106 protein-coding genes and 1 other annotated feature (2 of these 107 cut by a window edge) are annotated in these 115,343 nt (G+C 54.1%); of the genes, 10 read left to right on the top strand and 96 right to left on the bottom strand.

Annotated features, from left to right (window positions below; all coding sequences use genetic code 11):
• The 28 genes from CHH67_RS01120 to CHH67_RS00990 all read right to left on the bottom strand — a co-directional run.
• A protein-coding gene (locus CHH67_RS01120; RefSeq protein WP_095263213.1) for a tRNA (adenine(22)-N(1))-methyltransferase crosses the window boundary here: on the bottom strand, positions 1–332 show its 5' end (the start). The gene continues 427 nt to the left of window position 1, outside the view; 332 of the gene's 759 nt are visible here — the first part of the coding sequence; the start codon lies at positions 330–332; the stop codon falls past the left edge of the window.
• Positions 333–606: 274 nt separating this feature from the next.
• Positions 607–1,731 carry an RNA polymerase sigma factor RpoD gene (gene rpoD, locus CHH67_RS01115; protein ID WP_095263132.1) on the bottom strand — a complete coding sequence of 375 codons (1,125 nt, stop codon included), beginning with the start codon at positions 1,729–1,731 and terminating at the stop codon, positions 607–609.
• Between the two features lie 41 nt (positions 1,732–1,772).
• Positions 1,773–3,590 (bottom strand): DNA primase, encoded by a 1,818-nt coding sequence (gene dnaG, locus CHH67_RS01110; RefSeq protein WP_095263131.1) that lies wholly within the window; start codon positions 3,588–3,590, stop codon positions 1,773–1,775.
• A 42-nt stretch (positions 3,591–3,632) separates the two neighbouring features.
• Complete coding sequence (locus CHH67_RS01105; RefSeq protein WP_095263130.1) at positions 3,633–4,130, bottom strand: YaiI/YqxD family protein; 498 nt, start codon at positions 4,128–4,130, stop codon at positions 3,633–3,635.
• Positions 4,131–4,436: 306 nt separating this feature from the next.
• Positions 4,437–6,515 carry a glycine--tRNA ligase subunit beta gene (gene glyS, locus CHH67_RS01100; RefSeq protein ID WP_095263129.1) on the bottom strand — a complete coding sequence of 693 codons (2,079 nt, stop codon included), beginning with the start codon at positions 6,513–6,515 and terminating at the stop codon, positions 4,437–4,439.
• On the bottom strand, positions 6,508–7,395 hold the full coding sequence (glyQ, locus tag CHH67_RS01095) for a glycine--tRNA ligase subunit alpha (RefSeq protein WP_095263128.1): 888 nt from the start codon (positions 7,393–7,395) through the stop codon (positions 6,508–6,510). Before glyQ ends, glyS begins: the two co-directional genes overlap by 8 nt.
• A 474-nt stretch (positions 7,396–7,869) precedes the next feature.
• Positions 7,870–8,625 (bottom strand): DNA repair protein RecO, encoded by a 756-nt coding sequence (gene recO / locus CHH67_RS01090; protein ID WP_095263127.1) that lies wholly within the window; start codon positions 8,623–8,625, stop codon positions 7,870–7,872.
• A gap of 36 nt (positions 8,626–8,661) precedes the next feature.
• The gene (locus tag CHH67_RS01085) at positions 8,662–8,805 is read right to left on the bottom strand and encodes a YqzL family protein (RefSeq protein ID WP_095263126.1); all 144 of its coding nucleotides are present in this window, start codon (positions 8,803–8,805) and stop codon (positions 8,662–8,664) included.
• 132 nt (positions 8,806–8,937) lie between these two features.
• Entirely contained in the window at positions 8,938–9,840 is a 903-nt protein-coding gene (gene era, locus CHH67_RS01080) for a GTPase Era (RefSeq protein ID WP_095263125.1), read from the bottom strand.
• A 43-nt stretch (positions 9,841–9,883) separates the two neighbouring features.
• Complete coding sequence (cdd, locus tag CHH67_RS01075; protein ID WP_095263212.1) at positions 9,884–10,288, bottom strand: cytidine deaminase; 405 nt, start codon at positions 10,286–10,288, stop codon at positions 9,884–9,886.
• A gap of 52 nt (positions 10,289–10,340) precedes the next feature.
• Positions 10,341–10,700 (bottom strand): diacylglycerol kinase family protein, encoded by a 360-nt coding sequence (locus CHH67_RS01070; RefSeq protein WP_255222949.1) that lies wholly within the window; start codon positions 10,698–10,700, stop codon positions 10,341–10,343.
• Positions 10,701–10,720: 20 nt separating this feature from the next.
• Positions 10,721–11,218, bottom strand: a complete 498-nt coding sequence (gene ybeY / locus CHH67_RS01065) for an rRNA maturation RNase YbeY (protein WP_095263123.1) — start codon at positions 11,216–11,218, stop codon at positions 10,721–10,723.
• A gap of 2 nt (positions 11,219–11,220) precedes the next feature.
• A complete protein-coding gene (locus tag CHH67_RS01060; protein WP_095263122.1) occupies positions 11,221–13,530 on the bottom strand; it encodes an HD family phosphohydrolase in 2,310 nt (769 codons plus the stop codon).
• Between the two features lie 16 nt (positions 13,531–13,546).
• On the bottom strand, positions 13,547–14,518 hold the full coding sequence (locus tag CHH67_RS01055; protein WP_095263121.1) for a PhoH family protein: 972 nt from the start codon (positions 14,516–14,518) through the stop codon (positions 13,547–13,549).
• 6 nt (positions 14,519–14,524) lie between these two features.
• Positions 14,525–15,718 (bottom strand): sporulation protein YqfD, encoded by a 1,194-nt coding sequence (gene yqfD / locus CHH67_RS01050; RefSeq protein WP_095263120.1) that lies wholly within the window; start codon positions 15,716–15,718, stop codon positions 14,525–14,527.
• Entirely contained in the window at positions 15,715–16,008 is a 294-nt protein-coding gene (yqfC, locus tag CHH67_RS01045) for a sporulation protein YqfC (RefSeq protein ID WP_095263119.1), read from the bottom strand. The genes yqfD and yqfC overlap by 4 nt, the downstream gene beginning before the upstream one ends.
• Positions 16,009–16,288: 280 nt before the next feature.
• The gene (locus CHH67_RS01040; RefSeq protein ID WP_095263118.1) at positions 16,289–16,798 is read right to left on the bottom strand and encodes a hypothetical protein; all 510 of its coding nucleotides are present in this window, start codon (positions 16,796–16,798) and stop codon (positions 16,289–16,291) included.
• A 26-nt stretch (positions 16,799–16,824) separates the two neighbouring features.
• Positions 16,825–17,835 carry a flotillin-like protein FloA gene (gene floA / locus CHH67_RS01035; RefSeq protein WP_095263117.1) on the bottom strand — a complete coding sequence of 337 codons (1,011 nt, stop codon included), beginning with the start codon at positions 17,833–17,835 and terminating at the stop codon, positions 16,825–16,827.
• 91 nt (positions 17,836–17,926) lie between these two features.
• Positions 17,927–19,264: an NfeD family protein gene (locus CHH67_RS01030; RefSeq protein ID WP_095263116.1), complete on the bottom strand. Its 1,338-nt coding sequence runs from the start codon at positions 19,262–19,264 to the stop codon at positions 17,927–17,929.
• 324 nt (positions 19,265–19,588) lie between these two features.
• Positions 19,589–20,029: a GatB/YqeY domain-containing protein gene (locus CHH67_RS01025; protein WP_095263115.1), complete on the bottom strand. Its 441-nt coding sequence runs from the start codon at positions 20,027–20,029 to the stop codon at positions 19,589–19,591.
• A gap of 16 nt (positions 20,030–20,045) precedes the next feature.
• The gene (rpsU, locus tag CHH67_RS01020) at positions 20,046–20,219 is read right to left on the bottom strand and encodes a 30S ribosomal protein S21 (RefSeq protein WP_005547957.1); all 174 of its coding nucleotides are present in this window, start codon (positions 20,217–20,219) and stop codon (positions 20,046–20,048) included.
• A 183-nt stretch (positions 20,220–20,402) separates the two neighbouring features.
• Complete coding sequence (locus CHH67_RS01015) at positions 20,403–20,762, bottom strand: histidine triad nucleotide-binding protein (protein WP_095263114.1); 360 nt, start codon at positions 20,760–20,762, stop codon at positions 20,403–20,405.
• 280 nt (positions 20,763–21,042) lie between these two features.
• The gene (locus tag CHH67_RS01010; RefSeq protein WP_095263113.1) at positions 21,043–24,489 is read right to left on the bottom strand and encodes an SbcC/MukB-like Walker B domain-containing protein; all 3,447 of its coding nucleotides are present in this window, start codon (positions 24,487–24,489) and stop codon (positions 21,043–21,045) included.
• Positions 24,486–25,667, bottom strand: coding sequence for an exonuclease SbcCD subunit D (locus CHH67_RS01005; RefSeq protein ID WP_095263112.1), 1,182 nt, complete (start codon positions 25,665–25,667; stop codon positions 24,486–24,488). Before CHH67_RS01005 ends, CHH67_RS01010 begins: the two co-directional genes overlap by 4 nt.
• Before the next feature lie 170 nt (positions 25,668–25,837).
• Entirely contained in the window at positions 25,838–30,037 is a 4,200-nt protein-coding gene (gene addA, locus CHH67_RS01000; protein ID WP_095263211.1) for a helicase-exonuclease AddAB subunit AddA, read from the bottom strand.
• A 5-nt stretch (positions 30,038–30,042) separates the two neighbouring features.
• A complete protein-coding gene (gene addB / locus CHH67_RS00995) occupies positions 30,043–33,564 on the bottom strand; it encodes a helicase-exonuclease AddAB subunit AddB (RefSeq protein WP_095263111.1) in 3,522 nt (1,173 codons plus the stop codon).
• Positions 33,565–33,674: 110 nt separating this feature from the next.
• Positions 33,675–33,812 carry a hypothetical protein gene (locus CHH67_RS26440; RefSeq protein WP_218832002.1) on the bottom strand — a complete coding sequence of 46 codons (138 nt, stop codon included), beginning with the start codon at positions 33,810–33,812 and terminating at the stop codon, positions 33,675–33,677.
• 128 nt (positions 33,813–33,940) lie between these two features.
• Positions 33,941–35,314: a class I SAM-dependent rRNA methyltransferase gene (locus CHH67_RS00990; protein WP_095263110.1), complete on the bottom strand. Its 1,374-nt coding sequence runs from the start codon at positions 35,312–35,314 to the stop codon at positions 33,941–33,943.
• Positions 35,315–35,443: 129 nt separating this feature from the next.
• Here CHH67_RS00990 and CHH67_RS00985 point away from each other — a divergent pair, with 129 nt between their 5' ends.
• Entirely contained in the window at positions 35,444–36,415 is a 972-nt protein-coding gene (locus tag CHH67_RS00985) for a Na/Pi cotransporter family protein (protein ID WP_095263109.1), read from the top strand.
• Positions 36,416–36,442: 27 nt separating this feature from the next.
• Here CHH67_RS00985 and CHH67_RS00980 read toward each other — a convergent pair whose 3' ends face one another.
• The 26 genes from CHH67_RS00980 to gpr form a co-directional block, all read right to left on the bottom strand.
• Complete coding sequence (locus CHH67_RS00980) at positions 36,443–36,880, bottom strand: NUDIX hydrolase (protein WP_095263108.1); 438 nt, start codon at positions 36,878–36,880, stop codon at positions 36,443–36,445.
• Between the two features lie 90 nt (positions 36,881–36,970).
• Positions 36,971–38,308 carry a tRNA (N(6)-L-threonylcarbamoyladenosine(37)-C(2))-methylthiotransferase MtaB gene (gene mtaB, locus CHH67_RS00975; protein ID WP_095263107.1) on the bottom strand — a complete coding sequence of 446 codons (1,338 nt, stop codon included), beginning with the start codon at positions 38,306–38,308 and terminating at the stop codon, positions 36,971–36,973.
• Positions 38,309–38,310: 2 nt separating this feature from the next.
• Positions 38,311–39,081: a 16S rRNA (uracil(1498)-N(3))-methyltransferase gene (locus CHH67_RS00970; RefSeq protein ID WP_095263106.1), complete on the bottom strand. Its 771-nt coding sequence runs from the start codon at positions 39,079–39,081 to the stop codon at positions 38,311–38,313.
• Positions 39,082–39,202: 121 nt separating this feature from the next.
• Positions 39,203–39,886 (bottom strand): site-2 protease family protein, encoded by a 684-nt coding sequence (locus CHH67_RS00965; protein WP_095263105.1) that lies wholly within the window; start codon positions 39,884–39,886, stop codon positions 39,203–39,205.
• Positions 39,886–40,866, bottom strand: a complete 981-nt coding sequence (prmA, locus tag CHH67_RS00960) for a 50S ribosomal protein L11 methyltransferase (RefSeq protein ID WP_095263104.1) — start codon at positions 40,864–40,866, stop codon at positions 39,886–39,888. Before prmA ends, CHH67_RS00965 begins: the two co-directional genes overlap by 1 nt.
• Before the next feature lie 176 nt (positions 40,867–41,042).
• Entirely contained in the window at positions 41,043–41,237 is a 195-nt protein-coding gene (locus CHH67_RS00955; protein WP_095263103.1) for a YfhD family protein, read from the bottom strand.
• A 65-nt stretch (positions 41,238–41,302) separates the two neighbouring features.
• Positions 41,303–41,674 carry a hypothetical protein gene (locus CHH67_RS00950; RefSeq protein ID WP_155617435.1) on the bottom strand — a complete coding sequence of 124 codons (372 nt, stop codon included), beginning with the start codon at positions 41,672–41,674 and terminating at the stop codon, positions 41,303–41,305.
• A gap of 264 nt (positions 41,675–41,938) precedes the next feature.
• A complete protein-coding gene (locus CHH67_RS00945) occupies positions 41,939–42,898 on the bottom strand; it encodes an ArsR/SmtB family transcription factor (protein WP_095263101.1) in 960 nt (319 codons plus the stop codon).
• Positions 42,885–43,103, bottom strand: coding sequence for a hypothetical protein (locus CHH67_RS00940; protein WP_095263100.1), 219 nt, complete (start codon positions 43,101–43,103; stop codon positions 42,885–42,887). The genes CHH67_RS00945 and CHH67_RS00940 overlap by 14 nt, the downstream gene beginning before the upstream one ends.
• Before the next feature lie 19 nt (positions 43,104–43,122).
• The gene (locus CHH67_RS00935) at positions 43,123–44,520 is read right to left on the bottom strand and encodes a family 43 glycosylhydrolase (RefSeq protein ID WP_095263210.1); all 1,398 of its coding nucleotides are present in this window, start codon (positions 44,518–44,520) and stop codon (positions 43,123–43,125) included.
• Between the two features lie 60 nt (positions 44,521–44,580).
• Positions 44,581–46,362 (bottom strand): glycoside hydrolase family 2 protein, encoded by a 1,782-nt coding sequence (locus CHH67_RS00930; protein ID WP_095263099.1) that lies wholly within the window; start codon positions 46,360–46,362, stop codon positions 44,581–44,583.
• Positions 46,363–46,401: 39 nt separating this feature from the next.
• Complete coding sequence (locus CHH67_RS00925) at positions 46,402–47,334, bottom strand: carbohydrate ABC transporter permease (RefSeq protein WP_095263098.1); 933 nt, start codon at positions 47,332–47,334, stop codon at positions 46,402–46,404.
• Positions 47,335–47,349: 15 nt separating this feature from the next.
• The gene (locus CHH67_RS00920; protein WP_095263097.1) at positions 47,350–48,321 is read right to left on the bottom strand and encodes an ABC transporter permease; all 972 of its coding nucleotides are present in this window, start codon (positions 48,319–48,321) and stop codon (positions 47,350–47,352) included.
• Positions 48,322–48,352: 31 nt separating this feature from the next.
• Positions 48,353–50,086 carry an extracellular solute-binding protein gene (locus CHH67_RS00915; protein WP_095263096.1) on the bottom strand — a complete coding sequence of 578 codons (1,734 nt, stop codon included), beginning with the start codon at positions 50,084–50,086 and terminating at the stop codon, positions 48,353–48,355.
• Between the two features lie 306 nt (positions 50,087–50,392).
• Complete coding sequence (locus CHH67_RS00910) at positions 50,393–51,343, bottom strand: glycoside hydrolase family 43 protein (RefSeq protein ID WP_095263095.1); 951 nt, start codon at positions 51,341–51,343, stop codon at positions 50,393–50,395.
• 372 nt (positions 51,344–51,715) lie between these two features.
• Positions 51,716–52,834: a molecular chaperone DnaJ gene (gene dnaJ, locus CHH67_RS00905; RefSeq protein WP_095263094.1), complete on the bottom strand. Its 1,119-nt coding sequence runs from the start codon at positions 52,832–52,834 to the stop codon at positions 51,716–51,718.
• Positions 52,835–52,931: 97 nt separating this feature from the next.
• Positions 52,932–54,773, bottom strand: coding sequence for a molecular chaperone DnaK (dnaK, locus tag CHH67_RS00900; protein ID WP_095263093.1), 1,842 nt, complete (start codon positions 54,771–54,773; stop codon positions 52,932–52,934).
• 87 nt (positions 54,774–54,860) lie between these two features.
• Complete coding sequence (gene grpE, locus CHH67_RS00895) at positions 54,861–55,496, bottom strand: nucleotide exchange factor GrpE (RefSeq protein ID WP_425320423.1); 636 nt, start codon at positions 55,494–55,496, stop codon at positions 54,861–54,863.
• A gap of 52 nt (positions 55,497–55,548) precedes the next feature.
• Entirely contained in the window at positions 55,549–57,099 is a 1,551-nt protein-coding gene (locus CHH67_RS00890) for a TCP-1/cpn60 chaperonin family protein (RefSeq protein ID WP_095263092.1), read from the bottom strand.
• Positions 57,100–57,112: 13 nt separating this feature from the next.
• Positions 57,113–58,144, bottom strand: coding sequence for a heat-inducible transcriptional repressor HrcA (gene hrcA, locus CHH67_RS00885; protein ID WP_095263091.1), 1,032 nt, complete (start codon positions 58,142–58,144; stop codon positions 57,113–57,115).
• A gap of 107 nt (positions 58,145–58,251) precedes the next feature.
• Positions 58,252–58,713, bottom strand: coding sequence for an N-acetyltransferase (locus tag CHH67_RS00880; RefSeq protein ID WP_095263090.1), 462 nt, complete (start codon positions 58,711–58,713; stop codon positions 58,252–58,254).
• 78 nt (positions 58,714–58,791) lie between these two features.
• On the bottom strand, positions 58,792–59,958 hold the full coding sequence (hemW, locus tag CHH67_RS00875) for a radical SAM family heme chaperone HemW (RefSeq protein WP_095263089.1): 1,167 nt from the start codon (positions 59,956–59,958) through the stop codon (positions 58,792–58,794).
• A gap of 94 nt (positions 59,959–60,052) precedes the next feature.
• Positions 60,053–61,870, bottom strand: a complete 1,818-nt coding sequence (gene lepA, locus CHH67_RS00870; protein WP_095263088.1) for a translation elongation factor 4 — start codon at positions 61,868–61,870, stop codon at positions 60,053–60,055.
• 88 nt (positions 61,871–61,958) lie between these two features.
• A complete protein-coding gene (locus CHH67_RS00865; RefSeq protein ID WP_095263087.1) occupies positions 61,959–62,348 on the bottom strand; it encodes a hypothetical protein in 390 nt (129 codons plus the stop codon).
• A gap of 54 nt (positions 62,349–62,402) precedes the next feature.
• Positions 62,403–63,686 (bottom strand): stage II sporulation protein P, encoded by a 1,284-nt coding sequence (locus tag CHH67_RS00860; RefSeq protein ID WP_095263086.1) that lies wholly within the window; start codon positions 63,684–63,686, stop codon positions 62,403–62,405.
• 177 nt (positions 63,687–63,863) lie between these two features.
• Positions 63,864–64,865, bottom strand: coding sequence for a GPR endopeptidase (gene gpr / locus CHH67_RS00855; RefSeq protein WP_095263208.1), 1,002 nt, complete (start codon positions 64,863–64,865; stop codon positions 63,864–63,866).
• Positions 64,866–65,028: 163 nt separating this feature from the next.
• Here gpr and rpsT point away from each other — a divergent pair, with 163 nt between their 5' ends.
• Positions 65,029–65,301, top strand: coding sequence for a 30S ribosomal protein S20 (gene rpsT / locus CHH67_RS00850; protein WP_095263085.1), 273 nt, complete (start codon positions 65,029–65,031; stop codon positions 65,299–65,301).
• A gap of 245 nt (positions 65,302–65,546) precedes the next feature.
• Here rpsT and holA read toward each other — a convergent pair whose 3' ends face one another.
• The 6 genes from holA to CHH67_RS00820 form a co-directional block, all read right to left on the bottom strand.
• Positions 65,547–66,566, bottom strand: a complete 1,020-nt coding sequence (gene holA / locus CHH67_RS00845) for a DNA polymerase III subunit delta (protein ID WP_095263084.1) — start codon at positions 66,564–66,566, stop codon at positions 65,547–65,549.
• A 298-nt stretch (positions 66,567–66,864) separates the two neighbouring features.
• A complete protein-coding gene (locus CHH67_RS00840; protein WP_095263083.1) occupies positions 66,865–68,172 on the bottom strand; it encodes an anti-sigma factor family protein in 1,308 nt (435 codons plus the stop codon).
• Complete coding sequence (locus CHH67_RS00835) at positions 68,169–68,717, bottom strand: RNA polymerase sigma factor (RefSeq protein WP_095263082.1); 549 nt, start codon at positions 68,715–68,717, stop codon at positions 68,169–68,171. The genes CHH67_RS00840 and CHH67_RS00835 overlap by 4 nt, the downstream gene beginning before the upstream one ends.
• A gap of 167 nt (positions 68,718–68,884) precedes the next feature.
• Positions 68,885–71,671, bottom strand: coding sequence for a ComEC/Rec2 family competence protein (locus tag CHH67_RS00830; RefSeq protein ID WP_095263081.1), 2,787 nt, complete (start codon positions 71,669–71,671; stop codon positions 68,885–68,887).
• 111 nt (positions 71,672–71,782) lie between these two features.
• Positions 71,783–72,301 (bottom strand): deoxycytidylate deaminase, encoded by a 519-nt coding sequence (locus CHH67_RS00825; RefSeq protein ID WP_095263080.1) that lies wholly within the window; start codon positions 72,299–72,301, stop codon positions 71,783–71,785.
• 57 nt (positions 72,302–72,358) lie between these two features.
• Positions 72,359–73,006, bottom strand: coding sequence for a ComEA family DNA-binding protein (locus tag CHH67_RS00820; RefSeq protein ID WP_095263079.1), 648 nt, complete (start codon positions 73,004–73,006; stop codon positions 72,359–72,361).
• Positions 73,007–73,174: 168 nt separating this feature from the next.
• Between CHH67_RS00820 and comER the strand changes: the two genes are divergently transcribed.
• A complete protein-coding gene (comER, locus tag CHH67_RS00815) occupies positions 73,175–74,017 on the top strand; it encodes a late competence protein ComER (protein ID WP_095263078.1) in 843 nt (280 codons plus the stop codon).
• Here the strand turns inward: comER and leuS are convergent.
• From leuS to CHH67_RS27005, 21 genes are all read right to left on the bottom strand, one after another.
• Positions 73,998–76,439 (bottom strand): leucine--tRNA ligase, encoded by a 2,442-nt coding sequence (gene leuS / locus CHH67_RS00810; RefSeq protein ID WP_095263077.1) that lies wholly within the window; start codon positions 76,437–76,439, stop codon positions 73,998–74,000. The genes comER and leuS overlap by 20 nt on opposite strands.
• 206 nt (positions 76,440–76,645) lie before the next feature.
• Positions 76,646–76,906: a binding site (T-box leader), on the bottom strand.
• A gap of 47 nt (positions 76,907–76,953) precedes the next feature.
• Positions 76,954–77,835, bottom strand: a complete 882-nt coding sequence (locus CHH67_RS00805; protein ID WP_095263076.1) for an AraC family transcriptional regulator — start codon at positions 77,833–77,835, stop codon at positions 76,954–76,956.
• Between the two features lie 72 nt (positions 77,836–77,907).
• Complete coding sequence (locus CHH67_RS00800; RefSeq protein WP_095263075.1) at positions 77,908–78,981, bottom strand: Gfo/Idh/MocA family protein; 1,074 nt, start codon at positions 78,979–78,981, stop codon at positions 77,908–77,910.
• Positions 78,982–79,008: 27 nt separating this feature from the next.
• Entirely contained in the window at positions 79,009–80,178 is a 1,170-nt protein-coding gene (locus CHH67_RS00795; RefSeq protein ID WP_095263074.1) for a Gfo/Idh/MocA family protein, read from the bottom strand.
• 30 nt (positions 80,179–80,208) lie between these two features.
• Entirely contained in the window at positions 80,209–81,072 is an 864-nt protein-coding gene (locus CHH67_RS00790) for a sugar phosphate isomerase/epimerase family protein (RefSeq protein WP_095263073.1), read from the bottom strand.
• 273 nt (positions 81,073–81,345) lie between these two features.
• The gene (locus CHH67_RS00785) at positions 81,346–82,116 is read right to left on the bottom strand and encodes a class I SAM-dependent DNA methyltransferase (RefSeq protein ID WP_095263072.1); all 771 of its coding nucleotides are present in this window, start codon (positions 82,114–82,116) and stop codon (positions 81,346–81,348) included.
• A gap of 30 nt (positions 82,117–82,146) precedes the next feature.
• The gene (locus CHH67_RS00780; RefSeq protein WP_095263071.1) at positions 82,147–83,064 is read right to left on the bottom strand and encodes a CvfB family protein; all 918 of its coding nucleotides are present in this window, start codon (positions 83,062–83,064) and stop codon (positions 82,147–82,149) included.
• The gene (rsfS, locus tag CHH67_RS00775) at positions 83,061–83,408 is read right to left on the bottom strand and encodes a ribosome silencing factor (protein WP_095263070.1); all 348 of its coding nucleotides are present in this window, start codon (positions 83,406–83,408) and stop codon (positions 83,061–83,063) included. The genes CHH67_RS00780 and rsfS overlap by 4 nt, the downstream gene beginning before the upstream one ends.
• On the bottom strand, positions 83,405–83,983 hold the full coding sequence (gene yqeK, locus CHH67_RS00770) for a bis(5'-nucleosyl)-tetraphosphatase (symmetrical) YqeK (RefSeq protein WP_095263069.1): 579 nt from the start codon (positions 83,981–83,983) through the stop codon (positions 83,405–83,407). The genes rsfS and yqeK overlap by 4 nt, the downstream gene beginning before the upstream one ends.
• Entirely contained in the window at positions 83,967–84,557 is a 591-nt protein-coding gene (locus CHH67_RS00765) for a nicotinate-nucleotide adenylyltransferase (protein WP_095263068.1), read from the bottom strand. The genes yqeK and CHH67_RS00765 overlap by 17 nt, the downstream gene beginning before the upstream one ends.
• A 37-nt stretch (positions 84,558–84,594) precedes the next feature.
• On the bottom strand, positions 84,595–84,885 hold the full coding sequence (yhbY, locus tag CHH67_RS00760; protein ID WP_095263067.1) for a ribosome assembly RNA-binding protein YhbY: 291 nt from the start codon (positions 84,883–84,885) through the stop codon (positions 84,595–84,597).
• A 66-nt stretch (positions 84,886–84,951) separates the two neighbouring features.
• Positions 84,952–85,827, bottom strand: coding sequence for a shikimate dehydrogenase (aroE, locus tag CHH67_RS00755; RefSeq protein WP_244908047.1), 876 nt, complete (start codon positions 85,825–85,827; stop codon positions 84,952–84,954).
• 37 nt (positions 85,828–85,864) lie between these two features.
• A complete protein-coding gene (gene yqeH, locus CHH67_RS00750) occupies positions 85,865–86,992 on the bottom strand; it encodes a ribosome biogenesis GTPase YqeH (protein WP_095263066.1) in 1,128 nt (375 codons plus the stop codon).
• On the bottom strand, positions 86,989–87,519 hold the full coding sequence (locus tag CHH67_RS00745) for a YqeG family HAD IIIA-type phosphatase (RefSeq protein ID WP_095263065.1): 531 nt from the start codon (positions 87,517–87,519) through the stop codon (positions 86,989–86,991). Before CHH67_RS00745 ends, yqeH begins: the two co-directional genes overlap by 4 nt.
• A gap of 149 nt (positions 87,520–87,668) precedes the next feature.
• Complete coding sequence (locus CHH67_RS00740; protein ID WP_342351944.1) at positions 87,669–89,876, bottom strand: DUF4129 domain-containing transglutaminase family protein; 2,208 nt, start codon at positions 89,874–89,876, stop codon at positions 87,669–87,671.
• Entirely contained in the window at positions 89,873–91,117 is a 1,245-nt protein-coding gene (locus tag CHH67_RS00735; protein ID WP_095263064.1) for a DUF58 domain-containing protein, read from the bottom strand. Before CHH67_RS00735 ends, CHH67_RS00740 begins: the two co-directional genes overlap by 4 nt.
• A gap of 1 nt (position 91,118) precedes the next feature.
• On the bottom strand, positions 91,119–92,075 hold the full coding sequence (locus tag CHH67_RS00730; protein ID WP_095263063.1) for an AAA family ATPase: 957 nt from the start codon (positions 92,073–92,075) through the stop codon (positions 91,119–91,121).
• Between the two features lie 258 nt (positions 92,076–92,333).
• Positions 92,334–92,684 (bottom strand): stage V sporulation protein AE, encoded by a 351-nt coding sequence (gene spoVAE / locus CHH67_RS00725; protein WP_095263062.1) that lies wholly within the window; start codon positions 92,682–92,684, stop codon positions 92,334–92,336.
• A gap of 4 nt (positions 92,685–92,688) precedes the next feature.
• Positions 92,689–93,702: a stage V sporulation protein AD gene (spoVAD, locus tag CHH67_RS00720; protein ID WP_095263061.1), complete on the bottom strand. Its 1,014-nt coding sequence runs from the start codon at positions 93,700–93,702 to the stop codon at positions 92,689–92,691.
• A 6-nt stretch (positions 93,703–93,708) separates the two neighbouring features.
• Positions 93,709–94,200: a stage V sporulation protein AC gene (gene spoVAC, locus CHH67_RS00715; protein WP_095263060.1), complete on the bottom strand. Its 492-nt coding sequence runs from the start codon at positions 94,198–94,200 to the stop codon at positions 93,709–93,711.
• A 76-nt stretch (positions 94,201–94,276) separates the two neighbouring features.
• A complete protein-coding gene (locus CHH67_RS27005) occupies positions 94,277–94,405 on the bottom strand; it encodes a hypothetical protein (protein ID WP_280523025.1) in 129 nt (42 codons plus the stop codon).
• A gap of 501 nt (positions 94,406–94,906) precedes the next feature.
• Here CHH67_RS27005 and CHH67_RS00710 point away from each other — a divergent pair.
• Positions 94,907–95,980, top strand: coding sequence for a M42 family metallopeptidase (locus CHH67_RS00710; protein WP_095263059.1), 1,074 nt, complete (start codon positions 94,907–94,909; stop codon positions 95,978–95,980).
• 81 nt (positions 95,981–96,061) lie between these two features.
• Here the strand turns inward: CHH67_RS00710 and CHH67_RS00705 are convergent, their stop codons facing one another.
• From CHH67_RS00705 to CHH67_RS00675, 7 genes are all read right to left on the bottom strand, one after another.
• Positions 96,062–97,462 carry an MFS transporter gene (locus tag CHH67_RS00705; protein WP_095263058.1) on the bottom strand — a complete coding sequence of 467 codons (1,401 nt, stop codon included), beginning with the start codon at positions 97,460–97,462 and terminating at the stop codon, positions 96,062–96,064.
• 118 nt (positions 97,463–97,580) lie between these two features.
• The gene (locus CHH67_RS00700; protein WP_095263057.1) at positions 97,581–98,228 is read right to left on the bottom strand and encodes a cysteine hydrolase family protein; all 648 of its coding nucleotides are present in this window, start codon (positions 98,226–98,228) and stop codon (positions 97,581–97,583) included.
• 66 nt (positions 98,229–98,294) lie between these two features.
• Complete coding sequence (locus tag CHH67_RS00695) at positions 98,295–99,341, bottom strand: ABC transporter substrate-binding protein (RefSeq protein ID WP_095263056.1); 1,047 nt, start codon at positions 99,339–99,341, stop codon at positions 98,295–98,297.
• Positions 99,342–99,415: 74 nt separating this feature from the next.
• Positions 99,416–100,297 carry an ABC transporter permease gene (locus CHH67_RS00690; RefSeq protein ID WP_095263055.1) on the bottom strand — a complete coding sequence of 294 codons (882 nt, stop codon included), beginning with the start codon at positions 100,295–100,297 and terminating at the stop codon, positions 99,416–99,418.
• 18 nt (positions 100,298–100,315) lie between these two features.
• Positions 100,316–101,095 carry an ABC transporter ATP-binding protein gene (locus CHH67_RS00685; RefSeq protein WP_095263054.1) on the bottom strand — a complete coding sequence of 260 codons (780 nt, stop codon included), beginning with the start codon at positions 101,093–101,095 and terminating at the stop codon, positions 100,316–100,318.
• Between the two features lie 127 nt (positions 101,096–101,222).
• The gene (locus CHH67_RS00680) at positions 101,223–101,594 is read right to left on the bottom strand and encodes a Na-translocating system protein MpsC family protein (RefSeq protein ID WP_095263053.1); all 372 of its coding nucleotides are present in this window, start codon (positions 101,592–101,594) and stop codon (positions 101,223–101,225) included.
• Between the two features lie 222 nt (positions 101,595–101,816).
• On the bottom strand, positions 101,817–102,776 hold the full coding sequence (locus tag CHH67_RS00675) for an acetylxylan esterase (RefSeq protein WP_095263052.1): 960 nt from the start codon (positions 102,774–102,776) through the stop codon (positions 101,817–101,819).
• 343 nt (positions 102,777–103,119) lie between these two features.
• Here CHH67_RS00675 and CHH67_RS00670 point away from each other — a divergent pair, with 343 nt between their 5' ends.
• The 3 genes from CHH67_RS00670 to CHH67_RS00660 all read left to right on the top strand — a co-directional run bounded on the left by CHH67_RS00670 (position 103,120) and on the right by CHH67_RS00660 (position 104,835).
• Positions 103,120–103,959 carry a sugar phosphate isomerase/epimerase family protein gene (locus CHH67_RS00670; protein WP_095263051.1) on the top strand — a complete coding sequence of 280 codons (840 nt, stop codon included), beginning with the start codon at positions 103,120–103,122 and terminating at the stop codon, positions 103,957–103,959.
• Positions 103,960–104,139: 180 nt separating this feature from the next.
• Complete coding sequence (locus CHH67_RS00665) at positions 104,140–104,436, top strand: hypothetical protein (protein WP_095263050.1); 297 nt, start codon at positions 104,140–104,142, stop codon at positions 104,434–104,436.
• A gap of 159 nt (positions 104,437–104,595) precedes the next feature.
• Entirely contained in the window at positions 104,596–104,835 is a 240-nt protein-coding gene (locus CHH67_RS00660; protein ID WP_095263049.1) for a hypothetical protein, read from the top strand.
• Between the two features lie 166 nt (positions 104,836–105,001).
• Here CHH67_RS00660 and sigK read toward each other — a convergent pair whose 3' ends face one another.
• The 3 genes from sigK to CHH67_RS00645 all read right to left on the bottom strand — a co-directional run bounded on the left by sigK (position 105,002) and on the right by CHH67_RS00645 (position 107,420).
• Positions 105,002–105,703, bottom strand: coding sequence for an RNA polymerase sporulation sigma factor SigK (gene sigK, locus CHH67_RS00655; protein ID WP_095263048.1), 702 nt, complete (start codon positions 105,701–105,703; stop codon positions 105,002–105,004).
• Between the two features lie 228 nt (positions 105,704–105,931).
• Positions 105,932–106,840: an anti-sigma factor gene (locus CHH67_RS00650; protein ID WP_095263047.1), complete on the bottom strand. Its 909-nt coding sequence runs from the start codon at positions 106,838–106,840 to the stop codon at positions 105,932–105,934.
• A complete protein-coding gene (locus CHH67_RS00645) occupies positions 106,815–107,420 on the bottom strand; it encodes an RNA polymerase sigma factor (RefSeq protein ID WP_095263046.1) in 606 nt (201 codons plus the stop codon). The genes CHH67_RS00650 and CHH67_RS00645 overlap by 26 nt, the downstream gene beginning before the upstream one ends.
• A gap of 210 nt (positions 107,421–107,630) precedes the next feature.
• On the opposite strand from CHH67_RS00645, the gene CHH67_RS00640 reads away from it, so the two are divergent.
• The 3 genes from CHH67_RS00640 to CHH67_RS00630 are packed head-to-tail and all read left to right on the top strand — an operon-like array spanning position 107,631 to position 110,894.
• Positions 107,631–108,794 carry a COG1470 family protein gene (locus CHH67_RS00640; protein ID WP_095263045.1) on the top strand — a complete coding sequence of 388 codons (1,164 nt, stop codon included), beginning with the start codon at positions 107,631–107,633 and terminating at the stop codon, positions 108,792–108,794.
• Positions 108,795–108,796: 2 nt separating this feature from the next.
• Complete coding sequence (locus tag CHH67_RS00635; RefSeq protein WP_244908046.1) at positions 108,797–109,837, top strand: ABC transporter ATP-binding protein; 1,041 nt, start codon at positions 108,797–108,799, stop codon at positions 109,835–109,837.
• Positions 109,746–110,894 carry an ABC transporter permease gene (locus tag CHH67_RS00630; RefSeq protein ID WP_425320422.1) on the top strand — a complete coding sequence of 383 codons (1,149 nt, stop codon included), beginning with the start codon at positions 109,746–109,748 and terminating at the stop codon, positions 110,892–110,894. Before CHH67_RS00635 ends, CHH67_RS00630 begins: the two co-directional genes overlap by 92 nt.
• A gap of 143 nt (positions 110,895–111,037) precedes the next feature.
• On the opposite strand, the gene CHH67_RS00625 is transcribed toward CHH67_RS00630, so the two are convergent.
• From CHH67_RS00625 to CHH67_RS00605, 5 genes are all read right to left on the bottom strand, one after another.
• Positions 111,038–111,835, bottom strand: coding sequence for an alpha/beta hydrolase (locus CHH67_RS00625; RefSeq protein ID WP_095263042.1), 798 nt, complete (start codon positions 111,833–111,835; stop codon positions 111,038–111,040).
• Positions 111,836–111,967: 132 nt separating this feature from the next.
• Entirely contained in the window at positions 111,968–112,294 is a 327-nt protein-coding gene (locus CHH67_RS00620; protein ID WP_095263041.1) for a cupin domain-containing protein, read from the bottom strand.
• A 252-nt stretch (positions 112,295–112,546) separates the two neighbouring features.
• Complete coding sequence (locus CHH67_RS00615; protein WP_095263040.1) at positions 112,547–113,839, bottom strand: MFS transporter; 1,293 nt, start codon at positions 113,837–113,839, stop codon at positions 112,547–112,549.
• Positions 113,832–114,965: a prenyltransferase/squalene oxidase repeat-containing protein gene (locus CHH67_RS00610; protein WP_095263039.1), complete on the bottom strand. Its 1,134-nt coding sequence runs from the start codon at positions 114,963–114,965 to the stop codon at positions 113,832–113,834. Before CHH67_RS00610 ends, CHH67_RS00615 begins: the two co-directional genes overlap by 8 nt.
• A 24-nt stretch (positions 114,966–114,989) precedes the next feature.
• A protein-coding gene (locus tag CHH67_RS00605; RefSeq protein ID WP_095263038.1) for a family 43 glycosylhydrolase crosses the window boundary here: on the bottom strand, positions 114,990–115,343 show its final stretch. The gene runs 1,038 nt beyond the window's last position; the window shows 354 of its 1,392 coding nt (coding positions 1,039–1,392); the start codon falls outside the window, past its right edge — the gene reads right to left on this strand; it ends in the stop codon at positions 114,990–114,992.

Genomic DNA, 115,343 nt, shown 5'->3' with positions numbered 1-115,343 from the left:
GAGGCCAGCTTGTCTACTCCGCGGCCCAGTATAGCCGCAATAAGGCTGCCGCCCATGCCCGCAATCGTTATCACATCCGCCTCACCAGGGGCGATGACGTCGAGGCCGTCCCCTTTGCGAACGTGGATAACTTCTGTCATCCCGGATTCCTTAACTTGCTTCAGGGCAGCCTCATAAGGCCCGGGATTCACTTCCCCGGCCACCGCCGATACTATCACGCCCTGCTGTGCCGCAGCGACAGGCAGCAACGCATGATCCGACCCGATGTCGGCCAGGCGGCTCCCGGCCGGAATCTGCTCAAGTATGAGCTGTAATCTTCTTGATAGCTTCACAATCATTCCCACACACCATTCATTGAATTATTGACGATTGTCCATAAAATTACCGTACCAGACCCTACAACAAACTGCAAACCCTCTAAATTCCGCGTTCAAGTTTTCAATATTTTCCCAGCCAGGAATGACTTCAATCATTTGCAATGCCTGTTGAAAAGAGCTACAATTAAAAGCAAATGAAGGAATTATTTCCATAACGAACTAAATTTCCTGGCCGCTACGGAAAGAAAAAGACCTTGCTGCCATCATGCAGAAGGTCCCAGGAATCACGTTATTCGAGGAAATCTTTCAATCGCTTGCTTCGGCTTGGATGCCGCAGCTTCCGAAGCGCTTTGGCCTCGATCTGCCGGATCCGTTCACGCGTAACGCCGAACACTTTACCGACTTCTTCAAGCGTTCTGGTGCGACCATCGTCCAGACCGAACCGAAGGCGCAGCACGTTCTCTTCGCGCTCTGTCAGCGTATCCAGCACGTCTTCCAGCTGCTCCTTCAGCAGCTCATAGGCTGCCGCATCGGCGGGTGCAAGAGCCTCCTGATCTTCGATGAAATCGCCAAGGTGGGAATCATCTTCCTCACCGATCGGTGTTTCGAGCGACACAGGCTCTTGGGCAATTTTCATAATTTCACGAACTTTCTCGACGCTTAGCTCCATCTCTGCTGCGATTTCTTCAGGGGACGGCTCACGTCCGAGCTCCTGCAGCAGCTGTCTGGAGACACGAATCAGCTTGTTGATCGTCTCCACCATATGCACAGGAATCCGAATCGTTCTTGCCTGGTCGGCTATCGCGCGAGTGATCGCCTGACGAATCCACCAGGTCGCGTAAGTGCTGAACTTGAACCCTTTTTTGTAGTCGAATTTCTCAACAGCTTTCAGAAGACCCATGTTCCCTTCCTGAATCAGGTCCAGGAACAGCATCCCTCTGCCCACATAACGCTTGGCGATGCTGACAACGAGCCGCAGGTTCGCTTCCGCCAAACGACGCTTCGCATCCTCATCCCCCTGCTCGATACGGTTCGCGAGCTCAATCTCATCATCCGCAGACAAGAGCGGCACGCGTCCAATCTCTTTCAGATACATCCGCACTGGATCGTTGATTTTAATGCCCGGCGGCAGCGCCAGCTCATCGTCGAACGAAAAATCCTCGTTATCATGAGACTCATCATCTGGCCGATGAGCTCCGTCATCGTCATTCTCATTCACCACATCAATGCCCAGATCGGCAAGCTGCTCATAGAACTCCTCAATCTGCTCGGTGTCCTGATCAAATGGCGACAACTTTTCCATAATATCTTTATAACTCAATACGGATCTCTTTTTACCCTGTTCAATTAGTTGTTCCTTTACCTGATCCAGCGTAAAATCCGTTTCTAGTTCAGTATGCTGATCATTCGCCATCTTTCGACTCCCTCCTCCCTAGAAACAGTAAAGCTTGGCCTTCATTGTCTTTCTAGGGCGATAATCTCACTTGCAATTTGGGCGGCTCGCAAATAATCACCGGAGCGTTCCGCCGCAATCATTTCTTCTTTTTTCTGATCGATCAATTTCTGCTGGGGGTACTTCTTCACTTCTCGTATGCAGTCGTCAAGCACTTGAACATTCCAGTCCGCCGGCGCTTCCATCATCATGATCGAGCTGACCGTCTTCTCCAAACGATCATCGTGCAGAGATGACATAAAGCGGCTGATATCCGGAGCTTTCCCCTGTGCGTAATAAGCATATAGATAAGCAGCAATGGCTGCATGATCTTCAATATTAAATGATTCCCCGAGGTGTTCGCCTACATAACGTGCGGCCTCTGCATCCTGAAGCATCAGGGACAGCAGCCTTCGTTCTGCTGCATGATATGCGGGTAGAAGGACAGGTGCAGGCTGACTCCCTTTTTTATGCCTACCATTATTCCACCGATTTCCCTTATTATCCCCATCCCCCATCTTTTTTTGCATGGACTGCCTGAGCAGGTTGCAATCCTGCTTGAGGCTTTCATACGAAAGATTCAACTCGGATGATAATTCCCTCAAATAAACTTCCCGTTCGGTTGAGGAATGCAAAGCGGCGATAATGGGAAGCGCATCTTTGGCATAAGCAATTTTGCCATCTTCTTCTAGCAGTATATGGTTTTTCTTTAAATATATAAGTTTAAATTTTGTCGTGGAGACAGCCGTCTCCATCACATGTCTGAATCGTTCAGCCCCGAATTTGCGGATGTATTCATCCGGGTCGAGACCATCGCTCATCAAAGCAATTTTCACCCTGAGGCCTACGCCTTCCAGCAGCGGTATCACTTTCATGGCCGCAGCCATTCCGGCTTTGTCCCCGTCATACACGATAACGACTTCGTCGGCGATCGACTTCATCAATGCCGCCTGATTCTCGGTAAGCGAAGTGCCCATGGTGGCCACACCGTTGTGGTAGCCTGCCTCCCAAGCCGAAATGACGTCTCCGTAGCCTTCAAATAAAAGAAGCTGACGCGATTTGCGTATGGACGCTTTCGACTGATGCAGATTGTACAACGTGCGGCTTTTGTTAAACAGCAGCGTTTCCGGGGAATTCAAATACTTCGGCTGACCTTCCCCCAAAATTCTTCCTGCGAAAGCGATCACATTGCCCGTACGATCATGAATCGGAAACATAATGCGTCCCCGAAAGCGGTCGAGATACCCGTCCTGTTCATGTCTCGCGGATAATAAACCGCCCTTCTCCATCTCCTTCAGGTCAAATGATCGTTTCTCAAGAAATTGAACCAAGGTGTCCCAGCGGTCCGGCGCATAACCGATCTGAAACTGATCGATCATCTTGTCGCTCATCCCGCGGGATCGCAAATACCGCATCGCTTCCGTGCCGTGCTCGGTATTTTTCAGCAGGAAGTGATACAACTTGGCGCTCAGCTCATAAGCTTCCAGCAGTCGTTCCTTCTCCGGATTTCGAGGAATTACGGGAACCCCTTGCCCTTCCGGCATCGAGATATCATTCTCTTCGGCCATGGTCTTAACGGCTTCGGGGAAGGAGAATCCTTCGATTTCCATTCTGAATTTAATGGCGTTTCCGCCTTTACCGCAGCCATAGCAATAGAAAATCTGGCGCTCCGGCGTAACCGTAAAGGATGGGGTCTTTTCCGAATGGAAGGGACATAAGCCCTTTAAGTACTTCCCCTGCTTCGTAAGGTTCACGTATCTGCTGACCGTATCCACAATATCGGCCTTGGCTAGCACCGCCTCGATGACTTCATCCGGAATACCGCCTTGTCCGGTACTCATCCAAACCACCTTCATCTCTGTTAGCACGTAAATAAGTATTCGCTACAAGTGGACATTCTCCTGCAACTCTGTTAAAAGTTTTGTCAGTTTATGTTGAAAAAAACTTCGGTCTTCATCAAGCAGCTTGCGAGGACCTTTGCCGTATTTCCCAGACCTTCTGGCCTTCGCCGCATGATGTCTGGAATCCAGGAGAAAATCGATGTCTTCATTGCGAAGCAGGCGCCCGCGAAACGATATGACATGACAAGCCTTGGCCAGTGCAAGCGCAGCCAGTCCATAATCCTGGGTCACCACAACATCCCCGCGGTGAATATGATTGGCGATATACAGATCCGCGCTTTGATCGCTTCGGTCCACCTTGACGACAGCAACGCCTTCTTCAGCCTGCAGCAGATGATCGTAAGACGACACAAGAACCACAGGCACGCCAAAAACGCGAGCGGTCTCAGCAATCTCCTTCTTGACCGGGCATGCGTCCCCGTCAACTACAATCCGTGTCCCCGTAGCCTCGTTCATTCGCCTCACCTGCTTCTCAGCCATACGATTAGCGCAGTATTTACTGCATTTCTTACCCGCTTTCATGAAACTTCATTCAGAACAACATCTTTAAATATTATTATATACTTGTTTAGCGGATTAAAATCCTGCTTCATAAATAAACACCCGGCAAAAGAATAAGCCCGATGATCAACCGTCGTAGCATGACGAAAGCGGCATCCCGCGCCTAAACACGGGCTCCGCTTTCATTGAGCACACTATTATAGCATTTCGTCCGTTATGCTGTCACTATCCTTGGCGATTGCAACATCCGCTCGTTCTGCTTTCCGAAGAATGGTTGCGCAGCTCTTATGACCACACCAATTTAGTGAAATCCGCAAACTTTTTAAGGTCGCTGTCAATGCCTGACAGCAGCGCCAGCCGGTTCGTCCGGACCGCTTCATCCTCGGCCATAACCATCACCGAATCGAAAAAGCCGGTAATCGGCGCCTTCATATCGCCAAGCAGGGCCAGTGCGCGCACGCCGTCTGCTGCTTCAAGCGCAGCCAGGTAAGGCTCGCGGACCGTCTTCCACGCCTCATACAGACGCCCTTCTTCGGCTTCCACGAACAACTCCGGATTCACCGCTGCTTTTCCGGCTTTAGCAGCCAGATTGCTGACCCGGTTGAACGATTCAACCGTCGTTTTGAAATCATCGGTTTCCGTGACGGCCTGCATCAAGGCTTGCCCGCGCGAAACCACCGAAACCACCTGGTCGAAGCCAGCGGAAATGACGGCATCCACGACATCATACCGCTGCTGCTCGGACAGCAGCTTCTTCACACGCAGCCCGAAGAACTCGTACAAGTCTTTGCGGATCTCGTCCGCCGAGCGCTTCAGCGCCCGGATGTTCTGATGCACGTCGAGCGCAATCGTGAACACCTCCGACAACGTGATCGGCAGCTTGTGCTCCAGTATGATCTGAACGATCCCTTGAGCCTGACGGCGCAGCGCATACGGATCCTGCGACCCTGTCGGAATAATTCCGATGGAGAAGCAGCCTGCAATCGTATCGATTTTATCCGCTATGCTGACGATGGAGCCCACCTGTGTCGTCGGTACCGCATCCCCGGCAAAGCGCGGCTGATAATGCTCAAATACCGCCTTGGCCACCTCTTCCTTCTCTCCAGCCTTGCGGGCATAATCCTCGCCCATCACGCCTTGCAGCTCCGGAAATTCGTAGACCATCTGGGTTACGAGGTCGAATTTGCAAATATCTGCGGCCCGGCTCACCGAATCGGCGGTATCCCCGGTAGCGTTCAGCTTCGCAGCCAGCGCATCGGAAATGCGGCGAATGCGGCGCACCTTGTCTCCGATCGTGCCCAGCTCCTCATGGAATACAATGCTCTCCAGCTTGGAAAGGGCATCCTTGATCTGCAGCTTCTGATCCTCTTCATAGAAGAACTTCGCATCCGACAAGCGGGCGCGCAGCACCTTCTCATTTCCTTTGGCAATCACTTCAAGCGAGCGGCTGTCCCCGCTTCGTACCGTAACAAAGTACGGCAGCAGCTGTCCCTGGCTGTCCAGAACAGGGAAATAGCGCTGATGCTCGCGCATCGAGGTAATGAGCACCTCCTGCGGAATTTCCAGGAAGGACGGATCGAAGGAACCGTACAGCACCGTAGGCGTTTCAACCAGGAACAGCACTTCCTCCAGCAGATCGTCCTTAATGGCGATATTCCAGCCCTTCTCCTTGGCCAGTGCCTGAATCTGGGATACAATCATCTCTTCGCGTTCGTTCACATCAACAATAACATGCTGACTGCGGAGCGTCTCGCGATAAGCCGAAGCCTCACGAATAACCGCCTCACCGCCCAGGAAGCGATGTCCCCGGGTTACGTTACCTGATGGAACGCCGGTAATTTCAAGGTTGATAACCTCGCTGCCAAATAGAGCGACAAGCCAGCGGATCGGACGCACGAATTTAAACTCATGACCGCCCCAGCGCATATTTTTCGGGAAGGTCATCGACGTTAATACGCCGAGCAGCCCTTCAGCCAAAATCGATTGGGTCTGAACGCCGGCGCTGTTCTTCGTAACGTAGATGTATTCTACACCGCCAAGCTCTTTGAAGGTGAAGCTGTCCGGCTCTACGCCCTGGCTTCTTGCAAAACCAAGCGCCGCCTTGCTCCACTGCCCGTTCTCGTCCAACGCGATTTTCCGGGATGGCCCCTTCACTTCCTCGCTGACATCCTCCTGCTTCTCCGCGACATCACGCACCCATACGGCAAGCCGGCGAGGCGTTGCGTAAGCCTGCACCTCTCCGAACGGTATGCGGGAAGCTTCCAGCCATTGGACGGTTTTGTCCTTCAGCTGCTCCATGGCTGCACGAAGGAATCTGGCCGGCACTTCCTCCAGCCCGATTTCAAACAACAAATCTTTAGACATGCTCCGCGCCCCCTTTCTTGATCAGCGGGAAGCCCAGCTTCTCGCGCTCCTCCAAATACGTGGCCGCTACCTGGCGTGCCAGGTTCCGGACTCTCATGATGTAACCTGTGCGCTCCGTCACGCTGATCGCTCCTCTGGCGTCCAGCAGGTTGAACGTATGCGAGCATTTCAGGACATAGTCGTATGCCGGAAAGACCAGGTTCTGGTTCATCGCTTTGTTAGCCTCTTCCTCGTACATGTTGAACAAGGTAAACAGCATTTTCACATCCGAAACTTCGAACGTATACTTGGAATGCTCGAACTCCGGCTGATGGAACACGTCTCCGTAAGTAATGCCATCCACCCATTCCAGATCGAACACATTCTCCTTATCCTGAATGTAAGATGCAAGCCGCTCCATCCCGTATGTAATCTCTACGGCTACCGGGCTCGCATCAATGCCGCCCACCTGCTGGAAATACGTAAACTGGGTGATTTCCATGCCGTCCAGCCATACTTCCCAGCCAAGACCCCATGCGCCCAGCGTCGGTGCTTCCCAGTTGTCTTCCACGAAGCGGATGTCATGATCCAGCGGATCGATGCCAAGACGCTTCAAACTTTCCAGATAGAGCTCCTGGATGTTGTCCGGCGACGGCTTCAAAATAACCTGGAATTGATGGTGCTGGTACAGCCGGTTCGGATTTTCCCCGTAGCGGCCATCGGCCGGTCGGCGGGAAGGCTCCACGTAAGCGACATTCCACGGCTCAGGACCGATGGAGCGCAGGTACGTCATCGGGTTCATCGTCCCCGCACCTTTTTCCGTGTCGTAAGGCTGTACGATGATACAGTTCTGCTCTGCCCAAAATTGCTGCAGCGTCAAAATCATCTGTTGGAAATTCATGATTTTACTCCTTTCTTGGTTCCGGAGTTGCAAACCTCGATACTGCCGTTCCCGCAGCATGCCTTATGGGAGCTGATCCGCCACACCATAAGGATTGCCGGCTGAGAACCGCCGCTCGACGATGCAATCATCCTCAAAGTACGAGTCTGCACAACAAAAAAGCTCTCATCTCTACGCCTGTTGTACAGACGTAGGGACGAGAGCTGACGCTTCCCGCGGTTCCACCCTACTTGGCCCTGAACTGTCGCTTCCTAGCCAACAGCTTGCAGAGCCCGCTTTATGCATTGCATCATGCTCCCGGGTGCCATGTTCATGAACATCATCCACCGGACTCTCACCATCTCCGGCTCGCTAGAGGATCAATCAATTCACTACTTTCCCGTTCAACGCATGTTATTCAATTGCTTCGGATTGTTGCCAAATCCTTCATTAGGTAAACTGTAAAAGTTATAATACCTTAAACTTATCTTCACGTCAAATGTTGTATTTGTCAAGCTGGTCCAGAAAATTTCGCGACTTCAGCCGCAGTCCGAGCTGCGCATCCATCAAAGCCCGCATCGCCTGCTTCAGCTCCGTTTTGGTGCTGTCCTTGACATCCACATTGCCGAGCCGCCTGAGATCCAGCCTAGCAAACAGCCGCAGCAGCCCCAGCGTCCTGACCGAAATCTTCATGGCCGGCGGGTCCAAATGCTTGCAGTGGCGGCACAGCGCTCCGCCTAAATGGGGACTGAGCAGCATGTCCTCATCCGGTCTCGATTGACCGCATGATACGCACACCTCAAGCTCCGGACCATAGCCTGCCGTTTGAAGGATTTTCATCTCATACAGGTTGCTGATAACCTGAGGATCCTTCCCTTCCTCTAACGACATCAGACAAGCTTTCAGCTGATGAAACCAAAAAGCGCCCGTCTCCTCATCCTGCAGCACACGGTCCAGAAGCTCACAGGCATAAGAAGCATAGGCCGCTTTGATCAGATCTTCACGCAGGGAATGATGAGACTCGATAATTTCCCCGGCGTTCAAGGTACCAAGTCCCGTTCCGTTGCGAAAGAATACGTACTCGCCATAAGTAAACAGCTGCGTCAGGGCTGCGTGCCGGCTCTTCACCTTCTTCGCTCCCCTGACCAGCACGCCTACCTTCCCCCACTTTTCGGTACAAAGCGTAATGATTTTGTTCCCTTCACCGTAGTCCATGCTGCGGATGACAATCCCTTCCGCCCGATATAGCATGTTTCTTCCCCCAACCATTCCTGAAGCAACCAGTGGTTATTCGTCTTCTTCATCCGGGACCGCCTCTTCATTTGCGAACGCCGCTGCAAGCTCCGGCTCTGAACCGGCTACTTCTTTATACAGCAAATAAGCATCGACATCTCCAGTCATCGTAAAATACTTCCACGAAAAATCTCGCATTCGTATTCATCCTTTCTTCGGAAATGACGTCTGCATCTTCGAAAATAGGATGTGCGTCCGGCGCAAATTTATGAAATGCAATTGTTGGCAGGCTCATGCTTCGCCCGATAGCCCCGGTGGATGATCGGATTCTTATTGTCCCTTATGAAAACCGAGATCGCGAAGAACCCGTTCCTGATTGCGCCAGTCTTTTTTAACTTTCACCCACAGCTCCAAAAAGATTTTGGAACCGAGCAAACGCTCGATATCCTCTCTCGCCTGCTTGCCTACCTGTTTCAGCAGAGCGCCCTGCTTGCCGATAATGATCCCTTTCTGGGAATCCCGCTCCACATAAATGACAGCTGAAATGTACACCGTTCCATTCTCCTGGGCACGCATATCTTCAATGGTGACCGCAATGGAGTGAGGCACCTCTTCCCGCGTCATGTGCAGGATCTTCTCACGAATAAGCTCGGCACATACGAACTGCTCCGGATGATCGGTAACCTGATCTTCAGGATAGTACTGCGGCCCATCCGGAAGATACTTTCGAATCTGATCAAGCAGCGTGCTGACATTGTTTCCGAGCATCGCCGAAATCGGGACAATCTCCGCAAAATCATGAAGTCCCCGGTATTCCTCAATCAGCGGCAGCAGCGCCGTGGGCTCGATTTTGTCAATTTTGTTCATCACCAGAATGACCGGCGTCCGAATCGATTTCAGCTGCTCGGCAATATAGCGGTCTCCGCCTCCAATGCCTTCCGAAGCATCCACCAGAAACAGCACGGCTTCGACCTCGCCGAGGGTGCTCAGCGCAGTCTGGTTCATGTAGTCCCCGAGCTTGGATTGACGTTTATGAATACCTGGCGTATCCAGGAATACGACCTGGTAATCCTCGGTTGTGTATACGCCGTGAATTTTGTTGCGCGTCGTCTGGGGCTTGTCCGACATAATGGCTATTTTCTGTCCGATGACCTGGTTCATCAACGTCGATTTGCCGACATTCGGCCTGCCGATAATGGCTACGAACCCCGATTTAAATGATTTGTTCTGCATAACATTCCTCCGCTATATTCCTGTGTCACTATTCCTGGTTGTTTTATTTCTCCAAATCCCAAGGCCCGAAAGCGCCCGGAAGCAATTCGCTGACCGTGGTCTCCTGAATATCTCCCTTCATATTGCCGAGAAATACCGGCATGTCCGGCTTGCACAGCTCCACCAGCACCTGGCGGCACACCCCGCAAGGCGCGCATGGGCCATCCGTATCACCGACAATCGCGATCGCCTGAAAGCTTCCAGGCTGGTGTCCGTCGGCTATGGCCCGGTGCAAAGCGGTTCGCTCCGCGCAGTTGGTCGGGCTGTAAGCTGCGTTCTCAACATTGCAACCCAAATGAACTCGACCCTCCGCATCCAGAAGCGCAGCGCCTACTCCGAATTTCGAATACGGAATATAGGCTCTGCTCCTTGCTTTAATCGCTTCCTGCATCAACATTCCCGCTTCGATCATGGATCGTTCCCCCTTCAAATAGGTAAAGCTGAATCAACCGGCTGCAACATTACAATAATGAACCGATCCAGCCTCTAATCGGCTCATAGAACACCCCAATGCCGATGCCAACTGCCACAATGGCGGCGACCAGCACCGCGCCTGCTGCGGTGTCCTTGGCGATCCGCGCATAAGGATGCACCTGCGGAGAGACCAGATCCACGACCGCTTCAATCGCCGTATTGATCAGCTCAGCGGTAAAGACCAGCCCTACGGCCAACAGCAGGAACAGCCAGCGGATCAGGTCTAACTGCAGCAAAGCTGCTGCAATGAATACCATCAATGCAGCAGCAGCGTGAATTTTCATATTGCGTTCGGTTTTGAAAGCATGCACGACGCCCGCAGCGGCATTGGCAAATGTCCGATACAACGAATGTCTGTGCGGCTTCACTATCTTGTCAGTCCCAGCGCTGCCAGAACCGCCTCTTGCTTGCCCATCATCTCCGCTTCGCTGGTCTCATCCTGATGATCATAGCCGAGCAGATGCAGGAAGCCGTGGACAAACAGGAAGCTCAGCTCGCGCTCCAGCGAATGCCCGTACTCCTCGCTTTGCTGCTTGGCTCGCGGAATCGAGATGACGATGTCACCGAGCGCATCCGGAACAGGCGCTTCCTCATCTTCTTCGTCCAGCTCGTATATAATCTCCAGCTCGTCGCCAGCCATTTCATGCATCGCAAAGGACAATACATCGGTCGGCCGATCGATGCCGCGATACTCCCGATTGAGCTCATGGATCTGCTCATCATCGACAAAGGTCAGATCGACCTCGCCCTCCGTGACGCCTTCGGATTCCGCAGCCTTTTGCAAAACCCGCTCCAGCATCACGATCCATTCCTCGGGTATCTCGTATAGTTCCTGCTCATTATTCCATACCAGCTTCAGGCTCATTCCTAAACGCTCCTTCTTTTGTCCTCTTCCGACGCGGATGGCGCCTCCCCATCCGGCCCAGCTTCCGCCTCAGCGGCAGCCGGCTTCGGATTCGGACGCTTCACTTCCTCCGGATATTCAATCCGGGAATGGAAGATGCCCATCACGGTTTCCTTTAATGTTTTTGCTATAATGTCCAGCTCTTTCATCGTCAGATCACAATCATTGAACTGATGGTCATCCAGGCGGCCTTTAATGATCTTCTCAATCATGGATTCTACCTGCTCCACCGTCGGCTTGCGAAGCGAGCGTACCGCAGCCTCAACGCTGTCGGCAATGCCCACGATCGCCGCTTCCTTCGACTGAGCCTTCGGCCCCGGATAACGGAAGTCATCCTCGGTGAAATCCGGTTCGACCCCCTGCTCTTCCGCCAGCCTCAGCGCCTTGTGATAGAAGTAATGCAGGAAGGTCGTGCCATGATGCTGCTCCGCGATGTCCCGAATCGGCTTCGGCAGCTTATATTCCTTCAGCATTTCCACCCCGTCCCTGGCGTGGGCCACAATGATGGATTTGCTGAGCTTCGGCTCAATCGAGTCGTGCGGATTCTCCATGTTGTTCTGATTCTCGATGAAATAAATCGGACGTTTTGTCTTCCCGATATCATGATAGAACGACCCGACTCTGCACAGCAGTCCGTCGGCTCCGATCGCCTCCGCAGCCGCCTCCGACAGATTGCCGACCATCACGCTGTGATGATACGTTCCCGGCGTCTCAGTCAGCAGCTTGCGCAGCAGCGGGTGATTCGGATTGGACAGTTCAACCAGCTTGAGGGCAGACAATATGCCGAAGGTCACTTCAAAGAACGGCATGAGCCCGATCACGAGGATGGCGGTCAGCAGCCCTCCGGCAAACGCAAACCCGAGTGAATACAGCGTCTCGGTTCCGGTCCATTCCCCGTCCTTGATCAGCAGCATCATAAAGACGGTCAGCGTGCCGAACAAAGACACCATGATTCCGCCTTTCAGCAGCGTAGAGCGCTGACTCGCCCGATGCAGCGAGAAGATCGCAACACAGGACGTGATCGCCGCGAACAGGCCGAAACGGAAATCAAATATCTCGCCCTGCTGGACGTTCAGAATGACACTGGCCAGAATGGTGAAAATAATGACATTGAAATAGGCCAATGACATCTCCAGCAGCAGCGTGAGCAGAATTGCACCTACAGCAACCGGAGCCAGGTATCCCACATAGGTCCGGCTGTCACTTTGCAGGTAGCCGGCCAAATGCATCGACACCAGTGTAATGACATAGATAAGCACCATCATCAGCAGCTGCGAGTTGTTGAACTTGAAATATCCAGCGTTGGATTGCCTGATGAACATGAAGATGCCGAGCGACAGCAGTATCGAGAATATCAGCAGCCCAAGCTCCGGCCAATAATTGACCTCATCCTTGAGCAGCCCGTTCTTCCCGAGCAGCTCATAAAGCTCTGGCGTAATCAGTTGTCCCCGCTCCACGAGAATATCGCCCTGCTTGATAAATACAGGCGGCGTATTCTCACGGGCTTCCACCTTCGCTTCCTTGGTCGCTTCCTCATCCATGAACTTGTTGGCGGTAATCGACACTCTCGCCAGCTCTTGAACGACCTCGCGCGCTGTCCGGTCGTCCAGCGAGCTGGTGCTGACCATTTCCGCCACCTTGGCCCGCGGCGTCTGCGCATCGGTCGTTTCATTCATCAGACTGGACACGATATCGCGAGCGACCACCTTCATCTGGCTGATATCCTCGGAATCCAGCCTAGGAATCTTAATGAAGGTCTCCTCCGGGATCCGGTAGGTCTGCTGTTCAATCACACGCAGCATTTCTTCCAGAAGCTCGGATGAATACGCATCATTTCCCCGGTTGGCGGACACGAAGTTTTTAACGAAGTCATCCACTCGCCGTGGAATTTCCTCGCGGTAGATGGAGATTTTGTCCTGGGTGGAAATATCCGTGTCCTGATTGAGCCGCTCGATCCGCTCCAGCAGCTGGGTAACCAGCACATCATTGCGCAGCGGCACGTATGTATAGATCGGCTGAACCCGCTCTGCGGCTTCCTCCTGCGCTTTCAGCGTAGCTTTGCTATCCTCGATTTGAATCGGGGCGGTGATGCTTTTCTCGCTGCGTGTTCCTACCTGAATATCATAGCGCTCGGGGAGCAGCTTGGAAGATAGACTGATATAAAAAATGAGCGCGAGCAGCAAAAACAGAATATAGCGTGTTGCCACGCTATATTTCCAGCCATTGTTTTTCGCCCGTATGGACTTGTCCGTCGATGGTTCTTTGGAGGCCATAGCGACAATCCCCTTTTTAATCTTGGTTTTCTGCAGCTTTATCATATGCAACGATTATTTTTTGTACCAAAGAGTGCCGTACAACATCCTGTTCAGCAAACCTTACAAATCCGACTTCCTCAATCCCGCTCAGCACAATCTGGGCTTCTACAAGACCTGATTTTTTGCCGCGCGGCAGGTCGATCTGGGTGACATCCCCGGTGATGACCATTTTCGAGCCGAATCCGAGCCTGGTCAGAAACATCTTCATCTGCTCCGGCGTCGTATTTTGCGCTTCATCCAAAATAATAAACGAATCATCAAGCGTCCGTCCACGCATATAAGCGAGCGGAGCAATTTCAATCAATCCACGTTCCAGCGCCTTGGCCACCTGGTCCGGTCCCATGACGTCATACAAAGCATCATATAGCGGCCTCAAATAAGGATCAACCTTCTCCTGCAGGTCTCCCGGAAGAAAGCCCAGGCTTTCTCCTGCTTCAACCGCTGGTCTGGTCAACACAATCCGTTTCACAGAACCTTCCTTGAGCGCAGCAACCGCCAGCACAACCGCCAAATAGGTTTTTCCCGTTCCGGCAGGACCTATTCCAAACACAACGTCCCGTTTCTTGATCGTCGTCACATAATGCTTCTGTCCGATCGTTTTGACCCGAATCGGCTTGCCTCTGTAAGTGGTTGTGATCTCACCCTTGAACAGATCAAGAAGCTGATCTGCCCGCAGATCCTTGGCAAGCTCGGCAGCATACAGCACATCGCGCTCGGTAAGTATATACCCGTTGCGGACAAGTTCAAGCAGCACCTCAAACAGCTGCTGCAGGCTCTCGACGTTGCGCTGATTGCCCCGAATGGTAATGACAGCCTCCCGCGAATCGATCGTGGCGGGAATTTCCTCTTCGATAATTTTCAGAAACGTATCCTGCGGTCCAAATAGGGACAGACCTTCTGACGCACTTTGAAGTAAAATTTGAATGCTGGTCTTTTGCTCTGACAAATAGCCTCATTCTCCTTGATTGTATACTATGGGAAGTTCTTTCGCGATGGTCTCTTCCACCTCGAAAAGCACTTTCATATAAACTTTACCATTCTCGTTCTTATCATGCAAAATTTTTTGGGTCACAAATCGCGAATCCGCCCCATATTTTGCTAAAATATCCCTTTTAGCTGCTTCGATCCCCTCGGTTCTGGCTTCCTCGGCGGTGATGGTCTGCTGTACCTCGGTCACCTCCATAATTTTCTCGGTCATCCATCCGAAAGGCAGTTGGCGTGTTCTCCACGTAAACGGGTCGTAGAAGGTCAGCATCTCGTGCTTGGCATAGGCGATATCCCCGTACCCCCACAACTGGATGGCGCGATCTCCCAGCACCAGGTAAGCCCGCTCCTTGTCTTGACCGGTGTATACCTTATGTTTTTTGACAAGGGGCACTTCGATGTCATATTCATGCCATACGAGCCCTCTGACCTCTCCCTTGGCCACCACGGTCTGCGAATTTTCCTCATCGCCCAGAACGCCTGATATGAGGATGTCGCCCTTCTTCACCCGGCTGTTGACCTGGACCTTGGGCAGACCCTTCTCGGCGTATATGCGGGTTACCACAGCATCTCTGGTGCTGATCAGATGTCGCGGGCTCATCAGCGGCGGCTTCTCGGGAATGTCCGCTTCTGCGATCTGGATTCGGATGCGGGTACCGGTGCGCTCAACGCCAACCCAGGACGCTTCGGGCAGCCGGGCTGTCATGTTCGTTGACAGCTTGTCCATCGGCTGAAGACGAAAAATCCACTGAAAAGGATAAACCCCCTCCTTCTGTGCAGCCGCCAGTATATCCTCATCAGCTATAGTCTCATTCCCCTCCACTTGAACATCCCATACCATCGAGCACAAGGCGGTTAACAGCGCAAAGAACAGTACAAGCCCGAGAGCAAAAGCTTTTCGCCTCCACAGATTGCGGGCGCGGAAGGGCAACCCGTTCCGCTCGATCACTTTCGTCCGGCAGCCTGTCCGCTTAAGAAGGGGACGGAGGCTCCAGAAATCCCGGAGAAGCAGCTTGATCTCCGCGGCATGCATTCCGGTCGGCTTGACATCCCAAACCGGGATTCCCGCCTCCGTCAACGCGTTGATAAACAATTCCACACGCTCTCCGCGGACGGCCAGTTTAAGATATCCCCGTACCGTTATCATTGTCGGAATATTCACGGTTTCTCCCCCGTTTCTGAATACTGAATATGATGAATGGTACCCATGACGGTCACTTCATGAGATTGAATCGCCTGAATCGAAAGACCGGCCCCTGAGATCTCCAACGACCCTTGCGACAAAGCAAGCACTAGCCGTTCATCGGAGAAATGGCGCACCCCGCGATGGTTCTCGATATGCAGCTCCTTATTGCCGATCAGCGTCAACCTTGGCAAATCGAACATCAGATCCTGGGGCAGATCCAGCACTTCTTGCATCAAATTTTGCAGCTTGCGGCTGATGCGGGACATATGAAGGCCTTCCTCCTTCCTGTACTGTAAATCCATATGCCGAACACCACCATTTTATGAGATCGAAGCTGCAAAAGGTTCCAGACGATGTGCCCATTCTGCTCCGCCTGTGCCAAGCAAGATCGTCCCCTGCCAATCGGGACTTGTAACAGGGCCTGTACATACAAAAAAACCGCCCTGTCACCATGTGACAAGGCGGTCGAGTCGGTCTGAAATGACCTCAGATTCAGCTTAAGCGGAAACTGCTGTATATTGACATACTGGCTGGGATTTTCAGATTCTAGCGGCGCCCGAGCGGCCGCTTTGCGCGAGACGGGCCCAAAATTTCTGCCCATACTATGCCGTTTCTGGCCTGCTCGGCAAGCTCGCTTCTACGGCTTCCGATCTGCTCATCCGTATCGGTAACCTCCAGAATCGTTTCCGGCACATCCAGACCAATCCGGTCCAGCTGGGAGTGAATGCGGTCCAGATCCGACTGCATCATCTGCATGCGGCGATCCATGCTGTCAGGCTCTCGGTGCATCCCCTGATGGCCCCGGTTGAGCTCCTCATTTTCCAGAGAATACCCGTTCCCGCGATCTTCCTCATACCCATCCTGCCCGGCATCTCCATAGGATGTTTCAGGATAAGCATCAGCCCTTCCTGAAGCCTCCCGATGCTCCCCTTCTCCTCCGTAGCCCGGCACGCGAGGGGATCTGTTCTCATTGCCCTTATTTCGCTTGCCGAGCGCTGATATCAGAAAGAAGGCGATAACCGCGACGATATAGATATTTTCAAGTATCCAACTCATGATATCGGCTCACCTCAGCTCTTTCATTATTTTTTGGAGCCGTTGTTGCCGGAGTTATCCGTGTTCTCACCCATTTTACCGAAGGAGCCTCTCATTTGAGTATCAGCTTCGATGTTCTTCAGATTCATGTAATCCATGACGCCAAGCTGTCCGCTGCGAAGCGCTTCAGCCATAGCCAGCGGCACCTGCGATTCGGATTCCACCACGCGCGCTCTCATTTCCACAACGCGAGCCTTCATCTCCTGCTCCTGGGCAACCGCCATTGCGCGACGCTCCTCGGCCTTCGCCTGAGCAATCCGCTTGTCGGCTTCCGCCTGTTCGGTCTGCAGGTATGCACCGATGTTCTTACCTACATCGACGTCCGCGATATCAATGGACAAGATTTCGAATGCCGTACCGGCATCCAGACCTTTAGACAATACGGTTCTGGAGATGAGATCCGGATTCTCCAGTACATCCTTGTGCGAGTCGCTGGAGCCGACCGTCGTAACGATCCCCTCGCCGACACGGGCAATAATCGTTTCTTCACCGGCACCACCGACGAGTCGATCGATGTTGGCGCGAACGGTTACGCGTGCTTTTACCTTAACTTCAATCCCGTCTCTCGCTACCGCAGCAACGACCGGCGTTTCGATAACGCGCGGGTTAACGCTCATCTGCACCGCCTGCAGCACGTCGCGTCCGGCCAAATCGATGGCAGCCGCACGTTCAAACTCCAGCGGAATGTTCGCACGCTGAGCTGCGATCAGAGCGTTGACTACCCGGTCAACGTTACCGCCCGCCAAGTAGTGACTTTCAAGCTGGTTAATGGTTAATCCAAGCCCTGCTTTTGTTGCCTTGATCAGCGGATTCACAATCCGGCTTGGCGTAACACGCCGCAAACGCATAGCAACAAGCGTAATAATCCCGATGCGCACGCCGGAAGCGAGCGCCGAAATCCAGAGCATCAGCGGGAAGAAGCTGAAGAATACGCTGAGCACAATGATCGCTAGAACCCCGATCAACAAAACTGTAACCAAAGACCCATCAAATTCCATTTAGTTCACCCTCCACATCAAGTTTAAATTCTTACCCGGGCCTTGCTGCCCGGCTTGGCTCTTTTAATACTACACAATTATGAGGCACAGTTCACCCTTTTTCTTCCTCAACCACAATTCTTGTCCCGTCGGTATGAACGACGCGAACGGACTTTCCGGCTTCAACATAGCCGCCAAGGGTGACCACATCAAGCCGACGCCCCTCCAGCTCCATCGTACCGGCAGGACGCAGTGGCGTAAGGCTGACGCCAATCTGACCGACCAAGGTGCCTCGCTCCTCGTTCGGAATGTAGCCCTGTTCCTTCGTCAAGCTATCCGACAGGATGAATTTTCGCCAAATGCCCCGCTCCTTAAACACTAAGGCAACCACGATCACGGCCACTAGCGCGCACGCAGCGGCAATGCCTAGAGACAGAGCGACATGCTTCGTGCTGTAAGCTGCCCGGACAACGCCCACGATAAGGCTAGCCGAACCGATGATGCCGAGAATGCCGAAGCTTGGGACGAACAGCTCCATCGCCAGCATCACAATCCCGATGATAAACAATAGCCAGGTCTCCCAGCCTGCAAATCCGGCTACGTAATTGCCGAAGAAATAGAGCACAAAGGCCGTAACGCCAAGGATTCCCGGCACACCGAAGCCCGGCACAATCACTTCAATGAGGACGCCTGCGATTCCGATAAAGAGCAGCAGTGTCATCACACCTGGATGTGTCAAGAACGAGGCCAGACGCTCAGAGAACGTCTGCTCCATGCGGAACACATCCTGAGTGGAGTAATCCATCCAGGTGATAACTTCCTCCGTGCTTGAAGCGATGGTGTCGGCATAGCCGAGCGTCAATGCTTCTTCTGCCGTTAACGATATAATTTCGCCCGGCGATTTGGTCTTCCCGATCTCTGGCATCTCTACCGTGATGTTAAGATCGGCCATGCCCTCGGCGATTTTGGGATCGCGCCCTGCAGCCTGGGCTGCGCTGGCCATCTTGCTTTTCCACCACGAGACCATCTTCGCGTCCTCTACCGGATTGCCCATCATATCGGCCATGTAGGCAGCGCCGATCATACTGCCGCGCGCCATGGCAATTTTGTCCGCGTTCAGCGCGATATAGCTGCCCGCCGATGCCGCATCGCCTGTAATGTAAGCGACAATCGGAATTGTGGTGCTCTGCATCAGTTCGGCGATCTCGCCTGCCGAGTCTACAAGTCCGCCCGGCGTATTGATCTCCAGTACGATCAGCCCGGCTTCCATCTGCTTGGCCTCGTTGAAGCCACGGACCATAAAGCTGGTCAATCCACGCTCAATCTGCTGGTCAACCGGAATGACATATACCGAGCCGATATTGGCGGCCGAGGCAGGCTTCAAAGGACCTATGTACACAATCGTAATCAAAGCCAGCAACAGCATGGCTGCGATTTGCCGTAAACGCATTCGTGATGACGCATGTTCAGCTTTCAATATCTTTCCCCCTCCCTTTTCATATAGTTTGACAGGTTCACCCACCACTCACAAGCATAATATGTGTTGCTTCCCCGGGATAAATGTATGTGGCAACTTCCCGCCTTATGGCATATATTACGGATTACATCCCTTTTCGTTTCAAAAAGATTACCCTGACATCACCCATTAAAAACAGCCGGACCGTTCCCTCGCTTCTTGTGAAGCCATGATTACCCTGTCGAACCGCGCATGCAACAGAACGTTTATAAAGAAAAAACACCCCTTGAGCATTCAAGGAGTGTTTCACTTATGTTGTTACAGAAATTGTTGAACAACCTGATTGACTAGCTTTCCATCTGCACGCCCTTTGACTTTCGGCATGAGAGCGCTCATTACTTTACCCATCTCGGCTTTTGAAGAAGCACCGGTTTCCTGGATGGTCTGCTGTACAATGACTTTAATTTCTTCTTCAGTAAGCTGTTCCGGGAGGTAGGAGCTAAGAAGCTCAATTTCTGCTTTGGCTTCGCTGGCAAGATCGTCACGACCCGCTTTATCAAATTCTTGGAGGGCATCTTTGCGCTGTTTGATTTCACGACTTATAATATCAAGCACTTCGCTGTCATCCAAACTTCTTTTCAAATCTATTTCAAGATTTTTTATCGTCGAACGAACCATTCGAATCGTGGAGAGTTTGAACTTGTCTTTGCTCTTCATCGCTTGCTTCATATCTTCGTTCAATCGTTCGCTAAGATTCATGCTAGTTCAGATCCTCCTAAAACTTTCTCTTACGAGCAGCCTCAGACTTTTTCTTGCGCTTTACGCTTGGCTTTTCATAATGCTTGCGTTTCTTCACTTCTGCCAATACGCCATCCTTAGCGATGGAACGCTTGAAGCGACGAAGTGCAGCATCAATTGTCTCGTTTTTGCGAACTTTAGTTTCAGACACCAGTTTTCCCTCCCTCCGACCAGACCGTCCAAGAGCAATAACACGGTTCATCAAACTTCATTATAGGGCAAACTGAAATATGGTGTCAACCTTGGGCGCTTTATTTTAAACCCCGGCTCATCAGGAATAACCCCGGCAGCCTGTTCGGACTTTCCAGGGTCTACTAAACGAGCTTAACTCAGATTAGCCGTGAGAGGAAGAAAGGCCAGTCAGCGCGCCCAATCTCGCCCCTCCGAGCAGGTGATAATGCAGGTGGAACACCGTCTGCTCCCCATCGCGGCCGCAGTTGTTAATCAGGCGGAATCCGCTGTCAGATATGCCCAGCTCCGCGGCTGCCTGCTGCGCGGCCCGGTGCATCTCCCCGATCAGGGCGAAATCCTCGTCCGCCGCATCGTTCATCGACGCAATATGCTTCTTCGGAATGATAAGCACATGGACAGGCGCCGCAGGTTGTATGTCGTGGAACACAAGTACGTTATCATTTTCCAGCACCTTGTTGGATGGAATTTCACCCTTCACAATTTTGCAAAAAAGACAGTCCATTCGAAAGTCCCCCTTCAAGCATTCTTATGCTCCCATCATACAAGAAAGCCCATAGCTCGTCCAATGTTTGCCTCTGTCGGCAAAAAAAAGAGAAGTGCCCGGCCGGATCGCAGCAATCCAGCAATCGATGAAGCGGAGCAAGGGCGGGGAAAGATTATGGTGAGACCCTTGGTCCGATCCATTCGCAGGCACTTCTTAGAATGTCGGCTTAACTGTATTATAACAGCGGGTTGTTGCTGTTTCTGTGATCCATATCACCGGTTTGACAAAGCTGCAATAGCTACATTTTCTCCAGCCGGATCTGCGATCCTGCACCGGCCTGTTCCGCCGGCTGAATGATCAGCTTGCGGGGCAGACGGGCACGAAGCTCCGGCACATGGCTAATAATGCCTACCGTCAATTTGTCGCTATGCAGTCTCTCCAGGGATGTGATGACCGTGTCGAGCAGCTCGGGATCCAGCGTGCCGAAGCCTTCGTCCAGGAAGAAGAACTGCAGCGGGTACTGTCCGCGCAGCTGAATCTGGGCTGACAGCGCCAGCGCAAGCGACAGCGAGGTGAGGAATGTCTCTCCCCCGGATAAGGTGGATACCGGACGCCGGACACCGCCGTTGGCATCATCACGGATTACAAAGCCGCCGCCGGAGTCCACCTCGAGCGAATACCGCTGCTTGGTCAGAAAGCGCAGGCGCTGGGAAGCGGCCTGACTGACCTGCATCAGCTGCTCCTCTGCGATGTATTCTACAAACGCATTCCCGCGCAAGCAGGATTGCAGCTTGGCTAACCGCTCGCCCTGCAATTGAAGGCCGGCCCGCTGCTCCTCCAGCTCCATAAACCGGACATGGCGCTTCCTGAGATCTTCAACATCCCGCTCGGCTCTCGCTCTGGCCTGTATCGCAGCCTCATCCGCTTGGCGCAGCTGCTCCTGTTCCAAACAGATCTGCTGCCATAGCGCCTCGTCAAACGGCACGCCCCCGAGCTTCTGCTCTACGTCCCGCAGGCGCAGCGACCATTCCCGCTGGCTGTCCCGATGAGCGGCCACCCGCAGCTCTGAGCGCTCCTTATCTTCAGCCGACAGGCATGCCTCCAGCACGCCGGCTTCAGTGGCAAAAGGAGAGGACTCCAGCAGACTATCCCAGCGCTGCCGGGCGGCTTTGGCATGCTCTTCCGCAGACTCAGCTGCCTGCTGCGCAACCGCCGCCTCCTTCGCGGCTGCGGCCCTGGTTTCATCCGCTGTTTTGCGATGATGGCGGGCACGCTCTGCCGTTTCCTTCAGCGACTTGAGCTTGGCGACACATTCGCGCAGCAGCTGCTCTGCCGACTCGCTTCCGATCCAAGCATGAAGCCGCTCTTCCTTCTCCTTTAACACATCCGATTTGCTCTGTCTTTGCGCTTCTCCTTGAATCCAGCGCTTCTCAAGCTCGCGCTGCTCCTGCTCAAGATGCTTGACGAGCTGCGCCTTTTCCTCCAGGAAAGGCACGCTCCGCTCCAGCCCTTCCCTCACGGACTCGGCCTCGGCATCCTTCTCTTGCATGCGCCTGAAGCGTTCCTCCGCTTCGGACAGAGGCAGCTCCGGATTCTCCTGCGCCCAGGCGTCGATCGCTTCCGCAACCTCGCCCTTCAGCACACGCACTCTCTCGCGCAGCTGTGACAGCAGCAGGCTGCCGCTCTCCACCGCCGCAGTCTCCTTTGCAAGCTCCTGCTGACAGGAGAGGAGCGCGCGCTGGACCTTCTCGCCCGCTTCCCGGCACTCGGCGATATCCTTGGATATTGAGGCCACAGCTGCCACGGCAGCGGCCGCATATAACTCCACCTGGTCCACATCACATTCGGCTCCGAGATTCGCCAGGAGCGCCGGAGCCGCCTCTTCAGCCGGCTGAGACAGGTCTGGAGAGAGAGGAGGCTCAGCATTCGCCAATGAATCAGCATCTGCTTCTGCACCATAACCGCCAGCGATCAAACCGGCTTCATTCACCAAATGCGTGAGGCGGATTCGAACCTCCTGCAGTTGCTCAGAGACTCGTTCCAGACGCTCCCGGCGCTCTTCGTCCTCATTGCCCCGGCCGTCACTCGCCATTGCCGGGTGAGGATGAGACAGGCTGCCGCACACAGGACAAGGCTCACCATCCCGAAGCTCGGCGGCCAGCTGCAACGACAGGAGGTGCCGCTGCTTCTCGCGCTGCGCAGCATTCCACTCGGCGGCAAGACGCCGCACAGCCTCCTCCGCCTGCACGATGCTTTCGCCCGCGGCTGCCGCAGCCGAGCGGCAATGGTTCGCCTGCTTCCCAAGCTGTATGTATTGCTGCTGCAATAACTGTTCCTCGCGAGCGCTCCGATCCCGCTTCGCCTCCAGCTGCTTCTGCCGTTCTTCCTGCTCCTTCAGCTCGATGGCAGCCTGGCTCAGCTGCTTCTCGGCGGCCTCCACGGCCTGCCGCCTCTGCATTGCCGCATGCAGCAGCTGCCGCTCACCGGAACGCGTCTCCAGCCCCTTCAGCTGCTGCTGAAGCTCTTCCCGGCGCTTGCTGCCGCGTTCCAGCAGCTCCTGCTCCTTGCGGAGCCGCCCGCCGACATCATCCATCTGCTGCCGGGTCTCGCCTAACTGGCGCTCCAGCTGCGCCAGCTCAGCCCGCAGCGCATCGCGCGCTCGCTGCAGCTCCGCCGCCTGCTCCAGCTGCTCCGCGCGCAGCACCAGCTTCGGCTCCTCTGCGGCCAGCACCGCCTGGGCCGCTTCGTCAGCGGCTGTCGCTTCCTCCGCGAGCTTGTCCGCCTCGGCGGCTCGAACGCGAAGCGCCTCAGCTGCTTCGCGCCGGCTCTGCCATTGCCGCTCGGCCTCGCGCCACGTCTCCAGCGCCGGCAACATGGACGCCGCTGCCCCCGTCAGCTCGAGCTGTCGCTCCAGCCTGCGGATTTCATCCTCCTGCGCCGCAAGCTCCGCCAGCTTGTTCTCCAGCCGCCGCTTCTCCAGATCGAGCTCACGCATTCTGCCCAGCGCCTCGGCCCGCTCCGTGACAGCTGTCAACTGCTTGCGCACCGCGTCCGCATGCGTTTTAGCCGCTGCTAAAGCCTCTTCGGCCTCGGCAACCGCCTCCTTGCCAGCCATTCCGAGCCCCTGCTGCTCGGCCTCCACCGACTTAAGCTCGGCATCGTTCTCCTTCACCCGCCGGCTCAGCTTCATGGCCAGCTGGTCGCCATATCGCTCCAGGTGAAACAGGCGCTGGAGCATCTGCCTGCGCTCGCTGCCTTTCAAGGACAGAAACTCGGCGAACTTGCCCTGGGGCAGAACGACAGCCCGGGTGAAATCGTCCATCTTCAGCCCCAACTTCTCTTCCACCGTCCGGGTAACATCGGCCAGCTTGTCGGCAATCACCTGATCGCCCTCCGCTGTGACGTGAATAAACCGGCTGACCGTGTTGCTGACAGACAGTTCGTTCACCCGCTTGAACCTCCGCTCCACCCGGTAGCGCTCCGCACCGCTCGCGGAAGCAAGCTCAAACGTAAAGGATACAAACAGACTGTCCTCGGAATGATTCATAATGCCCTGTGTTCCGTTTACCGCCCGTTCCACTTTGCCGTACATCGCCAAGGTAATCGCATCGAGCAGCGTCGATTTGCCGCTGCCGGTCGGACCGAAGATCCCGAATATTCCGGCTTCACACAAGGTTTCGAAATGAATCTCCTGCGGTTCCCGGTAGCTTTGAAGCCCCGATAATTTCAGCAAAATCGGCTTCACTTGGCCAGCACCTCCCCGCTGTCCGCATCCTCTTCCTCAACGAGCTCCAGGAACAGGTTAACCAGATGCTCCTCCGGCTCGCCGCCCCCGGTCTGACGCTGATAAAATTTGCGGAATATTTCCGGCAGCGGAAGCTGCGAACGCTCCGTTTCAAGCAGGAGCGCCTCCATCTCCGGATATACGGGCCGGATATGGATAATGCCGTCCCTGCTTTTCCGAAGACGCTGAATATCCGCCATGCCCATCGCCTCGGTCAAGGAGATCTCCAGATCGATATAGGCGTCCGGATCTCTTCCCTCACCCAGCCAGCGGTACACTTCCTCCAGTCCCCCCTTGGCCTTCCAGCGCACGAGAGGACGCCCGCTCCTTAGGAAAATCTCTTCCACCACCGGCGTTCCTCCCGGGGCAACGTCCACCATCGTCACCGATTTGGCCTGTCCCGCCTCGGAGAAGCTGTAAGCGAGCGGCGAGCCGCTGTACCGGATCAGGCCATCGCCCTTGACGGCTTGCGCCCGGTGCAAATGACCTAGCGCGGTGTAGCATGCTCCGACGGCCAGCGCCGAAGGGTCCACCGTATAGGCGCCGCCGACCTGGATCGGCCGCTCCGAATCGCACTCGACGCCGCCGAGAACATAAATATGACTCATGGCAAGATTGACCGTATGCGGGCTGAATTCCCTGGCCATCAGGCTCATCAAATGGCCGACCCGCTCGCTGTATGCCCGGCGAAGCTGGTCCTCGTCGCCGTCTCCGCCGAGAAGCTCATTCAGCCTGGCCTCTGAAGGATACGGAAGAGCCGCAATCTTCGCCGTTTCACCGGTTCGGGGAATAGATACCGTCACCGTCTCGGCAACGGGCGCTCCGATCAGGGTCAGCCCTCTGGCAGCCACGAGCGGTCTGACAGAGGATACCCGGTCAGGCTGATCATGATTGCCCGCAATGACGACCATCGGCCGCCCTCCTTCCGTCAGCCTTGCAGCCGCTTCATAGAACAGCTGCTCCGCTGCTGCAGGCGGATTGACCGAATCATACACATCCCCTGCCATCATAATCAGATCAGCCTGCTGCTCATCGGCGAGCGCAACCAGTTCATCGATGAACTGCTCCTGCTCCTCCAATCGGCTGCGCCCTTCAAGCGTTCTGCCCAAATGCCAGTCTCCCGTATGCAAAATGCGCATCGTGATACTCCTTCCCGGGGTCCAAGCGTACCCGCTTGATCCTTTTTCTCATTCGTGAACATGTTCTACAAAACACTTCATTACCTCTCCCCGCCAGAGAGAATTCCAATCCGAGGACAATTGCAATCCGTCCAGCCTATCCTCAATCACAACATGATATCCTCATCATCCTAGAGCTGCACCGCATGGCCCCCATCAAAAAAGTAAAGCCACTTCTCCTGCACCTGCTCTCCCAAAATGTCGGTCAGCGCCTGCGCATACAGCTCCAGCTGGAAGCGGTACAGTTCCGTGAGCGCGTCCAGGCCACCCCGATGCTCCAACACTCGATCGGTCTTATAATCGAGAAGCACCAGCCGATTGTCGATGCGGAACAGACAGTCGATGATCCCCTGAATCAGCACAGACTCGCCCTCCAGCTGCTCGAGCTGCTCAACTCGTTCGCCGAGCGCTGCGGCCTGGCCGAGAAGGGCAAGGCCTTGATAAGCTTCCGCTGCCGGCAGGGCATAGGAGAACGGCATCTCCCGCCAAATTTCTTCTGCCGCGCGGAGCCGCTGGCCAATCGGACTGTCCAGGAAGCGCCCGATTTCCTCGGGACGCACCGCCTCTGCCTGTTCAGGGGTCACAATTTCCTTCTCTACGAGAACGGCTATCGTTTGCTCTGCAATCGAGGCGAAAGAGCCTGCCGCTTCGTGACCCGCATGCGATTGCCCATCTCCTTCCGCTTGATTCAGACCCGTCCCTGCCTGAAGCGGAAGATGCTGCATAATGGTGTGGTATACCGTTCCCCGCTCTGCTGGCGACAGCTTCGAGGCTTCCATGAATTTCGGACGTCGCAAGCGAAGCGTGAACGCGTGCTCTGCCGCTGACGCCCCTTCCCGCATGCCGCGCATCACCGACTGCTCCTCCAACAGATCCAGGGATGGGCTGTCCTGCAGCGCAAGCAGCTTTTTCATTTCCGATACCGAGGTGTTGGCCGGAATTTGGCTGACCGTTTCGTAAGGGTACGACCAGGACAGCCTTTCCCGCACAGCGGAACGGCGCGCATCAGCGTCTTCCCCCGCAGCCGCACGCTCGGCCAGAGATACTGGCTGCAGGTTCCGCAGCGCGTTCCACTTGCCGTGGCGGTCATCCCCATCCTCATCGTCCGGGGCTGCGATCCGGACATCTTGCGCCGCGAGCACATCCGGCGTCGTCACCTGAATGCTCCAGGCAGACTGCTCCCCTGCCAGTACACCGGATGACGACGTCTCCGTCAACCCAGCCATCGTACGCAGCAGCCCGGCGGACGGGTGGCGAATGATCGCCGGCCCGATCCAGTCCAGGTAGCTGCGCCCTCTGGCAAGCAGGTAGTCCGGAAGCAGCAGCTCCGGATGGCTGTCCGCCTGGGCCCAGGCAGAAGCTTTTTTCGCTAAATCCTTCATCGTCCCGATCAAGACCAGCTTCTCTTTCGGCCGAGTCAGCGCCACATACAGCACCCGCATCTCTTCAGCCAGCAGCTCGAGCTGCGACCGCCGGCGGATCGCCAGGTTGGGAAGCGTCGGATAGCTGACCCGAATCGACTCGTCCACATATTTCGGACCGAAGCCAAGTTCCTTATGCATCAGGAAAGAAGCGTTCAGATCCTGCTGGTTAAAGTTCTTCGATAATCCGGCTACAAAGACGACTGGAAACTCCAGCCCCTTCGATTTATGAATCGTCATCAGGCTGACCGCATTCCCCTGATTCTCTGCTCCGCCCACGGCGCCAAGATCTCCGCCGCGCTCCCGCAAACGCGAAATAAATGTAAGGAAACGAAACAGTCCTCTCGAGGACGTATCCTGCTCGTACTGCACTGCGCGGTCGTAGAGCGCCGTCAGATTGCTCTGACGCTGCTTCCCTCCGGGCAGCCCGCCAACCCAGTCCAGATAGCCTGTCTCGCTGTAAATCCGCCAGATCAGCTCGCTCAGACTTCCCTTGCGCGCCTCTTCACGCCAGCGCTCCAGCCGCTCTGCGAATCCGCTCAGCTTCATCCCCAGCTCGGCCGATATGGCAGACTGTTCGCTCTGCCCGTTGTCGGTCCCTGCAGGATGGCCGGCAACCAGCTCATGCGTCACGGCTGCTTCGGCCAAGCTTTCCGGCTCATAGCCGCTCACCCAGCGCCCATTCACCAGTCCCGTTCTCCGCTCAGACGAGAAGGCAAGCGGTCCGCCTTGCCGAACAGCCGCAAGCAAAGCGTCATAGAAGCTTCCCTTCGCGCACAGACGAACCTGTGCCAACTCCTCTTCATTCAAGCCAATGATCGGAGAACGCAGCACCGCCGCAAGCGGGATATCCTGCCGGGGATTATCGATCACCTGAAGCAATGACAGCATGATCTCCACTTCCGTTGCCTGGAAGTAGCCCTTGTTCTGCTCCCCCAGCGCGGGAATACCGGCCTGCCGCAGCTCCTCCAGAATCAAAGGCGCCCACAGCTGGGCCGAACGAAGCAAAATGACCATATCGCCATACTCGACCGGCCGCATCGCTTTGAGCGACTTATCGTACACCATTAGCGGCGCGCCCGTCTCCCCGGTCATCTCGCGAATCTTGCTTATGATCGCTCTGGCTTCCAGCTGGGCGGTTTCCATCTCCACCGCCTCGATAACGGTGTCGGCTCCTTCCTCCTCTTGCTCGGATTCAGAGCCTGATTCATCAGCGCCTTTGCCGCCGCGGTCAATGAGTATCAGCTCCGGCTGAAACGGACTTGCCCCAGCCCCATCATGGTCAGGGAAGGAAGCGCCGCAGACAAGCTCAGCCCGCTTGTCATAAGCGATTTCGGCCACCGATTCATTCATCAGCTGCCGGAACAGCAAGTTGACGGCATCGACAACTTCCATCCGGCTGCGGAAATTCCGCGCCAGATCGATGCGAATGCCTGCAGCGTCTGAATCCAGCCGGCCTTCGGCCTGCGCTGCGGAAGACTGCCCCTCCGTGATGTCTGACACAAACCGTTTATATTTATCCAGAAACAGCCCCGGTTCCGCCAACCGAAAGCGATAAATGCTCTGCTTCACATCGCCAACCATAAACCGGTTGCCCGGCTGCTCCCTGGAGATCAGGCGGACGATGCTTTCCTGTACGCTGTTCGTATCCTGGTATTCATCCAGCAGCACTTCATCAAACTGCTGGCGATACTCAAGCGCCGCATCCGACGGCATCGTATGGTCAGGCTCGGAATCCGTGTGACGCAATATATGCAGGCAGTAATGCTCAAGATCATTGAAATCGACGAGCCCCTTGGCCAATTTGGCCTGCCGGTAACGCTCACCGAAAGCGATAACGGTTTCCGCAAGCTCATTCATCAGCGGAGCTGCCGTGTGAAGCTCCTTCAAGAATTCGGCTGCCGGACGACCGAACAGGGAGGTTTTGAGCTCATTCACCGTCTTTTTCACATTTTCGCGCAGCTCTTTCACCCGCTCTTGCAGCTCCGGCTCCACCTCGTCCTTGCGGACCGATTTCAGCTTGCCGAACGAGGCATCGCGGAAGATGCTGTACAGCGATTCCCACGGCCCGCTCTGTACAGCTTCCAGCAGCCTGTTCACCAGCTGTAAATCTTCATCCAGCGTATCCGCATATGCTCCCGGTCCGCCAGGCTGAGCAGCAAGGACACGCGCCTGCTGCAGCAGACCGGCTGCCCCGCTTAAAGCCAGGGCTGCATCCGCCATGATGCTCTGCACCCATCCGGTGCTTCCGAGCGCAGCCGTGTCGCTCACCAGAAAATCGGCCGCTGTCGTTCTGAGCCAACGGTCCGGCCAAGGATGGCTGCGCGAAAAATCATACAGCCGCTGCACAAGCCGATACAGCGCATCATCGGTTCGCTCCCCGCTGAACCAGTCAGCCAGGCGTATAAAATCACCGCCATCACCAGCTTCGCCGTACTTCTCCTCGAACAGCTCCTCCATAATGTCCTGCCGCATCAGATCCGCTTCATGTTCATTCAGAATGCGAAAGCCAGGGTCGAGCGGAATGAGCTGATAATAGCGCCGGATCACATCCATGCAAAAGGAATGGAGCGTCGTGATCGAGGCTTTGCCAAGCAAAGCAAGCTGCCGGCGCAAATGCTCATTATCCGGGTCGCCGGTCAGCTCCCGTTCCAGCGCTTCCCGAATCCGCTGCCGCATTTCGGCAGCCGCCGCCTTCGTAAAGGTGGCGACGAGGAGCCGGTCCACACTGAATCCGGCCTCCGGATCCAGTACCCTGCGAATAATCCGCTCTACCAGAACCGCGGTTTTCCCCGATCCGGCAGCGGCAGCCACGAGGATGTCATTGCCGGAGAGGACGATCGCTTTCCATTGATCATCGCTCCACAAGCTGCCCTCAGGCTTGGGCGGAATTTCGTTTCTGCCGATCATCTCGCTCACTGTCCCTCTCCCTCCTTCATCTGTCCGAGCAGCTCCCATACCTGATTTCGTCCAGGCTTGCCAAGCAGCTGATAGTCGCTGCCTTCAATCGCTTCGTCAAACTGGCACACTGGACGGTACGGACAGAACGTACACGCTGTCTCCTGCTGTATGCGATACGGCTCGATTGCAACATCCCCGCCAGTAATCCGGGCGCCGATCGTTTGAATATTGTCCCGTACGGCCGAGAGAAGCACATCCCACTGCTCGGGCGTCGCCACAGCCGCACTGCTGTAGAAGCTGCCGTCGGCTTTCACCGCCACCGGCAGAATGGCCGAGTGCCCCTTCTCCAGATAGGAGTCCATGAGGGACACCGCCTCCCGATCCGCCAGCAGCAGACCCTTCATCTTGAACCGCTTAAGCAGTTCCTCGGCCGCCTGCTCAGGGGCCATGCCGTTAGCCGACTGCAGCACGGGATCATGCACGTGAAAATACAGCGTCCCTCCAGGCAGCGCGTGCTCTCCAAGCCAATCTTCCGCGAACGTCAGCAGCACGTCGAGATAGGTCAGCATCTGAAGAGACAGCCCGTAATATACCTCATGCAAACGCAGATCCGTCTGGCTGGATTTGTAATCGATCACGCGCAGCAGCAGACCGTTCTCGCCACGCGCCATATCCACCCGGTCGATCCGTCCGACAATCTCCATCGTCACCCCGCCCGGAAGCTGAAAGGTAAGCGGCGGCAGCGGCTGGCCCGGACCGAAATCCAGCTCAAGCCCCACCGGCTCAAAGTGGCCTCTGCGCGCCTGCTCGCCCAAAATGACGGAAGCCCGGCCGACTATATTTTTAAGCTTGCGCTTGATGTAACCGTATCGCTTGGAGCTGAGCAGTATTTCGCCCTGCAGCATCGGCGCTAGACGCTCTACCGTTTCCTCGGCTTCGCGCAGGCATTCCTCCGGCGTCAGCTGTCCCCAGCTCCGATGCTGGGCCTGAAATTTCTGGGCCATGCTGCTGAGCGCAGCATGAAACAGCTGCCCGATATCCGGGGCTTGAAGGCGGTAGAGCTGGCGCTCCCGCAGCTTCAGGCCGTGAGAGGCAAAATGCGAGAACGGACAGGCAACAAACCGCTCCATTCGCGATACGCTCGTCCGCAGCTTCGTTCCGTACAGCCGCTTGCTTGTCTCCTGCCCCAGCCTGCGAGCCTCATTCGTATATTGAAGCGAAGTCAGCATACGTTCCAGTGAACCTCTCCACTCCGGCTGCTCCGCAAACCAGTTGTATACATGCCACCACAGGTCGGGAATCCGCTCCCCGTTCATCCACTCTCGAAGGCGAGCGGTCAGATAGGCCAAGGATTTTCCCGGATGAACCGCATAGCGCTCCTGCTCGTCGGCGCTCAGTCCTCCGTGCGGCCGCGGCGGCAATGCGCCTTCCTCGACCCTGAACATACGCTTCAGATGACGGATCACCTCCGACGGCAGCAGCGGTTTCCCTTCATCATCCGCTGCAGGATAGCTGACCCACAGCTGCATGCTCGCTGACGTCAGCGCCCTGTAGATCAGAAATCGTTCATCGAGCAGCTTTCTGGCGATGCCCGGGGCCAGCTCCACGCCGGCTTGTTCCAGGCTTGTCCGCTCCTGCTCAGTCAGAACGCCGTCGTCCTGAAACTGGGCCGGAACGACGCCTTCATTCATCCCGAGCAGAAATGCGTATTTCACGCCGCCCGCTCTCGTCCGGTCCATGCTGCCAATCAGCACCTGATCCAGCGCCGGAGGAACCAGTCCCATCTTCAGCTCAGTCAGACCGGTGTCCAGCACGCCGGCGAACAGCTCGGTCCCCAGCTTCTCGCTTCCCATCATCTCCACAATTTGATCCAGGAGATCAAGCACAGCGCTCCATACCTGACGATGCTCCCTCGCCTCTTCCGGCCGCCCGGCCTCCAGTGCAGCGCGGCTCAGCAGCTCCAGCTTCTCCGGAATCGCCAGCTCTTCCATAAGCAAGTACACCGCCGTGCACTGCTCCTTGGCTGTGCCAGCCTTCTTCAATCGCTTCTCGAATGACAGCAAAGGGGCCGCTATAGCAGCCCTGCAGCGCTCGATCAGCTGATGTGCTTCATCCACCCTGTCGGCCCTGCTGTATGCATCCTCCCCATCTTCAAGCGACAGGCTTGGCACGCCGCGCCATGGACGTCCATCGGTCCAGCGCGAGCCTTGAATGCCGGAAGCCAGCACGAAGTTCTCAAGCTTATCCATGTCTTCGCGGGACAACGAGCCGTCCAGCGGAAGCACCAGATCGGTCTTGATGCAGCGGAACACATCCTCATATCGCCAGCGCCGCACAATGATATCTAGCGCCGAACGCAGAAATTCCACAACCGGGTGGTGCAGCTCGCTTCGCTTCTGGTCCAGAAAGTACGGAACGCCATATTCCTGGAATAGCGGACCGGCCAGATGCTCGTATACATTCAGGTTGCGTACAAACACGGCCATCTCGCGGAACCGGGCTCCTTCCTCCCGGACGAGGCGGAGCATTTCACGCAGCGCCCCCTCGATTTCCGCCCGCCGATGGCTGGCCGCATATAGAAGCAGCCCGTCTGAGCCATCCAGCGCCAGCGGCTTGCCTTGCCACCGGATCTTCCGGTCATAGCCCGACTCCACATGGGCAAGTGCGGGCCGATCCTGAAAGCGGGGAAGCGGATCGGGTCTAAGCACATGATCTTTCGTCTCTACGCCCAGCTCATGGGCGATCCCCTTCAGCTTTATGTACGTAACCGCAGCCGGGTGGAACAAATCGAGCTCATGCGGGGCCGTTCCTTCGGCATAGGGCTTGTCCAGCGTCAGCGCAACCGTAACGCTGCCCGCATGCCGGATCAACTCGCTGAGCACCCTGTATTCCTGGGGGGTAAACCCGTTGAAGCCGTCGATCCATACCTCAGCCCCTCGCATATACGCGGAAGCAGACATCCCTTCAGCCAGCGTGGCGAGCGTATCCTCCTCATCCATATACAATCGCGAGATTTCAAGTTCAAAATCCCGATATACCTTCAGAATATCTTCAAGCTTCCGCTGCAGCAGCGGAGAGCCGTTTCCTGGGGCGGACAAGCGCTCCAGCTGCTCCTCGATGCAGCCGGCATCCACACAATACCGCTTCAGCTCCGTATACAGCTCGCTCAGCTTTCCGACGAACCCGAGCTGCTCCCCAGAATCCTTAAACAGATTGAGTTCCTCTTTGCGGCGCCTTAAAATTTTGTAAAGGAGCATCCGCTTGCCTTCCTCACTGACGGCCACTTTGGCGGCACCGCCCGTCTCCTGCATCACTCTGTAGGCCAAACGGCGGAAACTGAGCACCTGGGCCCGCATCGTCCCCCGGACATCATCCGAAGCGACGAGCGCATATTCAGCCTCAAAGGAGCCCTGCTCCGGCACGAGCAGAATCATCGGGCTACCCGAAGGATTCTCCTTCAACCGCTCTGCAATCGCCCGACGGATGGCCGTGCTTTTTCCGCTGCCGGACCTGCCGATCAGAAACTGAACCGACATGCTGTTCCTCCTCCCATGTTCCAGCTCTGCTGAAACGTTATATACGAATCCATTGTCTCTACTTTAGAGCGATCTATAAAGCGTCTATTCACGCAAATTACTATGCTTCACTAAAGAGCCGGCCCTTGGGTATCCAGCAGGCTCAAGCCGCCCTTCAACTCGCTTCGCAGCATGCCTGACGGATCGTAAATCCAGCGGGCAATAGCCTGAAGCTGATGGTTAATAGTATAACATAAGTCCATATCCACGGAACATACGTTTGGATTTATTTAGCATTCGGACCAGCAGACTGGGGACCGTATCTCCACGCCAAAAAGCCCCCTCCACACCGGGAGAGAGCCTTTCATTTCCATATGGATGGAGCCAATCCGAACCGCTATATTTTAAGTTTGCTTCTCACTTCGAAGATGGCAAACTTCAGGTAGTGTCCTTCCTGAACACCGAGAATTTGCGGGTGATCCTTGCCCGCAGCCCGCCATTCGACCAGACGCAATACTTTACCTGCATCTTGCGCTGCCTCCTGGATCGTCTCGAGGAACAGATCCGGACGCATATGATAGGAACAGCTTGCGGTGACAAGATAACCGCCCTCGTTAACGAGCTTCATGCCGTGCAGATTGATATCCTTATAGCCGCGGCAAGCGCCCTTCACCGCCGATTTTGTCTTGGCAAACGCCGGCGGATCAAGAATGACAACATCCCAGGATCGCCCGCCCCCGGCCGTGAGCGGTTTGGAGGTATCCACCTTCTGATCCGCGCGTGCGCGCTGCTCACGCTCCTCCAGTCCTTTAACCTGGTTCCGCAAGTAGACAAAAGCGTCATCAACAACAAACTCCACCCGTTCCTGGAAGCCATTCAGCTCCACATTCTCCCGCGCGCTGTCAATGGCGTGCTGGGAAATATCCAGGCAGGTAACCTTCTTCGCCCCGTACTGGCAGGCGTGAAGGGTGAAGCTGCCCGTATGCGAGAAGCACTCCAGCACCGTCGCGCCGTCCCAGAACGGAAAGGTAACCTCCTTGCCGCTTTTGTTCACAGGCACCCTCTTCTTCTGTCCGTCCGCTTCGATCTCCTGCAGTGTAATGCCGCTGCGTTTGCCCCAGCCGGTCATCAGCGGCTTGATCGACGCACGATTCTCCCGCTGATCGAAGAAATAGCCCGTTTTCTGGCCTTCCACAATGTCCACTTTGATCTTCAGGCCGTTCTCGGTCACCGTGACATGGCGCGGGCATTCCCCATACAGCGGGCCCTTGCGCTGCTCAAGGCCTTCCAGCTCCCGAACGGATACATCGCTCCGCTCATATATTCCGGTCGGGTTCACAACTTCAACCAGCGCGCTCACAATCTCGTCACGGCAGCGATCCATCCCGAGCGTCAGCAGCTGGATAACCAGCACGTCAGCAAAGCGGTCCACGATGAGCCCGGGAAGAAAATCGGCTTCGCCATATACAAGACGATACGCGTTCTCCCCTTGCACAAACCGTTCTCTGTGACTCATGCACTGACGGAATCGTTCAGCGAAGAAAGCCTGGTCCATCTGCTCAATAGGCTCATAAGATACGACCCGCACCGTAATTTGCGAGGCCGGATTATAATAGCCGGCGGCCAGGAAGCGACCTTGATGGTTCAGTACCTGCACCAATTCCCCCGCAGCAGGCTCCCCTTCGACAGAGGCAATCTCGCTCTTGAATATCCAGGGATGGCCCTGCTCTAATCTTTTTTTACGGCTCCGATCCAAAATTACCGATGGCACTTACACTTCACTCCTCTATTTGTCTCCCCGGGGCTATTCATTGGCATGCATGTCCGCCCCCGGTCATATACGTAGTTAAAAAGGCTGCCTTCGAAGCAACGAATTCATCTGCCAGAAAAGGAGAACATCATGCTGTCTTCACTATGGTTTCCTATCTGTTACGGCCTTGTCCTGTTTCTGCTTGGCATGAAGGTGATGGAAGCCGCGCTGCAGCGCTGGGCCGGTCCCCTCCTGCAGCGCTGGCTGCACAAGGCGACCTCGACTCCGCTGAAAGGCATGGTGTCCAGCATGGCGGTTACGGCCCTGCTCCAGAGCAGCACAGCCGTAACCGTGCTGTCAATCGGATTCGCCAATGCCGGTCTGCTCAGCTATTCCGGAACGCTTGGCATCATCCTCGGCACCAACATCGGGACGACCGTCACCACCGAGCTGATCAGCCTGCAGATCGGACAGGCTGCGCTGCCGCTGCTGACGCTGTCCTTGATGCTCTGGGCAGGACTGGTCATATCCGCCGAGCGGGTCCCCCGCGGCTATGCGTCGCTGAAGAACCTGCTGACACGCAGCCAGTATCTGTGCCTTGCGGCCGCCGGTTTTGCCGCCATTCTGCTCGGTATCCGCTTCATGCAATCCATCGGGGCTGACCTGGAGCGCCTCGGCCTGTTCCAGTGGTTCCTTGATCAGGCTGCCCAAAGCGTCCTCTGGGGCATTGCCGCAGGCGCTGTACTGTCGGCGATCATGCACAGCAGCGCGGCCGTGATCGCGATGGCGATGAGCCTGGCTACAGCCGGCGCGCTGCCGCCCGAGCTTGGCGTTGCCATCGTCGTCGGCTCCAATGTAGGCACCTGTGTCACCGCCCTGATCGCCGCCATCGGCAGCACCGCTGCCGGTCGCTTCGTCGCCTGGTCCCATATGGTGCTCAATATCGGGGGAGCGGTGCTGTTCGCCCCATTCATCCTCGGACTGACCACCGTCTCGGGCTGGTTTGCCGCTGGTCCGGCCGGACAGATCGCCCACGCCCAGACGCTGTTCAACATCATCTGTTCCCTGCTGGCCCTGCCGTTATGCTATCTCCCGGTATGGTCCCGGAAACCCCGCCCCTGATCGGGAGGTTCGGCCGTTGCGGCGGATTTAGCGAGGAATGTTCACCTGAAGCAGCTCCAAAGCTTTGCGCAGGATGACATCATTGTTGTTATACCCGTTGCGGCGCTGCTTGTTCCAGGCTTCCAGCGGCGCATGCCAATCCACCCCGTTGATTTCTTCCAGCTGGGGTTTCAAGGTGCCTTGCACTGCTTCAACGAGATAATAATGAACCTCCTTGTCCACAATACCGTATTCAGGATGATTGTATTTATAAGGAATGATATCCACTCGTGTGATGATGCGGCCAACAATGCCCGTCTCTTCAACAATTTCGCGCAGCGCGGTCTGCTCCACCGTTTCACCCGGCTCCATTTTGCCTTTCGGAAGAGAGGTCTTGCCGTACCGGTCCTGGATGAGCTGAATTTGAAGCTCGCCTTCATGGTATCGGTACACGACGCCGCCTGCGGATATCTCTTTTCGTGTCATGTCTGCATCCTCCTTCATGTGCAACAAGGATTTCACTTCCGGTTGAATTCGGGAAATGAAATCCTTGTCAGGTACGGCCAAGCCGAAAGATTACTGGGCGGCTGCCGTTAATCCGTTGTGCATAACGCTGACCAGTTCGCCTTCGCACTCATTGACTCCGGCCTTGGTCACCTTTACGCGGCACATCTGGCCTTCAAGATCTGACGATCCGTTGAATACCAGTTGAAGATAGTTGTCGCTGTATCCCTGCATTTTCCCGGAACCGCCCTTGTACTCGCGCTCCGGAATCACTTCCAGCACCTGGCCGACAAAGCGTTTGGCATACGCCAGCTGAAGCTGTTCAGACAGGTCGATCAGCTCATGAACGCGCGCGTTCTTCACCTCTTCGTCCACCTGATCCTCCATCCGGGCAGCCGGAGTGCCGGTCCGCTTCGAGTAAGGGAAGACATGCATCTCCGAGAATTGAATTTCTTTCATCAGGTTGTAGCCGTTGCGGAACATCTCGTCCGTCTCCCCAGGGAAGCCGACGATCACATCGGTCGTGATGCCCACATCAGGCATCGCTTGACGAATCAAGCCCATCTTGTTGTAAAATTCCTCGGTTGTATATTTGCGGCGCATCCGCTTCAGAACCGTATCATCGCCCGCCTGCAGCGGGATATGTAGATGACGGCACATTTTGCTGGAGCGGTTAAGCACGTCGAGCATCTTCTCGTCGATTTGGCTGGCTTCGATGGAGCTGATGCGAATACGCTCCAGGCCGTCCACCCGGTCGAGATCCCACAGCAGATCGGACAGTTTGTAATCCTCCATATCGTCGCCGTAACCGCCGGTGTGAATGCCGGTCAGCACAATTTCCTTGTACCCGGCTTCCACAAGCTGGTTGGCCTGCTTGAGGATGCTCTTCGGATCCCGGCTGCGCGACAGGCCGCGCGACCAAGGAATGATGCAGAAAGTGCAGAAATTGTTGCATCCGTCCTGAATTTTGAGGAACGCCCGCGTGCGCTCAGCAAAATCCGGCACATCCATTTCCTCGAACACTCTCGTTTTCATAATGTTGCGTACTGCATTGATTGGCTGGCGTGTTTTTTCGATATCATGAATGAAGCTCATAATTTTATCCCGGTCCTGGTTCCCGATTACGAGGTCAACCCCCGGAATATCCAGAATCTCGGCTGGCGATGTTTGCGCATAGCAGCCTGTAACCGCCACGATGGCGTCAGGATTGCGGCGAACGGCCCGTCTGATCATCTGCCGGCTCTTCTTGTCTCCGGTATTGGTCACGTGGCACGTATTAATAAGGTATACATCGGCAGTTTGCTCGAAATCCACCTGCTCGTAGCCTTCATTCTTGAAGTACTGCCAGATGGCTTCTGTATCGTAAAAGTTGACTTTGCAGCCCAGTGTGTAAAATGCTACGGTTGGCATGATCAAACTCCCCCCATTTCTCCAGATTCATATAAAGCGCAGGTCAACGCCGTCATTCCGGCGGTTTCGCAGCGCAGTATTCTTCGCCCGAGTCCGACAGCTTCCGCTCCGGCTTCTTCGGCGATTCGGACTTCATCCTCCGTAAAGCCGCCTTCAGGACCGATAACCAGCAGCAGGCTGGCCACCGCGCCCGAATCGGCAAATATCTGCTCAACAAAAGGCTTGAGCCGGTCCCGGATGTGCAGTCCCTGCTCTTTCTCATAACAAAAGTATACGGCATCATAGGCCGAGAATGTCTGCAGCAGCGTCTTGAAAGATACCGGCGAATCGATCACCGGAATCCGGTTGCGATGCGCCTGCTCTGCTGCTTCCTTAGCGATTTTGCGCCAGCGCTCAAGGCGCTTTCCTTCCTTTTTGGCATCATACTGAACGATGGTCCGCTCAGACCAAAAGGGCGCAAAAGCCACCGCACCGATCTCGGTGCACTTCTGGATCACCGTCTCCATCTTGTCCCCTTTGGGCAGACTCTGGGCAACGGTCACTTGCAGCCGCGGCTCTGCGGTCATCTCCAAATATTCAACAACAACGGCGCTTACAGCGGCCGAGTCGATGCTGTCGATTTCCACCAGCGCTTCCCGGTCTTCTCCATCGCTGACAATAAACTTGTCTCCGGCCCTTCCGCGCATCACCTTGGCAATATGGCGGGCGTCATCGCCCGTTATCTCAACGCGCTCCCCAGCGAACTGCGCGGGAGCAACAAAATATCGCTGCATCTCTTATCCTCACCTAACTCCAAAATCGCCAAACCCCATCATACAACTTTTCCGCTTGCCTGACCAGAGAAAAGACGTGAAAATCCCGTTATTTTAGCCGCTTCACCGAAATGAAGCATCATCATCCTCCGAAGAGGAGGATAAACAGATTCAAAAATTCGATCGACAGCATATGGGCCGCATTATACAGCGGTCGGATCGTATGCGCCTGAAACGCCGGTACAATGATGATCATCAGGAAGATCAGAATCGACCATTGCTCGATCACTCGCAGTCTGGCACTGACGCGCGGAGGAAGCACCTCCGACAAAATTCGATATCCATCCAGCGGAGGAAGCGGAATGAGATTGAACAAGCACAGAAAGAAATTCAGTAAAATAAACGTATTAAAGAAAATATGAACCGCTTGATCCACCCGATTCGTTCCGACCGCGTCGATCACTCCGAACTGGTACAGTGCCGCATAGATCAGCGCCCCCACAATGCCGAGCGCCAGATTGCTGAGCGGCCCGACAGCCGACACGATCACACTCATCCTGCGCGGGCGGCTGAAGTTGTCGCGATTCACAGGGACCGGTCTTGCCCAGCCGAAACCGGCAATAAGCAGCAGGAAGATGCCCAGAAAATCAAAATGCACAGCCGGATTCAAGGTGACGCGGCCCAGCATTTTGGCCGTTGGGTCTCCGAACTTGTAAGCCGCATAAGCATGCGCAAACTCATGGACCGTAAAGGCAATCATCAGAGCAATCAGGTAAAAAGGAAGCTGGTCCAGCGGATAAAATAAAAGCTGATCTAAAAACTCCATCACTCACTCTTCCTCGCTACAAACGCTACCCAGTCATCCTCGCGGCGAATATCCGCAATCTCGAAGCCGGACGCCTTGAGCGCCTGATCGACCATCTCTTCCTTGTTCTTGTAAATGCCTGATGCAATGTAGATGCCGCCGGGCTGAAGCGCCTGGTACACATCATCCACAAACAACAGGATCACCTCGGCCAAAATGTTCGCTACCACAATTTGCACAGGCAGCGTTACGCCAAGCTCTGCCTTGTGCTCGCGATCCGTGAGCACGGACAGCAGGTCGCTCTCAACAATCGTAATCCGGTCCTCCAGCCCGTTCAAGCGCGTGTTCTCCTTGGCGCTCGATACCGCCACCGGGTCAAGGTCAAGCGCCAGAATCCGGGATGCCCCCAAATACGCCGCGCCGATGGACAGAATCCCCGAGCCGGTACCGACATCAATCACTTCCTCGCCGCCTTGAATGACCGACTCCAGCGTCCGCAGACAAAGCGAGGTCGTCGGATGCGTACCGGTGCCAAACGCCATGCCAGGGTCCAGCTCAATGATCGATTCCGCTTCGGATTCAGGCTCATATGTCTCCCAGGTCGGCTTGATGGTCAGCCGCTCGGACACCCGGATCGGCTTGAAGTACTGCTTCCATGCCGTCGCCCATTCTTCCTCGTTGACGGTCTTCATCTCATACCGGACTTCCCCGGTGTTAATGCCGAAATCGCTAAGCTCCTCAATGCGCGGAGCGATCTCGCTTACGATCGATTCCAAGGATACCGTCTCATCAAAGTACCCTTTAATGACGGCGCAGCCCTCGGGAATATTGTTAAACGGGACGATCTCATCGAACCATTGTCCGAGGGAGGTGTCCCTTTTTTTATGGACAGTACCGGATTCCTCGATGGAGACGCCCCCGGCCCCGGCTTCATGCAAAAAGTTCGTAATCATCTCTACGGCTTCTTCCGTAGTATGTATCGTTAATTCATGCCATAACATGTGCAGCAGATCCTCCTCATTTGTACATAGCTTCTATTGTACTATATAGTGGACCTTTGACACAAAAGGAATCAAACCTATTTTCACTCGGCCAAAATACAAAAAAGCCCCTCTTACCGAGATCCATTCCGGGCAAGAGGGCTTCGTTCCTGATAGCGCATGTTGCACCGGGCCATTCATTGGCCCTGCTGATCCTTCAAAATCTCTCTCAGCTGCCGTTTGTCAGCCGCCTCGCTGCGACGAAGCGCCTCCGCATCATCGGCGTCCGCCTCGGCTGCTGCAAATTCTACATCCTCGTTCTGCACCGTTTCACGGGCAAGCAGCTTTTCGGTTTTGCTAAGAATTTTACCTTTCTTTACTCTTCGCATCATAAGTATATGACTCCTTTCTTGATCCATAACTCTAGCGGCTAACATCAAGGCTTAGCCCGCCCTGTCTATACCATCCCGCCAGACTGCTCAATGATGTTCATAGCCCGGTCAAACACGCTTTCGTCCAGCACGACAGTCAGCAGAATGTCGCGGCCCTCAAGTCCGTCCTGCCGCCCATCGCTCATCCCGCTGGCCGATGGATCTGCGGCGCCAAGAATGCCTGCCGAACGGTTCGACAACGCGGCATTCTGGGTCATCGAGGTCAGACTGTCAATATCCCCGGTCAGGGGGTGCATCGTATCATTCAATTCGCCGCCCGGATACGCGCTGAAGCGGTCGATGGACATGTCAGCCACCCGCAGCGCCTCCAGCTTTCGGGCGACGAGCTGGGCTTGCTCCGGACTTTTGAAGTAAGCAAGAATGTTCTTCTCTGCCATTTCTTTCACCTGCAATTCTTCTGTTCAATTTTCGTGGCGGATTCTGTATGTTCGGGTGGAACGATCCTAGGTTGCTTCAATGTCCGCCGTTTTATTCCGCTCGTTGTGCCAGGCGCTTCTTGCGGAACTGTGTGCACGGCCAGTCGTCGATTGGACACGTCAAAAAGCCCGGTGCAAGAACTTATGTCCCTGCACCGGGCCATTGCCGGAATGCTGTGCCTATTCACAGAGTAAAGGATCGGCGACTTTGCCTGCCATGTCGCATCATCCCGAGAACGGAACCGATTGCGCTTCCTGATCCAATGTATACTTCACTTGCATCACGATGTTCTGCTCATGGTCGCCGAACTGACGGCCAAACAGATTCAGCCCTCCCTGGTGAACGGCATCCGGCTTGATGCCGATGCGCAGCCGTAATTTCGGGCTCTCCGTGAGCCCGAGCTCACTCAGTTTCACATCGGATACCTTCTCCATGTCCAGCGTTGTTTTCTCATGATCCACACGCCATCTTTTCAGAAGACCATATTGCGTAGCCCAGTCATACCACCAGTTCGGATTCAGCCTCCCGCGGCGGTCTCCGAAATCCCCGGGACTTGTCCACATGCCGATCTCGATGCCGTTCACCCAGACCGATATGTTCGACGGCCAGTTATGATCATAGTTCGGCGCCTCAGAGCACATCTCCATCGACAGCTCCAGCGACTCGATACGCGCCCCGGCCGGAATGTCCATCGGCAGCAGGTATTCCAGATAACCCTTGCGCAGCCAAATAATCTGGGCATTGACATGCTTCGGATGATAGAAGCTTGCCGGCTCATCTTCCTTGATAATATAACCTTCCGTATTGGCCATTCCGCAGGTCGGATGCACCTCACAGTCACTGTAATGCCCGATGGGCATCTCCACCTCATAGACATGGGCTACCCCTTTAGGCATGGATGTTCTTAAATTCAAGGCAATATGAATGTCGTCATAATTCCGGCTGCACACTTTCATTGCCCCACGGGATGCAGGAAGCAGTTCAGTTTGTATGAGTTCAGCGGCCTCCAGCACTTTCACGTTGCTGGCTACAGTCGAAACGGGAAGCTTGAGCTCCTCGGCAATCTCCATAATATTTAAATTTTTGGAGTTCAGAAGCCGAAGAATATCCACGCGGGAACGCGTCGATAAGGCATGAGCCACCGTTACAAGCTTCTCCGGGTCGTTAATATTAAGTTCCAGCACGAATTTGCTCCCCTTTTATGTTAATCGTTACCTTCATCTTACTTGGTAATGAATCGAAAAACAATCCAGCCGGAAAGGCTTCCACTCGTGCGCTGCTTAGGGGTTGCCGCCTGACAAAGAGCACGCCGCGGAAGGAAAAGGGCTCCCGGAAATCCGGGAGCCCCTCAGCATTCAGCTTGTATTGCACGGGCAGCGGCGGCATCATCCGCCGCTCCCTCTTCCCTTTAATTCGCCGGTTTGATGTCAAAGAAATCAATCTCTCCGTAGCCTTCGCCTTTAGTAAACCGGATCGTGTTCTCACCGGCATTCAGATGAATCCGGGCAGTGGACAGGGTCCAATTCTCCCAGCCTTTATTCGTAATATGGAATTGGCTTGAAGGCCCGCCATTGACGCTGAGAAGAAGATGCGACCAGCCTCCGCCGGCGGTTCCATTTGCCGTTCTGGCCAGAAGAATGTATTCGCCTGCACTCGGCACATGCACCGTATACTGTGCAAAGCTGTCCGCTGTGTCGATATAACCGGCTTTGGCTCCCCCGGATCCGTTCGGGCTTGCCGCCGCGCGCGCAGTACCGCCAAAGACGCCTTCCTCTCCCTCATAACGGATGTGCGGCGCCTCGCCGGAAGGCAGCGCTATCGGCACATTCGGATTGACAGGCACACCGAGATTTGGCGTGTTGTCGGCGTTCCAGCTGAATTTTTGCATCCGGATTTCCCGATTCCACCCGGCATTGTCGTACTTGGCCGTGTGGTATAACATCCAGTCCTCAGTGCCGTCCGGCGATTTCGTGAACGAATGATGGCCCGGTCCGAACAGTCCGTTCCCAGATCTGAATATCGGCTGGCTGCGCTTGGTCCAGGATGCCGGATTCAGCAAATCACTGGACGTGCTCGCTGTGATCAGCCCCAGGCAGTAGTCATTCGTCCAGCTGCCGCTGGCGGAATACACCAGGTTGATGACCCCGTTTCGAATGATCACCTGTGGCCCTTCATTCACATGCGGGGAATGGTTGGTTTCCCAGCTGTAGGTTGGCCTTGCAATTTCGACACGATGCGAGCCAATCGTCCAAGGATTGCTCATCCGCGCGATATACAGATTCTGCCGGACATCCGTATCACCTTCCCAGCCAGACCATATGAAATACAGCTGTCCGCCTACCTCCAGCACGGTGCCGTCGATCGCCCATTTATTGGTCGGATCGGTAATCTGGCCTTTATACTGCCATGTGCCCTGCGTTGGATCTGGCGACGTGTTCTCCATCACGTACATGCGATGATTGACATTGTCCCCGTCATCCTTCGCATAATAGATGTACCAGGCGCCATGGATATAATGCAGCTCCGGGGCCCATATATTGCAGCATCCGGTTTCTACAACGGTGGTTGGCGCCGCATCTACCGTTGTCAAATTCCGTGATTTCCAGATCGTCACGTTGCCGCCGGTCGTCTTCGTGAAATAATAGTAGCCGTCCGTGTGCTTGTAAACCCACGGATCTGCACCATCCTGCATGATCACGTTATAGAAATTATGCTGCTGAGTTGCAGCATGCGCAGTCGGTCCGATCGGAAAAATAAGAAGCAGGCATACCGTGATCAGCAGTGTATTCCGGTAACTCGTCTTCATCATTCATTCACGTTCCTTTCGGATTAAATATTAGAACCAGAGCTGGCTGTGACAGGCATATTATCGTCCCATCATGATGCTGCGAATCGCTTCAAGCGGCGCCTTCGGCTCCCTGTCATAGGTCAGCAGACCGTTGATTTCCTGTTCCACATCCGTCAGCTGTGTATAGCAATACCCTTGGATAACCGGGGATGAGAACATCGGATCCACGACCGCCTTCAGACGAATCAGGAAATCCTCCTCGTTCTCCGCGCCGGAATATCCCCAGCCATCCCACTCACTCTTCTTGAAGGCGATGCCGCCAAACTCCGATACAAGAATCGGCTGCCCTTGGTAGGAAGCGCCTCCGACAAAAATTCTGCGGTTGGCCGGCATCGCCTCGACGGCTGATTCCGCCGTTTGGTAGCGCTGCTCCAGCACCTCCTGGCGGCTCTCATAATCATGGATCGTGACCAGATCGGTCGTCATATGCTCCCAGCCGTCGTTATACACGACAGGTCTTGTATCATCAAGGGATTTCGTTAAATGATACATCGCCAGCCCGTGCTGCTGCTGACGCACATCAATCTGCACGTTCGGCACGCCCCAGCTCTCATTGAGCGGAACCCAAGTCACGATGGACGGATGATTGTAATCGCGCTCCACAATTTCCTGCCACTCTCTGGTGAAGCGGCGGACATATTCCTCGGAATACTCATACGCATTGGCGGCCTCGCCCCAGACCAGCAGACCCAGCCGATCACACCAGTACAGGAATCTCGGATCCTCTGTCTTCTGATGCTTTCTGACGCCGTTAAAGCCCATTTCCTTCGTTAATTCAACATCCCGCTTCAGCGCTTCATCTGTCGGGGCAGTCAGAATGCCTTCAGGGAAATATCCCTGATCGAGCACCAGACGCTGGAAGTATGGGCGGTTATTCAGGCACAGCTTTCCGTCCTCGATGGACACTTTGCGCATGCCAAAATAACTTTGGACCTCATCCACAACCTCCCCGTCCTGAATGAGACGGAATTCGACATCATACAGATTCGGATGTTCAGGGCTCCACAGCCGGCCCTGGCCGTGATCGGTGAAATCGCCAAGCCCAATGGCCCGCAGCTGCTCGCTGCTCCGCAGCGAATATTGATCTTCCGCAATCCGGTCATTCCCGAAGGTTACGGTAACCTGCACTTTCAAATCTCCGGATGCCGGATACCCCTCAACGAACGTCCGGATGCGAATTTCATTCCGGTCAATGTCCGGAGTGATCATCACTTTGCGCAGATGAGCAGGGGACACCGGCTCGAGCCACACGCTTTGCCATATGCCGGTCGTACGGGTATAGAAGATGGACTCGGACTTCTCACGCCAGTACTGCTTGCCCCGAGGCAATGTGACATCGCGGCTGAAATCCTCCGCCCGCACAACGACCGTATTGCCATCTTCCCGAAGTAAGCTCGTAATGTCAGCCTGGAATGGGGTGTGTCCCCCTTCATGCACCGCTGCCAGCTGACCGTTCACCCAGACCTTGGCGATATAGTCTACCGCCCCGAAATGAAGGATGATGCGCTTGTTCTTCCAATCTGCCGGGACTTCGAACGATCTGCGGTACCAGACGACATCATGAAAGGAAGGATCCCCGATGCCGCTCAGCTTGCTTTGGAAAGCAAAGGGCACATTGATTTTGTGCGAAAAAGGGACGCGCTTCTCCGTTTGGTACCAATATTCCTTCTCCCCGACACCAGCATCGTCAAATTGAAATTCCCACTCTCCGTTCAGGCACTGCCATGCCTTGCGGACGAATTGGGGGCGCGGATATTCCGCACGCGGGTACACGGTATGGTTTGCTTCTGTATTTTTCAAGATGTTCACTCCTAAACATATGGTTAATTTTTTTATATATCAGCCTTTGATGGAACCAACGTATACGCCCTTCACAAAATATTTCTGAAGGAAAGGATAGACCATTAAGATCGGAGCCGTCGATACCACGATCGCGCAGTACTTAACCAGCTCCCGGAACGCATTCGAGCTTTGGGCGCTGTTGATAACGACGCCGCCTGCGCTTCCCATCGTCGTGGCCGTGGAGTCATTCGCAACCAGAATTTCCTTCATTAACAGCTGCAGCGGGAACAGTTCCCGGTCTTTGAGCAGCACCATGGCGTTAAACCAGGAGTTCCAGTTGCCCACCATGTAATACAGGAAAATGACGGCCAGCGTTGCTCTTGACAGCGGTATGATGACATGCACCAATATTTTCGCCTGACCAGCGCCATCCATAACCGCCGCTTCCTCCAGCTCTCGCGGAATGGCTTGGAATGCTGTTCGCAGGATGATGATGTTCCACGTATTCAAGGCCGTTGGCAAAATCATGGCCCAGAGATTGTTGTACAGCCCGATGTCTTTCATCAGCAGGAACCAAGGAATAAGACCCCCGCCAAAAAACATCGTAATTGTAATGAAAACCATGATGTAATTTTTGAAATAGAGATCACGCCGGGACAATACGTAAGCGCCGAGAATGGTCATCACCATGTTGACCAGCGTTCCGAGTCCGACATAGATAATCGTATTTTTGTAACCGTTCAACAGGCTGTTGTCTTTAAATACCAGCTTATAGCCATCAAGCGTAAAGCCCAGCGGTTTGAACAGCGCGCCTTTATGGGCGATCAATGAGACCGGATCGCTGACCGAGGCAAACAAAATGTGCAAAATCGGATAAAAACAGACCAGTGTTAAAGCCGCTAACAGCGCATAGTTCGTAAAGTCGAATACTCTGTCTCCGATCGACTTACGCTTCCAGCTTCCTCTTGCCTTGAGCTGCTTGTTATTCATGGCTTTCCCTCTTTCTTACCATAAGCTGACTTCCGATCTGCGCTTGACGATGTAGTTCGTCAGCCAGAGCAGACCGAAGTTGACGACAGAGCTGACCAGGCCTACCGCAGCGGAATAGCTGAGACTGGCCTCTCGCAAGCCTCGCCTGTATACATAGGAGGCGATAACATCCGCCGTCTCATACGTAAGCGGGTTGTATAGCAGAATGATCTTTTCATAGCCGGATGCCATCAATCCGCCGACCGCAAAAATAAACAGAATAATAATGACCGGGCTGATCTGTGGCAGCGTAATGTGCCACATTTTCTTCACTCTGCCGATGCCGTCCATGTCTGCCGCCTCGTACAAGGCGGGATCAACGGAGCTCATCGCCGCCAGGTAAATGATGCTGTCCCAGCCGATGCTCTGCCAGATGCCGGAGAACGTATAAATCGGCCGGAAGAAGGAGGCATATCCGAGCAGTGACGAGTAGTCTTTTCCCGTAATGGCCTGCAGAATCTGGGTGATGATCCCTTCATCCGCGGTAAAAATGTGAATGATCCCGCACACGACCACCAAGGAAATAAAGTGTGGCATATAGGTAATCGTCTGAACGGTTCTTTTGAATTTCGAGGACTTGACTTCGTTGAGCATCAGCGCCAAGATAATCGGTGCGGTGAAGCCGAAAGCAATGGCCCACACATTCAGCATCAGCGTATTCTTAACGACCCTCCAGAAATATGGCCCCTCGAAAAAGTCAATAAAATGTTTAAAGCCTACCCACTCACTCGCCCCGAATCCAAGCAGCGGCTTGAAATCCTTGAAGGCGATCATGACCCCCCACATCGGGCCGTAACAGAAGACCAGGAACCATGCAATCACGGGGAGCGCCATCAAATAAACGAACCAGTTCTTTTTCAGGTCCTTCTGGATCAGCAGCTTCGTATTTTTCGGTTGTGACTCCGTGTGGGGCTGGTTCATCTTCCTGTTTCTCCGAATGATCTCCATCTTCTAACCACCCGTTCTTAAGTAATCGAAGCTATCTTTGGTTATACCGATCCAGCGCCGCTTGATGGATGCTTAGAAACTCGTCAAGCCCCATGTTCTGCGCTTCTTTCAGGAACTGATCATAAGCATCTACCGGCAATTCTCCCATGATGATCTTCGCAAAATATTCCCCGCGCAGCGTCGACAGCTGATTGCCCAGTGCAGCTTCGCGTGAAGCTTCTTCTTTCGTGAACGTTAGCGGCGGCACCGCCATGCTCGTATCCATATTCTCTGTCCAGTATTTGCGAATATCGCCCGAATAGCTTCCTTTGGCCACAATCAGCGGGTTGGAATGATGCTCATCGCGGATGTTCGGCCAGCTGTGCCAGCGGTATTTCCAGATCGTCACGGCTACCGGCTGACCATCAGGGTCGTTGTAGATGTGACTGTCCTCATGGAAATATGGCATGCCATTCTCATCCACCAGGTGAACGGTGCCGTATTCTCCGAAGTTAATGATTTCCCAGCCCTTCTTGCTGTAATTGAAATCCAGCCATGCCATAGCGGCTTCGATGTTGTCGCACTGGGTCGTAATGGCTGCTTCCGTTCCGGTACGCATGAAGTTTTTATACGTTGTGGCGGACTTGTCTCCCGCGTTCAACACCGGGTTCAGTGCCCCCACAAAGTCGATGTCGTTCTGTTCCTTCCAGAAGCTCCACATCGTATCTGGCGAATCCATAATCACCGCGGTATCATCGGAGATCGCGCTCGCCATCCGCTGGTTGAAGTCAGCTGTTGCCCAGTCGCGGTTCAGCAATCCTTCCTGATTCCATTTCTGCATGGTGGCCAGATATTCTTTCGCTTTCGGCTGTGCCGGCCCCCAGGCCACCTTGCCGTTCTCATCCAGGAACGTCCAGTCCCATACCCCAAATGCGCCGTTAATAATGCCTGTAAAAATCTGACCGTAGGACGAGCCGTAATTCAGCGGCGAGTTGTATCCAACTTCCTTCGCTTTTTTCAGGAATGTGTACCATTCGTCGATGGTGTTTGGCACATCAAGACCGGTTTTGTCCAGCGCCTCCTGCTTGATCAGCATGCCGAACCACGTCCATTCGGAGTATGGAGCAATGCCGTAGAAGCCCAGCAATCTGCCGTCGTCGGTCACCGTTGTTTTTCTTCTCATTTCATCCGAATTACGCCATGCGGTGTAGTTCGGTGCATGCTCTTCCATCAAGTCGGTCAAGTCGATGTAAGCTCCGTCGTTCACGCCAGCCTCAAGCCCTCCCGGATAGCGCCCCGGTTCGATGATGATATCCGGCAGATCACCGGAAGATATCATAAGCGTAAAAGCGTCTGCTTCCTGCCCGACCGGCGGTGTAATGAAGTTGACTTTAATGCCTGTCAGCTTCTCAATTTGTGCCTGCACCGCATGATTGTTCATATCCGGCACGTTGGAGTTGGCCGGCATCCATACATCCAGCACGACCTCTTCTTCAAACGGATAAGCCGAATAATCGCTTGGAATGACGGTATCGTATAAATCACCGAGATAGCTGTCATTGAGCGTGCTGTTCACTTCGTCAATCTGCTCTTGGGTCGGTGAGGTGTTGCCGCGGATGTCCGCGCTTATATCCGTAAATTCAACCTGATTTCTTTCCCGGGGTGCGGTTTCTTCTTTCGCCTCGGGCTCGTTGTTTGCACCTTGGCCGCTGCATGCGGTTACCGTCCAGATGAGCAGCAAAGCGGTCAACAGCATAGGAATCATTCGTTTCGGAATCGTTTTCATCTTAATCCTCCCTATTGATAATTACAGAAGCCTGTTACTCATGACACGTCCAATCTGCTTCCTCTATATGCTCCCCCCTCGGTACCGAAATGCTCATTACATCTCATGAATACCCTTGTTTAATACAATAATTTTGTATTTTAACCGAAGTATAAGTTTATATAATTCTTTTGTCAACGCTTTCATTCATACTTTATGTAATAAATTTTGATAAAAAAAGACTTATCTACAACAAAACTGTAGATAAGTCATCTATAATTCAAACACTTTGGATTTTCTGACAAATATTAGGGGATGACCCTCACTTCACTCGCCAGAGGGCACCGGCTGCGCGGCTCCATCGCTGGCAGGCACACCGAAATCAGGCGTGCCATCCGGCTTCCAGCCGAATTTCTGGATGCGGGTAGAACGTAAAGACACCTTGGCATCCGGGGCGGGAAGCGCATGATACACGATCCAGTCCTCCGTGCCATCCGGAGACTGGGTAAAGCTGTTGTGCCCTGTTGCATAGATGCGGTTCTCCGGGCTTTTGCGAAAGACCGGCTCCATCGATTTATTCCAGGAATTCGGGTTCATTGGATCGCCCCCTTCATTCATCGTCAGCATGCCCAGCGCATAATCCTCCGACCATGTGGTACTGGCTGAATAGATCAGGAAAATACGGCCGTTTCGATGAAGAATAGCCGGACCTTCGTTAATCGCCATACCCCCCTGCTTTTCCCATTCCAGTGTCGGAGCCGTGAGCAAGACATGCTCCCCTGTCAATGTCCACGGGTTCGACATGCGGGATATGTAAATGGCCGAGCCATAGTCTGGAAAATGGCCGTATCCCGCGTATAAGAAATACAGCTGATCCCGCAGCTTCATGACGGTTCCATCGAGACCAGGACGCGTCTCTAATGCACCCTTCCATGTCCATTCCCCTTCCAGCGGATCCGCCGAGGTGTTCTCCAGCACACAGATCCGGCGGGACTCGTCTCCTCCCCCGTCGTTGGCCGTGTAGTAGATATACCACGTTCCCTCCAGATGATGAATTTCCGGTGCCCACAGGTTGTGGCTGTACGGCCCTTCGAGCTCCGGCGTCCAGATCGTTTTCTTCTCTCCGTCAGCGAGCCGGCTCAAACGGGCGGATTTCGTCAATTCCAGACGTCCGCCCACCGTGTGCATGAAATAATAGAAGCCGTCGGTATGTCTCCATACCCAAGGATCTGCCGCGGGTTCAACGATCGGATTATAAAATGTTGCGCCATGTACCATTCTTGTTCCCTCTCCTTCATCTCGCGAATGCGGTCTGTACGCCGCATCTCGCGCATCAAATGATTTCCCCTTCACAGCCCTTCCCGTGAATAGTTGGAAAGCGCTTACTAAAAGGGGCACCGCTCTGTCGTTTCGGAAATGCATCGTCAAGCAAGTCCATATTAAGGGGAAATCCCCTGCTTTGTCGAGTAAACCTAACACTTTGATAAATGCATTTTTTTAAACCGGAGAGGCTGGGACCAAGCAATGGCAGCCTTCCTATAGAGCCAGAAATTCAGCCATAAAGGCTTGGAATTACGTATAAAAAGACCCCGATTTCACTTCATCGCAAAGTAAATCGGGGTCTTCCTTACCTATGTCATTCTCCGCGTGTCATTCTCCGCGGAATGCTTTTTTCACACGGTCAAAAAAGGATGAATCCTGCCCATGTCCCGAATCGCCTTCCAGTGAGGAGAACTGGCGGAGCAGATCCTTCTGTTCATCGCTCAGCTTAGTAGGGGTTACAACGACCACCCGCACATGCTGATCGCCCTGGCCCATCCCGCGAAGTTTCGGCACCCCTTTGCCTTTCAGGCGGAAGAACGTGCCGGTCTGAGTTCCTGCCGGAATTTTCAGCTTCACTTTTTCGGTCAGTGTTGGAATTTCTATCTCATCGCCAAGCGCCGCCTGTGCAAAGGTCAGCGGAACCTCGCAATAGATGTCGTCCCCTTCCCTTTCGAAGAACTCATGCGGCTTGACGCGAATGACAATGTACAGGTCACCTGCCGGGCCGCCGCGCAATCCGCCTTCGCCTTCACCGCTCATGCGCAGCTGTGCTCCGTCATCAACGCCTGCCGGAATCCGCACATGGATTTTCCGCTGCTTTTTCACCTTGCCACTGCCGTGACAGGTGCCGCAGCGGTCTTTGATGATTTTTCCCGAACCTTGACAGTTCGAGCAACTACGACGATTGACCATCCGGCCAAACGGCGTATTCTGTACCACTTCCTGCTGACCGCTGCCGTGGCAGACGGAGCAGGTTTGCGGCTTGGTGCCCGGTTTCGCGCCGGAGCCATGACAAGTATCGCAAGTCTCCGTTCTCGGGATGGTGATGTCAGTCTCCTTCCCGAATACGGCCTCCTTAAACTCCACGGTCATCGTATACTGCAGGTCATTCCCCCGCTGAGGCGCATTCGGATCCCGGCGGCCGCCGCCGCCAAAGAACATATCAAAGATATCTCCAAAACCGCCAAAGTCGCCGGAGAAACCGCCGCCGCCCATACCCTGGTTCGGATCGATGTGCCCATATTGATCATAGCGCGCACGCTGCTGGCTGTCGCTCAGCACATCGTATGCCTCTTTCACTTCCTTGAATTTGGCCTCGGCATCAGCCGCTTTGTTCACGTCGGGATGATACTGTCTTGCCATCTTGCGGTACGCCTTCTTGATCTCATCCTCGGAAGCGTTCTTGCTGACACCAAGCACTTCATAATAATCACGCTTTTCAGCCACGGTTTCACCTCCATTTCACACAATCTGCTCGCATGACACAAGGAAAGTCAAAGTGCGAAGATGCGCAGCTTTGACCTTCCCATACAATCTATTCAGATTAACCTTTGTTTTTATCTTCGTCAACCACTTCGTAGTCAGCGTCCACCACGTTGTCCTTGTTCTGAGCTGCGCCTTCGCCGCCTGCTTCTTCCCCTTGCTGGGCTTGAGCAGCCTGCTCATACAGCTTGACGGACAGCTGCTGCACGATTTGCGTCAGCTCTTCGGTAGCCGCTTTGATCTCCTCAAGGTTGTCGGATTCCAGTGATTTCTTCACTTTTTCCTTCGCTTCGTTTGCTTTATCCACTTCGGAAGCATCTACCTTGTCGCCAAGATCCTTGATTGTTTTCTCTGTTTGATATACGAGCTGGTCGGCATTGTTGCGAACTTCAACAAGCTCTTTGCGCTTGCGGTCTTCTTCGGCATGAAGCTCCGCATCCTTCATCATTTTCTCCACTTCTTCCTCGCTCAGGCCGCTGGAAGAGGTGATGGTGATTTTTTGGCTCTTGCCCGTACCTTTATCGGTAGCCGATACGTTCACGATCCCGTTCGCATCGATATCAAACGTAACTTCAATTTGCGGCACGCCGCGCGGTGCTGGAGGAATGTCTCCAAGCATGAAGCGTCCCAGCGTTTTGTTGTCCGCCGCCATCGAACGCTCGCCCTGCAGCACGTGAATCTCTACGCTTGGCTGATTGTCCGCATAAGTGGAGAAGATTTGAGATTTGCTTGTCGGAATCGTTGTATTGCGCTCGATCATTTTCGTAAATACGCCGCCTGCGGTTTCAATACCGAGTGACAGCGGAGTTACGTCAAGGAGTACCACGTCTTTAACGTCGCCAGTCAAGACGCCAGCCTGTACCGCTGCACCGAGTGCTACAACTTCGTCAGGGTTTACGCCTTTGTGAGGCTCTTGACCTGTCAGCTTCTTGATCGCTTCCTGAACGGCAGGAATACGAGTGGAGCCGCCGACAAGAACGACCTTGTTGATGTCGCTAGGCGTCAATCCTGCATCACTCAGCGCCTGACGAGTTGGCCCCAGCGTGCGCTCTACCAGATCCGCAGACAGCTCTTCGAATTTCGCGCGAGTCAGGTTCACCTCAAGGTGCTGAGGCACGCCGTCAACCACCGTGATGAACGGCAGGGAGATCGTTGTTGTCAGTACGCCGGACAGCTCTTTTTTCGCTTTCTCAGCTGCATCCTTCAGACGCTGAACCGCCGCTTTGTCCTTGCTCAGATCGATGCCATGATCCTTCTTGAACTCAGCTACCAGATAGTCGATGATCACTTGGTCGAAGTCGTCGCCGCCGAGCTGGTTGTCACCGCTTGTCGCTTTTACTTCGAAGAATCCGTCGCCAAGCTCCAGAATTGATACGTCGAAAGTACCGCCGCCAAGGTCATAAACGAGGATCGTCTGATCGTCGGATTTCTCCATGCCGTATGCCAGAGCCGCTGCTGTTGGCTCGTTGACGATACGCAGCACTTCAAGTCCTGCGATTTTACCCGCATCCTTGGTTGCTTGACGCTGGCTGTCGTTAAAATATGCCGGAACAGTAATAACCGCCTGGGTTACTGGCTGGCCCAGATACGCCTCGGCATCCGCCTTCAGTTTTTGCAGAATGATCGCAGAAATCTCTTGCGGCGTATACTCTTTTCCGTCGATCACTTCCTTGTGGTTCGTCCCCATATGACGCTTGATGGAGATGATGGTGCGGTCGGGATTCGTGATCGCCTGACGTTTAGCCGTATCACCGACGATACGCTCGCCGTCTTTTTTGAAGCCGACAACCGACGGGGTTGTACGGGCGCCTTCCGGATTCGGGATTACGACGGCCTCGCCGCCTTCCATTACCGCTACGCAAGAGTTTGTTGTACCTAAGTCAATACCGATTACTTTACTCATGGGAAAAATTCCTCCTTCATTAGTCAACGAAGCTTAATATGTGTTTCTCATAACCTTTATTTAAATAAAACGGCTGGCGAGGTACGATTACATGCTCACCTTAACCATAGCCGGTCTAAGCACTTTATCTTTCAGCATATAGCCCTTCTGGACTTCCTCCACCACGATGCCTTCCTCATGCTCGTCGCTTTCCACTTGCATGATTGCCTGGTGGAACTCGGGGTTAAACGGCTGGCCTACGCTGTTCATCGCCGTCAAGCCCTCGGCTGCCAGAATTTGCTCCATTTGCCGGAAGATCATGTTGACCCCTTTCGAGAATGACTCGAACTCCGGATTGTCTCCGGAAGCCTGCAATGCACGCTCGAAGTTGTCGATCACCGGGAGCAGCTCCTGAATGAGCTTGGAAGAAGCATATTTGGCCAGCTCCTCCTTCTCCTTCTGCGTGCGTCTGCGGAAGTTGTCAAAGTCAGCCTGTGCGCGAAGCGCACGCTGCTGCGTCTCGGAAAGCTCGTTTTGCAGCCGTTCAATTTCCTCCTGCGCCGCATTATTCCCTGCTGTTTCGGTTGCCTCCGAATCCGCGGCTGGCTCCTGCTCCGATTGCGGAGCGCTTGAAGCCTCTGCAGCCTCGCTATTCTCTACCGTCTCGGGCGCTGTTTCTTTCATTTCCTCAGCATGTTCTGCTTGTACCGTATCTTGAACCGTTTCGTTGTTCTCCTTATTCAAGATGCGCTCACCTCCTTATAATGTAGCCGCTAATCTTGTGCGCTGCCCTGTCCTATATACCAGCAGAATCGCCCAAATCTTTCATCTTAATAACATGATGTATTCGCAGCACCGCCGCGGCAACTTCCCCTGCCGCCCGCAGTCCGTGAAGCTTCACCGGTGCCGGGTCTACAATGCCGGCCGTCTCATAATCAACGACGCTGCCGGAATCGCAGTCAATCCCCATGCTGTCCGAGCCCTCGTTAATCTGCGCTGCCCGCACCTCTTCCATCTTCTCAAGAGGGTTGTAGCCAGCGTTCAGCAGAATCTGCGACATCGGCTTGCGCAAAGCAGAAGAGATTGCTTCGAAGCCGAAAGCTTCCATCCCTTTCTGAGCCTCGCGTATTCGCTCCAGCTCATAGGAAACGGCAAGTTCGCTCGTTCCTCCTCCCGGCAGCACCCCGCCGGTAATCGCAGCCTGCAGTGCGGAAGCGGCATCCCCGGCTATTCTTGCGGCCTCTCCGACAACCTCGGAGGTGCTGGCGCCAACGATGACGGTGACGAGACGTTCGTCCGTTCCGCCGCATGCCAGGCGAACCCTCTCGATCCGTTCATCATAGGTCACCTTCGGCGTGCGGCCCATCAGCGATAACAACGGTTCCGCGTCTTTATGTAACGCCTTGCGGCGTCCGGCAACCGCACCGGTCATGTCACACACCTGGCGCAGCACAGCCCGTGATACGCGCGGCACAACCATAATCCCGTGATCGAGGCAGAACTGCTCCGCATCGGGATGAACACCCTTCTCAAGCAGAATCAGCTTCACCGACAGATCGGCCAGTTTGGCCAGATCGGAAGCAAACTGTTTGCGAAGATCCATATACTGCGCGAAGCCAGCTTCAGTGGTCAGCGCTTCTTCATCCATCTCGTCCGGCTCCAGCGCATCGAACAGCACCAGGACTCGGGCATCATGAAACTCCCGGGCCTCCCGGTTATAGATGGGCTTTTGCCGGAGAAGCAGTCCTTCAAACACCTCGTTCTCGGCATTTTCCAGCGCAACAATATGATCCGCAAGCGTATAGGCAGGGTCCTTCAGACGTGCAAGCCCTGCCTTGCTTGCGGCTTCCATGATCAGTTCCACAATATCGCGCCGTTCCCGGCCGGCTACATATACCGTGCGCTCCAGCAGCGGATCGTCCAGGCCATCAATATGACGGACCCGATCGCGAAGCAGCTGCAGCGCCGTAGCCACCCCCTGCCGCATGCCCTCCACCACTTTCGAGGCGGGAACGCCCTTCGTAATGCGGGAGACCCCTTCCTGCACCAATGCCCCTGCGAGCACGGTCGCTGTGGTGGTGCCGTCCCCGATCTTCTCCTGCTGAGCTCTGGCGACCTGAATCAGGAGACGAGCGGCGGGATGGGACACATCCATCTTGTCCAGAATCGTAACCCCGTCGTTCGTAATGATAACCTCGCCCCTCGGTCCGACCAGCATGACATCGAGCCCTTTAGGTCCCAGCGTTCCTTCGACAGCCGAGGTTACCGCCCGAACGGCATTGCTGTTATTCAGCAGCGTGGAGTATCGGTCATCACCGTCCACATGACCTTGTTGTCCTTGGCTCACCTGTCTCACTCCCTTATTTGTACCAGTGTGACAGCAGCTTCGTCAGATCATGGGACAGAATGTTCAAAATGCCGATCACCCGCGCATATTCCATGCGCGTCGGTCCCAATATCCCGATCGTGCCCAGCGCCTTGCCGTCAATCGAATAGGTTGCTGTAATCAGACTGCAGTTCGATATTGCTTCATGCGTGTTTTCCGTGCCAATCTTCACCTGAATGCCCTGCTCTCCAGGAGCCGGCGCCATCAATTTGGTCAGCAGCGGCGTCTGTTCCAGAAGCTCGAAAATATCCTTGACCTTCTCGACGTCCTTGAATTCAGGCTGGTTCAGCATATTGGTGGTGCCGCTAAGATAAACCCGATGATCCGGCTGATTGTCCAGCGCAATATCCAGCATGCTCATGATCTCCTCATAATGCTCGATATGGCGCTGCATCTCTTGACCAAGCTCTGTATACAGCCGGGTCTTCAATTTATAAAGAGGCACGTTGACCAATTTGCTGTTCAGGAGATTGACCACCCGCTCCAGATCGGAAACCGATACTCCTGGCGGAATCGATACGGTCTTGTTCTCTACTTGTCCTGTGCTGGTCACTATAATCGCTACAGCCTGATTCTCATGAAGAGGCAGCAGCTGGAAGTGACGCAAAGACGTATGAAAAACTTCTGGTCCAAGCAGGATGGAAGTATAGTTCGTCATTTGGGACAATATGCTGGCTGCATGCTGAATCATCTGTTCCATCGCGTTCAGCTTCTCCGCAAAAAACGTCTTCATCATATGCAGCTCCGCAGGATTCAAGGAAAACGACTGCGTAAGATGATCAACATAGTAGCGATATCCTTTATGCGACGGAATTCTTCCGGCGGACGTATGAGGCTGCTCCAGAAAACCAAGCTCCTCCAGATCGGCCATCTCGTTGCGAATGGTCGCCGGACTGAATCCTACATCCCCGCGTTTGGAAATACTTCTTGAGCCTACCGGCTCTGCCGAACGGATATAATCATCAACAATCGCATTTAATATCATGCGCTGACGGTCTGTTAACAAGTCGCTCCCCTCCTTGCTGACTGCTCATATTCACCTCGTTAGCACTCAACGTCATCGAGTGCTAACCGATATAACAAAAATACCAAACCGACCTGAGTATTGTCAAGTCAGTTCAGTACTTTAAGGACCGCTATTTCGTCACAGGCATGCTGCTTTTTGCAATGGATGCAATCCGTCCATACCTTTTCCGGAAAGATCTCCTTTTCAACGACAGCAAAGCCGTTTTTCACAAAAAATGAAACCTCATAGGTGAGCGCCATCACCTTCGGAATTTTCCGCCGCCGGGCTTCTATTACCAAAGCTTCCAGCAGCATCGAACCGATCCCTCTTCCCTTGTACCCTTCGTTGATGCCGAGCGAACGAATCTCGACCAGATCATGGCCTAGCTGACACAGCGAACCGCATCCGATAACATTCCCCTCTTCTTCCGCTACAACAAACTCCCCGATCTGTCTTTCCAATACCTTGCGGGACCGGGGCAGCATAATCCCCTTCTCCGCATAGCCCTGAATCATCTGAAACAGCGGCTCGATATCATCAGGTGTCGCCTTTCTGCAAACCGCCGACATGTTGAATTCCGTCTCCCCTTTACACGCTCCGTCATGTTATGAATAAATATACAACAGAGCGTATAGAAGTTCAATAGATTAATTTACGGACAGGCTGCCGATGAATTCCGCGAACACCTCGTTGCCGAATAGAACGCCCTTGCTGCTCAGCTTATAGCCCTCATCGGTCGACTCAAGCAGACCGCGTTGCGTCATTCTTCCGAGCGGCCCTGCAAACACATCGTCCAGTGAAGCATCGAACTGTTGCGCGAACCGGCTGCGCGAAATACCGTCAAGCACACGCAAGCCGACCATGACAAAGTCCTCCATCGCTTCCTCACGTGTAATTTCATAACTCTCCAGCCTTGGCAAGCCAGCTTGGGTCGCCTGAATATACGGGGTAACCCCCTTAATATTGATATGCCGCTTTCGCCCGATATAACCATGCGCCCCAGCGCCCAGCCCGTAATAGTCCTCATTGCGCCAGTAAGTCATATTATGCCGGCTTTCAAAGCCCGGTTTGGCAAAGTTGCTGATCTCATATTGTTTATAACCGGCCTCGCGCATCCGTTCCATTAACAGCAAATACATGTTCAGCTCATCCTCCTCATCGGGAAGCGGGAGCTGGTTTTTCTGGAACAGGGTATGGAACAGCGTGTTCTCCTCCACCTTCAAGCTGTAGATCGAATAATGCGGCAGTCCGAGCTTGAGCGCCTCGGTTACACTTTCGGACAGCATCTCCACCGTCTGGTTTGGCAGGCCAAACATCAGGTCGATCGAGATGTTGGAGAAGCCCGCGCTTCTCGCATTCTCCAGACTGCGATAGACGTCATCCGTATCGTGAATCCGTCCGATCCCGGTCAGCAGGCTGTTCTGGAAAGCCTGAACCCCGAAGCTGATCCGGTTGACGCCTCCCGCTCGCATGACGGACAGCTTCTCCAAATCGGTCGTGCCGGGATTCGCCTCCATCGAGAACTCGATATCCTCCGCCCAGTCCGGGAAATGCGTTTTAACACTTTGTAAAAAATACGCCATCTCATCCGGTTTCAGCACGGTAGGTGTACCGCCGCCTACAAAAATACTTTTGATCCTGCCCGGAGGATGCTCCTCCACCGTCAGCTCCATTTCCTTATCGAGCGCTCTCAGATAGTCCATTACGGGCTGATCTTTCAGCACATAGGAGTTGAAGTCACAGTAAAAACATTTATTCGTACAAAACGGAATATGGATATATACCGCTTCCGTCTGTTGATTCATGGATCGCATCCTTAAACCCTCCTTGCTGCCTCTATAACTTGCTATATTCATATATTAAATAAGAAGAAAGAAAGGAAAGCCGATACCGGCTTTCCCAGCTGCATTATTTGTCGTCGATTTTCAATACGGCCATAAACGCCTCTTGAGGCACCTCAACGCTGCCGACCTGCTTCATCCGCTTCTTACCTTCTTTCTGCTTCTCCAGCAGCTTCCGTTTCCGCGAAATGTCGCCGCCGTAACATTTGGCAAGCACGTTTTTGCGCATTGCCTTGACGGTCTCGCGCGCAACAACCTTCGTGCCGACCGATGCCTGGATCGGCACTTCGAACATTTGGCGAGGAATCAGCTCGCGCAGCTTCTCGCAAATGCTGCGGCCGCGATGGTAAGCGCGGTCCCTGTGCACGATGAAGGACAGGGCGTCCACCTGTTCGCCGTTAAGCAGAATGTCCATTTTGACCAGATTCGATCGCCGGTAGCCGGACAGCTCGTAATCGAAGGAAGCATACCCCTTCGTGCTCGACTTGAGCTGGTCGAAGAAATCGTACACGATTTCCGACAGCGGAATTTCATAGGTGATCGTGACACGCGTTGTATCCAGGTATTCCATGTTGATGAATTCACCGCGCTTGCCTTGACAGAGCTCCATAATAGCACCTACAAAATCATTCGGCACAATAATGGCAGCCTTGACATACGGTTCCTCGACATAATCGATCTTGCCGATTTCAGGATAATGCGACGGGTTGTCGATCTGTATCTGCTCACCGTTTGTCAGCGCTACGCGATAGATAACGCTCGGGGCTGTCGTAATGAGCGGAATGTTGAATTCCCGCTCAATCCGTTCCTGGATGATCTCCATGTGGAGCAGACCGAGGAATCCACAACGGAAGCCGAATCCGAGCGCACTTGAAGTTTCCGGCTCGAAGCTGAGCGATGCATCGTTCAGCTGCAGCTTCTCCAGCGCCTCCCTCAGGTCGTTGTAATCCGAGGTTTCGATCGGATACAGACCGCAGAATACCATCGGATTGATCTTACGGTAGCCTGGCAGCGGCTCCAGCGTCGGATTCTTCGCATCGGTCACCGTGTCACCGACCCGGGTATCGCCGACATGCTTGATTCCGGCAACGATAAAGCCGACATCGCCCACCTGCAGCTCGTCCACAATGCTCATGCGCGGCTTGAAGGCGCCGACCTCGATGACCTCGAACGTTTTGCCCGTCGCCATCATTTTAATCTTGGAACCGGCTTTGATGCTTCCGTCGATGACCCGCACATAGACGATAACGCCCTTGTAAGGATCGTAGTGAGAGTCGAAGATCAGCGCTTTCAGCGGATTCTCGGATTGGCCCGTCGGAGCCGGTACCTTCTGCACGACCTGCTCCAGAATCTCCTTGATCCCGATTCCGGCCTTGGCCGAAGCCAGAACGGCTTCGCTCGCATCCAGACCGATAACATCCTCAATCTCCTGTTTCACGCGATCCGGATCCGCACTTGGCAGATCGATCTTGTTGATGACCGGCAATATTTCAAGGTTGTTGTCAAGAGCGAGATACACGTTCGCCAGTGTCTGGGCCTCGATTCCCTGCGCCGCATCCACGACCAGCAATGCTCCCTCACAAGCGGCAAGGCTTCGGGAAACCTCGTATGTAAAATCGACGTGCCCCGGGGTGTCAATGAGGTTCAGGATATACTCCTCACCGTCGTCAGCCTTATAATTCAATCGAACCGCCTGCAGCTTGATTGTGATGCCGCGCTCTCTTTCCAGGTCCATCTGATCGAGAACCTGCTCCTGCATTTCACGCGAGCTTAACGCGCCTGTGTACTCCAGAATACGATCCGCCAGTGTCGACTTCCCGTGGTCTATATGTGCAATAATACAGAAATTACGAATTTTTTGTTGTCTTACTTGAACGTCAGTCATGCCTAACCCCCACCAACCACCAGATGTTTGAATCAATTTATTATACCAGTTGAAGGAGATCACAGCAATGCCGTTGCCGTACGCTTTATTATTCGATGATGGAGCCGAACATCGAGACGACCCAGCGGATCCCCTGATCCGACAATTCCTGGAGCAGGCCTGCGGTTTTGTCTGCCAGAACATCCGCAGGCGGCTTCGGCCGGTCCGGGAGCAGAATATCGCGCGGCGCTGGCTCAAACTTCGGCTTCGTCTCCACCGCTTCTGCCTGGGTATCGTCGTAGCCCTCCACCGATTGCGGGAGGCGGGCATTGCCTCCCCATCCGGTTGATACCACATCCTCCGTGATCGGCTCCTGCTCCTGCACACGTCCGTTCAGCTCGTTAGCCGGTGTATGTCCGCCCCCCAGCTGCATGCCGATCAGCACTCCGATTCCTGCCCATATCAGCAAAGCCACAAAACGTTTGGCAGCTCTTGACATGATAGTCCCCTCCTAAAAATATCAGATCTCTGATCCGGTCCGCCCCCAGGAAGCCTAACCGCTATGGCTGCCACTTGACATGACGCTTGCCTTCTCCGCTTCCTGCTCCTGCCAATATACCTCTGCGATAATGTCTGCCAGTATTTCCGCCGTCCGCTGCAGTTCCTCTCTCGTATTGTCAATGCCTCCGACTTCGATCAGAATGCTGTTCGGCGACAGGGACTGATTGTATTCTCCGTTCCCTTGATCAGCCGATTTCCCCCAGATGCCGCGCGATATTCCAGGATAAGAAGCCTCTAGCTTCTCGTTGATTTTGCTGGCGAACGCTTCATTCTCCCGCCAGTTCTCGTTGCCATGACCGATGATGAAGTACACCTTTGCATAAGTGAGACCGTTAATCGTAGCCGTTGTTTTGTTATACCGCTGAGAATCGCGGTGGATATCAATCAGGTAATCCAGTCCATCATGATTTGCCATTGCCGTCTTCACGGTCTCACGGGAGTATTTGTATGAATAATTATAGTTATATCCTTCTACGGTGGATTGATAGTCGCTTTTATCGTGCAAAGTGCCGATGCCGTTGGCCTCAAGTCTCTCTTTCATAAAGTTCCCTACCAGCATCACATTTTTCTGCGGCGAGACCGCTCCCGGGTTGTCCGAAGGATGCGTTAACAGCGGATTATACGCCTCTTGCGGATGGGAGTGATAGATGAGCACCGCCTTTTTGCCATTGGTTGTTTTCTCCGAATCCGGGGTCCCTTCAGGTTCGTCCTGACCTGTATCCGGCTCCTCTGCTCCGGTCCCTTGGCCGGGGTCTTCCGCATGCTCTTCCGGTTGCTGGGGTTCGGCAGGCTCCTCCCCCGTCCCTTCCGCCGCACCTTCTATAGAATCCGGGCGATAATCCGCCGGTGCCTCGCCGGAATCATTGCCTGATCCGCCCCGCAGCTGAACCGGCTGATTCACCTTCATGCCCGGCATTTCACCGGCCAGCAGGCTTTTCGGGTCCCGAAGATTGACATTGGTCAGCATCTGAACCACAAACGTAGTCATTTTGTCCCCGGAAAAAACGGAGCTCTCCTTCGACGCAGCCATATGCGGCATCTCCATCCCGATCATATCCGTGAAAAAGTGGCTTGATAGAGACGCTGCTAGACCTTTCATAGAAGAAACCGGCGACGTGTTCAGCCGCTGCTCCGCCATGCCTGCCAAACCAAGCAAAATAAAAAACACCAGGGAGCCCAGCATGAGGATAATCATCGTTTTCCCCATACTCAAGCCTTCCATCGTCTTTCTTTTGAGCCGGGCAATGTTCCATATCCGAAACTTCTGATTGTTCATATCGAGTCCTCCTCATCGTTCTCGGGAGCGTGAAGCAGATTCCAGCCGTGCCCACGCGAATTTGAAATCTCTTATACTCCCAATCTATGAACAGGGTTGTTTCGATAGAACCTATAGCCTTCCAAAAAAATATAAAGCCCCGCTAGATTCGGAGCTTTAATGGATAGTTGCGTTCGGTTAGTGGGTGTACGCCCCGACATTGCCGGGATCTACCGCTTCATGAAGCGCGGCGTTAAGACCGGTCGCCACGATGTTCGCGATATCTTCTATAAATTCGTCGATCTCCTTCGGAGTGACGATCAGATCATGTCCAAGCGGCTCCAGCACTTCCTTTACCAGCGCCAGGCGCTCCTGCTCGGGAAGATCGTGCAGCATGCCCATAATTTTGCCCGTTTCCTTCGTTTCACTGCCAAGATGCGACTTCATCATCTCAATCGCATTGTTCACAATGGTAGACGCATAGCAGACCGTTGGCACACCGATGGCGACGCAAGGCACGCCCAAAATTTCCTGTGTGAGCCCTTTGCGCTTATTGCCGATGCCCGAGCCGGGATGAATGCCGATATCGGCAATCTGGATCGTCGTATTTACGCGCTCCAGCGACCGGGATGCCAGCGCATCAATGGCAATGATCAGATCAGGCCGTGTGCGCTCCACAATGCCCTGCACAATCTCGCTGGACTCAATACCCGTCATTCCCAGCACGCCCGGAGCCACGGCGCTGACCTGCCGGTAACCCGGGGCGACCCGCTCCGGCATCAGCTCAAAATATTGGCGCGTAACCATCACATTCTCTACAACAATCGGCCCGAGGGAGTCCGGGGTTACATTCCAGTTCCCCAATCCGACAATCAGCACAGTTGCTTTAGGACCAATCCCGATCCGCTGCATGAATGCCTCGAACTCGCGCGCGAACACCATTGACACTTGATCCTGCAGTCCGGTGTCTCCCTTGCGAAGATCAGGTACTTCCAGCGTCACGTAATGTCCTTTCACTCTGCCGATTCGCTGAGAAGCCGCATCGTCCTGAACATCAAGGCGCGTAATTTTGATGCCGTCCTCCTGAACCACATCCTCCAGCACGCCCGCAATCGGCTGCTCACTTCCATTTCCCGCCAGCTCCCTTGATTCTACGGCGAGGTCAGTACGGACAGAATATTTTTGAAGATCCAGTTCCATAAACAATCACACTCCTCCTCATCGATAAGGATAGTGTGCGGGACTATGCAGCGGATTATACAGAAGTCTTATAGAGTATTGCTTTTTGTCCACCCTCATGCTAAAATATTTTAAGTTGTGAATCATTTCGCTCTATTGAAATGCCTTACAGGAGGTGAATGTAATGCCAAACATCAAATCCGCGATTAAACGTGTTAAAACAAGTGACAAACGCCACGCGCTTAACATTTCTCAAAAATCCGCGCTCCGCACAGCTGTAAAGAACGCTGACGTTGCGCTGAACGGTACTGAAATCGAAGCTGCTAAAGCTGCTTTCCAAGCCGCTTCCAAAAAGCTTGACAAAGCCGTAACCAAGGGCCTGATCCATAAAAACGCAGCTGCCCGCAAGAAATCCCGTCTGGCGAAAAGACTGAACGCTCTTACGTCCCAAGCGTAATAGCCGTTTAATTGAATATGATTATTGAAAAAAACCTGGGCTGACCTATGTCGCTCAGGTTTTTTTGAGTTCAGTGGGCTCAAGGTATAAAGCTCAGGCGCCAGCAGAGGGCTGGCGGCATCCTATCCTCATCCGCCGCTCCCTTCACTGACGCCTGTTCGCACGATGCTGCAAACTCTCTCACCGCGGGTGTTCCGCTGCGTGATGGCGGTTAGTTGATCACATGAGCCATCTCACCTTCCGATTTACGCACCCAGCCGGAGCAGGAACAGCTCTAGACCGAGCACCTTGTCCACAGCCCCGGTCTTCATCTCATAGTCCAGCTGTGCAAGCCGGTTCAGAATCCGCTCAAGCCGCACCGTTTCAAATTTCCGTGCCTGCTCCCCTGCGATTTTCACCGCATAGGGATGCAGTCCGATCTGCGATGCAATTTGCTGCTGGGTGTACCCTTGCGAAGACAAGGTCTTCACCTGCAATATGATTCGGAACTGCCGTGTAATAAGCGCTGCAATTTTGATCGGTTCCTCGCGCTGCTTCAGCAGCTCATAAAAAATAGCCAGCGCCTTGTCCAGCCGGAGATTCGCAATATCCTCGACCAGCGCAAATACGTTCTGTTCCGTGCTGCGCGCAACCAGCATATTGACGGTGTCAACATCAATGACGCCCCCTTCACCTGCATACAGGCACAGCTTCTCTACTTCGGCTGACAATGATTGAAGGTTCGTGCCGGCATTTCGCACAAGGACGTCCGCGGCCCCATCGGCCAGCGTACAGCCCTGCTGGCGTGCCTGCTTGTCCACCCAACCGAGCAGTTCCTCGCCACCGAGCGGCGCAAACGAAAGGGCAACTCCGCCTTTTTTGACCGCTTTAACCACTTTCTTGCGTTCATCCAGCTTATCCTGCTGCACCATAAATACGATGATGCTGTAATCAGCAGGATTATTCATATAATCCAGCAACGCCTCGGGGCGATGCTCAACCTTCCCATTGTCCTTGGCGGCAGTGAAAAACGAGGTGTCCCGAACAAAAATCAGCTTCTTCGGCACCATAAATGGAACGGTCTCCGCCTCCTCTACCACACTTTGAATCGAAGTATCGGCCAAATCGAGACGGACGATCGCAAAGTCCCGCTCTTCCTTCGGAATAAGCTGTTCCTCCAACAAAGCTGCAAATTCATTCATCTGATACTTCTCGCTGCCATACAGCAGATACACCGATGCGGCTTCTCCCTGCTTGACCGCCTTGGCCGCCGTCTTGGCATCCATCGGCGCTCCCCCTTTCCTTCTGTGTAACACTATACCAAAAAACTCGGTCCGGGGCGATACGATGTCCGAGGCTTGTATAAAACAAAGGGACCTCGGCTTTATCAGCAGCAAGGTCCCTTTGTCCCAACACATCTATATAAACGCCGAAGAGGATGCTCTAGAATCATCCCCCGAGGCGGTCATACGACGCTACGTTGGTCTTGTGTCTCTCTCTAGTATATCGTATTCATATCTCCAGATAATGTGCGCTATTTCTTATATCTCTACATAAAATTGGGCTTATACAGCTTTGGATGCTTTACGGTCTGGCAGGCGTATTCTGGCCTCCGGAAGAACCACTTGTTCCGGTTCCGGACGTCTCCTGTGAAGACGAAGACTTCTTAACGGTATATACGGACTCTACCGTCTGCTCCTCGACCTTCACTCGGTACCTGAACGTCTGATTGTCAACCCATTCTCCAGCCACCCACTCCCCTTTCAAAGGCACCGATTCTACAATCTCTGCCGGTACATTCGAATCTGTGGGTACACTGTATACGATAAAATCATTTGCTTCGAGCTGGATCATATATCTGCCATCCGGAGATGCCCAGACTGCAGCAGGCACCGTAGCCATCAGTCCCATATCGAGCCTCCCGCCTTCGGGCTGGGAGCTCTCCAGCGCGCCCGCTTCCGGAGGGTTCACTTCCGCTTGATTCGAAGGCCCTTCTCCCCTGCCGTCAGATTCAGGCGGCAGACTCTCGGCGGCATGCGGCGGAACGGCTGCCGTCGGCGGCGTCGACTCGCTCCCCTCGGAAGGGTTATTGCTCCCTGGGGTCTGCGAATTCCGGGTGCTGTTAGTGCCCTGTGGATCATTCGAAGCACTCGGCGTGCTTGAATCGTTTGGCGCAGACTCTTGCGGTCCCAGCTTCTCGGAAACTTTCTCTGAAGGCTCTTCGGGCTGATGATCCGGTTTCGAATCCGGGGTTAGCCCCGGAGCATCATCCTGGCTTGTCGTGGACGGAGCCGTGTAGATGTGGGCATCGGCAGCACCGGCAGCGTCTCCATCATCCCCTGAATCCATCACGCTGCCCGCCGGAGCATCCTCCATCATTATGCTTGCTTCCGGTTGCTCCGCATCATGATTTTCCCCGGCAGCGCTGGTCTCATTGGTAAGCGTCTCAGCCTCCTCATACGGAAGCTCAGCCTCGGAGATAACCTTCGGCTCAAAGCTAAAGATCGCCACACCGAGAATGACAGCAGCAGCGGCCGCGCCGATCGCTGTTCTTCCGCCAATCGTGCTCCACCAGTTGGCTTGGCGTCTCGGGCGCCGAATCTCAGGCGTCATCTCGGCGGGCTCGCTGCTGATTTCCTTGGAAGGAGCAGGGCTCTCGCCACGTTCACGGTCAATCGCATCCAGACGGGGCATAATGGCATCCACCAGGCTGATGGGCGGCGTCACAGCCGGAAGTTCTTCAAGCTCTTTGGATAAGGACTTCAATAACTGAAACGTCTCCGCACATGATGGGCACACAGCAATATGCTGATACATCAGCGCGGTCTCATCCGAGCTCAAGTCCCGGTCCAGATACCGATGCATGCTCTCCACCACCTCTTGACAATTCATCCTGATACACCACCTTTCTGATGCTCATGGAGCATATTCTGCAGCTGCTGTCTGGCTCTGAATAAATACGATTTCACCGTATTCAGCGGAAGATTCAGACAAGCAGCAATTTCGTTGTAGGATAAGTCCTGCAAATACCTTAGAACGATGACGGTCCGATGATGATCCGGCAGCTTGTTGATGGCCTCGTGGATGTCCTGGGCCAAATAACCGGAGAGCACTTCCCTCTCCACATCGGTCTGATCCTGGAACACCATCTCATGCTCCTCGATGGACACCGTCGGCTTCGTTCTGCGGAACTTGTCGATGCATATATTGGTGACAATACGCTGCACCCAGGTTTTGAACTGCGCTTTCTCCTCATAGGAGTTGATCTTGGTGTACACGCGTATCAGCGCTTCCTGCGCCGCATCCAACGCATCCTGTTCATTGTTTAAAATATAGTAGGCCGTTCGGTAAACATGATGTTCAATTTCTCGCAATAGGGTGATTAGAGCGTCGCGATCGCCCGATTGAGCGGCTCTGATGAGTCCCTGCTCCACCACAGTGGATCCCCCTCTCCCTGCATACATACAGACGGATATGATGACAAAAATGTTGCGTTATGTAACCTATTATTTTCAGGAAACTTCATCTAACTATACCAAATATCAAAGGCAACGTCATCAGGCTGCCTTCGACCAATTCCTGTAACGCGGCTAATACAAACATGTCACGATTCGTCGGAGGCTGTCAATCTCGTTCTTGCCTCGAACAAACCATCCTTTATTCTCAACTGAATTTCCCCGTGAAGATTGGTCTGATATATGAGCGTTCCGCTCTCTTCAAGCCGATGGACCACATCCGGATGGGGATGGCCGTACCGGTTGTTAACGCCTGCCGAGATGACCGACACCTTGGGCCGCCAGGCGCTCAGCCAGGCATCCGAAGTGGATGTTTTGCTCCCGTGATGCGCAACCTTCATAACATCGACCGGCCCCTTTGCCATCACACGGTCGCGTCCTTGCTGAAGCAATAATTTCTGCTCTGCGGCCGCATCTGTATCACCGGTAAAAAGAAATCGTCCTCCGCTCATCTCCATCACAAATACTAGTGAAGCATGATTCTGTTCCTTAATCAACGGCAGCAGGCTATGATTTCCTGTTCCCTCCGGCAGGCTGGGCGCAAGAAACCTCACTTCGGTATCCTTGTCGATCCTCCATGCCCCTGACTCGGCCTTTCCGGGATATACCGGAATTCTCTTTGACACGGCGGACGCCATGAACGCTGTAAAGGCACTGGAATCCGCGGCCGTTCCGTTGATCCATATCGACTTCACCGGAATTTCCTCGATCACCGCCAGCAAGCCGCCCACATGATCCTGATCAAAATGGGTTGCAAGCACGGCCTCCAGCTGATGAACACCGCGCTTCTTCAATAGCGGCACGACCACATTTTTCCCCACTTCAAAAGGGTCCTTCCTTTCTTTCCACGCATCGCTCTCCTTGCGAAAATTGAGTGTCCCGCCGCCATCGATGAGAATAAACTTCCCTTCCGGGGTGGTCACCAGAATCGAATCTCCCTGTCCCACGTCCAGAAACTGCACCACTCCGGCTCCGTGAGTGGATGGCGACTGATATCCGCTGTACAAAAGCAGCAGCAAACCGCCTGCACAGCACATCGTCAGCACCCGGTATCCATAACGCTCCAGCAGCTGCCCCGCAGCGTAGAACCTGCCAAGCATCAGGCTGGAGATAAGCCTGCCTATAACGGGCGGCAGCCCGGCGCCCGCCGGCGGGGCAAGTCCGCGCGTCCCCGGCGCATAGCCTGTCGCTCCTGTATCCCCCCTTCTCGACGCAGGGACGAGGAGAGGGACCGTGTCATCCGAAGACTGGCTGTCCGGCGCCAAATCCTCGGCTCTCTTTTTCAACAAATAAAGCAAGCCGTACAGCAGACCGAAATATCCGACAATCCATAAGAATGAAGGAGATGCCCAAATCGTCCTGAAGCTTAGAGGCGCATTCATCCATTCTACAATGCCAAACGTGAGTCCATTGATCAGCTCTGCCGCCCGTGCCACCCATCCTGCCCCCTCCATCCATAGCCAGCCCAGGAGCAGCGAGATCATCCCCAGCGGCAGCACGACCATGCTGATGAGCGGAACCAGAACCAGATTGGCCGCCACCGACAGCAGCGAAAACTGGTTGAAATAATAGATCGTGAGCGGAAAAGAGACCAGCTGGGCGACCACCGTTACACTTGCCGATCCTGCCAGCCATGCCGGTAATTTCGAGAACAGCCTCATCATCATCGGAACAAAAATCATCAGTCCTGCGGTGACAATAAACGAGAGCTGAAAGCTGACATTCAGCAAATAATACGGATTCCAGACCAGCATTATGAGCGCGGCCGCACTTAAAATGTTCAATCCGTCCTTCAGCAATCGTCGCTTGGCTGCATACAGCCCGATGCCCCCCATCATGCCAGCCCGCACCACAGATGGACTGGCTCCTGTCAACAACACGTACAAGGGAAGCAGCCACATGGCAACCGTCAATGAAGTTTCCCGGGTCAGCTTCATGGCAGACAAGATGAACAGCAAACATCCTGTCACTACCGCGACATGCATTCCGGATATCGCTAATATATGGGTCAACCCCAGACGTGAAAACTCGCGAAACGTCTCCGGGTCCAGATCATCGCGGTTGCCGATGACCAGGCCTTTCATAAAGCCCGCATGCACGCCGTCATACAGCTGGTCCAGCTTGTCCCCGAGCCTCTGCCTGATCGAATCATTCCATCTTAATATATGACCAGGACGCCATGACTTTGGTGCCGCCACCTCAGCCTGGCTCACACCATTCATCCGAACGATCCAATGGATCTTCTCGGTCCGCAAATACGCCCGGTAATCAAAACCGTCAAAATTACGCGCCTCCCCCGGCTGCTGTAGCTCTCCTTGAAGCCAAATCGTATCCCCTCGCTGCCAAGCTCGGACCACCTGGACTTCATCAACGCTCAGCAGTTTGACCTGAACCATCACCGTTTCCTTGACGGATCGTCCTGATGTGTACGCTCCGCCCCCTTGTACATCGGCAGCTTCATCAACCCCAGCATCCATTTGCGGGTCTGCGGCTGCCAAGGCGCTGCCGTCACTCTCGCCGATATCTGCTTCACGCAGCATAACTCTAAAACTGGCCCGATCTCCGTCGATCTCAACCGGAGATGCAATCGTACCCGAGCCGGTAATCGTCCCCATCTCATCCCCGGACGCTGCGCTGGACGATAGCTGGCTCACATTGGCCGCATCATGCATCTCCCAATACAGAGCCCCCAGAGATAGTGACAATAGCATACACAGCATTATTCCTCGCCCTGCCTCTTCCAGGCAGCAAAGGACGAGGACCAGCATCAGCATGCCTGCCAGCACGAGCATAAGCCGGGAGCCCGACCACATGCTTGCCGCCCCGCTTCCGATGACCCACATTACGGTAAACGCCAGAAGAGGTCTTCGTTTCATATCATTCCACCCACCTTTCCTGTCCCAGCTCACTAAAAAACCCTGGTCCGCTTTAAAAAAAGCAGACCAGGGTACTTCCCCAAACTGTATGAATGATCTATTAAAGCAGTCTCATTCGACCACACTCATCAACGTCTCGCGCGGAGGTTCATATTGCAGGAACTGGCGGAATTGAATCCCCTTCTGCTCCATCATCCGCGATACCTTTTCCGTATCCTTAGGATACGGGCGATGATACACAATTTCAACGATGCCGCTGTTCGCTAGCATATTGGCACATGTCCAGCAGGGCTCATCCGTCACATAGACGGTGCTGCCCTCCCTGTCGATCCGATCGGTAAACAGCAGCAGATTCTGCTCCGCATGAATCGTGCGGATACAGCGCTGTTTTTTCACCATGAACTCCTGCCCGTCCTGGTTCACAACCTCATATTCCTCCGAAATCATGCAGCCTGCCTCCGAGCAGTCCGGCACACCCATTGGCGCCCCGTTATAGGCAGTGCCCAGCAGCTTCTTGCCCTGTACCAGCACGGCGCCCACATGACGACGGGGGCACTGGGAGCGGGTCGATACCATGTAGGCGATATCCATAAAATAGGTATCCCAATCTTTACGTTGATCCGTACTCATTGTAATGTCACCTGTTCCCTTATCAGTAATCTGTCTTGCCTTTATTGTAGCACACAGCTAAAGTCCAACGTAAGGCATCATCTTCTCCATCATTTTCGGTCCGATGCCTTTGACATTCATCAGATCGGTGGCATTCCGGAAAGGTCCGGACCGGTTGCGGTATTCGATGATCGCTTGGGCTTTCTTCTCGCCGATGCCTGGCAGTTCCATCAGCTGTGCCGCGGATGCGGTATTGATGTTGATTATGCCGGACGAACTCGAAGCCGGGTCAGCGGGCTGAACAGATGGAGCAGCGGCGACCGGCGGCGAAGCGGCGCTCCCTTCAGCCTGGGAAGGGGCTTCAGCTGGCGGGACTGTGCTCGGGATCGCACCAGCGGGAGGCGCCTGCCCGCCCGCTTCATCCGGACCAGGCATCTCCTGCTCTTGTGAAGCGGCTCCCTGCTGCTGGGCCGAAGCTGCTTCACCGCTATTGTTCTGCGGCGCCTTCGCATTCGTATCCGCCGCAGCCATCGAAGCGGGCAGCCCTGCGTCTCCGCTCGCTTCAGCTACAGGGGCCGGCTGCTCCAGCTCCAGCAGCGTCTGCTCTAACCGGTCATTAAGCGGTTCCCAGCCCTCCATCCCTTTGGAAGGCGTTCCGGCAAACAAAATAAGTCCACAGCCGACAATGCCTGCTGCCATCATGAACCCGTGAGATATTCGTCTCATTTACACCACTCCTGTTCTTCAATTCAACTTCACTGAAAGAACTTCCTTGCTAACGCAAATCCTGTAATCTAAATGCTGCGAAATTGGTCATGATTCGCCGACTCTCACATACATTAGACGTAAGAACGGTACATTTCTGCCGTAACGCGCGAAAGGAGGGAAGTAACCATGAAGGTCGGTTTTATCGGTACGGGCAGTATGGGAAGCCTGCTGATCGATTCCTTCATCCACTTGGGTGCACTCCAGCCTAAGCAAATTCTTGTCAGCAATCGGAGCCCTGAAAAAGCGTTGTTGCTGGCGGAGCGGCATCCCGGCTTAAGCGTTTGCAGCTGTAATTCGGAAACCGCCTCGGAAAGCGACCTCATCTTCTTATGTATCAAACCGTTGGAATTTAAAGCTGTCATTGATGAAATCCAGTCCTCGCTCAGGCCCGAGCAGATCGCGATTTCGATCACCAGCCCGGTCCAGCTGATCCACCTGGAATCGTCGCTGCCATGCAAGGTGGCTAAAATTATACCCAGCATCACCAACAAAACGGGAGGCGGAGCGACGTTATGCATGTATGGCTCCCGAATAAAAGAAGAAGACAGGCAGCTTATTGAAAGCCTCCTGTCTTATATCAGCAGGCCCGTTGAGATACTGGAATCGCACACGCGAATCACTTCCGATTTCTCCAGCTGCGGGCCTGCTTTTTTGAGTTTGTTTGTGGAAAAATGGATCGACGCTGCCGTCGAACTAACCGGGGCTGACCGCGGAACGCTGAACACGCTGGCCGGTGAAATGCTGCTTGGCACCGGCAAGCTGCTCACGGAAGAAGGTTTCTCCCCTGAGCAGCTTCAGGAACGTGTAGCGGTTCCAGGCGGCATCACCGCTCAGGCGCTGCGCCTGCTTAACGGTCACCTGAACGGGCTGTTTTACCAATTAATCCAAACGACACATGACAAATATGATGAGGATTTGGTAAAACTCGACGCCGCCTTTGGTTTTACAATTAACCGGCCACGATATTGACCAGTTTACCCGGTACAGCGATTACTTTGCGAATACTCTTCCCTTCCAGCGCCTGCTTGACATTTGGAAGGGAGAGGCTATGTTCTTGCATGGCTTCTTGATTCATGTCCGGCGCAACCTTGGTGCGCTCCACAATTTTGCCGTTAACCTGAACGACGATTTCGACTTCAGCTTCCACGGTCCAAGCCTCGTCATATTCCGGCCAGGATACATAGGTAATACTGCCGCTGTAACCGAGTCGGCTCCACAGCTCCTCAGCCAAGTGAGGCGCAAGCGGGGACAGCATCTGTACAAAGTTCTCCATCGCCTTGCGCGGAAGAACATCGGTTTTGTAGGCTTCATTAATGAAGATCATCAGCTGGCTGATCGCCGTGTTGAAGCGCAGATGCTCGAAATCGTCGGTGACTTTTTTAATCGTTTTGTGCAGCATACGCTTGAACTCGTCGGTACCCTCAGCGTCCACAATTCTAGGATTGAGGCTGCCATCTTCTCCGATGAACAGGCGCCATACGCGCGAGAGGAAGCGGTACGTGCCTTCCACTCCGTTCGTATTCCATGGCTTGGTCGCTTCCAGCGGCCCCATGAACATCTCGTATACACGCAAGGTGTCAGCACCGTATTCCTTTACAATATCATCCGGATTGATGACGTTGCCGCGGGATTTACTCATCTTCTCATTGTTGGTCCCCAGGATCATCCCCTGGTTCACCAGTTTCTGGAACGGCTCCTTGGTGTCGACCACACCCAGATCATACAGCACCTTATGCCAGAAACGGGCGTACAGCAAATGCAGCACCGCATGCTCCGCACCGCCGATGTACAGGTCAACCGGCAACCATTCCTTCTGCTTCTCCTTCGAGCACAGTTCTTCGTTGTTCTTCGGGTCGATGTATCGCAGATAGTACCAGCAGCTGCCGGCCCATTGCGGCATCGTATTGGTCTCGCGCCGCGCCTTCATGCCGGTCTCCGGATCCACTGTCTCCACCCATTCCGTCACGTTCGCAAGCGGAGATTCACCGGTGCCGGACGGCTTGATCTGATCGACATCCGGAAGCAGAAGCGGAAGCTGATCCTCAGGAACCGGCTTCATCGATCCGTCTTCGAGATGGAGAATCGGTATCGGCTCTCCCCAGTAACGCTGGCGGCTGAACAGCCAGTCGCGAAGGCGATAGGTCACTTTCTTCTGACCTTTGCCGTTCTTCTCCAGCCAGGCGATCATTTCGTTGATGGCCGCTTCGTTGTTCAATCCGTTCAGGAAGTCGGAGTTGACATGCTCTCCATCGCCCGTATAGGCCTCTTCCTCCACATTGCCGCCCTTCACCACCTCAATGATGTCCAGGCCAAACTGCTTGGCAAACTCCCAGTCGCGGGTATCATGGCCCGGTACGGCCATAATCGCGCCTGTGCCGTAGCCTGCGAGCACATAATCAGCAATCCAGATCGGCATTCTGGCACCGTTCGCCGGATTGATGGCATAAGCGCCCGTGAATACGCCGGTTTTGTCCTTGGCAAGATCTGTCCGCTCCAGGTCGCTCTTGCGAGCAGCCACCTCTTGGTAAGCTTTAACCGCCTCGCGCTGCTCTTCGGTTGTAATCCGTTCGACCAGTTCATGCTCCGGAGCCAGTACGCAGTAGCTCGCTCCGAACAGGGTGTCCGGGCGAGTCGTGAATACTTCGAGCTGGCTGTCATGGCCCTCGATGTCAAACCGGACTTCCGCACCGGTCGACTTGCCGATCCAGTTGCGCTGCATCTCCTTCAGGCTGTCGCTCCAGTCCAGCTCATCCAGATCCTCGAGCAGGCGATCAGCGTATGCCGTAATGCGCAGAATCCACTGACGCATCGGCTTGCGCACAACCGGATGGCCGCCGCGTTCACTCTTGCCGTCGATGACCTCTTCATTCGCGAGAACCGTGCCGAGCGCTTCGCACCAGTTCACCGGAACTTCCGCCACATAGGCAAGACCCCGCTTGTAAAGCTGTATAAAAATCCACTGGGTCCATTTATAATAGTCCGGGTCGGTGGTGCTGATCTCCCGATCCCAGTCATACGAAAAGCCCAGCGACTTAATCTGTCTGCGGAAATTATCGATGTTCTGCAGTGTGAAATCGCGCGGATGCTTGCCCGTATCCATCGCATACTGCTCGGCAGGCAAACCGAATGCATCCCAGCCCATCGGATGAAGCACATTGTATCCGCGCATACGCTTGTAGCGGGATACGATATCAGTTGCCGTATAACCCTCGGGATGCCCTACATGGAGGCCTGAACCCGATGGATACGGGAACATATCCAGTGCATAAAATTTCGGTTTGGAAGATTGCTCTTCGGTTTTAAAGGTTTTGTGCTCGTCCCAATACTTCTGCCACTTGGGCTCGATTTGCGTCGGCTGGTAGCCGTATCCTGATTGCTGATGATCCGTCATACTTCCTGCTCCTCCTTCACAGTCGGGCACGCGCGCCTGCGCGCCGTGCCATTGCAACCTGCGCCGATCGACGCAGGTTGCTGAAACCGGACCGCATCATAGACGCGGTCTCTTGCTTTCGCTATCCTCAAGCTAGCCAACAGCATCTTGATGGCAGCTTGATGATAGGGTTAAAACCAAAAAACCTCCCGTCCATAGCGTCGATCGCTAGGGACGGGAGGTTAGATTCCCGTGGTACCACCCTAGTTAGTCAAAGGCATGCTTCGCCTTTCACTCACTTTTGCATCCTTAGCGCGGATGAGACGGCAATGCTTCGTCGGTCACTTCAGCGAGACTAGCGCTGCTGACACCGGTTGACACCGCTGCTCCGAGGTGAGTTTCATTCCCATCGTCAACCGGCTTCCACCTAAAGCGCCGGCTCTCTGGATGATCAATGCAGAATTACTGGTCCTCATCATCGCATTCCATGTGTATCATTTTAATGTGGCTATTATAACCAAAATGCAAGGTGAAGTCAATGAATGTCGACCCCGCTTTTGCGGTAATGCTCCGGCGTTGCGCCTACCATCTCTTTAAACATCCGGCTGAAGTGAGCCAGATGTTTGAACCCTGCAGCCTGACTGACTTCCGTAATGCTCAGATCGGGATTCAGTCTCAGCAAAATTTTGGCCTGGTTGATCCTGCGATTGTATACATATTTGAACACGCTCGTGCCCGTAATCTCTTTAAAGAGGGAGGACAGATAATGCTTGGTCACATGCGCCTCCCTGGCGATTTGGTCCAGGGTCAAATCATACATATAGTTTTGCTCTACAAATGAAATAACATGCTGCACATGCCGCTCCTTATCCGAAACGGCTTCCTGGTCCTGAACCGCGCCCTGACACCAGTCTGATATCATGTACATCATCTCTTGCAGCCTCAGCGCCATACGCTCCCGAACGAACCTGTTCTTCGACAGTCCAAGCCGATGCATGCCAGCCAGCATGCTCTCGAATTCAGCCTTCCTTGCTCCCTCCAGCGTCATTCGGTAATTAAGCAGGGAAGCAAAGGGTTCAAGCAAAGCGCTTCTTACAGACTCGGGCATATCCCTGCACACCCAAGCGGGATCAAAATGGATGATGCTTCTTATGTAAGGCGTGCCCGGCTCAACCTTCGGACAATGAAGCGTCAGTCCGTTCATCAGCAGCAGGTCGCCAGGCTTCAGCACAAAGATCGAATCCCCGATCAGATATGTGCAGCGCCCTTCGTGAAAATAATAGATTTCATACAGAGAATGGGAATGAAACTGGCCTCCGGTCATCGGGGAATCCACATGGTAACCGAAATCGAACGGCTCCTGCTGCCCCATAGGATCGAAGAGCGAGATGCGCCCGGAATCGGATGATGAAGTCATGAGCAACCCTCCTTATACCACCGCTGCCCCTCTTGCCTGAGCGGGCTCTCCATGATCTTCATTATATAGCAATTATTGAATTCGCACGGCTTCTTTTTGCGCGAGTACACATAACTCCCCGGCTTTAAATGCATGCTCCTGCGTCATCGCGTGTTCCGTACGGTTCAGACAGTCGAGAATAAGCTCCCCGAAAAACGGATAACCTACCTTCCCCCGCAGATCCATATGGAACTCGCCCTCGCCGTTTACGAGATACAGCTGATCCCCATACGGATGCCGGGCCACATCAATATATTTGCGAAGCTCGATATACCCTGCTGTGCCGAGAATGATCGTTCGCCCGTCCCCCCAAGTGCCAAGTCCGGCGGGAGTCAGCCAATCGACGCGGAAGTAGCCCGTTGCTCCGTTGTCGCCGATCAGGGAAGCGTCACCGAAATCCTCCAGCTCCGGATATTGCGGGTTGGCGTAATTAGCCACTTTGCTGCCGGCAATTCTCGCATTCTTGTTGCCTGTATAATAAAGAAACTGCTCAATCTGGTGAGAACCGATATCACATAAGATTCCGCCATACTGCTCATGCTTGAAGAACCAGTCCGGCCTGGACCCGGCGTTCAAGCGATGCGGTCCCGTGCCGATCACCTGGACGACCTTGCCGATCGCCCCGTCGTGAATGAGCTTCCCCGCATGAACCGCGCTCTCCACATGGAGGCGCTCGCTGTAGTAGACCATGTACTTCCTTCCGGTCTCAGCCGCCTTCGCACGCGCAGCAGCTACCTGCTCCAGCGTTGTGAATGGCGTCTTGTCTGTAAAATAGTCCTTTCCATGGGACATCACCTTGAGGCCCAGCGCACAGCGTTCCGAAGGGATAGCAGCCGCTGCCACAAGCGCAACTTCAGGGTCCTCCAGGATTTGCGCCTCCGAGGATGCCGCTTTCACACCGGGATATTTATCACAAAAGCTTTGCACCTTGGCCGGGTCCGCATCATACACCCATTTCAACACAGCACCCGCCTCGATCAATCCGTTGCACATGCCGTATATATGCCCGTGCTCCAACGCCATCGCCGCAATTACAAACTCGCCTGGCTTGCATACCGGCTGCGGCTTGCCCTCGGGCGCATACATCATTCCGTTGCTCCGATCCATCACCTTTCCTCCTCCCATGCTTCAGCTTCAATAAGAGCCGAACGTTGAGCTCATATCCACAGATTCAATCTCCTGAACCGGCTTGCGCTTGACCGAGTTCGCTGCCCGCTCCTGCAGCATGCTATGATACAGCTCCTCATCCAGCGGGAGCTCAACCCAGTTGTCCGTCCAGGTGGACAGATGCATCGCATTGGACAGGGTCAGGCCATGAATTCCCTCTTCTCCGGGAGCAATCAGCGGAGTGCCTTTCAGAATCGCGTCGGTGAAATTTTGTAAAATTCCGTTATGCTGAGGATGATGCGGATCTACCGGAACGTCGCATTTCCAGCATTCGGGTTCGCCGAAGCCGCCCTTATAGGTTTGATTGAATTCAGGCTCCGGAACACGAAGCCGCCAAAATGTCAGTTTGCCGTCCTCAATTACGATTTTGCCGCGGTCCCCGTTCACCTCATACCGATTCGTCCCCGGCGCTTCGCCCGTAGTCGTAATAAAGACCCCCGTCGCCCCGTTTTCATACTCCACATAGGCCGTTACATCATCCTCAACCTCAATGTTGCGATACTTTCCGAAGGCGCAGAAGGCGCGAACCCGGACAGGCATCATGCCGGTCGTCCACTGCCATAAGTCAAGCTGATGCGGGGATTGGTTGATAAGCACGCCGCCGCCTTCGCCGGCCCAGGTTGCCCGCCAGCCTCCGGAATCGTAATAGCTCTGGGAGCGGTACCAATTGGTGATAATCCAGTTGGTGCGGCGGATTTCCCCCAGCTCTCCGGCAGCGATCAGCTCGCGCAGCTTTTTATACAGCGGATTGCAGCGCTGATTGTACATAATCGAGAACACCTTGCCGCTGTCCGCAGCGACCTTGTTAAGCTCCCGCACCTGCTTCGTATATACGCCGGCCGGCTTTTCGATCAGCACGTGCAGCCCTTTGTTCAAACACCGGATCGCTTCCTGCGGATGTCCGTAATGCGGCGTCGCGATCACGACAGCATCAACCTCGCCCGAGGCCGCCATCGCTTCCGCATCGCTCCACACCTTTACATCGGCTGGCAGCGTCTCTGCAGCCGCCTGCTGCTTCGCCGGATTAATATCGCATACTGCAGTCAGCTTCGCCCCGGCTATGGCTCCGGAAGCCAGCGATTTCGCATGCGAGAATCCCATTCCAAGTCCAATGACACCGATTCTGACCTGTTTCATGTGCATTCCTCCTCTTTATCTAAAAGCTGCTTATACCGTTTTGAGGCTGGTCCATAACCCCATTTTCTCTGCAAACTGAATCAGCATCTCTCGGGATGCATGAGTGCCGCTGAAATCCTCAATTCCGAAATACCCGTCGTATCCCACCGCTTGCAGATCCGCAATCACCTGTGCCCATGGAACAGCACCTTCATCGAGCGGAGACCATGACGTACCCCAGACCGCTTTGCCCGGACCGCCTGCGGTCGCTCGGTGGTAACCTCCATTCTTGACATGAACATGGGCCAGGTAAGGCCCCAGCAGCTCCAGCCCCATCCTGTAATTCTCATATCCTTCATGCACCATATTACCTGGATCGTAGAGCACGCCGATGTGGTCGGGGTGAAAATGCCGGACAAGCCGGTACGCCAAGCTGGCGCTCGGGGCAATCGTCTGATGATGCGTCTCCACCAGCGCCTTCAGCCGGTAAGAGGAAGCCATCTGCTCCACTTCAGTTAAATAGGCCACCGTTTGGGCATACAGCTCATTGTAATTGGACGTCCGGTCATAACCTGGAATCCCGATACGAATGAAGGAGGCGTCCAGTAATGCAGCCGCTTTCATAACGCTGTCCGTCGCTTCCAGATCCCCGCATGTCAAATAAGGGACCACCGCCAGACTTTTACGTCCATATAACTCTGCTGCTCGCTTGAATCGAAGCCATTCCTCCTCGGAGCCCCCGGGGTCGATGGAACAGCGATTATTCCGCCAGAAGGATGGGCTCTCATCGGCAGCCTCCGGCGGCACCTCCTTGAATCTCCATTCAATGCCTTCAATCCCGGCATCCATGGCTGCCTTGGCCAGCTCTTCCGGCGTCAAGTCCGGGGTTGCTACGGTAAAAACAGATAGCTTCATGCTCGTATACCATCCTTTCCCGTCGGTGATCCATCATCAACAGATCCGTGACAATGACAGGTGCGTTGATTTTTTGATCATCCTATCACAGTCCCATCGCCAAACCTATACCGTTTCCGCTCCATCTTAACCACAGTCAAATAAACATGCGCATTCGCATCTTTCAATTAACCCGGCTGCATACAAAAACACCTTCACACAGCGCTGGAACGCTATACGAAGGTGTATTTTATGCCCATCGATTTCATTTAAGAACGCGTGCATGCCGCCGCATTACTTGATCGCAACATAGAACAGCCGGCTCGCATCCGGCCCGGCTTCGATCCATTCGAAGTCCGCGTAGCATTGCACGTCGCGAAACCCGGCCTTGACCAGCTCGGTTCTCATCCATTCAGGGTCGTAACCCCGCTGGACATGTGTCTCTTCAAACCGGCGATAGATGGATGGATCTTTCTCATCGCGCGCAAAAATCGAGAGATGATGCTCGATTTCGCAGCGGGCTTCATCCAGTGCGCAGGTCCATATGTAGGAAACGCCCCGCTCATCCAGCACAAACGGCTGCTCTTCATCGTAGCGGACAAATGTGTTCGGATGATGAACATCAAACAGAAACGTGCCGCCTTCCTTAAGACCGGCATAGGTTCTGTCGAATGCGGAGCGGATATCGTCCTCTTCCAGCAAATAGTTGAAGCAGTCACAGAAGGAGATGACGGAGTCCACCTGCTCCGGCAGCTCCCAGGAGCGCATATCCTGCTGAATCCAGCGGATGCTGCCTTCCCGGTACAGCCGGCTTCCGCCCGCAGTGTCCTCCAGCTTGCGACGGGCAACGGACAGCATGTCGGCAGACAAGTCGATCCCGGTAACCTCGAATCCGGAGTTGACCAGCGGAATCGTAATGCTGCCGGTGCCGCAGCCCAGCTCCGCAACGCTTTTCGGCATCCCGTGCTTCTCCCATGCCGTTCTGGCAAACCTGATCCAGTCCGGGTAGGGCATATCCTCCATAAGTTGGTCATATACGTAGGCGAACTTGCGATAAGACATCATGACGGCACCACTTTCTGAAGCTTTGCTTAATTATTTCGTCGGTTTGGCTGTATCTGGGGACTCAGGCTCGTCTTTATTCACGAGGTAGGTCCAGCTTTCCTTCTGGGTAACGAGACCGTCCTTCATCAGTTTCCCAAGCGCCCGCTTGAAAGCCGATTTACTGATCCCAAACCGCTGTTTGATAATATCTGGCGGTGTTTCATCGGAATAAGGCATCGCATGCCCCGGACGCTCCTTCAGAAAAGCAAGCAGCCGATCCGCATCATCGTTACGGCTGACTTCCTTGCGCGGCACCATCGACAGATTAACCCGGCCATCCTCACGAATATGACTTACCCGCACACGGACCTCCTCACCAAGGCGAAGAAGGCGCGTCCGTTCCGAGGAGTGAATCATGCCGATTACGCCAAATCCGATGACCCCGCCATCCACGATGACAAACGTTCCCATCTGAAGCGGCTTGTACACCAGCGCATTGAACCATTCTCCCTTCCAGGAGTCAGGTGCATGGAACGCAAGCGGAGCCAGCTGCTCTTCTCCGGCCAGCTTGGCCCGAAGACGGCCCTGCTTGTCATGCTCCATCGTAACAAACACATGGTCGCCAACCTGCGGATGGAGCTCGCGCAGCTCCGGAAGCTCCCGAATCGGAAGCAGCAGCTGTCTGCCAAGTCCCATCTCCAGAAAGCAGCCCAGTCTCGGGTGAACGTCAGCCACCATCAGCTTGGCTGTCTCGCCGAGAGTCAAGTATGGTTTTTTCATCGTAGCTGCGAGCCGGTCCTCGGTATCGAAGAAAATAAACACCTCAACCTTGTCGCCAGGCTGAATTTTCCCGATAATCTCCGAGTAATGAAGCAGAACATCCCGATCCCCGGCATTCAGAAAGTATCCATACGGAGATACCTCTCGGGATACTTCAAGCTCAACGATGGTCCCTGCGAGCAGGCTCATACTTTCTCCACCACTTTGGCGTCAGACCACAGACGCTCGATGTTGTAATACTCGCGCTCGTCCCGGTGGAAGATATGAACGACCACATCTCCGATATCCATCAGCACCCAGCGCGCGGCATCCATTCCCTCAAGACCGCGCAGGGAAGCTCCAACCTCATGCACCCGCTTGCGAATTTCAGTTGCAATCGCCTGTACCTGGGTGTCCGAGTTACCGTGACAGATGACAAAATAGTCAGCCACCAGCGAAATCCCTTTTAGATCGAGAACTACGATATCCATTGCTTTTTTGTCTTCTGCAGCCTGTACAGCCACTTGTAACAATTCATTTGGACCTAATGTCATGAATTCGCCTCCAATTGCTTAATAAGATCATTGCGTGCCATAAACGTTAATGGAAAAATGATCTGCCTTCTCGACAGAAGAAATTGTATTGTTGACTCGAATCCGGCAACCAGCGCCTCCTCAAGGCTATGGTTGGCCAGATCGCGAATATTATTCACCCCGGGAAAATCGCGTCCCGGCTCGATGTAGTCGGCCAGACAGACCACTTTGTCAAGCAGGGTCATGCCGACGCGGCCAGAGGTGTGATATCGGATCGCATCCAGCACTTCCTGATCCTCCACACCGTATTCCTGCCTGGCTACAAAAGCGCCCACCTCGGCATGCCACAGCTGTTTGTCATAATCCAGCAGCTCTGAAGACAAGCCGTGATCCTTGATCATCTGCTCCAGCTTCTGTACCGGCCAATACTTCGCAACATCGTGCAAAATCGCCGCCAGATCCGCCTTGACGGGGTCCGCGCCGTATTGTTCCGCCAGCCGGACTGCCGTCTCCATAACCCCAAGGGTATGCGCCCATCGTTTGGCTGGCATCTGGGCAGATACCGCCTCCATCAACTGCTCACGGCTGTACACCATAAATACCGCTCCTAACAATATAATCATATACCCGGTCCGGCACCATATAACGAATGGATTTACCCGCTGCCGCCCGCTCGCGAATCGTCGTAGACGAAATATCGACAAGCGGCATATCCGCCGTCACTACCGCCTTCTGCAGGAAGTCTGGCAGCTGATCAACCGCAAGCTTCGAACCCGGACGGTTGACGCCAATAAAAGTCAGCATCCCGGCAAGCTCCTCAATCCGGTTCCACTTTGGGAGATAATTGACCATATCGGCCCCGATAATGAAAGCAAAGCTGTGATCGGGATATACCTCCTTCAGCTCCTTCACCGTATCAACGGTGTAGGAAATCCCGCCCCGCTTCACTTCCCAATCGAGCAGGCGAAAGGACGGATGACCGGCTATCGCTTCAGCGGCCATCGCAAGCCGCACGCGGCCGGTCATGCCTGCGTCCTCCTTGTGCGGAGGGATGTGGCTCGGCATGAACCATACTTCATCCAGGGCGTGGGCATCGCGGGCAGCTTCGGCGGCCAGCAGATGTCCGATATGAATCGGATCAAAGGTGCCTCCCATAATTCCTATCTTCATCACGAATCCCCTTATGCACCAAGGTGGCTTTTATGCATCAAGGAAGCTCGATCGTTTTGTGATCCTTCGATTCCTTGTACAGCACAATCGTTTTGCCAATAACCTGAACCAGTTCCGCATGTGCGCCAGCCGAAATCTCCTCGGCAATATCGCGCGGATCCTCCAGGCAGTTGTTAAGAACCGATACCTTGATCAGCTCCCGCTTCTCAAGCGCCTCAGACACATGTCTGATCAAATGCTCATTGCTTCCTCCTTTGCCGACCTGAAAGATCGGATCCAGATGGTGGGCCTGAGACCGTAAAAATCGCTTTTGCTTTCCAGTTAACATGTATATACGTGCTCCTTAATGATTCATCTATTGAAATCCAAGTGTCTTATTTATTTTAACCCTAGTTTACCCTGAGCGAAAGCTGTTAAGCACCGCTTCCCGCATGGCCGTCACCGGGGCATCCAGCCCAGTCCAGAATTCAAATGCGTAAGCGCCCTGGTTGACAAACATGCCAAGCCCGCCGTGAACGGTGCACTGTCTTCGCTCGCTTTCGCGCAGCAGGGACGTCTTCAGCGGATTGTAGATCAGGTCACTGACGACAGCCCCCTCGCGAATGAAGTCCGGATTGACGGGAACATCTCCAATGTTCGGATGCATGCCGACCGAGGTCGTATTAATGACGACATCGGCAGCAGCCAGAACTTCGCGGCTTGCCTCCTCGCCAAACCCCCGGATGTCCGCGAGCTTGCTCCATTCCTCGGACAGCTCCCGCGCTTTGGCTTCCGTCCGGTTCAGAATCGAAATCACTGCAGGCTGCTCGGCGATCAACGCGTAGACAATAGCGCGGGCTGCGCCCCCGGCTCCGAGGACCGCGATCCGCTTGCCGGACAGATCAGGGCACGCCTCGTCCTTAAGGGAACGGACGTATCCGATGCCGTCCGTATTATATCCCTTCAGCCTGCCATTGTCATTCACAATCGTGTTCACCGCCCCGATCTGGGCTGCGCCTTCATCCACTTCATCCAAGTACTTCATGACCTCAACCTTGTGCGGAATTGTCACGTTCACACCGCGAAAATGTAAGGAACGCACGGCCGAAATTGCATCCGCAAGCCCCTTCGGACGTATGTGAAGCGGGACGTAAGCGCCTTGCAGGCCAAGCTCGGCTAACGCCGCCTGATGCATGACAGGCGATTTGGAGTGAGCGATCGGATCGCCCATGACACCGAGCAGCAGCCAACTGCTGCCGTCTACGGTGCCGTGCATAATATTACCGTTCATTTCTCCGCCTCCATCAATAACCGTCTCCATCCTGCTGTCAGATCAAGGACGGGCGCAGCAGCACCTTGACGCCTCGCGGCACATGAACCGCTACGAGCGCGCCTTGATCGCTGTTCACCTTAACCCAGCCAAGACCGGACATGAACACATCAAGACGGGATCCCTTCGGAATCCGAAGCTCGTGTCGGGTCCATTCCGGCATCTCGGCCAGCCGCTCTCTCGTCGGCGGAGACAGAAGCTCACCCGCATGTTCTTCGAACAGCTCATCCGCCCGCTCCAGCTTAGTGCGATGAATCTTCAGCCTTCCGCTCACAAAGCAGGTGAACGATTGATGTTCCCCCTGTACAAAATCAAACCGTCCGAGCCCGCCAAAGAACAGCGTCTGCCCTTCATTGAGCTGATAAACCATCGGCTTGAGCGGATTCTCTGGCATGATCGCGCCCAGATCCTCACGGCTCACCAATTCGCTATATCTCCACGGGTATACGATCCCCGGTGTATCAATGATGAATTTTCCGTCATCCAGCGGGATGTTGACCATATCGAGCGTCGTCCCCGGATAACGCGATGTCGTAAGCTCCTGATCCAGATCGCTGTAATCCCGGATCAGCCGGTTGATCAGCGTGGATTTGCCTACATTGGTAGCCCCCACGACATAGACATCCCGGTCTCCTCTGCGGGCTGCGACCGACTCCAGCAGCCGATCAAAGCCCTGGTTCTTCTTGGCGCTGCACAGCACGATATCAACCGTTCTCAGGCCATGCTCCTTGCAGCTCTTTTGTACCCAGTTGAGCACCTTGTTCCAGTTGGTCACCTTCGGAAGAAGGTCTGTTTTGTTAACAGCCAGAATGACCGGGTTATTGCCAACAAACCGCTGCAACCCCGATATCATGCTCCCCTCAAAATCAAACAGGTCCACAATATGAATAACGAGCGCATTCTTGCCGCCGATCTGTCCCAGCAGCCGCAAAAATTCATCCTGATCCACCGCGACGGAAGATGCCTCGTTGTAGTTTTTAATCCGGAAACAGCGCTGACAGATGACCGGCTCCCGCTCCCAGGCCTTATCCGGCAAATATCCCGGCTCGCCCTGCGCTGTACTTTGAAGACGAATGCCGCAGCCGCTGCATTTCTTGATGTCTTGTCCGCTCCAAGGCTCTGTCATGTATTCTTTTCCTCCTCAAACCATAATCCCTTTTTGCGGAGCCGCGTCAATGCGATCCGCTCGATCCGGCGATTGATCAGGCGTGTGAACCAGCCTTCGTCACCAATGGCAATCGGCATGACGAGAATCGTAAACAATCCCAATCGATTGCCGCCATAAACGTCCGTCAGCATCTGGTCTCCGACCACCACCGTCTGGTCCGCAGGCAGGTCCATCATCGTCATCGCTTTGCGGAACGGCGCATTGGTCGGCTTGCGCGCTTGGTGAACAAATTCAATATCCAGCGGCGTCGCAAACTTCGACACGCGCTCCAGTTGGTTATTGGACACAATAATCAGCTGGAATCCGATCTCCTTCACCTTCTTGAACCATTCAACCAGTTCAGGTGTAGCCAGCGGCGCCTTCGCACCGACAAGCGTATTATCCAAATCCGTAATGATGCCGCGGTAACCCTGCTGATAGAGCTTCTCCAGATCAATATCAAACACGGTGTTTACGCGGAGCTTGGGCACAAGCATTTCAAACAAGATACGTCACCTCAATTTCATACGAAAAACTATACCATATTCCGGTTCCTTAGTAAAAAAACATCTTGGCTCATTTCAACCCCAGGCGCTGTATTCGAGCAAAAGACCACCCGGCATTCCGACAGTTTCGGAAACCCGGGCGGTCTTATTTAAATAAGTTTGACTTTCTTCATCGATTTCTTGAGCAGATCAGCCTGCTCCTGGACGGCGCGCCACTCGTCCTCCTGCACCTGGGCAGGGCTGTAACGGGCGGACTCAAACTTCCGCAACAGCGGATGCAGTTCAGTCCGAAGTGTCGGATACGTATCCGCCCAGCGCATGATGGATTCCCGCAAGGTTTCATGTGACTCGCGCACAAGCCCTCTCCGATGGACAAAGCGCAGCCAGCGTTCCGTCTCGGCAATCACCTTGTCCGCTGGTGTCAGCGGCTTGCCTGCTTTCAGGCGTGCGCCTGCGAAACGCAGATCGAGCTTCATTCTCCACAGAATGTAGGCCCCCCACAGGGCGATAATTGCCGCTGCGATCATCACAATCCATTTCATAAGGCCGGAGGATGCCTGCTCTGGTGCCGCAGCCGGTGCAGACTCTTCCAGAGCCTCCTCCTCTTCCAGCAGCTCCTCCGAAATGACCGGCTCGGATTCCTCCATGCTAGTCAGAATCGGCATGCTGAAACCTGGCGTAGCCTCAATTGGAATCCAGCCGTACTCCCCGAAGTACACTTCCACCCAGGAATGCGCATCGGCATTGGTGACCGTGTACATGCCAGGATCCATGCTGACCATCCCATCCATCGGCATGAACTCTTGAATGGACACGCTTCCCGGTGCGTAGCCTTTCACCCAGCGTGCAGGAATATCCAGCGATCTGGCCATCATGACCATCGAGGTTGAGAAGTAGTCGCAATAGCCTTCCCGGATTTCAAACAGAAACCCTTCCACAAAGTCGGGACTTTGCTTGCGGGACAGATCCGGCGAGTTGGTGTAGGTATAATTCGATTGCAAATAATCCTGCAGCAGCACCACTTTCTCATAAGGCGTCTGCCCCGCAGCGGTTACCTCTTCCGCGAGCAGCTCTACCCGGTCCGGAAAATTCCTCGGGATTTGCAAATAAGCATCGTCCACCGAGCCTGAATACAGCTCCTCATAGGTTCGTTTACTTAGCTCTTCCACAGGAATTACCGGAATTTCCGATGTCACGGTGTAGCTCTTCGGATAACGCTGCTGGCTCCTCATGTGAAGCTCCGATCCTTCAGGCACCCAGCGCAGCAAGTCAGGGTCGACATCGGCATCCATGCTGTCGATGCGAGAAACGGCGTAGGCCCCAAATAATACGGGATAGACATCATCGCTCAGCATCGTTATTGTTTGCTGAACGCTCTTCGTTGATACCGTCGTGGACAAATCGCCTTGCAGGTCATCGTTCAGGCGGACATCCGAACCGCCTCTGCGCCCGCCTCCGTCTGCCCAACCGGTCCCTGAGTATTGCGTTCTGACCTCTCCTCGCCAATAGCTCCGCTCATCAGAGCTCACTGTCATAACAGGTGAGTAGTCGAAGTTGAATCCAGCCCCGAGGTTATTGTCCTCCCGGCCATACCCGGACGTGCTTTCCGTCGGCACTTCGAGCAAAGATCCGGTGCCTGTTGTAGAAGTACCCGACAGCGGTGATCCGCTCAGTTCCCTCCACGCCGTATACGGGTCTGTCAGTGTTGGCTGAACATAGGGCATGTTCACCCCGGCCAATATAATTAACGAAAAGATAACCAGGATGTTGGCGATAATCTTGAACGGAGACTTGGAAAGATGACGCCAACCTTGCGGAAACCGCGCCCTGAATTTATTGAAATGGCTTGTCACCAGCCAGCCCATGCCGGCAGCGGCAATCCATGCCGTTTCATCCCACAGCTCAAGATGGGTGAAAGAATCGAGTATCGTAAAGCTGATGACGTTGATCGCAATGATCATTAGAATCTTTCTTCTGCTGTCCGACAGCCTAACGATGAGCAGAACGATCGCCCACGCCGCCAGCGCAAACCACAAGTAAGGCAACAGATACGATGCTTCGTCCGACAGCAAGCCCCTCACCATGTCCGTTGGCACAGGCAACCCGTGAGCATCCAGAATTCTGTGGACGGAGAAAGCGATGAGTGCCACCTGCAGCAGCATCCTTAAAACGAACGTTGCCGGTATCAAAGCTTCAATGATCGCTGTAATGGACAACGCTGCAATAACGACTGCTGTCGTCTCATCCAGCCAGATCGTTTCCGTAAAGGATACCCACTGCATGCCAATGATCCATATCCACAGCATGGTCAGCCCCTGAAAGAATACTGACGACAGCTTGTCCACCCATAGCTTCACGTGACACCACCTCCTAGTGCGGCAGAAAGCCCCTCCAGTGTCGAAGTGGCGTAGCTGGATATCCCCCGCGTCTTCAGCAGCTGCAGCGTTTCATCCGGCGCAGACGCCTGATTCGCGCTTTCGATTCGCAAGAAACAAGGATTCATGCCCCTCGTCTCAGCCCAGCGCAGCACCTCTACAGCTTCCCGGCCTGTCATCGGACTGATCAGCATAAACAGGGCGCCTTTAGGAAAATGACGATATGATTTCTCCAAAACGGTAATAAGATCGCCCTTACGGTCTTTATCTACGTCCACCAAATGCTGGATCATGCGCATCCGGTCGCCCTTGTTATCGGTTGGCGGAAACAGCTTCGGCTCCTGGCCCGCCGTGAACAAGCCTGTTCCTGTATGCTCGCGGCCCGTATATTCGATCAGAGAGGCTGCAGCGGATACCGCCAGTTCGAATTGCTGCGAATGCTCATAGCTCGAGGCGGTACAGTCCAGAACGATCATCGTTTTCGGAAAAGACTCATGCTCGAACTCCTTCGACTTCCACGATCCTGTCTTGGCAGTTGCATTCCAGTGGATCCGCGAGATCCGATCGCCGTATACATAATCCCGGACGCCGTTGATCTGTGTCGTCTCCCGGCGTGAAGACGAGATCGTCGTCTGTGTGCCACCAAGCCTGGAGTTGCGAATGCTGCGCTGCCAGTCCGGAATATGGATCGTCCGCGGCAGAACGCGGAATTCGGTAGCCACCTCGATACGCCCCCGGTGTTCCATCAGTCCGAAAATATCTTCACTGATACATTCGGTATTGGAGAAGGCATATCTCCCCCGCTCCAGAGAGGGGGTCTGAAATGTAAGACGCCCTTCACCGCGAAAGTTGGGAATGACACTGTCCTCAAAGGACCAGGTGTCGCCATTATGTCGTTTGAGCACTTCGCGGATAATGAGGTAGGGCATCGGCAGCAGGCCCGGCACGTTCACGTTCAGTTGAATGCGCACCTGCTCCCCGGCGCGCAGCGTCTCCCGGTTGCCTGTGCCGGATACGCTGCGTGAGGCTTTCACGCGATTAACTCCGCCGAACCCGGCACCGATAATATAAATCGCAAGCAGACTTACCATAGAGAACAGCATGAGCGAGGTTTTGCCGCCTTGAAAGAGCACGTACAGCAAACAAATGCCCCATACCGCCAACACCGCTGCCAGTTTGGACGGCTGCATCCCTTTCAGTAATAAGAAAACCGCACGACGCATGCTATTTCCCCATCTGTACAGGCACTTTCACCTGACGCAAAATATATTGAAGCACCGATTCGGCATTGGTGTTATCCAGCCTGGACTCCGGACGCAGCATAATCCGGTGCGAAAGGACGTAAGGGGCAAGGGTCTTGACGTCATCAGGAAGCACGTAATCGCGCTCCTGCAGGAAAGCATAGGCTCTGGCCGCGTTCATGAACGATAGCGTAGCTCTCGGGCTGGCCCCGAGCAGCACAGCCGGATGTTCACGGGTAGCGCGGGTTATATTCAACAAATAATCAGCCACAGGATCTCCGAGGTATACCTCACGAATCTCATGCTGAATGGCCGCTATCATTTCCATATGAGTGACCGGTGCAAGCTTGTCCGTCAGCTGTCCTTCACGCGAGCGAACCATCAGCTCCTTCTCGGTTGCGGCATCAGGATAGCCAAGACTCAGCTTCAGCATGAAGCGGTCCAGCTGCGCTTCTGGCAGCATGTACGTACCTTCAAAGTCAATCGGATTCTGGGTTGCACATAGCATAAACGGATGCGGAAGCGCATGGGTTTCGCCATCAACAGTTACGCTGCGCTCTTCCATGACTTCCAGCAAAGCGGATTGGGTTTTCGTGGTGGCACGATTGATTTCATCGGCCAGAAGAATGTTGGTCATCACGGGGCCCGGCCGGAAATAAAAGCGTTCATCACGCGGATGAAACACGGACACCCCTGTAATATCACTAGGAAGAATATCCGGGTTGCACTGGATTCTTCTGTAATCCCCTTGCATCGATTTGGCAAGCCCTTTGATGAGCTGGGTTTTGCCGGTTCCAGGTACATCCTCGATCAGAACATGGCCGCCAGCCAGCAGCGCTGTGAGGAGCAGCTGTATCTCAAATTCTTTGCCTAGCAGGCACGACTCCAGATTGGATCGCACCGAGGAAATGATTTTCATGGATTCTTGGCTTACGGGCATGTATGACTAACCTCCTGTAGGGAATAAATAGATGGTTTAGTACTATTGTACATGATTGGGATGCCGGAGTACATTCAAGTGCGTTATTTATCGCCGTCCACAGCCAAATTCCTTTAATACACAGCAAAAAACCCTGGTTTAACATACCAGGGCTTTCGTGCTATGTTCGGCAATTCAGTTTTGAACGATATGTTGGCCGGATCATGTTTGGCAAATCGGCTTCCCGAAAGCTTCACCGAAGGCTTCAAGAAAAAGTTCTTAACCTTTTGGGCGAAACAGAAGGGCGGCAATAAAGGAGAAGATAATCGCGGAGGATATCCCCGCGCTAGTCACCTCAAATATCCCTGTGACAACACCGATCCATCCGTCCCTCTCCAGCTCGGTCAGCGCGCCATGGACAAGCGAGTTGCCGAAGCTGGTGATGGGTACCGATGCGCCGGCTCCCGCAAATTTCACGAGCGGATCGTACAAGCCGAGGCCATCGGCAATCGCTCCGACAACGACCAGCGTGCTCATCGTATGCGCCGGCGTCAGCTTGATAAGGTCCATCATGAGCTGCCCGATAACGCAGATGAGGCCGCCGACAATAAAGGCCCATAAAAATTGCATCTCGTTAACCTCCCATCTCTAATGCTACTGCGTGCGCGATACAAGGAATCGTCTCCCCCTGCTGATAAGAAAGCGGCGACAGAAGCGCTCCTGTAGCCACGACAAGCACTCTTTTCAGCTCCCCTTTTCGCATGCGCTTCAGAATATGACCATACGTAACCACGGCTGAGCAGCCGCAGCCACTGCCGCCGGCGTTAACGAATTTCTGCTTGGTCAAGTCATAGATCATCAGGCCGCAGTCATCAAATATCGTTCCGTCCATCACAACGTTGTTCTGCTTCAGCAGATCCTTGGCAATCGGCAAGCCAACCGAAGCCAGGTCACCGGTTACAATCAGATCATAATCGGAGGCTTTGCGCCCTGTGTCCTTAAAGTGCTTCGTAATGGTATCCGCTGCCGCCGGGGCCATGGCCGAACCCATGTTAAACGGATCCTTGATGCCAAGGTCCATCACCTTGCCGATCGTCGCATGCGTTATGGAGGGACCGTCGCCCTGATCAGATACCACGGAGCAGCCTGCGCCGGTAATGGTGTACTGCGCATAGGGCGGCTTCTGGGAACCGTACTCCGTCGGATATCGGAACTGCTTCTCAACCGTACAGTTATGACTTGCCGTGCCGGCCATAACATATTTCGCCCCGCCCGAATCCACGATCATGGACGCAACGGCCAGGCTTTCCATCGAGGTCGAACATGCGCCGAACACGCCCAGATAAGGCACGCCCATCTGTCTGGCGGCAAATGAACTGCTAATAATCTGGTTCATCAGGTCTCCGCCAACAAAAAACTGAACTTCGTCTTCCGTGATTCCAGCGTTCTCGGCAGCCTTTCGGGCGGCTTCTTCCAGCAGTCTCCGCTCGGCCTTCTCCCAAGTCTTCTCATTGATCCGAATGTTATCGTAGACATAATCAAAATCTTCGGCCAGCGGCCCCTCCCCTTCCTCAGGACCTACAATGGTGCCTGTTCCGATAATGACCGGTTTGTTCTCATATTCCCATGTCTGTCCGGTTACCTTCATGTCCGCTTACCCCCTTCCACCGAAGCCCAGCAGGGCATAGATGATGCCGATAATGAAAGCAGCCACTGTACCGAATACAATAACGGAACCAGCCAGTTTAAACATTTTGGCCCCCACACCCAGAACCAGCCCTTCCGAACGATGTTCCAAAGCGGCGGAACACATGGAATTCGCAAATCCGGTCACGGGCACAGCGCTGCCTGCACCCGCCCACTGGGCGATTTTGTCATACACGCCAAAGCAGGTCAGAATGACGGAGATAATAATAAGAACCGCCACGGTCGGACTGGCTGCCTCTTTGGTGGTCATGTCAAACACCGACATAAAAAACTCCTGAATGCATTGACCAATCAAGCAAATAAGACCTCCGACCAGAAACGCCCGAATGCAGTTTCGAATGACCGGTCGGGAAGGTTCGTGTTTTTTGGCAATGGCTTTATATTCATCCGAGCTCATCTGGCTTAAGCTTGACTGGGATGCTTGATTGGAGTCAGACATTATGAACGCACCTCCGGAATGTGATTTGATTCGCACGAAAGGATCCGGCGAAATAGCTAGGATATCCTAGTCATCATTATGCTTTGAATGATCTTCCTTTATGTTTGGAAAATGGTCCTTGCTTGCCAATATTCATTCCCGTTTTGGCACAAACTGGCGGTTTATAATAGGCGCTCCCTACCGCCTGTTCGATAATTTTGTCCATTTAAACGGCCTGAAATCGCCCGGTGTTAGCGCGTCTCCCCATAGCCGGTAGCCGCATACAACAAAACAGCGCCCAGCGAAGGCTGGACACTGTTTTTCAGACATCGTTATTTACCAGGTTAAATCAATACATACAGCAGCAAAATAACCAATAATATAAAGAGCACCACGATGAGCAGAAGATCTCTCACATCCGCTTGCCGTTCCCACACATCCCCTGAATGTTGGCCCATAGTCAGTCCTGTCCCTTCCCTCCGAGATCCAAGTAAAGCAGTGGTCCATATATCGTATTCCCGCTCAGGGGATCGGGTGCTTGTTCAAAGTGTTCATGAACAGGGTTCGCGCCGTTCCTTTCTCGCGGAGTGTCATGACGAAGGTAATCGTATGTATGCCCTCAAAGCCGCCATGGCATATCGTCGTCAGGTGGACATTTGTACGTGCCGGGGGCATACTAGAACTATGCAGATTATACATACCTTTATACGAAGGAGCGAATCATAGAATGAATGAATCGACACGCGAGCTATTCCGTACATTGACCGAATTCCCGGCAGCGCCGGGCTTTGAGCGCGAGCTTCGGGCTTGGGTGAAGAACGCCCTCTCCCCCTACACCGACGAGTTCGTACAGGACCGCCTCGGCAGTCTGTTCGCCGTATTGAGAGGGAAGGAGGAAGGACCGCGGGTCATGGTCGCAGGCCATATGGATGAAGTCGGATTTATGGTTACCGGCATTACCGAGGCAGGCATGATCCGCTTTCAGCCACTGGGCGGTTGGTGGAGCCAGGCCATTCTCGCCCAGCGTCTGCAAATTATAACGGACAATGGACCGATCATCGGGGTGGTCGGATCGACGCCGACCCATTTGCTGGATGAAGCTCAGCGCAGCAAACCGGTTGACATCAAGTCGATGTATATCGATATCGGCGCTGACAACAAGGCGGAAGCCGAATCATTCGGCATTCGTCCGGGCCAGCAGATTGTTCCAATCTGCGAATTTACGCCGCTGGCAAATCCGAAGAAGATTATGGCCAAAGCATGGGACAACCGCTATGGTGTCGGTTTGGCCATCGAGCTGGTCAAAGCGCTTCATGGCGAACAGCTGCCAAACATCGTTTATGCTGGCGCTACGGTTCAAGAAGAGCTTGGGCTTCGCGGTGCCCGCACCGCTGCCAATCTGATTCAGCCGGACATTTTCTTCGGACTCGATGCCAGTGCTGCAAACGACATGACGGGTGACAGAAGCCAGTTCGGCCAGCTCGGGCAAGGCGCGCTGCTTCGCATCTTCGACCCGACTATGCTGACCCATCGCGGGATGGTCGAATACGTGCAGGATACTGCCGAGACACACAAGATCAAATATCAGTACTTTGTATCTCCGGGCGGAACGGATGCCGGCCAGGTACACCTGAGCGGTATCGGCGTGCCGTCTACCATCATCGGCATCTGCTCCAGATACATTCACACGTCCTCATCGATTATCCATACCGATGATTACGAGGCGGCCAGAGAGCTGCTGATCAAGCTTGTCAAAGGGCTTGACCGCACCACACTGAATACGATTTTGGAACGGGCTTGATCCTCGCTAGCCGTCCACATCGTTCACTTGGAAGATCATCCGGCTTTTGCCGGATGGTCTTCTTTGTATATTGTCCACTGCCTAGGATGAAGAAGAAAGCTCCTTATGTCTGGCCAGCCGAAAGGACAGCACAATCGCAACAAGAACCGCAGCTACGAGCCCGGTCGTCAGCGCAAACATCATCCGCATCCCGACAGCGCCGTCAGCGCCCCCATACTGAGACAGCAGCACGCCTCCGGCGGCTGTTCCGAACATCATGCCCAGATTGCGGGAAAGGGCCAGAAGACTGCTGATTAGCCCGAGATCCGATTGGGCAGCCCGGTTCATCACAAGGGAATTGTTCGGCGGGGTTATCGTTCCCATCGATCCCCCTAGCAAGACAATCAGCAAGATAAGAACAATTAAAGGATAGGAAGCTGACACAAAACTGAGCGCCATCAAAACGATTGTCATCATGAACAGTCCTGCACTAAGCAGCGGGAAGGTGCCGAGCCTGTCTGACAAACTGCCCGATAGAGGCGAGACAATAATGAGAGATAACGGATATCCCGCCATAATCAGGCCAGCGATAGCCGGGGCGATACCGAGGTCCCCAAGCAGAAATATCGGCAGCGCCAGCTGGGCCGCAAAAGCAGCCATATAAGTGATAATGGTTGTCAATATGCCGAGGCTGATTCCGGCATCCCGGAACAGCTCCAGCTTGATAAAGGGACGCTCCCTGCGCCCTTCCTTGCGCCAGCGAGCAGATAGGCACCAGCCGACGAAACCGCAAGCCCCGGCAAGAAACAGGAGGATCAGCAGGGAAACCTGCCAGGACCCCCAACCCCAGCGCGCGCCCATATTGACCGCCGTAACGAGTCCTGTCAGGGAGACGGCAAACCATATGGCCCCCGGCACGTCCAGACGGCTCTCCCCATCCGGCTCATCTTTCGGGATGAAGCGCTGTGCGCATATCCACATCCCAAGCGCAAGCACAGCAAGCATCCAGAAATTGCTGCGCCAGGAGAACCACTGAATGAGAACCCCTCCGAGGCTCGGTCCGATCATAGAACCCGCTGCGACAAAGGTGCCGATTAACCCGAGCGCTTTACCCCGCTGCGCGGTTGGAAAAGCAGAAACGATCAGCGCCATATTGGTAGCCTGGTACATCGCGGCCCCCGCTCCCTGCAGCCCTCTTGCAGCAATCAGGCCATTCAGTGAAGGGGATAGCGCACAGAAGACCGATCCGGCCATAAACAGAAACGCTCCTGCGTTATGAATCACGCGCCTGCCCATCTTATCTCCGAGCTTGCCCATTACGGGCAGAAGGATGGAAATGACCAGCAGATACGCGGTCACAATCCATTGAGCGGATGAAATGGTCGTTGCAAAGGAGCCTGCGATATCAACAAGCGCAATATTAAACATCCCTGCCGACAAATTTGATAGAAACGCCCCCATGCATATCGTATATTGCGCAAGCCGCTGTGTCCTGCTATTCATCTTGATTCACCAGCTTTGTTATTCAATATGGATCATTCATGTGTTGGTTCAAACAAAAAGCTCCCTTAAAATTTAAAGAGAGCTTATCCATCCGTCGCTTCTATTCCAACGCCTTCTGTCAGCGGGAGAGTGACATTGACTCGCGATACTCCGGGGCTTTGTCAGCCCAGACATCCACGATTCGCTGTACTCCGCACACGCTGCCAAAATAGCCTGCGATATTCTCCATTGTCATCTCGTGTGCTGTTCGGGAGTATGAGGCACAGGCATCCTCGGCCAACACAATATGATAATCAAGCATAAAACCGTCCCTGGCGGTCGATTCTACACATACATTCGTGCTGACGCCCGTCATAATTAATGTTTCAATCTTGAGCGTTTTTAACACCGAGTCGAGACGTGTGTTTACAAATGCGCTGTACCGATGCTTGTTGACGATAATGTCATCCTGCGTTGGTGTCACCTCATAAAACTCGGCCCCCCAGCTGCCCACCCGGCATACGCTCGCAGAACGCCCGGAGGAACGGGTTGTCCACGCTTCAGAGTCCGTTGCCGGTTCATGAAGCGTCTGAATATAAATGACCGGAACTTGGTGCTCCTTCGCAGATATCAGCAGCTTCTGCAGCTGCCCGATCATCCCCGGTATGCCGCTGATGTCACATCCGGCGCGGGGCAAAGCCCCTTCCGGGTGGCAGTAATCATTTTGCACATCCACGACAACGACGGCCGTTTTACTGTTTAACAGCAGTTCGTTTAATGATTTCATCGGATAAAGTCATCTCCATTTCGAAAGGTTTTCGCCCCATCAGAGCGCAGGATAGGATGGCAATCGTTATTGGCCGGATCGTTCCACAAATTGCATATCTACCAGCCCGTCATACGTATAGTCGCCCTTGAAAATGCCGGTCTGAATCATAACATCCATGTCGGTGTCCAAAGCCGTCTCCGAGATCATTCCGTCCAGACTCCACAGATGATCCTCATATGCACGATCCAGGGATGCCTGAATGGCCTCGTCAGACAACGTAGGAAATTCGGCCTTCAAATTGCGCTTGGCCAGCTCCTTGTCCGTCTGTACCGCTTGCAGCGCTTCGATAATCGCGTCGGTAAAGTTTTGCACCGTCTCCGGCTCCTTCTCAATCGTGGATTTCTTCACGCTAAGCACGGAATACGAGAAGTCGCCGAGATCATGAAATTTATAGAACGGCTCGTCCCATACCTCTTTCGCAATGCCGTCACTGATCTGCGGTTCAGCCCCGTTGGCGATATCGGCTGCCCCTTGTTGAACCATCGTGACAACGGTCGAAGCATCAGCCGGCTCAAGCAGCTGTACATCCTTCTCCGGATCAAGCCCGAGCTGGATAAGCAAATACCGGGTGAGCAAATTCGGAGTTCCACCGTGACGTCCGGCGTTAATCTTTTTGCCCTGGAGAAAAGCTTTCAGCTCTTCCGGCGAGCTTCCGGCCGGGCCTGTCCCTTTTTTAGCCATAAGATAGACGTTGGCCCGATTCACCACATTCACAACCGAAATGATCGGGTCCGAATTGTTGTTGTTCGCCAGCGCGTTGGACTCCGTGCCGCCGATCACCGCCCAGGCGTCTCCGCTGACAACCGCCGCTACGTGGGCCCCGCCTGCAGCCTGAATAACCTCAACCTCCAGTCCTCTCTTCTCAAAATATCCTTCTCTCTGCGCCACATAGAGCGGCAAATAACCCGTGGAGTGAAGCGGTTCAGCGATCACAAGCTTCCTCAGCTTGCCCCCGTCCGAAGCGGCGTTCGCGCTGCCGCCCGCATTCCCGCCCGAACAGGCGGAAAGGATGCTTACAATCATGATCATGGCAAGTAACAGCGGCAGCAGCTTCGTCATCTTTTTGTACATAGGAATCCCCCTTGATTAATTAAATGGATTAATCCGTCGCCATGCTTGTGAAGGCAAGTCTGAGCATAGGTTGTCTACTGCTTGGCCAGCCCTTTGGACAGCCATTTCTCCAGAACGACCACACCCCAGTACATCAGCATGGACAACAGCGACAGCACCACGACGCCCACCCACACCAGATTGATGTCCAGAATCGTTCCTGCATACATAATCATTCGTCCGACACCCTGACTGGAGGCGATGAACTCTCCGACAATGGCGCCAGCGAGGGCAAGCGCTATGTTAATGCGCAAGCTGCTAATGATCCAGGGCATCGACCATGGAACGACCACCTTCGCGAACACCTGATGCCGCTTCGCGCCCAGAGAGTACATCAGCTTCTCCATGTCCGGGTCAACGCTTTTCACACCGCTGTAGGCAGACAGCGCGGATACGACCACCGTCATGGAGAAGGCCAGCGCAACTTTGGAGAAAAATCCGATCCCCAGCAGGATGACCAGCACAGGCGCAAGCGCCAGCTTCGGCATGGCGTTCAGAATGATCAGGTACGGCTCACTGATGCCCGCATAAGACCTGGACCACCAGAATGACAACCCGAGCAGCGCGCCTAGAAAGGTGCCAAACACAAATCCAAGCAAGGTCGAGCCTGACGTATAAGCAATATCCCCCAGCAGCGACCCCTCCGTGATCTGAGTCCAGGTGGTCGTTAGAATGGCGCTCGGACTGCTCCAATAATAGGAATCCAGCCAACCGATCCGCGTAAACACTTCCCAGACCAGAAAGATAAGGACGGCAACGGCAAAGCGTCCCCACACAATTCGTCTGCTTCTTGCGCGCGCGATCGCCTCTTCATCCAGAATATAGGGCACCACCTCCGGCCTCACAGACGTTTCCGGCACCGTTTCCGCCGGTGCAACAGCATGAACGATAAAAGCTTCCTTACGTGCAGTTTCCATCGGCAATCTCTCTCCCTTTTATGAAATTTGCTCCTCGTCATGTCCGGCAGACAGCAAATCCAGCAAATGATGCTTTAAATCCATGAATGCCGGGGAGGTCATATCCTCGGTTTTTCGCGGGCGTTCCATTGTAACGGTAATCTTGGTCTTGATTCTCCCCGGCCTGGAAGAGAACACATAGATGTCGTCAGATAAATAAATTGCTTCATCAATGTCGTGGGTGACAAACAGCACCGTTTTGCCGAAATCGGCCCAGATTTGCAGCAGCCAGTTTTGCATCGTCAGCCTCGTCTGCGCATCCAGCGCCCCAAAAGGCTCGTCCAGCAAAATAATATCCCGGTCATACAGCAATGTCCGAAGCAGCGCAGCCCGCTGTCTCATTCCCCCGGAAAGCTCCCGTGGATAATGCTTGTCGAAGCCTTTCAGCCCGTACTTCTCCATCAACGGCAGCGCCCGCTCGGTCGCTTCCTTGTATGGAACTCCCCGAATCTCCATGCCTAAAATGATATTGTCCAGAATAGTGCGCCAAGGCAGAAGCATATCCTTCTGCAGCATATAGCCGACATAGCCGGTCTTGCCCACAATGTTCTCCCCGTCGGCAAGCACCTTGCCTGTGGAGGGCGGCATGAGCCCGGCGATAATATTGAACAGCGTCGATTTGCCGCATCCGCTGGGCCCGATGATGCTGACGAATCTCCCTGCTTCAATCGAGAGGCTTGTCTCCCTCATGGCAGGAATCTCTTGACCGTCTCTGCGAAACCATTTGCTGACACCGGAAATCTCGATTTTGTGACTCATTATGCGTCCTCCTTTTGATCGTATAGTGAGTTTGTTGACAATATGGGTATAAAAAAATCGCCAGTCCAGTCCCAAAATGCAACGAAGTGCATATGGGTACCAAACTGACGATTGGCCAGCTCTCCTCTCAGAGTTCGGGCTTGTCGTTCAGATAAGCTTCCACGTCTTTCTCCAAGAACACGATGGTACCGGAGTATTCGGTCTCTGCATCGTAATCTTTAAGAATCGTAATGATATTCAATTTAAACTGCGTTTCAAAAGATTGTTTGATCTCCTGTTTCAACAATTGAAATAAAAGGTGGTCCAACTGCCGGGTAGAGAGGGGGTAATTCTCATCCAGCAGTTTAAGGACGGGGACTCGACTGTTCCTTGACACAATAATGATTTTGTTGCCGACGAAGTCGACCTTTTGCTGCTTTACACCCACGTTAAATATTTTCTTATTTATCGCGTTGTAAACCCTCAAAATGTCCTGTTTGAGTTCGCCTGCCGTTGTCATTATTCAACATCCCTTATGTGTAATATATTATTACATTGACCGGGGTAGGTATTCGGGTGTTCATCAAGAAACATCATCCTTGGGTTTAATTATAGACAGTATCAGCGTGATGTCAATACTATAACGTCAAAAAAGTTAACAATTATTCTTATTGTGTCATATATTATAACATAATAATGACATCAGGGACTGTTGTAACCGACACACCCACACCCTATCCACTTATCCCAGCACGCTTTGTAAAAATTGAACGGCCTGCCGCTTCTGATACTCGTTCACCTCATGCCCCGAAAATGGATAATCTTTCATTTCCTTCGGGGCCTGTATTCGATTGTATGCGGCATATATCGTCTCAGGCATGCAGACGGTGTCCTTCCACCCAGCCGACACGAGCACAGGCGCCTTGATCCGGGGCCCCAGGTTCAGCATGTCAAAATGGGCCAAATGCTCAAGCACGGCATCGAGTTGATCCGGAAATCTTTTAATGTAACCCGCCACCTCGCTCAATGAACTTGCTGAGTGCAGCACGCCATAATCCATGCGGCACATGTTCGGAATATCGGCTACGATCGCAGCAACCTTCCCGCTGAGGGCTCCGCACATCAATGACAGGCCACCGCCTTGACTGCCGCCCGCTACAGCAATTCGATCCGGATCAACCCCGGGCAGGACCGCTGCTGTGTCGATTGCCCGCACAGCATCTATAGAAATCGCCATATAGTAAGAACGGTGAATATCCGTAATGCCCTGCGTTATCCATCCTTTGACAACGCCGCTGTCCATCGGCAGCAGATTGCCGGTTTCCCCGCCCTGTCCCCTTACATCGACCGCAAGCACCGCATAACCAAGAAGCACCCAGTGCGCATATCGCTCGGGATATCCCTTGTCCCCGGTATAGCCCGGAAATGTCACGATACATGGAATGCGGCGTTCTTCCTCCGCGCGTGATTTCGGCCTGATATACCATGCATGAATCGGAGTGTCATCATATCCCCGATAGCTGACTTTGGATACGTCCATGGCGGAATAAGGGGTCACTTCAGGGGTTAACACGATATCTAGCATTTTGCCGGAATATCCGGTTAGCGCTTCATCCCAGAAGCGGGTTAACGTCTCTGTATCCATGGTCGGTTCCGGTCTGCAATTGTCCAGCTCCAGCTTTCGCTGCTTGATTGTGTTCATATCGGTTATAAGCTCCTTTACGACTGGATTATGATGTTAGGGATCGGGACAGCAACAAGCCTGTCCGCATGGCAAAATCCCGGTATGCTCATGATTCAGCTTTTCTAGCCGCCCCAACTCCTTATTCGTCATTGTGCGCCCAATCCCTGTCCCGGCCGCCAAATTCAAGAACGATCACAACTCAAGCTATGCCCCGTATGAATCGCCTCAGCGATTAAAATGGCTTAGTGGAATGTGAGCATAACCCTGTTCATTTGCTCCGCTTGGTTTTATACTGTTGGAGACAGCCTGATGTTTCGGTGTGATCTTTAATCAATTCTAATCATGAATGGAGTCGATAACGATGCAACAAGGACTGACAGGAGCAGGTTTGGGGAAATTGGAAAGCGACACACAGCTGATTGAACTGGCCTCCCGCTATCATTTTTCCGTTGTGGATGTAAGCGCTAAAGGACTTGTCGATCGCCTGGGTACAGACGAGGCGCTTTCTCTGCTTGAAGAGCGGCATATCCGCATTGGAGCCATCGGCCTCTCGGTAGAATGGCGTAAAGGAGACCGCGAATTTCTCGAAGGACTGGCGGCATTGCCTGCCGAGGCTGCTGCTGCAGCGGCGCTCGGATGCACCCGTTGCTGCACGTACATTCTTCCGTCCACGGATTTGCCGGCAGCGCATTTCATGGCGCAGGCAACCAAGCGTTTGCGTCTATGCGCTGAGATTCTTGGTGCCTACGGCATCCGGCTTGGCCTTGAATTTGTGGGTCCGCACCACCTCCGTACCCAGTGGAAACATCCTTTTATCTGGACGATGCAGGAGACGCTTGATTGGATCGATGCGATTCACGCACCGAATGTAGGACTGCTGCTCGATGCATTTCACTGGCATACCAACGAAATGGAAGTGGCGGATATTCACAGCCTGAAGCCGGAGCAAATCGTCCATGTACATATCAATGACGCCAGAGATGTTCCTGTTCAGGATGTCCTCGATAATGATCGCTTATATCCTGGCGAAGGGGTTATTGATCTGACTGGATTCCTCCAGGCTTTGGACACGATCGGATATAACGGGCCGGTAACGCAGGAAATACTGACAGCTGCGGCGCCGGAAGGCTCGCCGGAGGAGCTGGCAGCCAAGTCGCGCCAAGCCTTTGACAAGGTGTTCGGAGCAGCTGGACTGGTGTAAAAGTAAGGGGAGCCGCGACTCGCACCGTGCTGCACGGCAGTCGATAAATTGCTGGCGGGGCGATTGTCGCCGGATGAGGGCGTCTAATCATACAATCATGCTCCACGGGGATGACTTGGGACATATTTCCCCTTTTTACCGGGCACACTACCGACATATCCTGCAGAAGGAGTCGCTGCCATGAGCCCTTTCAAGAAGGAAGACCGCGATCGTTACACCGATCTGTCCACCGTGGAATCCCAGCGCAACGACCTTACGGCCGAGGAATTCCCGGAAGGACCTTTCGGATCCAGCATCACCGCCGAATCTCTCGGCAAGAGCACACCGTGGAGGGTCGATCAACGACCGCCGAACCGCTTTGACTATGAAAATCGAAGTCTGCATAAACAGCAGCAGCGGGATTTCCCCTCCGAGGATCAAATCCTTCAGCCTGAGCTTGATGCAGAACAGGCGTCTTACGAATCCGATCCTTCATGAAACGACCCTCCTGTCCATCATCGGACAAGGAGGGTAATTTTTTGGGAGAAAATCGGACATTCAGATGAATACCGCACGCAGGCTGGACATAAAATGGCATGAAAAATATCGAATGCTGAGTGCTGTGAAAAAAACGATACAAACACAAAGGGGAGCGGAATGAGAACGAGGAGAAACGATGAATTTGTTGTCTACGTGGTGTCGTTATCCAGCCTAACGCGGTATGTTTCCATTGAGTTTATCGGCGGGTTCTGCGGATATGTCATTGGGAAGAAGGGACTGCACTCCGAAATATTCGGCATGGTGGGCAGCGTTGCTGCACCGATGCTTCTCCGTACCGTGACTTACGGTCCCCCTACCCTACTCCGTCGTCTGGCATCGCTGCGCAGAGTTACGTAATCGTCGAACTAAACGTGGGGGTAATTTCCATATTTTGGGCACCGAACATTCGGATTATTAATATTTAGGATGTTTAAGAATTGAAATGATATAAGCCCCTGACGGGGCTTATTCTTTGTCCATGAATGTTATCTCGTTTCGTTCCTTGTCGTGCCTGATTGAACATTCATTTCTTCTGCTTGTAAAACTCATGATACAGCTTCATAAGTGCACGCTTCTCAATCCTCGACACGTAGCTCCTTGAAATGCCCAGCTCCTTAGCGATTTCTCGCTGTGTTCTCTCTTCCCCGCCTGCTTCCAGTCCGAAGCGTCCGATGACCACTTCCTTCTCTCGGTCATCCAATATGTCGAGATTTCTGTAGATTTTACTTTTCTCGATTTTCAATTGTACGGCATCCACGATATCATCCGCTTCACTGCCAAGGATATCGATTAAGGTGATCTCATTTCCTTCCTTGTCCGTCCCGATCGGATCATGCAGAGAAACATCCTTTCGTGTCTTCTTAAGTGATCTGAGGTGCATAAGTATCTCATTTTCGATACAGCGAGCGGCAAACGTAGCCAGCTTGGTCCCTTTGTTCGGGCGAAAGCTTTCAATCGCCTTGATCAGTCCAATCGTTCCGATGGAGATTAGGTCTTCGAGGTCCTCGCCAGTATTGTCGAATTTTTTGACAATATGCGCCACGAGCCGAAGGTTATGCTCAATCAGCTTGTTGCGTGATTGGGGATCGCCTTCGGCCATTAGCTGCAAATGCTTAGCCTCCTCTTCCTCGGTCAGAGGCTGGGGAAACGCATTGTTTTTCACGTACGATACGAGCAGGGTCAACTCTTTGATAAATAATGCAATGGCGGTAAACAATCCAGGCACTTGGGGACACCTCCTGCGAAAATACAATGCAACCGGTCCTAGATCGGCACGGTTTCTCGGTCCTTTCATTGTATGTAGGCAGTCGCCCAGAAGTGCATGTACAGCCACCATTTGCTAAAATATACAATGCGACGATTAACGTCCCGAAGGTGAACCTTCGGAGTACCCTTCCGCTTGCCGATTGGAGCCGGCAGAAGCCCCCATCCTCTTGTCCCCTCTACATCTGCTCTACCTTCTCATCTCAACCAGCACCGCCTCCGGTCCCGTCGGTCTCAGGCTGCCTCCCTTGGGCTCCATGCTGACCACGATTCGCTCGGCATCTCCCGTCACAACACCATAATAATAGCTTCTTCCTTGCGGCCCCGGAACGAGCATAAATCCGGCACTCGACAGTTGATTGCCGTTCTGGAGCCAGACCTGGTAGTCCTTCTCCTCCAGAGAGTGCAGGCCCTTTACAACGATCAGCATCTCCCCGGAAGCACGCTTGAGCCATACCGATCCGCTGCCATAGAAAGGCCCTACCGGTTGAATGACATATCGTTCGGTATCCTCGCTCTGCATATGGGCGATTCGCTGGTTCACCGTATGCTCAAAGGTCGCTTCCTGTTGGCCCAGATCGTTCTTGAACGAGAACAAACCGATGACAAGCATCACGAGCAGCGCACCCGCCAATGCCTGACTGGCAATGAATGGCCATGGCCTGGATTTGATTCTTCTCACAATCGCGCGTTTATATGCGGCGCGCATCAGCTTGCTCCTTAATCGGTCCGATGGCTCATGTGCGGCTGTCACTCCTGGATATGCATCGCTCGTAAGATTCCATTCCGCAACCGAAGGTATATAGTCATATGCAGCATGCTCGTCCCCATCCCTGACCATAACTCCCTCCTGGCTAGTGGCTGCGGTTCCGAGCGGCATATCATGCGTAATGGCTCCCGCTTCGGCGCCAAGCAAGTTCTGCCACTCCACGACCGTGCCGGCACAACGGGCACATGTGGCAAGATGGCGCTCCAGATGGTGTGACTCGAGCGCTGAGAGCCGGCCCATCGCGTAATCCACCAGCTTCTCTTCCGGATAAAGCGGACAGCCGGGGTACTGCTCAGCAAGATATTCAAGGCCGGACTTTGAATGTTTCATGCTCCGAGCCCCCTCCTTCCTTCCCGCTGACGATATCCAGTCGCTTTCTTACGTTCTGTATGCCGTATCGGATCAGTGATTTCACAGTGCCTACAGGCCGCTTCATCAGTTCGGCCATCTCCCGGTGCGACATCTGCTCCACATAGCTTCCGTAGACGGCCATTCGCTGCATCGGCGGTATGGTTTTCAATGCCTTTTTCACCTGCTCCAGCTCGACCTGCCTCAGGGCAGCAACCTCCACAGCTTCCCGTTCCCCCGTCCACAACGTCTCCGGCAGCGTATCCTCGCTCCATTCCGTGATCGCCAGACGCTGTTTCCGCCGCAGCCGGTCCATCGCTCTACAGCGCGTTCTTACTGCAAGCCATGCCTCGACACTGCCCCGATCCGGGTCATATTGCTCTGCTTTATGCAGCACTTCCATGAATATATCCTGGCATAAGTCCTCCGCTTCGGCGGCATCTTTCGTAAACTGGAAGGCCAGCCGGTACACCATTTTGGCGTAGGCTTCATAGAAGCGTCCAAAGGCCGCCGCCGACCCCTCGGCAATCTCCGCCAGCCATATCTCAGGATTGTCGTTCATCCCAAGCTCCTCCTTATCCCCTTTCCTTTATGGATCAGCCGAATTTTTTCGATCACATTTTAGCAAAACTGTTCGTTGTTTTGAATCCTGTTCCGGGCTTTTCATGTTCTTTTAATGAATTTTTTAGCTTCTTTTAAGCTTTGTTGTAAATCCACTTCTGCGCGTCATTCGTACCCTTTATGACCACATAAAAATCAGGAGGGGTAGTTCATGAATGTATCCAAATCCAAAATGAAACTGCTGAGTTTGCTGCTCCTATTCGTGCTGGGGGCAAGCCTGTTTACGAATGGAAAGTCGGCCTTTGCCGCGGGTGAAGTGACACTGTACACCCCATATACCTCGATTTCCGTTCCGCCGGGGGAGACAATCAACTATAGCGTAGAGGTATACAACAACACCAACAGTGTCGTCACGGCCCCGCTCCAGCTGTCGGGTCTGCCGGAGAACTGGACCGCCAAGCTGAACAGCGGGGGCTGGCAGCTGAAGGAAGTGTCCGTCAAGCCTGGAGAGTCCGAGTCCGTGACGCTGGAGGTCGGGGTACCGCTTGAAATTGACAAAGGGTCTTATCGTTTTCAATTAACGGCCGGCAGCATGGCCAGTCTGCCTTTGACAGTCGAAATTACGGAAAAAGGAACGTATCAAACCGAGCTGACCACAGATCAGGCCAATCTGGAGGGACATGCCGATTCCACGTTTACGTATACCGTAAACTTGCAGAACCGAACCGCGGAAACCCAGAACTATGCGCTGCAAGCGAGCGGCGAACCGGGCTGGGACGTGAAGTTTACGTCCGGTGGCAACCAGGTGTCCTCCGTCGAGATTGAGGCGGGACAAAGCCAGTCCATCACCGTGGACGTCAAGCCGCCAGCCGAAGTGACGCAAGGCACGTATTCCATTCCGATTCGGGCATCCAACCAGTCCACCTCCTCTGAACTGACCTTGGAAGCGGTCATTACCGGTTCTTACGGGCTTCAGCTTACGACACCTAGCGGCCTGCTGAGCTCCAATGTAACCGCCGGTGGCAGCAAAACGATCGAATTGCTAGTAAAAAATACAGGCACCGCCGATCTGAGCGACATCAACCTTAGTTCCGAAGCTCCGGTGGATTGGGAGGTTACCTTCAATCCGAAAACGATCGAAAGCCTGGCTGCAGGGCAGTCCACGACAGTTGAAGCCAAAATCACCGCTAGCGACAAAGCCATTGCCGGCGATTATGTGACCAGCCTGAAGGCTTCCGCTGCTGAAGCCAGCTCAAATGCGCAATTCCGCATCGCCGTGAAAGGCTCCATGCTGTGGGGATGGATCGGGGTGCTTGTCATTCTGGCGATACTCGGAGGGATCTACTATTTGATTCGCACGTACGGGAGGAGATAACCGTGACGGAAACGGTCATTGATATTCACGAGTTAACCAAAAGCTACAACGGAACCAAAGCGGTTGACGGTCTGTCTCTTCAAATCCAGCGCGGCGAGATTTTCGGTCTGCTCGGTCCGAACGGCGCCGGCAAGTCCACTACCATTCTGATGCTGCTTGGGCTGAGTGAGCCGGATTCCGGGACGATCAACGTCCTCGGGCTTAATCCGACAAGAGAACCGATTCCGGTCAAGCGGCGGGTCGGATACTTGCCCGACGATGTCGGATTCTATGAAGATCGAACCGGGTTTGAGAATTTGATGCTCACTGCTCGCTTGAACGGCATCCCGGAGGAGACAGCCCGCGGCAGAGCGACAGAGCTGCTGGAGCAGGTTGGCTTGACTCATGCCGCGAATAAAAAAGCGGGAGCCTATTCCCGCGGGATGCGCCAGCGGCTCGGCCTGGCTGATGTGCTGGTGAAATCGCCCGAGATCATCATTCTCGATGAGCCTACGCTCGGGATTGACCCGACAGGGATGGAGGAGCTGCTCGGCCTCATAAGAAAGCTCAGCCGCGAGCAGCACCTGACGGTGCTCCTGTCATCCCACCAGCTGCATCAGGTGCAGCAAATCTGCGACCGTGTCGGTCTGTTCGTCCGCGGGCAGCTGCTGGCTCAAGGCGACGTTTCAAGCCTCTCGCGCACCTTGTTTGCCGATGATCCGATTATCATCACCGCCGAGATGGACGGATACAGCTCCCGCCTCCAGGATGAAATCCGAAGCATCGAGGGCGTGCATCATCTGGAGGTTGGCGCTTCCTTGCAAGCAGATAACAGCCCGGCAGAAGCGGATGTGCCTGAACCGGACACTGCGGTGAGGCTCATTATCCGTTCAAGCACAGACTGCAGTCCGGAAGTTGCCAGAAGAATTGTTGAGGGCGGTGGAAGGCTGTTCTCCCTGAGCAGACAGCAATATGGCCTCGACGAAATTTACCATCGTTATTTTGCAGGAGGTGACGACAAGCATGGAGAGAAGAGCGACAGCAAGCATTACAGCCAAGCTTAAAAGCCTCGGAGCAAGCGCAAGCAGTCTGGCCGCCAAAGTGAAACAGTCGCTATCGAAACGGCCGGGCCCTTCCGCCCGTGACTCCGTGCGAGCGCATCATTCGGGTCCATCTCCATTCGGGGTACTGATCCGCAAGGAAGTGGCCGATCATATTCGGAGCTGGCGTTTTATTCTGCTGCTTGGCATTATCGCCCTGACTTGCGTAGCGTCGCTGTACACGGCCATGAACAGCATTCAGGAAGCGATCCGCTCGGACAGCGAAACGAATGACTTTGTCATTCTGAAGCTGTTTACCATCTCGGATGGCACGCTCCCAACCTTCATCGGCTTTGTCGGGTTTCTCGGCCCGCTGCTTGGAATCGGCATGGGATTTGACGCTATCAACAGCGAGCGCAACAAGGGAACACTGAGCCGGATTATGGCCCAGCCGATCCACCGCGACGATCTGCTCAATGCCAAATTTGTTGCTTCCCTCATGGTCATCAGCCTGATGTTTCTGACGCTCGGTTTGCTTACGATGGCGCTCGGCACACTCATTATCGGCATCCCGCCTACTTTCGAGGAATTTTTGCGGGTGATCAGCTTTCTGGTGGTGACGATCTTTTACGTCGCCTTCTGGCTCAACCTGTCCATCACGTTCTCGGTGCGGTTCCGCCAGCCGGCAACCTCCGCGCTCTCCAGCATCGCGGTGTGGCTGTTCTTCAGCTTCTTTTTTGACATGATTCTGAACCTGCTGGCCCGAGGCATAGCCCCGAACGCCGCAACCGCCACGATGAATGATGTGCTGAACTATCAAAATATGATGCTATGGCTGGGAAGATTGTCCCCGTACACGCTGTTTAACGAGGCGGCGAGCACCTTGCTGATGCCGTCAATCCGAAATTTGGGGCCGCTGACGACCGAACAGGTATATGGCGCCATCGCCAGCCCGCTTCCATTCGGCCAAAGCCTGCTGCTCGTGTGGCCGCAAATTACCGGCCTCACTGCAGCCACGCTGATCTGCTTTGCCATTTCATACGTGATGTTCCTGCGCCAAGAGATCAGAGGACGGGCCTGATTCGCGGACTACCTCATCAGCAGCGAACCTATATAAACAACAAGCTCATCCGAATCGCCATGATTCAGATGAGCTTGTTTCTTATCTTCTGGATGAACCCTTCATGATCTCATGTCCGATCATGGAGAAGAGCTCGCTTTTTCCTACTCCTTTAGATAACCGATCGTTCTTAACCACTCCTCGCATAAGCTTGTCCACCGCGATACATCCGGCACATCCTCGGCCAGGCCAAGTCCATGTCGTCCATGCGGGAAGACGTGAAGCCCGAACGGAATATGATGTTTACTTAACGCTCCCGCATACAACAGACTGTTCTCGACCGGAACTGCACTGTCGTCGGCCGTATGCCATAGAAACGCCGGCGGCGTGTTCGGCTGGACCGCGAGTTCTCCGGACAGCTCGCGCCGCAATGCCTCAGTCGGATGATCCCCCAACAGGTGGCTTACCGACCCTTCATGCGTAAATTGCTTGAATGAGATGACCGGATAGCACAGCACCGAAATGTCGGGACGGGAGCTCTCCCGTTCAACCGGATCAGATGCCTCTGGATCCCCTTTATCAAAATGCGTACTTGCACATGCGGCCAGATGCCCTCCAGCAGAAAAGCCCAGAATACCGATACGATTCTGATCGATGTTCCATTCCTGGGCATGGTATCGCACAAGTCGGATCGCTCGTTTGGCATCCAGAAGCGGATAAGGATGCTGGTACGGTGACACACGATAATGCACCACAAACGCCGACAAACCGATGGAGTTCAGCCATTTGGCCACCGGCTCCCCTTCATGATCCGCTCTGAGCCTGTATCCACCGCCAGGCAGCACAAGCACCGCGCCCCGAACGACTCCATCCTCAATCAGATAAGGCGTTATTTCAGGCACAAATGCCCCTTCTCCCGGTTCATAGCCTGGGGTTTGCTGTATATTCTCCCATAGTTTCATCCACTGCAGCTCCTCTCGGTTATATTGCCAGCCTCCAGAGTCTGCTATAAGACCCTGGAGCAGTCTGGCGTATGATCATCGATGCATGAAGCTTAGGACGTGGGCTGACTCCCTTTCATTTCCGCTCCTTCTTCACCCTTGTCCCTTGGCAAGCAGGTCCAGTCTGAGCGGTGTGAATGTGTCCAGCAGGACCGATGGCTCCAGCGCCTTGACGCCATGCTCCGCATTGCCGGGGATGACAATGGTATCCCCTTCGCGGATGACCGTTATTTCGCCATCAATATAGAATTCGATAGAACCTTTCAAGCAATAACTCATCTGTTCATGGGGATGTCGATGCAAAGCGCCGATGGCTCCCTCCTCGAAATGAACCTCCATCATCATCAGTTCTTTTCCCGGCTGGAACAGCTTCCGTTTCACGCCCGGCTCTGCCGCTTCCCATACTCCGATGGGTGCCATAAATAACCATTCCTCCTTCGCTTGTGATCCATTGCTCCTCCCGAGTTTCCCCGGACAGTACACCGCCTGCCGCTTCACAGATCCATGCTCAGCCTCGCTTCCTTCAGCCGATCATTTCCCGTATCTACTTCGCCGCAGGCCTATCGTTCTCCTACTCCTACCGCATCCTTTTTGCGACTGTTTATACTGGGGCGGCCCGCTTGCTGCAAAACCGCTGATCCCGGGCGAATTCCGGGAATCTGGTAGCTGCCGCTACATTTCCTTTCCGTCCAGACCCGGACTGCGGTTGTCCCTGTGCAGGGTTCCTATACGGAACGCCGGGAACGAAGGCGAGGCCAACCAGCCGACCAGCAGCTGAAGCAGCGCAATGCCCGTCAGCACCCATACCAGCGCGCCCTGCTCCAGCTGGACCGAAATCAGCATGTACAGAATAACGCCCGCACATCTTCCGGCATTGGTGAACGTTTCGCGCAGCACCACCGCCTCCACCTTGAAATGCTCTCCGAGCGGAAGATCTCCGCTAAGCTTGTAGTAGTAAGAGGTATATGCGTTGTTTTGCAGCGGCTTTACACAAGAGAACAACAGCATGAACAAAATGACCGACCACAGCTCAATTCCGGCAAACAGCGGGATCGAGCCGATAATGAAGCCGGCTGCAGCGATGTTCAAATACAGGTTGTTCAGCCCGGGCCGCCCCCATTTGGCCAGCGCAAACCCTGACAGGATCGTAACGCTCAAAAAGACAACATTCATGTAATTGACAAAGGCCTCCCTCGGCACAGCCTGATAGAGCAAGATCGCCGGAATATAGGCGAGGATTCCTTGTGGAAGCCCGAACACAAACCAGCCCAGCAAGGACCGGTAATAAGCCGGATATTTCCGCATGATTTGTAGCGCATATTTTAAATAATAGGCTTTATGCTGGGTTTCCCGTCTTTTCATTTTCAGGCTGTTCACCGAGGCATAAGCAAACATCAGAAAAGCCAAAAGATACACATAGGTATAGCCTTGAAACCCGTCGGACCATCCGACGATCACGCCGGCCAGCGCCGGTCCAGCCAACAGCGAGACGTTGGTAATAATGAGATTCAGCCCGAGGTAGCGGTGCCGGTTCTCATGATCTGTCACATCCTGAATCATCGTGAAATGCCCAAGCCAGTAAAAAGCGGTGGAGATCCCTTTCAAAAGGGCAAAGGCGATATACCAATCCACCATCCGCTCACCGGCAATCAGGATACACAGATAGAATAGCGCCGTCAGATATATCCCCAGCCGATAGGCAAGCAGCCGGTCCCTCTGCTTGGCTGCCTTTCCGATCAGAATCGAGGCCATCGGCGCCACCGCCAGCGTCATCAGATTGAACACTCCGTTGACCCATAGATCGCTCGTGAGCCGCCACAAATACAGGTTGACCAAAATCGCCGCCAAAGCGTTCCCGAATTGATAGATGCCGTGGTTGAACAGGGTGATACGCGCTTCTTCGGAGAGCTGGTTGTCCGGAGAAGATCTCCCGGACCCCCGGATCCATCTGCCGAAACTACCCATCCGCCGAGGTAAGCCTGGTGGACAGCCAGACCTTTGCAGCCGGCAGCATCTGTTCATCCAGTCCGGCAATTTGCCGCAGGGAATAGCGGATGAGAACAGCCTGCGTACCGGCGTTCATATCCCCTTCAACCTCTCCTTTCCCGATCGGAACCGCTGCCGGCATGTCGGGGTAATACTCACCCTTTTTAACCTGGGCCACATTCGGCGCCGGCGGTGAATGGTCAATCTCTCTGGAAAAACCGCCATCCGTTCGCTTAAGCCGTGCCATGTTGTCCAGTGTGATCTCCGCGATCTCAGTCAACTCCTGTTCGGTCATCGGGACATGGATCGCCGATAGCAGACTGATCGGATTGCGGATATAACACATGTCCGATGCGGTTTCATGCCGCAATGCATGAAGCAGCGCATTGTAAATTTGTTCAGTACGCGGAAGCGGCACTTCAAATTTGCTGTAGAACGTCAACAGCTTAAAGGTTCCGGATATTTGAACGTAGGGAGCGCCTTCGCCCCAGAGTCCCGTCTCTGGATTCTGTATGCTTGCAAAATAAGACAGCGCCTGCTGCAAAAACGGCTCACGCTTCTCCTCCTCCATCTGCGCTAAATAAGGAGCGGAGTTGCACAGCCTGTCGCAGCCGCGCCAGCTGTTTGCGAGACTGATCGAGCGAAGCCACTCGCCGTACGCTTCAGGCGATTGACAGTAATCCGGAAATGAACTCGCCGCATCTCCAAGGCTGCTGCCCGGCAGCGGATACAGCGGCTCCGCGCCGAATTTACGGAGTGCCCTAAGACTGTATCCGAGCGCGCGGCCCACCATCACGTCGTCTTGTCTCATATTCGGATTGGCATCATAGAAATACCCCGTCTCTGGGTCCTGTCTGCTCTGAAAAAAACGGACAACGCCCTTCTTCATGTCCTCTGTCAGGTATGGGGTAAGCCCGCAGCGCTCGATAATGTTCAGCGCCTGAGCCGTTGATTCGATATCCGGCACAAACTCCCCGGAATCCCTTGAACTGCGCGCATAATAGAAGCCTCCGGAGTCCGGATCGTATTGGCCCTCAAGCCATTCAAAAAAGCCGTCAAACAATCCGTCTCCCCGTTCAAGAATACCATCCAATCGCCGCTTCATTCCGTTCCCTTCTTTCGTCTCTAGTTATAGCTCTTTATAAGTGAATTTTCGGAAGACCGCCTTGCCGCGGCCCACGGCATCCAGTCCGATGCGAAGGCTCTGAAACCCGCCGAGCGTATTATGGTGCATGCCTGATGCGTCCACCACCTTGTCATACTTCATCCACTTCGTGCCATCAAAACTGTAATAAAAAGAAACGATGTGCTCATCATTCACGATCCGCACCCAGGCGTATCCGCTGTCGCTTGGCATCGTGGCATAATTTTTGAAGGAACGGAAAAACCGCACTCCGCCGCCGTGTACACCAAGCCCCAAATAGGCATAGTCGTTGTAATACAGCAAGAGCCTCCCCTCGACTTCCCCTTCCAGCGCAACCTC

Source organism: Paenibacillus campinasensis, from assembly GCF_002272015.1.
Classification (GTDB): Bacteria; Bacillota; Bacilli; order Paenibacillales; family Paenibacillaceae; genus Paenibacillus_AQ; species Paenibacillus_AQ campinasensis.
This window is presented reverse-complemented; position numbering and strand designations above follow the sequence as displayed.

Bases quoted from the DNA above. Each gene is read 5' to 3' on its own strand.
- rpoD (WP_095263132.1), bottom strand. From the start codon at position 1,731: ATGGCGAATGATCAGCATACTGAACTAGAAACGGATTTTACGCTGGAT.
- dnaG (WP_095263131.1), bottom strand. From the start codon at position 3,590: ATGAGTACCGGACAAGGCGGTATTCCGGATGAAGTCATCGAGGCGGTG.
- CHH67_RS01105 (WP_095263130.1), bottom strand. From the start codon at position 4,130: ATGGCTGAGAAGCAGGTGAGGCGAATGAACGAGGCTACGGGGACACGG.
- glyS (WP_095263129.1), bottom strand. From the start codon at position 6,515: ATGTCTAAAGATTTGTTGTTTGAAATCGGGCTGGAGGAAGTGCCGGCC.
- glyQ (WP_095263128.1), bottom strand. From the start codon at position 7,395: ATGAATTTCCAACAGATGATTTTGACGCTGCAGCAATTTTGGGCAGAG.
- recO (WP_095263127.1), bottom strand. From the start codon at position 8,625: ATGCTATATCGGGCGGAAGGGATTGTCATCCGCAGCATGGACTACGGT.
- CHH67_RS01085 (WP_095263126.1), bottom strand. From the start codon at position 8,805: ATGCGAGATTTTTCGTGGAAGTATTTTACGATGACTGGAGATGTCGAT.
- era (WP_095263125.1), bottom strand. From the start codon at position 9,840: ATGCAGAACAAATCATTTAAATCGGGGTTCGTAGCCATTATCGGCAGG.
- ybeY (WP_095263123.1), bottom strand. From the start codon at position 11,218: ATGAGCCTGAAGCTGGTATGGAATAATGAGCAGGAACTATACGAGATA.
- CHH67_RS01060 (WP_095263122.1), bottom strand. From the start codon at position 13,530: ATGGCCTCCAAAGAACCATCGACGGACAAGTCCATACGGGCGAAAAAC.
- yqfC (WP_095263119.1), bottom strand. From the start codon at position 16,008: ATGTCCCGCATCAGCCGCAAGCTGCAAAATTTGATGCAAGAAGTGCTG.
- CHH67_RS01040 (WP_095263118.1), bottom strand. From the start codon at position 16,798: ATGAGTTGGATACTTGAAAATATCTATATCGTCGCGGTTATCGCCTTC.
- floA (WP_095263117.1), bottom strand. From the start codon at position 17,835: ATGGAATTTGATGGGTCTTTGGTTACAGTTTTGTTGATCGGGGTTCTA.
- CHH67_RS01030 (WP_095263116.1), bottom strand. From the start codon at position 19,264: ATGCGTTTACGGCAAATCGCAGCCATGCTGTTGCTGGCTTTGATTACG.
- CHH67_RS01025 (WP_095263115.1), bottom strand. From the start codon at position 20,029: ATGAATCTTAGCGAACGATTGAACGAAGATATGAAGCAAGCGATGAAG.
- CHH67_RS01015 (WP_095263114.1), bottom strand. From the start codon at position 20,762: ATGGACTGTCTTTTTTGCAAAATTGTGAAGGGTGAAATTCCATCCAAC.
- CHH67_RS01005 (WP_095263112.1), bottom strand. From the start codon at position 25,667: ATGCGCATTTTGCATACGGGAGACTGGCATTTGGGCAGAACGCTTGAA.
- addA (WP_095263211.1), bottom strand. From the start codon at position 30,037: ATGATCGGCAGAAACGAAATTCCGCCCAAGCCTGAGGGCAGCTTGTGG.
- addB (WP_095263111.1), bottom strand. From the start codon at position 33,564: ATGTCGGTTCAGTTTCTGATCGGCAGGTCCGGCAGCGGAAAAAGCACG.
- CHH67_RS00985 (WP_095263109.1), top strand. From the start codon at position 35,444: ATGCTGTCTTCACTATGGTTTCCTATCTGTTACGGCCTTGTCCTGTTT.
- CHH67_RS00980 (WP_095263108.1), bottom strand. From the start codon at position 36,880: ATGACACGAAAAGAGATATCCGCAGGCGGCGTCGTGTACCGATACCAT.
- mtaB (WP_095263107.1), bottom strand. From the start codon at position 38,308: ATGCCAACCGTAGCATTTTACACACTGGGCTGCAAAGTCAACTTTTAC.
- CHH67_RS00970 (WP_095263106.1), bottom strand. From the start codon at position 39,081: ATGCAGCGATATTTTGTTGCTCCCGCGCAGTTCGCTGGGGAGCGCGTT.
- CHH67_RS00965 (WP_095263105.1), bottom strand. From the start codon at position 39,886: ATGGAGTTTTTAGATCAGCTTTTATTTTATCCGCTGGACCAGCTTCCT.
- prmA (WP_095263104.1), bottom strand. From the start codon at position 40,866: ATGTTATGGCATGAATTAACGATACATACTACGGAAGAAGCCGTAGAG.
- CHH67_RS00955 (WP_095263103.1), bottom strand. From the start codon at position 41,237: ATGATGCGAAGAGTAAAGAAAGGTAAAATTCTTAGCAAAACCGAAAAG.
- CHH67_RS00950 (WP_155617435.1), bottom strand. From the start codon at position 41,674: ATGGCAGAGAAGAACATTCTTGCTTACTTCAAAAGTCCGGAGCAAGCC.
- CHH67_RS00940 (WP_095263100.1), bottom strand. From the start codon at position 43,103: ATGATGCCGCCGCTGCCCGTGCAATACAAGCTGAATGCTGAGGGGCTC.
- CHH67_RS00935 (WP_095263210.1), bottom strand. From the start codon at position 44,520: ATGAAGACGAGTTACCGGAATACACTGCTGATCACGGTATGCCTGCTT.
- CHH67_RS00925 (WP_095263098.1), bottom strand. From the start codon at position 47,334: ATGAATAACAAGCAGCTCAAGGCAAGAGGAAGCTGGAAGCGTAAGTCG.
- CHH67_RS00920 (WP_095263097.1), bottom strand. From the start codon at position 48,321: ATGGAGATCATTCGGAGAAACAGGAAGATGAACCAGCCCCACACGGAG.
- CHH67_RS00915 (WP_095263096.1), bottom strand. From the start codon at position 50,086: ATGAAAACGATTCCGAAACGAATGATTCCTATGCTGTTGACCGCTTTG.
- CHH67_RS00910 (WP_095263095.1), bottom strand. From the start codon at position 51,343: ATGGTACATGGCGCAACATTTTATAATCCGATCGTTGAACCCGCGGCA.
- dnaK (WP_095263093.1), bottom strand. From the start codon at position 54,773: ATGAGTAAAGTAATCGGTATTGACTTAGGTACAACAAACTCTTGCGTA.
- CHH67_RS00880 (WP_095263090.1), bottom strand. From the start codon at position 58,713: ATGTCGGCGGTTTGCAGAAAGGCGACACCTGATGATATCGAGCCGCTG.
- hemW (WP_095263089.1), bottom strand. From the start codon at position 59,958: ATGCGATCCATGAATCAACAGACGGAAGCGGTATATATCCATATTCCG.
- lepA (WP_095263088.1), bottom strand. From the start codon at position 61,870: ATGACTGACGTTCAAGTAAGACAACAAAAAATTCGTAATTTCTGTATT.
- CHH67_RS00865 (WP_095263087.1), bottom strand. From the start codon at position 62,348: ATGTCAAGAGCTGCCAAACGTTTTGTGGCTTTGCTGATATGGGCAGGA.
- CHH67_RS00860 (WP_095263086.1), bottom strand. From the start codon at position 63,686: ATGAACAATCAGAAGTTTCGGATATGGAACATTGCCCGGCTCAAAAGA.
- gpr (WP_095263208.1), bottom strand. From the start codon at position 64,865: ATGGAACTGGATCTTCAAAAATATTCTGTCCGTACTGACCTCGCCGTA.
- rpsT (WP_095263085.1), top strand. From the start codon at position 65,029: ATGCCAAACATCAAATCCGCGATTAAACGTGTTAAAACAAGTGACAAA.
- holA (WP_095263084.1), bottom strand. From the start codon at position 66,566: ATGGATGCCAAGACGGCGGCCAAGGCGGTCAAGCAGGGAGAAGCCGCA.
- CHH67_RS00840 (WP_095263083.1), bottom strand. From the start codon at position 68,172: ATGAATTGTCAAGAGGTGGTGGAGAGCATGCATCGGTATCTGGACCGG.
- CHH67_RS00830 (WP_095263081.1), bottom strand. From the start codon at position 71,671: ATGAAACGAAGACCTCTTCTGGCGTTTACCGTAATGTGGGTCATCGGA.
- CHH67_RS00825 (WP_095263080.1), bottom strand. From the start codon at position 72,301: ATGAGTACGGATCAACGTAAAGATTGGGATACCTATTTTATGGATATC.
- CHH67_RS00820 (WP_095263079.1), bottom strand. From the start codon at position 73,006: ATGAGACGAATATCTCACGGGTTCATGATGGCAGCAGGCATTGTCGGC.
- comER (WP_095263078.1), top strand. From the start codon at position 73,175: ATGAAGGTCGGTTTTATCGGTACGGGCAGTATGGGAAGCCTGCTGATC.
- leuS (WP_095263077.1), bottom strand. From the start codon at position 76,439: ATGACGGATCATCAGCAATCAGGATACGGCTACCAGCCGACGCAAATC.
- CHH67_RS00805 (WP_095263076.1), bottom strand. From the start codon at position 77,835: ATGACTTCATCATCCGATTCCGGGCGCATCTCGCTCTTCGATCCTATG.
- CHH67_RS00800 (WP_095263075.1), bottom strand. From the start codon at position 78,981: ATGGATCGGAGCAACGGAATGATGTATGCGCCCGAGGGCAAGCCGCAG.
- CHH67_RS00795 (WP_095263074.1), bottom strand. From the start codon at position 80,178: ATGAAACAGGTCAGAATCGGTGTCATTGGACTTGGAATGGGATTCTCG.
- CHH67_RS00790 (WP_095263073.1), bottom strand. From the start codon at position 81,072: ATGAAGCTATCTGTTTTTACCGTAGCAACCCCGGACTTGACGCCGGAA.
- CHH67_RS00785 (WP_095263072.1), bottom strand. From the start codon at position 82,116: ATGATGTCTTATCGCAAGTTCGCCTACGTATATGACCAACTTATGGAG.
- CHH67_RS00780 (WP_095263071.1), bottom strand. From the start codon at position 83,064: ATGAGCCTGCTCGCAGGGACCATCGTTGAGCTTGAAGTATCCCGAGAG.
- rsfS (WP_095263070.1), bottom strand. From the start codon at position 83,408: ATGACATTAGGTCCAAATGAATTGTTACAAGTGGCTGTACAGGCTGCA.
- yqeK (WP_095263069.1), bottom strand. From the start codon at position 83,983: ATGGTGTACAGCCGTGAGCAGTTGATGGAGGCGGTATCTGCCCAGATG.
- CHH67_RS00765 (WP_095263068.1), bottom strand. From the start codon at position 84,557: ATGAAGATAGGAATTATGGGAGGCACCTTTGATCCGATTCATATCGGA.
- yhbY (WP_095263067.1), bottom strand. From the start codon at position 84,885: ATGTTAACTGGAAAGCAAAAGCGATTTTTACGGTCTCAGGCCCACCAT.
- aroE (WP_244908047.1), bottom strand. From the start codon at position 85,827: ATGAACGGTAATATTATGCACGGCACCGTAGACGGCAGCAGTTGGCTG.
- yqeH (WP_095263066.1), bottom strand. From the start codon at position 86,992: ATGACAGAGCCTTGGAGCGGACAAGACATCAAGAAATGCAGCGGCTGC.
- CHH67_RS00735 (WP_095263064.1), bottom strand. From the start codon at position 91,117: ATGCGTCGTGCGGTTTTCTTATTACTGAAAGGGATGCAGCCGTCCAAA.
- CHH67_RS00730 (WP_095263063.1), bottom strand. From the start codon at position 92,075: ATGCCCGTAAGCCAAGAATCCATGAAAATCATTTCCTCGGTGCGATCC.
- spoVAE (WP_095263062.1), bottom strand. From the start codon at position 92,684: ATGCAATTTTTATGGGCCTTTATTGTCGGCGGCCTCATCTGCGTTATC.
- spoVAD (WP_095263061.1), bottom strand. From the start codon at position 93,702: ATGAAGGTAACCGGACAGACATGGGAATATGAGAACAAACCGGTCATT.
- spoVAC (WP_095263060.1), bottom strand. From the start codon at position 94,200: ATGTCTGACTCCAATCAAGCATCCCAGTCAAGCTTAAGCCAGATGAGC.
- CHH67_RS27005 (WP_280523025.1), bottom strand. From the start codon at position 94,405: ATGGACAAAATTATCGAACAGGCGGTAGGGAGCGCCTATTATAAACCG.
- CHH67_RS00710 (WP_095263059.1), top strand. From the start codon at position 94,907: ATGAATGAATCGACACGCGAGCTATTCCGTACATTGACCGAATTCCCG.
- CHH67_RS00705 (WP_095263058.1), bottom strand. From the start codon at position 97,462: ATGAATAGCAGGACACAGCGGCTTGCGCAATATACGATATGCATGGGG.
- CHH67_RS00700 (WP_095263057.1), bottom strand. From the start codon at position 98,228: ATGAAATCATTAAACGAACTGCTGTTAAACAGTAAAACGGCCGTCGTT.
- CHH67_RS00695 (WP_095263056.1), bottom strand. From the start codon at position 99,341: ATGTACAAAAAGATGACGAAGCTGCTGCCGCTGTTACTTGCCATGATC.
- CHH67_RS00690 (WP_095263055.1), bottom strand. From the start codon at position 100,297: ATGGAAACTGCACGTAAGGAAGCTTTTATCGTTCATGCTGTTGCACCG.
- CHH67_RS00685 (WP_095263054.1), bottom strand. From the start codon at position 101,095: ATGAGTCACAAAATCGAGATTTCCGGTGTCAGCAAATGGTTTCGCAGA.
- CHH67_RS00680 (WP_095263053.1), bottom strand. From the start codon at position 101,594: ATGACAACGGCAGGCGAACTCAAACAGGACATTTTGAGGGTTTACAAC.
- CHH67_RS00675 (WP_095263052.1), bottom strand. From the start codon at position 102,776: ATGAACACAATCAAGCAGCGAAAGCTGGAGCTGGACAATTGCAGACCG.
- CHH67_RS00670 (WP_095263051.1), top strand. From the start codon at position 103,120: ATGCAACAAGGACTGACAGGAGCAGGTTTGGGGAAATTGGAAAGCGAC.
- CHH67_RS00665 (WP_095263050.1), top strand. From the start codon at position 104,140: ATGAGCCCTTTCAAGAAGGAAGACCGCGATCGTTACACCGATCTGTCC.
- CHH67_RS00660 (WP_095263049.1), top strand. From the start codon at position 104,596: ATGAGAACGAGGAGAAACGATGAATTTGTTGTCTACGTGGTGTCGTTA.
- CHH67_RS00650 (WP_095263047.1), bottom strand. From the start codon at position 106,840: ATGAAACATTCAAAGTCCGGCCTTGAATATCTTGCTGAGCAGTACCCC.
- CHH67_RS00645 (WP_095263046.1), bottom strand. From the start codon at position 107,420: ATGAACGACAATCCTGAGATATGGCTGGCGGAGATTGCCGAGGGGTCG.
- CHH67_RS00640 (WP_095263045.1), top strand. From the start codon at position 107,631: ATGAATGTATCCAAATCCAAAATGAAACTGCTGAGTTTGCTGCTCCTA.
- CHH67_RS00630 (WP_425320422.1), top strand. From the start codon at position 109,746: ATGGCCTCGACGAAATTTACCATCGTTATTTTGCAGGAGGTGACGACA.
- CHH67_RS00625 (WP_095263042.1), bottom strand. From the start codon at position 111,835: ATGAAACTATGGGAGAATATACAGCAAACCCCAGGCTATGAACCGGGA.
- CHH67_RS00620 (WP_095263041.1), bottom strand. From the start codon at position 112,294: ATGGCACCCATCGGAGTATGGGAAGCGGCAGAGCCGGGCGTGAAACGG.
- CHH67_RS00615 (WP_095263040.1), bottom strand. From the start codon at position 113,839: ATGGGTAGTTTCGGCAGATGGATCCGGGGGTCCGGGAGATCTTCTCCG.
- CHH67_RS00610 (WP_095263039.1), bottom strand. From the start codon at position 114,965: ATGAAGCGGCGATTGGATGGTATTCTTGAACGGGGAGACGGATTGTTT.